A 112,561-nucleotide genomic window follows, 5' to 3' on the forward strand; every position below is an offset into this window, starting at 1 on the left:
TCGGCTAGGCCATCCTCTGCCGAGAGGAGGAGCACGTCGCCGTGGTGCTCACAGCGCCCTCCGTCTGGCCAGCTTCCTCCGTTGGAGACGGTCGCAGCGATCTTCAGTGCAAGCGTGGACTTGCCGAGGCCAGGATCACCGTCGAGGGTCACAGGTTTACCGACGGGTAGCCGACCAGGCCACAGCCATTCGACGCGTTCCGGCAACACGTCTGACAGTCGAGTCAGCGTCAGTTGGGGGTCGGATGGTGTCCCCCAGTTGATCTCCGTCACGACGCTCTCCTGATCTCGTCAATTTCGTGACGACGCGTAAAAGTCCGTGCAGCCTCGGACCAGTCGGCGCCGCCCCAGATGTCCTCGGCGGCCTGGGCGCGCTGCTCCTGCCCGATCTCGACGCGGAGCACGTGGTGTTCTCCAGCGATGGCCACCGACAGCAGTTTTCGCGGGTCTGCGTCGTCGAGATCTCGCCAGGCCGGCGTTCCCGCCCACGGCAGGGTGGTGTTCTTGACCTGTTCGACAACGGCGCTGATGAACTGATGGACCGCCCACCACGAGACTTCTTGGGATGCGGGAGAACCCGCACCGATGGTGTCGGGGCGGGTCTCCACGGTCTTCTTGTCGGTCACTTGTCCGCGCCATCCATCAGGATTTTCAGGTGGCCACTCGCCGAGGTGAGGAGCTCGGCGATGTGCGTGGCGCGTTTGCGTCGTTCCCCGCTGCTGCGCAAGATGATGCGCCCGACGAAGCGTTGAGCCTCCTGGCAATGCTGCAGAGCGCGCTCGGGGGCTTCGATGATCCGGCCGGCCATTAGTTGGCCTCCGCGGCTTCGAGGGTGTCGTTGGCCTTGTCGAGTAGCACCGAGGCGTTTCTCAGGTTCCACAGAGCGTTGACGATGTCGACGAGCGCGAACATGGGGACGTCGTCGGGGAGGTCGCGGATGACGGCGTTGATGTCGGCGCGGATGCTGTCGATTCGCGCCACGGCGGCGTCAAGGTGGTCGACTGGTTCGGGTGATCGCGTCGGCGGCACGTAAGTGCGGCAGAAGCGGCACACGTCGGTGCCGTCAGTTGTGGGCACTGTGCAGTGTCGGCAGGATGTGTGTGTAATCATGGGGGTTACCTACTTTCTGGTGAGAGTTGGTTCGGAAGCCCTCGGAGCTGCAACTTCGGGGGCTTCGCTTTTTCCGGGCCGAAGGTCCGGGGTCTTGTCGGCTGTGGGATCAAGGCCGAGGTCTTCGAACTGCGGGTAGACGCGCATCAGGCGGCCCCTCGCGGGTCGTCGGTGCGTTGGCACGTATTGGCCGCGAGGAACTCCTCGACGCTGTGCCGGGTGTAGATCACCTTGCGGGGACCCGCTTTCACGAACTTTGGCCCTACGCCGCGGTACCTCATCTGCGCCAGTCCGGCCTCGGACGTGTGCAGGATCGCCGCAACCTGTTTGGCTGTCAGTGTGTCCAGTGGATTCGTCATGTCACTCCTTTCATGTGGCTGGAAGGTCAGGCCCGAGTTCCGTTCCCTCACATCCCCGACGCTGTCGGCAGCCGATGTGGTGTGGGTGCCGCGCTACTGGCTCCCGTATCTGCGCTCGTGCCCTGTATGGAGATTTCAAATGGCTGTGCCGCAGTACGGTTACCGGCGAGCCTCCCGACAGGCTCGGCGGGGTCCAATCCACACGGCCTGCCAGGTCGCACTCGACGTGCCTAACTTTGGCGATCTACTGTCATCTTTAGGCAGTACGCTTACAGAAAATCACATGGGGTGACCCTTGTCAAGGATGTCGATTGACTGCCATGTTTCGACAGGCCACTATGGGTCCATGGCAGGTAAGGAATCGGCACGCGGGCCAACTGCGGAGACAGTGGCCGCAAACATCACGGCACTTCGGGAGTCGCAGAACCTCAACTACACACAAGTCTCGGAACGGCTTTTCGACGTGGGGCGCAAGATCAGCGCAGTTGGCGTTCGTCGAATCGAGTCTGGCGAACGTCGTGTCGACGTCGACGATCTGATTGCACTGGCCCTGGCGCTCAGAACCTCCCCCGCGTCCCTCTTGATGCCCGGACTCGGCCATGTCGGACCAGGTGACAGGGTTCAGATAGCAGAAGTTGCTTCCACCGTTGAAGCTAACGACGTCTGGTCCTGGCTCACCGCGCAACGTGCAATCGACCCCTCTGTCGACTATCTCGAGTTTGGGTCACGGTCGTGGCCGAAGTGGGTTCTGAGCGATGTCGAGCGGATGGTGGGTAGGACACGCGAGGAGCGGGCCCGAATCCGCGAAGGGGTCGAGGAAGATCTGAACCGCCACGGATGGTCTTGATGGCGAAAGTTGATGCGTACGAGACGAAGTCGGGTAAGCGTTGGCGCGTCCGTTATCGGACTCCCGATCGCCGGCAGACGGATAAACGGGGGTTCCGGACGAAGCGGGACGCCGAGCAGTGGCTGTCGGAGAACGAGGTGTCGAAGCTGCGCGGCGAGTACGTCGCACCATCGCTCGGTAAGGCCACGGTGGCGGATCTCGGTGCGCTGTGGCTGGAGCGCCAGCAGGGCGTGATGAAACCCTCGGCGTTTCACTCCGTCGAATCAGCTTGGCGCGTGCATGTTCTCCCCCACTGGGGCTCCACGTCGATCGCGGATATCAGCTACTCGGGTGTACAGGCGTGGGTGACCGAGCTGGCCGGCCGACGGAAGGGGACGCTGGTCGCTACCGCGTACTCAGTGCTGGCTCGAATCCTCGATGACGCGGTGCGGGATCGGCGCCTGTCCGCGAATCCAGCCCGCGGGGTGAAGCTCCCGGCGCGCGCGAAACGGAAGAACATCTATTTGACTGCCGAGCAGCTTCACGACCTGGCGGTCGAGTCGGGGCGGTACGGGTCGCTGGTTCTGCTACTGGGCACCGCGGGTTTGCGGTGGGGCGAGGCGGCGGCGCTGCGGGTTGGTGACATCGACTTTCTGAAGCGTCGGGTGACGTTGCACGAGAACGCCGTAACAGTCGGCGGCGATGTTCACCTCGGCTCGCTCAAATCTGGGAAGTCCCGGACAGTGGTCCTGCCTGAGTTCGTGGTCGAGGAGTTGTCGAAGACGTGCCGGGGCAAGGCACACGGCAATCTGATTTGGCCGGCGCGGGACGGTGGTTACCTCGGCCCCCCGTCGTCGCACGATTCCTGGCTGTCCGGCGCTGTCGACCGGTGCCAGAAGGCGGCTGCGACAGCTCGGGCGAGGGAGGGTGACGAGCCGACCACGCCAGTGTTCCCGAGGGTGACGGCACACGCGTTACGTCACACCGCGGCGTCGTTGGCGATCTCGGCGGGCGCGAACGTGAAGGTGGTTCAGCGGATGTTGGGACACGCGTCGGCGGCCATGACGTTGGACGTCTATGCCGACCTTTTCGACGATGATCTCACTGGAGTTGCCGACAAGTTAGATGTAACTGTGGGCAAAGTGTGGGCAAAACGGTCGTCCGCCAGCGGCTAGCACTTGGTATGGCGGCTTTACCAGTGCATATGCCGGGCAAGGTCGTGTGCCCCCAGTCGGACTCGAACCGACACTTGGCGGATTTTAAGTAAGGCTAGGCGGCGTTCGGCGACCAGCCCGGGAGGGTTCCCGCACGGCTCGAAACCGCTGATCAAAGGCTGTTTCCGGTATGCCTCGGGGTCGGGTCCGGGTCGGGTCCGGTAGGCCCCCGGCCGCCGCGTTCACGCCGCGACGGGATGACCTGGCGAGCTGTTAGCTACGGCGGCCGAGGCGGCATCGCCCTCCCGCGCTCCTCCTGGCTGGTTGCTTGTGGTTGAAACCCTGAGTTCACGCACAAATAGCGGCCACTCAACTAACGTGTTCACTAGCAGGGTTTCATTAACTTCTTGGGGGAACTTCTTCGTGGCTCAGAGTCAGAACATTGAAGATGCTTTTAACTCGATGTTGCGAACGGACTACATTCCGCTCGCAGATACAGAAAAATTGAGCCTTCTGGCTGACTATTACGTCGATTACATGGGTTACATGAAGGACATCGTCGGACCAACCGACCAATTGATAGTCGGCCGACGTGGTACTGGAAAGACAACGCTCCTTTACCGTGCGCTTGTCGAATGCATGCGCTCTTGGGGACCAAGCGAGGCTAGCGCGCGAGCGCGCACGCTCGGCGTGTACCTTGACCTCGAAAAGTGCCAATCCCTGAGTTCGACGGCCACCAGCGACTATGAAACCTTCGAATTTGCGTTTGTAGCCGAGCTGTGCGATGCGATAAAAGAAGAGCTACTGCGTTCCTGGCCAGCCTTAGCCAAGGAACCCACGTTAATTGATCGGATATTCCGAAACGGCGAAACGAAGAAGGCGGTTGCCGTCAACACTGAACTCGCCCGATTAGCCTCCGTCTTGACTTCGGGACTACCGCGTTTTGTCGATAGATCTGGCCCAGTGGAGAAACGATCTGAGGTCAGACAATCCCATACAGATAAAGCTGATATTTCGGCCTCGCTGGGCGTGTCGGAAGCGAAGCTGACCGGCAGCATTGGCGCCGATGATAGCCTCACCACCGCATCAGAAGTGAAGCAGACGGAGAATGTCCATTATCGGCTTACCGTAGCTGACATACTGCGTGTCATTGGCGACCTTCGAACTGCGGCCGGAATCCCCTACTTCTTAATTTTCATCGACGAATTTTCATCGCTTCATGCGGATCTCCAGCAACGCTTTACGACCCTGTTGAAGAAAATGCTGGGAAACCACTCGGGTGTGTATATCAAGTTGGGCGCGATTACCGACAACTATCAACTCGGCTCCTCGATCATCTTGCAGCGCGACTTATTCGAACTGTCGTTAGATTTGGACGCTTTCGTGGGACGCAGTGGTTCTTTGGGTGCTGCGATGGACCAGCTGACCCAGCTCACGGAGATGATTATCGAGCAGCGGATCCAGACCTATACGCAGTCGCCTGGTAGCAGGATTTTCGACGCCCCCGAGGACGCGTATCGAGAACTGACGCGGTCGGCAATGGGCGTACCTCGCACAATAGGGATTGTTCTGAAGCAGGCTTGGTCGCGTGCTAGGCAATCTTCGAGGGGCCGAATCCGTCGAACTGATCTCGACTACGGCATTAGGTACGCATCTAACGCATATATGAATCAGATGACCGGCGCTGCGCGGAATGGACTAGCGATACCAGAACATGTCCCTGAGATCTGGGATTCATTACTTGACCGTGCCGCCCTGGAACGCAGGAAGGTTCCCGACAGCCCCGCAAGCCACTTCATGGTATTGCCAAAGAATGAAGAGCGACTGCGTTTCCTGAACATGTTTTTTCTCGTCCATCTCTTAGAAAAAGGCCGAACGACCAAAAAGGAACGTGTGAATAGGAGCCTGTATTCTTTCGACTACGGGATCGCATTAGAGAATAACTTTGGCTGGGGGGACGACAAGAATGTGATCCGCCAGCAGAGATTCGCCTATGACACGACTTTGCAAGAGTATGACCGGTTCTATGAGGCCGGCCAGATGGCGAGTTTCCGCTGCACCCTTTGCGGCAGAATCTATGCAGAGTCGCAACTCATGCTTGGTGGTTCTCGACTTCAGTTTTGTCCAGACGACCGAGCTGACCTAGAGGTTGTTGTAGAGCGTAGAAACGACGCCTCGTACACCGAAGAAGAGATCAAGATTATCGGCGCAATTCGTTCCGCAAAACGTGCCGATAGACTTGCGGCAAGGCAGGTCGCTGACGACGTCGGATGCTACGTCCAGAAGGTCGCGAAATTTGGCGAGAAGCTTGAGCGCGAACACTTGATTGCCCGGGAACGCCCGGATGATTCGAACCGCCTCTACTATTTCGATGTCGAAGCGGGTTGAGACGCCTCAACACCTAACTCGGCTTATCCCTCTCTACGCAGCGGCACGACGTTGCCCGCCGCCTCGCAAGGCCGTACGGGCGCGGGCGGCTCGGGCAGGTTGTTCGCCGCGCCGCCGTCCTGCTCGGGGATGTAGTCGCCGTACACGTCGAGTGTCAACGTGTAGGTACTGTGCCCCAACCATTTTGATGGCTCTTCGCAGTTAGCAGTGGCATTGGTGCCGGCTGGGTGTGACTCGCCGCGATCGGCGGGTGCAGGCCCACCGTACGCGGCGGCGTTGGTTGTCGGGGTTGCGGAATCCGAAGGCGATGCGCCCGACGTGCTTGACGATGCGGTTGTAGCCCTCGCTGCGAGCGTTGGTCAGCCCGGTTTGCAGGGCGGCGATGATCGGGGCCTGCCAGGTCTCGATGGTGCGGGCGAATCGGATGACCTCGGGCACCTTGCAGGCCGCGCAGAAGCGGTAGAACCGGTCTAGCGCGGCGGCGATGTCGTAGCGCAGCCCTCCTCGGTCGGCACAGGAAAGCAGTTCGCGCAGCAGTTCTTTGGCGATCCACGCCGCAGCGATGTCCTCGTTCGGATCAGCGCTCAGCAGCTTGGCGAACAGGTTGCTGCGCTGGTCTGCGGTGAGCCGCTCAGCACCGCGCAGCAGCCGGCGGCGGTTGATCCACTCGACGTCGGCCTTGCGACCGCGTCGGCCCCGCTGGGCCCAGGTGACCCGGCGGCGCACCGCGTCGAGCATGTCGTTGGCCTTCTTGACCAAATGGAACCGGTCGGCGATCACGATCGCCTGCGGCAACGCCTCGCGGGCGACCCGGGCGTAGGCGGGTGAGAGATCGATGGCCACGTGGGTGATCTGCGCCTTCCAGGTGGGGTCCTGGGTCGCCAGCCAGTCGATCACCGCCCCGGAGTTTCTGCCGTTGACCTGGGTCAGCAGGCCCTGATCGCCGGTGACGTCGACCAGGCCGGTGTCCCAGCGATCCACCCACACCCTCCGGCCGAGCGCCGGGTCGTGCTCCCATTTGGCTTTGCCGCGGCGGGTCTCGTCGATGCCGAGCACCGCAACCGGCTCCAGCTCGACCTCCAAGGCCTCCTCGGCGACGGTGATGACGTGGTCATGCACGGTGTGCCAGCCGCAGCCGTACTGCCCGGCTACCGCAGCCACGGAGCGGTCCTCGTCGAGCACCGCGCTGGCCATCGACGCCTTGGCCCGCGGGGTAACCCGCGCTCGCGCCGGAACGCCAGGCACCGACTCGGTGAACACCTTGCGCTCGCAGACCATGCTGGGGCACAACCACTTTCGCTTACGCCAGCGCAGCACCGGACGATCCGGGCCGACCTGCACATCACGCGGGCCGGTGTACACCCAGCCCTTCGACCTGCTGGAGCGCTCCCCACACGCGGGGCAGATCCCAACCCACTCCGGGGCGGTCAGTACATGCACCAACCGGGTACCGTCCTCGAGGCGCTGCACCGACTCGACGACCACACCGTCGAGATCGAGCAGCAATGAACTACCGTCAACCATGCCCGCGTTCCTTGTCCTGGATGCCTGAGAACACCCAGCTCACAGGGGCGCGGGCCCCTAATCAATCACCGACACGACACGATGTCGGACAACACCAGACCCCTATCAAGTGCGAAGAGCCATTTTGATACCTGCATGAAATGCGTTCCCGCCGATAGCTGGAGTACGGCGAACGTATGCCGCAGGTCGTGGAGCCGTACGCCCCGAACGGCGGGCGCATCCTTCGTCGCGGGGCGGCTCGCGGGTAGACCGACCGCCTCCAGGGCGGGCTTGAGGATCGTGTCGTAGAAGGTTCCGAGCGCGAGCGGCTGCGACCAGTCGAGCGGTACCGCGTACCTCTCCCCCGCTGCTCGGTATCCGCCCCCGTTCTTCCGCGACGGCCAGAGGGGTGCGGTCGGCTCGTTCGCGCGCGGGTGGACCTCCGCGAGGTAGTCGGCCATCCGCCGAGCAAGCCAGGGCGGTAACGGCATGGTTCGGCGGCTGCGCTTGCTCTTCGGGGTGCCGACGACCCAGACGCCGTTCTTTCGGTCCTTTGTCCGCGCGACCCGTACCGCGCACGTCGGCCCCGGCCCAAACAGAAGGTCACCGACCTCCAGCCCTGCGGCCTCAGCGGCCCGTAGGCCTGTGTACGCGAGGAACTCAACCAGAAGCCCGTACACCGGGTACGCGGGGAGAGCTGGGCCGTCGTAGCCCGCAGGCGGGTATCCCGCGACCGCCGCGCTCAGCGCGCCCACCTCTGCCGCCGTGAGCGGGTGGTGTTCGAACTCGGCGTGGTCCCCGGTCGCGCGGCTCGCAGAGAAATCCACTCGGTCCGCCGGGTTCGCGTCGAGCGCGCCGTGTTGAACGGCGTAACGGAGTACCCGCCGCACCACGTCCCAGATGTGTTTCACGGTTCCGGGAGTGACCGCCTTTCGGTCGCCCTGGCGGGACTGCTTACGCACCAACCCAGTCAGCAGCTTCTCCAAGTGGGCCGGCGTCACTGCCGCGACCGCGAGACTGCCTAGCTCGCCAAGCACATACGTGTGCAGTTGGCGTTCGTACTCATCTACCGTGCGCTGCTTGACCTTGCCGCTAGCGACTCGAACGGCTTGCGCGTCGAGCCAGGCCCGCGCGTAGAACCCAAAGGGCTGCTCCCCCTTCGCCCGCTGCTCGGCCAGGGCGCTGGTGCCCGCGTAGGTGTGCTTCGCGGCGTTGAGTTCGTCGCGCCGCGCCTCTGCTGCGTCGCGCGTCGGGTAGGTCTCACGCCGTGCTCGCGTGGCCCCTGTTGGTAGGCCGAACTCGTCGCGAACGGCTTCACGCCAGACGACCGCGTACGTCTTGACGACCTTGCCGTTTCGGCGCTGCTTGGTTCCGTGGGCGCGTACGTATGCCATTGCCGCTCCTAGCCTTCCCAGCGGTTACCGGTCACGGCCCGCAGTTCCTCAGTCGTGTATTCGTTCCTCTCGCCGCCGTCGAACTCGACAACGTGGACCATGTCGCCGCCGTCGTTGTAGCTGCGGACTACGCGGCCTTCCTGCCGGTTTCGCGGGTCACCGGGTAGAGCAACGCGCACAGCGGCCCCGCGCGAGTAATAGCAGTACTCCGCGCTCATCCGAGCCGCCGTAACCGGCGCATGTACGCCTGGCTGCGCTTCGACTGGTCGCCGCCTTGGTTCCGCCAAGACCGACGTCGTCGCTTCGGTGGCTTCTTCGGCGCGCTTTGCTGTCGGGCAGGCTTGACGAGGCCACAGCCAAGGCGGGCTGCTGCTTCTTCGGGGTTGTCCTTCGCCCACCGCCAGTACGCAGCTGCGCAAACCTCTTTCATCTCCTCTTCGGTGAGTTGTACGGTCACGCTGACTTCTCCATTTCGGTTCATAATTGCTTGGGGCATATGCAGGTAGATTGCTCACGCCGCCTCGTCCCATCGCCGTAGTACCGCACGTACGGTGCTGTAGTGCCAACGGTTTCCGCCTGGGGCAGGGATGCCTTCACTCGTCAGCCGCGTCGCGATCGCCTTGGCGCCGAGCTTGTTGCGTTGGTTCATGCGAACGATCAGCCGCACCACGTCATCTGGTATGACGCTTTCATTTCCGAGCTTCTTGCCTTCGCGCTTGGCACGGGCCAGCCCAGCTTTCGTGCGCTCGCTGATACGCTCGCGCTCTTCTTCGGCGAAGGCAAGCTTGATCGTCAGCTCAAGCTTGCTGATGGCGTCGGTATCTTCGCCTTTCGTGGTGACGATGCGCCATCCTTCGGCCTGAGCCTCGCGCTGAAGGGTCAGCCCGTCGTATGCATCGCGAGTAGCGCGGTCAAAGTCTTTCAGCACCAGCACATCCGCTAGTCCCGCCTTGATTGCCGCCACTGCGGCCGCTCGCCCATAGAGGCGGTCAGTCCTGCGCCCGCTCATGACATCGGGAATGACTGTCAGCAACTCAATATCGTTGTCTGCGCAGTACTTCTCGATGGCGTCAGACTGAGCTCTGAGTCCATATCCGTTCTCGCCTTGGGCCTTTGAGCTGACGCGGATGTAGCCGATCGCTCGGACTCTTCGACTTCCATTGTTGGCCATGGGTTCTCCTCTGTTCGGGGTTCAGTCGTTCGTAATGACCGTTACGAACGACCCGACCCCTTCCTACGCCAGTCACCAGCGCTGCACGACCCGCTGAGCAGCGCTTTCGCGCTGGCCGTTCATTCGTGTTCTGCCTTGCGAATTAGGCCCCGCCGGTCGCCGATACCAGGGCGACGGGTCGACAAGCCAGTGCCCCCAGGAGGCCTGCGTATGGGTGTTCACCGCTGGCGCCGGTCGCGGAGGTCGGCCACTGCGTCCTCAAGGGTCTGAAGGCCGGTACCGGGCGGGCCGCTAGGCGGCTCGTCGGCGAAATGCGGTCTCGGGGTCGGGCCGTCGCCCCGGTCGGCGGGTACGGGGCCGCGAGCGGAACCATGAGCGGGGTCGGCGGGGTAATCCTCGACTAGCTCGGCGTCCACGACCTCCATGGGTTCCTCGGGGGCGGCCAGGGCGCGTGGTTCGGGTGCCAGCCCGCGACGGGCGCGGGATTCCTCACGGCTGATGGTCGCGATGCCGCCGAGGTTGTGGAGCAGTTCCTCGTAGGGTTTGGTTGTGCCTGCGGCAGAAAGCTCGAGTGCTTGCTTGGCCGAGATGCCCGCGCGGTCGAGTGCATCACGGATTGCCGCCAGTTTCACATGTTCGGACTCTGAGTCTGTCGCAATATTCAGCAGTTCTTTGGCCATGCGGTCGGCTGCTTCCTCAAGGCGTTGCCGCGCTTTTGCTTTCACCTGTGGGGCCTTCGCGCCGTGGTAGTCGCACACATTCGTTCCACGGCGGGCGGGGTTGTGGCATCTATCGCCGTTCTTCTTGTGCGCCTCGCACCGTCGCCCACGACTGGTTGCCCACCATTCGTCACTCCATTTGTCGTTGGGTCCTGATGCCGATAGGTCACTCATGGGGTTGTCCTCTCATCGATGGAACTGGTTCCAAAGCAATGCAATTGCAGTGGTTCAGGGGCATGCCTGGGACGGCCAAGGCGGCTGGTCCATCTCGTGGGGGGGTACCGGGGGTACGCGTACCCCCCATCGCCCGCGACTCGGCGCTCCGGGGGCCTAACCCGCGATTCAGGAAATTGAGATGACCAGGTTTTTTAGGAAGACCGTTTTCACGCGCTCTCGCACGGCGGGGGGTACGTCGTACCCCTCGTACCCCCCGTAGACGGCCGCTCATCGCCCGTCCTTTATGTGGACGGCTCGGGCGTTGCCACCCTTACCGGGAATGGGTTGCAGCTCCACATCGCCGACGTCGATCAATCGCTCCAGCGCCGGGTCGAAAAGCCTCTTGTCACGCCCAAAGTCGCGGCGCATCGCGGCCTTCGACTGATCGTTATTGGCTCGCAGCAACTTCCGAATGCGCTCGGCGACACGACCAATTGCGGCGTCTTCCGCCTTGGCCAGGACTTCCGCCTTGGCTACCTCGCGTACCGCGTCCTGGCGTCCACGTTCCTGGTTCGCGGCGGTCGACTTGGATCTCAGCGCGGCTTGGACGTCACGCCTTGTCTCGGTTGATACACCCATCACAAGGCCGGCCAGATCCCAGTCTTCCTCGGAAACTTTGTCCGTGCGCCCGTTGATCCACATGAGTGCCACCGCGAGCTTCAATCTCGCTAGCATCGCGTGGGAGTCGAGCGCATGCGAAGCCGACACCTCGCCACGCAGTTTCGCGCGCTGCTCCTGCCGGACCTTCTCGGCGACAGTTAGCGGCAAAGCCAACACGTGAAACGCCGACTTCTCAACGGGCACATCAAGCATGTAGGGGTCGACTTCGCCAAACTTCAGCTGAATACCGTCCTCCGCAGACCCGTACGCAATCGCACTAGCGGGCTCGGGAGCTGCGGCAGCCGGCCACGCGGGTAGCCGCAACGGGTCGGGTTCCGCGTCAGGCTCCTCGGGCGCGTCCGCGTCCGTCGTCGGCAACCAGATGAACCTTTGGGGCGTTCCACCGTCCTTGTCGTCCAGCAGAGCCCTCGCGCGACCGGGCTGGACGCCGACGATCATCGTCATCCGGTAGCGGTGCTCCATGATCACAACAGCCTTCTCGGCGTTCGCGTAGCCGAAGCCGAGCCGCTCCCCCATCCATGCCTTACGCAGTTCAGGCATCAGCGTCGAGCCGCTGCGGCCTGCTAGTGCTGCGAAGGTGTCGACTTCGCCGACTGTGAACATCACTGCATTACGCAGATTGATCTGCTCGGCCTTTTGCTTGTAGGCGTACTGCTTAGGTATCCCCTCGCCACTACCCGGCGTCGCGACAAACACGTCGGTCTCACTCACCACGAAGTCTGCTGCGGCTGCTTCCGAGGTGTTCTTACCGAAGCCCGAAGGGGCGACCAACGCGACGAACAGATTCACGCTGGCGAACGACCCCACCGTGGGCGGCAGAACCACGTGAGGCGGAATCGTCGCAATCGCGCGAGCCAGAACCGCACCGAGCATCGACCACGGCCCGACAGACCGCGCCCTCGCGAACTGCCGCAACCGCGTAAGTTCAGGCCGCGAAGTCCAGAAACTCTCAAGCTCCGCAGCTGTCGGCAGGCTGTCATTCCGATGGGCACGGTTGATGTCAGCCTGCGCGGCACCCCATCGCATCACCCGCGCGAACTCGCCGCTGCGTTGCGCCAGACGAGTGCGACCGTCGCCCTCACCGAACGCATCGAAGTACGCAGTCCGCAACGCATCGACAAGCTCGCGCGCCGAGTAGCAGCCAGCCATCCCCTCCGACAGCGCCCACGGCGCAACCTTCACCAGAGTTTCGTAGCGGCTCGCGCCGTCCTCGACCGCGGTGCGAAAGTTCTTGACCGGGCCGTCCACGACGTGCGAGCATCCATCGCGTCCACAACCCTCGCCAGTATGGGCGTCAAGGAACGCACTCAGTTCGACATCAGTGAGTGGGTCAGCGGTTTCGCCCGCCTCCGACAGGCAGTCCCGCAGAACATCGGGCATCGGCGGCAACGGCCCCGTCTTTCGTGGCCTGTACTCGCCGTCTTTAGTCTCCGCGTCGGGGTGTGGAGTCGGGGCCGCAATGATCACACCGTTTCTGCCACGGAACTGACCCCATCGAGTGAACGCCCCGGCGCTGTTGCCGTATGTGTCCGGCTCGCAGGCGAACATGTAGTGCGCGCGGGCATCCTTTCCACAACCCGGTCGGCGCGTCGCCTGTATCGCGCCAGACTGCAAGGCAGCCCAAAGTTCGTCGGGCATATCTGCAGGCCTGTCATTGAGGTCTTCGTCGAGGTCGAACACACCCGCACCAGACCGCCCACAATGGAGGGCAATCCCATAGTGCGGGTTCGCAGTCCACCACCGACGTATCTGCTCGGGGTCTCGGCTCGAATGTTCTTGCCACTTGCCACCGACAACGCTGCCCGGATTCTTCACGTTCGCAGGGTCTGTCGGCAGCACGTACCAACCCGCTTCCGCGTAGGCCAGGGCGGCTTCCAACAACGACAGACCGCTCACATCAGGCAGACATAGACCGTTGTCCTCGTTCTCGAAGTAGACCCGCAGTAGTCCGCCACCGATGTCAACGAATCTGTCCCGCAGCGGCTTTCGCGTCGCCTTTTCCTGGCGTAGCATTCGGCTCGTCCTAACGTCTCAGGCATCGAAGTGGACACGCTCCCGGCCTGCCCAGCCGGGAGCACACTTCACCGAAAGGCATTGGCCTCGGGTGCGCGATATACGCCAGATTGCTTGCGGGACTTCACCCAATCCAGGCCGTCGCGCTTGCTGAAGTAGTTGCCGTTACCCAGCCGCGTCGGCTGGATCTCCCTCCGCTTGACGGCCTCCTTCACGGAGCGCCGCGTAACGGGTAGGTCCAGATCCAAATACAGGTACTCGTACAAGTCCTGTTCGGTCAGATTGGGTCGATCCAGGTCATCCATTTCTTCCTCCAACACGAAAAACGGCACGTACCTGAGACCACCGCAAGATCACGGTTATCTCTGGTACGCGCCGACAGAACTATTTGCGCACATGTCGAAAGCGCTAGCGGCCCGGTCTCGGTCTACCGTCCGCCATATTCAATTCTTCTCGGCGGTTCGCCGCCGAGCGTTACCCCGATCTTACCCGTTCCGCGCTCGTCGCGCTCTTACGTAACTCGACTGAATCTGGGCGATACGAAACGATTTCGGCTCTCAGTTGCCCTAAGAACGTTTGGCACCTTCGCCGGGTATGGGGATACACGGCCATTCTTCGGCGAAACCTTCTGCGAGACCCGACCTAGCCGGTCGCTCTCGACCCGCGCGGCATATCGCCGTCGTCGCCATGAGCCGGTCAGGTGGGGCCATCTACGCGCGGTCGGGCGGGACTCGCGGCGGGACCGGCGAGCCGGGGTCAATCCGCGCACCGGGCGGCAAAGTCGACTGGGCTTGCAGAACGCTGATCTGAAAGTTGGTGTCCGCGAGCAGGCCGGCCACGTCCTCGCACACCCGGCAGCACCGAAACAGCAGGAGGAACTGACCGCGTCGAACCGGCATCAGGCGCGTAGTCCCAGCACCAAGGTCCTCCGCGTGGGCCGTACACCCCTTGGCCACGTTGATCGTGCACCGGAGCTCGGCGTCCGCGCCGCCCCCGTACGAGTGGTAGTCGTCGATCATCGCGAAGAACTGCAGCATGCCGCTGAAGTAGTCAGGGCCGCGAACCTGACGAGTCCGCGCGTTCGACTGGCTGCGGCAGGCGATCAAAACGGATGTGCTCCCCGGCGCCCAAATGAACACCGCCTCGGCGGGTGGGTTATCTAGGTCGACAGTGTCGTAGTGATCGTGCGTGTCGAACCTGATGCGATCTTCGGCTAGGCCCGCGCGCAGCTCCGCCATGGCTTCGTTGGCACGGTCCCACATCGCGGGCGACCACACCGGGTCAAACAGGGCCGCGTTGTCCCGGCCGTGCGCCTTGGCGCTGATCGCCTCGGACGCCAGCATCGCCATCACCGTCGTATTCAAGGCGGGGTCCATCGGCGGGCGGTCAATGCCGTATTTGGCGGTGAGCGTTGCCCGGCGTGCGTCGTCCATTGTTCTTTCCTCTCGGTTGCGGTCATCCGGTCTTGCCGCCGACCTTGGTTTGCGTCATCACGAACTCGTAGAGGGCTTGTGTCGAGTAGAAGCGTCGGCCCATCAAGAGTGCGTAGCGGATCTGGCCGGTAATCGTCTTGTCATGGATCCATCGGGCCGTCGCGGGGATGCCAAGGCGCTCCCGTATCCATCGCGCGGCGGCGTCTATGCCCTCAAGATTTGGCACGGGCGACAGTTCCAAACCTGGGGGTGCTTCCGGCACCTGCGAGATCACTGGCATACGTGCCATTGCACGCTCCCTCGATAGACGTCTCTGAAATACGGTCACAGAAACTAGGTTTCGACCTTTCGTCTTTACGATACCGCGAACCGACGGACGCCCGCCGACATAGCGACGGAAGCCGACCATCGCCGTACCAAAGCCGTTTACGCCGGAATGCGCCGCCCAAATTTGGGATACCGTCCTTAGCTCGTAACGACTTTCGATCTAGGGGTAGGTGATCCAGATGGCCAAGGGAATTTCGGCACATGGGGATGTTCTGGTCAACGAGACGGCTGACGGTGTCGACCTGAACGAAATTTGGGCCGAGATACAGCAGGCTCTCGAGCTCTACAACGCCGAACGCAGCGCGGTCGCAAGCCTGCTGAGCTACCGCACCGTTCAGGTAGCAGACGCTGTTCCCCAATCAATCTCGTCTGAATCGTTTGAGGAAGCAACTGAGTTTGGTGTGCCGAGAGCGATCCGACCGCCGAGTGACGTTCTGCGCCTTGGATATGACTTCAAGGACTACGACATCAGCCTAAGGGCCACATGGAAGTTCCTGCGCGAAGCCACTGCTGAACAGGTGACTGCGCAGGTAACCCGCGTCATCGAAGCAGACAACAAGAACGTAACCGGCGCGATTCTCAACCGTCTGTTCAACCCTCAGCCACGCTTCAACGAGTGGAACCATACGGTTTACCCGCTCTGGACCGGCACCGACGGCATGTCGCCGCCACCGTACCTTGGCCGCACATTCCCCAGCGACACAACGCATTACCTGACCACCGGTTCCACCGTGCTGGACGCGCAAGACATTGAGGACATGATCCGACTCATCAAGGTCAAGGGTTACGGCCAGGTTGGCACAACCATGCTTGTCCTCGCCAACCCTGACGACGTCGATGCTTCCTTGATGACCTCCTGGCGGGCAGGGGTTGAGTACAGAACTGGCGGGCCAAAGCCAAAGTGGGACTTCATCCCCAGCGCCCTGATGCCTGCGTGGATCGGGCAGGAAGAGATCCATGGACCCATCCCGGCCTCCGATTACAACGGCCTGCAGGTGTGGGGCTCGTACAACTCCGCGCTACTCATCCAGTCGAACTTCGTGCCGCTCGGCTATGTCGCGGTCGTGGCCAGCGGTGGACCCAATTCCGACATGAATCCCGTCGCCTTCAGGGAGCACCCGAACCCGGCATACCAGGGCCTGCGCCATATTCCCGGCAACGGCCCCTACCCCCTGCAGGACTCATTCTTCGTGCGCGGCTTCGGAACTGGCGTCCGCCATCGCAGCGCCGCCGTCTGCATGAAAATCACCACCAACCCCATCTACACCGCCCCGGCGATCCCGCGATGACCGCCCCTGAGCCATGGCGCGAGGAGGAGCCGCCACCGCTGCCAGCACTACGTCGGCCCGCAGACCCTAACCGGCTCGCCCGGGACAAAACCCAGGCCGAGACCGAAACCGAGTTCGGCTGGGGTTCTGGGCTCGTGCCGCCACACCTCAATGGCCGGCCACCGAGCGAGGGCGGCGTGTACCGGCCAAAGGCACCGCCCGTCGAGCTTGTCGAGGGATCACCCATCCCCCGCGAGCAGCGCCGGCCACGCGGTGAGGTTCGCGGGCACCCCGGCGAACAGATCGCCCGGTAGACCTCCGACCGGGGCGGGCGTGCTGACGTGCCTCAGCCCCGCCCCGGTTGGACTATCGACACGGGGCGCTGCAGCGCTGTCAACGCTTCCCCGAGCAACCCCACCAGCTCCACACGCCGCTCGTCTGAGCCGCTGACTGAATCGCCCCGGGTTTGATGCACACCTGGTTACTGGTGTGCAGCCTCTGGCTGGGCTGTGTTTGTAGCGTAGTGGATGGTCTCGTACTCGGTCGGTGGGATGCGGCCCAGGCGGTGCATGAGCCGGTCGGTGTTGTACCAGTGCACCCACTCAGCGGTGAGCAGTTCGACGTCGGTCAGGCGGTGCAGCGGACCTCGCCGGAACGGTGAGTCGTCGCGGACGGCTTCGGTCTTGTAGAGCCCTATCGTCGTCTCGGCCAGAGCGTTGTCGAAGGCATCCCCGACTGTGCCGATCGACGCCACCAGTCCGGACAGCGCCAGGGTCTCGCCGAACCGCACGGAGGTGTATTGCGAGCCTGCATCGCTGTGGTGAATAGTATTGCCCAACAACGGATTACCTTCGTTTATTCGGAGTTGTGCGGCATGGTGGATCGCCTGGCGCGCGAACCTGTCTTCCTTGCTGGCTGAGCAGGTCCACCCGACGATCCGGCCCGCGAAGGCGTCGATGGCGAACGCGGTGTATACGAACGCTCCGCTGGCCAGGCGGACGTAAGTGAAGTCCGCCACCAGCAGTACGTTGGGGGCGGGCACCCGGAACTGGCGTTTGACCAGATCGGCTGCCCGCGCCGCGGCCGGGTCAGCGATCGTGGTGCGAACCTTTTTGCGGCGGGTGACCCCACGCCAGCCGTTGGCCCGCATCAGGCGTTCCACGGTGCAACGGGCCACGGCGATGCCCTGGCGTTGCAGGTGAGCCCACATCTTGGTGGCGCCGTACAACGACTCAGGTTTCCGGCGGCCGTGCTCGTCAGGTTCGTAGAAGCCGGCCAGCACTTCGGTGATCACGGTGTCCCAGAGGGTCCGCGCTGACGGGGGTCGGGTCAGCCAGGCATAGAAGGTTCTCGGGGCAATCTGGCAGCCGTGCTCGGTGAGCACGCGGCAGATCGGAGCGACCCCGAACCGAGCACGATGCTCGGCGATGAACGCACAGATCAGTGGTGTCGCGGGTCGCTCTCCCGCACGAAGAAACTTGTTGCCGCCTTGAGGATTTCGATGGTTTCCTCAAGCTCACGATTCTTACGCTTGAGCTCGCGCAACTCGCGCACCGTATCGGTGGGCACACCGTCACGGACCCCGGTATCCACCTCGGCCTGGTTCACCCAGCGGCGCAGCGATTCGTAGGACACCCCCAACCGCTTGGCCACCGCGCTGATACAGGCCGTGCGGCTGTCGTACTCCTCGGCATGGTCGGTGACCAACCGCACCGCCCGGGCCTTGAACTCGTCGTCGTACTTCCTCGGCATAATGCGAACAACCTTCCCTCGAAAGAAGGTGTGCATCAAACCCGGGGTGGTTCAGACCTCGGCCACTAGCCGATGGAGCCGAGCCTGGGCGCGGGTGGCCCATCCTTCGTCATCGATCACCTGCTGCTTAGTCAGCTCATGACGAATGATGCGCCGCCACGAGCCTCCGTAAGTTGTGCACGCGTCCACAACTTCCTCACGGGTGCGGAAGCGCTCGGCCAACTGCATTCGCCGCGTGATCTCCGAAGCCTCCAGTGCGAACTCCTCTGTGACCGCCGCGCGGAGTCCTTTCGGTAGTTGCTTGCCAACACGAAGGTTGACCAGGACGCGGCCGAACTCCCACCGCTCGGTGATGCTCTCGGTTTCGGACTCCACGATCTTCTTTTGGATCGGGGCAAGTCCGGCAATGTAGAGAGCGTTGTCGTCGTTCATTTTCATTTTCCTTCCGGCTAGTCCGGGGAAAACAAAAAGAGCACCCCGGAAAGTTTCGGGTCCGCTCGGCGCTGTTGCGCTTAGGCCCTACTTCTTCCCGAAGTGCTCACACAACGTGATAGCTACTTCGGCGGGATTTCACCGCCACCCACATGGCTCCACCGCGCACCGCGATGGCATCAGATCATCACCGGCTCATGCTGCCCGGAATAGTCACCAAGATACCGGCGGTCGCGCGATCATGCCAACCCCTCAATCGGCGGCTGACAGTGCCGAGCCTTCACCGACCCTTCCGGGCGATACCGGACCGGCAACACGCCTACGCAGCTCTGAAGGGCTCAGGTGGGCGTGTTAGCTACGAACGCGGACCCGCCGCCACGATCCCGCCGCCCGCCGCGTTCACGCCGCGATGACGGCCGCTAGTTAGACGAGCTAGGTACCAGAAATAGGTCTCTAGCAGGCGATATAGGGTGCCCCCACTGGGATTCGAACCCAGACTTTCCGGATTTTAAGTCCGCTGCCTCTGCCAATTGGGCTATGGGGGCCTGGCCGCTGATCCTAACGAGCCGCCGCTTTGCGGTTTGCCTCTGCCCAGGCGAGGCAATGGGGTATCAACTCAACTAGCCCCAGGAGAACTCAACTGCTAGGAGCTGCCATGGCGCCCTCGAGCCAGGCAACCACCGTCCTCGACGGCCTGCCCGGAATCCGCTCCTGGCAGGAGGACTTCTACCGCGACCTCCACCGCCATCCTGAGCTGTCCCACCAGGAGCACCGAACCGCAGGCAAAGTGGTCGACACGCTGACCGCAGCCGGCTATCGCGTGCACGACGGAATCGGCGGCACCGGAGTGATAGGCATCCTTGAGAACGGCCCCGGCCCGACGGTGCTGCTCCGCGCCGACATGGACGCACTGCCGGTGCTGGAGGACACGGGCCTGCCCTACGCCAGCACAGAGCGCGCCACCGACCCGAACGGCCACGAGGTTCCCGTGACGCACGCCTGCGGACACGACCTCCACGTCACCGCGCTGCTCGGCGCTGCGCGCCTTCTGGCCGACGGACGCGGCAGCTGGGGCGGCACCCTCGTGGGGCTCTTCCAGCCGGCCGAGGAGACTGGCGACGGAGCGCGCGGCATGGTCGCCGACGGACTGGCGAAGCTTCTGCCTCACGTCGACGTGTGCCTCGGCCAACACGTGATGCCTTTTCCCGCAGGCACGATCGGCATGCACGCCGGCCCCTTCATGGCATCTGCCGACAGCATGCGGGTCACCGTCTACGGCCGGGGAAGTCACGGTTCGATGCCGCAAGCGTCCGTGGATCCGGTCGTTCTCGCCGCGATGATCGTCGTGCGACTGCAGACGGTCGTCTCGCGGGAGGTCAGCCCGGTAGAGCCCGTCGTGCTCACCGTCGGCAGCATCACGTCGGGCTCCAAGAGCAACGTGATCCCCGACCGCGCCGTCCTTCAGCTGAACATCCGTACGTTCAACGACGACACACGCACGGACGTACTCGAAGCCGTCCGCCGGATCGTGACCGCCGAATGCGCGGCGTCGCGATCGCCCAGGGATCCGGAGTTCGAACTGTCCGATCGGTTTCCCGTGACGGACAACGACATAGCCACCACCGAGCGTGTCACCCACGCGTTCTCCGAGATGTTCGGCGAACGATGCGTGGAGTTGCCGCAGGGCGTGGGCAGCGAGGACTTCAGCGAGATTCCGAGATCACTCGGTGCGCCCTACACCTACTGGGGCGTCGGCTGCGTCGACCCCGACGCCTACCGGTCAGCGGCAGAAGCCGGATCGGTGAACCAGGACATCGCCGTCAACCACTCACCGCGATTCGCGCCGGTAATCCAACCGACGCTCGACACCGCCACGCAGGCGCTCGTCGCCGCGGCGATGACCTGGCTGTCGCCCACCTGATTCGGTCAGCTGGTGGGCGGCTCGTATGGCGCTTCGGGGTGCTCCCGGTGCCAATCCTGTTGTTTCTTCTGCACTTTGTGGTGGGCGCGGGCCAGCCATGCCAGGCCGCCACCGACGAGCAGGACGGCCACGACGACTGCGACGACACCGGTGATGCTGCTGCCGTTGGCGAACGAGAACAGCCCGATCACCAGGCTCAGCACACCGATTCCGACCGCGATCAGGCCCGGGGCGTTGACCCCGGCCTTCATCGTCTCGCCGGCATGCTGCCGGTAGGTGCGGGCGTGGTCGACGGGATCTCGCGATGTGTCAGGCATGAGTACTCCTCTCGGGATAGAGCGTCACTGGTAGGGCGGGTACTGCGCTTGCTTGAGCGCGCGGGCCAGGTGCACGGCGTTGCGCGCCGCAGCCGCGGTGGTCGAGGCCACCTGTTCGGGCACCTCGTCGAGGTCTTTGTAGTCGGTGCTCTCCATCGCCGGGCCGTTCCAGTAGGTGCAGCCCTGCGCGGGGATGCTGTAACCCACGTCGTTGAGCCCCTGGAAGACGTCGGCGACGACCTTGTGGGCACCGTCTTCGTTGCCCACCACACTGACGATGCCGACTTTGCCCGCCATCGCGGGCCTGCCCTGGTCGTCGGTGTTGGACAGCTCCGCGTCCAAGCGCTCCAGCACCCGCTGGGTCACCGACGACGGATGGCCCAGCCACACCGGGGTGCTGATCAACAGAATGTCGGCCGCCAGCACCTTCTGCCGGATCTGCGGCCACTGGTCACTGTCGCCCATGTCGGCCTCGACGCCAGGGGCGATGTTGAAGTCGACACAGCGCACCGCCTCGCACTCTGCACCCTGCTCGCGCAGCGTCTCGAACACGTGCTCGGCGATCAGGGCGCTGCTCGACGGCGCCGGGCTGGGCTTGAGGCTGCAGATCAGCCCAAGCGCGCGAACGGGTATCGCGTTTTCTGCCATGCCGAGGGCGTACCCGAGCCTTCTGCACCCAAACGGATGCCGGGCGACGTCACAGCGTGCGTCCTACGTTTCGAACCCCCTACCTGCGGGCATGCCACCGAAATGAGTGAGCCCCGTTCTGAGAAGGCCGAGTCCGATATCGACGAGGACCCGAAGGTGGCGGGGTCGCGGGCAGCCAAGGACACCGACGACCCCAGCGAAGGACCGTACGTCGGCCGCGCCGGCGGCGATGACGACTTCGACGCAGGCGAGTCCGGCGCCGAGGCCCGCAGCGACGACGGCTGACGCCTAGTCCTTCTCCCACGGCGGCTCGTCACCCATCTTGGCGTAGTACTTCGCCAGGTGACTCTTCACGCGATCAATGTCGCTCGGCGGCAGATCGATTCCACCGCGCGAACCCTGCATGATCGCGCCGGCCGCCATCACCCCACGCGGCACGGCGCGCAGCTCACCGTCGATCACGTCGGCGATCAACAGCTTGTACGCGGTGAAGTTCGACTTCTTATCCTGGTCGTACCAGACGTGCGCGTCGCGGTACTTCGGGTTCGGATCGTCGGTGGCGTCGGCCCAGCGGCGCACGCGCTTCTCCGCGGCGCCGCCGTCCCACTCGCGGTCGCGATCGGCCAACGGCAGGTCCTGAAATGCGGTGACCGACATGACCTCAGTGGTTCCGCAGCTTGGAGATCAATTTGTCTTTGCTCAGGTGTGAATACCCGGAGATACCAAGCTCTTTGGCGCGACTCTTGAGATCGCCGACCGTCCAGTCGTCGTAGGACCCCGACTTACCGCCCTTGCGGCCGACGCTGGACTTGCCGCGCGCCGCAGCGGCGTTGGAGATGCGGGCCGCTTTCTCCTTCGAGTTTCCTTCGCGCCGAAGATCCTCGTACATCTTCTCGTTCTTGATCGATGTGTTCGGCATGAATCGACCTCCTACGTCATCAATGTGTATGTCTGAGGTTTCCCCGGCCATCACCCGACAAAACCCAGCTACCTCCTACAGCCCAGCGCATCGGCGTGGCTGTTTCCAAGAGGTACCCGCCCGCACGCAGCCCACACCGTCGCACCAGGTCAGGGCCGCAGGATGACCTTCACCGCACCGTCCTGCTTCTGTTGGAAGATCTTGTAGGCGTGCGGAGCCTCCTCCATCGGCAGAACGTGGGTGGCGAAGGTGTCGACGCCCAGCGGGTCCGAGTCGGTCAGCAGCGGCATGATGTCGTCGACCCACTTCTTGACGTTCGCCTGCCCCATCCGCACCTGGATCTGCTTGTCGAACAGCGTCAGCATCGGCATCGGGTCCGCCATGCCGCCGTACACGCCGATCAGCGACAGCGTGCCTCCGCGCCGCACGCAGTCGATCGCGGTGTACAACGCGTCCAGGCGGTCCAGCCCGGCTTTCTGCATCATCGGTTTGGCGACGGCGTCGGGCAGCAGCGCCGTGGCCTGCTGGGCGATCTTGGCCACCGGCGACCCGTGCGCCTCCATGCCGACGGCGTCGATCACCGAGTCGCTGCCACGCCCGCCGGTGAGGCGGCGCACCTCGTCGCCGACGGACCCGTCGACGATCGACGCGTCGATCGTGTGGATGCCGCGCGCGATGGCCCGGTCCAGCCGCTCGGGCACCAGATCCACCGCGAACACCTGGTAGCCGAGGTGCTGGGCGATCCGGGCGGCCATGTCCCCGATCGGGCCGAGGCCGAGGACCGTGACCGTGCCGCCGTCGGGCACGTCGGCGGAGGCCACCGCCTGCCACGCGGTGGGTAACACATCGGACAGATACACGAACCGCGAATCCGGCGGGCCGTCAGGGACTTTGATGTGGGTGAACTGTGCCTGCGGCACCCGTAGGTACTCGGCCTGCCCACCGGGCACCGAGCCGTAGAGCTCCGAATAGCCGAACAGCGCCGCCCCCATCCCCTGGTCGCGGACCTGGGTGGTCTCGCACTGGGTGTAGAGCTTGCGGTCGCACATGAAGCAATGTCCGCAGGAGATCTGGAACGGGATCACCACCCGGTCCCCCACTGCCAGATTCGACACCGCGCTACCGACCTCGCGGACCACCCCCATCGGCTCGTGTCCGAGGATGTCGCCCTCGTTCATGAACGCGCCCAGCACCTCGTAGAGGTGGAGGTCGGAGCCGCAGATGTTCGTCGACGTCACTTCGATGACCGCGTCGGTGGGCTCTTCGATTTTCGGATCGGGGACGGAGTCGACTCGTACGTCGCGCCGTCCATGCCAGGTGACTGCCCTCATGGGCCGCTCACTACCCAGTGTCGGTGGATTCAAACGCCGCGGTGGTGCTACGTCGTGTTTCCGGGCGGGTGGTTCCGGGTATCGAAATCGCTGGCGCTCCGCGAAGACGCGAGCCCGCACCCAGCCCAAAGATCTACTGCAGCACGGAGGTTCACGTGAGCACACCGACCATCGGATCCGCTCGGGACGTCGTCGACTACCTCAAGACGCAACACGAGACCATCAAGGCACTGTTCATCGAGACGCTGGACGCCGCCGACGCGTCCACCCGCCAGGAGGCGTTCACCCGGCTGCGGACCATGCTCGCGGTCCACGAGACCGCCGAAGAGATGGTGGTTCACCCGCGGGTGCGCCGCAAGGTCGAGGGCGGTGAGCAGATCGCCGACGACCGGCTCGTCGAAGAGCACGACGCCAAGGTGCTGCTGCGCGACATCGAGAAGCTGCCCATCGACAGCGCCGAGTTCAGCAAGGCGCTGATCCATCTGCAGGCGGCGGTGCTCGAGCACGCCCGACACGAGGAAGAGCTCGAGTTCACGGCGCTGGAGGCCGCGGTCGGCGACGACGAGCTGGCCAAGCTCGCCGACGCCGTCGAGATCGCCGAGCGGATCGCGCCGACCCATCCGCACCCCGGGGTCGAATCCGCGGCGGCCAACTTCGCCGCGGGCCCCTTCGCATCGGTGTTGGACCGCGCCCGCGACGCACTCGGGGCAGTGTTCGCCAAACGGTGATCCAACCGGCTATGGACGAGCACAACGACGGCGGCGCCGAAGCGTTCGAGAAGCTGACCTCGCTTCTCGACTACCCGATGTTCGTCGTCACGACCGCGGCAGGGGACCATCGGTCCGGCTGCCTCGTCGGCTTCACATCGCAGACCAGCATCCACCCGGCCAGGTTCCTGGTCGGTCTGTCCCGCAAGAACCACACCTTCGGGGTGGCCGCAGACGCCGACCATCTGGCCCTGCACCTGTTGCCCCGTACCGAATTGGACCTGGCCCGGTTATTCGGCGAGAAGACCGGGGACACCGCGGACAAGTTCACGCAGTGCGCGTGGCACCCGGGGCCGCACGGGATGCCGATCCTCGACGCGGCGGCAGGGTGGTTCGTCGGGCGGGTGCTGCGCCGCTTCGACGTGGGCGACCACGTCGGCCACCTCCTCGAGCCGGTCGCGGGCAGCGCCCCCGAGAACCTCGGCGACCTGATCACGTTCTCCGACGTCCGCGACCTTGAGCCCGGCCACGAGGCATGACCACGGTGCGGAGGCTGGCCGAGGGTGCGGCCGTCGAAGACCACGGCTACCGGCCCGCGCCGGCGGGGCTGCGGGCGAACATGATCTTCAGCGCGGACGGGGCCGCGGGCTTCGCCGGCCGGGCCGGGCCGCTGTCGTGCCCGGCGGACCACACGCTGCTGCTCGCGCTGCGCGCCTACGCGGACGTGGTGCTCGTCGGCGCGGGCACCGCACGCGCCGAGAACTACGGCCCGGTGCGGCTGCGCGCAGAACATCTCGCCCAGCGCCGCGAATTGGGACTGGGTGAGCAGCCGCCCGCGATCGCGGTGGTGTCCCGGTCGGGCCGGCTGCCCGAGAGCATGTTCGGCTCCGTCCCGCCGATCCTGGTCACCAGCGCCCGCGGGCGGCAGCCCCGGCCGCCCGGCGTCGAAAAGTCCTGTGAGGTCATGGTTTGCGGCGACGAGCAGGTCGACCTCGCCGAGGCTGTCCGCCGGCTGCGGGCGCAGGGCAGTCACCGGATCCTGTGCGAAGGAGGTCCCACGCTGCTCAACGAGCTGGTGGAAGCCGACCTCGTCGACGAGCTGTGCGTGACCCTGGCGCCGCGGCTGGCGGGCAGCCAGCCCCTCGGCGTGGGCCGACCGGCGCGCCTCACCAGCCCGCCGGGTCTGCGGCTGGCGCACCTCCTGGCCGGCGCCGACGACTACGTCTACCTCAAGTACGTGCGCCCCTGAGAGCAGCTCAGCCGGGCAGAGTTTCGCCGCCGATCGGGGCGAGCACCTCTCCGCTGTAGTACGACGACATCCGCGACGCCGCGAAGAACACATAGGAGGGCGCGATCTCATCCGGTTGCGCGGCACGGCCCATCGGCACGTGCTCGCCGAACGACGCCGTCTTCTCCGCGTCCATGGTGGCGGGAATCAGCGGAGTCCAGACCGGACCGGGCGCCACACAGTTGACGCGGATGTTGCGGTCGGCCAGCGACTGGGCCAGCGAGTAGGTCAGCGCGATGACCGCACCCTTGGTCGCCGAATAGTCGATGAGGGTCTTGTTGCCCCGTAGTCCGTTGATGGAGCCGGTGTTGATGATCGCCGACCCGTCGGGCAGATGCTGCAGCGCGGCCTTGGTCACGTGGAAGAAGCTGTCGATGTTGACCGCGAACGTGCGCCGCCACTGCTTGTCGCTGATCTCGGCGAGGTCGGACACCGGCGACTGAAACGCCACGTTGTTGACCACGATGTCCAGTCCGCCAAGCTGTTTGACCGTCTCCGCCACGACACCGCGGCAGTGCGACGGATCCGCCAGGTCGCCCGGCAGCTGAATGCCGCGTTGCCCGGCGGCCTCGATCAGCGACACCGTGTGTGCAGCGTCGGCCTGCTCCTCCAGGTACGCGATCGCGACGTCGGCGCCCTCCTTGGCGAACGCGATCGCGACCGCCCGACCGATCCCGGAGTCTCCCCCGGTGATCAGCGCACGCTTACCCGAGAGCAGCCCGGTGCCGGTGTAGTCACGCATCTCGTCGCGCGGCTGTGGTGTCATGTCCGCGGTCTGGCCGGGGTACGGGATCACCCCTTCGGGTGTCACATCATCGCTCACGGCGCACGCGTACCCGAGCGGGCCGGGCCGAAACTACGGTGTCGGGGGTTTCGGTGCGCCGTCGCGCATGGACAGGGGCAGCACCAACCAGAACATCATGAACAGGATCAGGGCGCAGCCACCCGCGACGAGCGCCGGAAACAGGCCCGCCACGGCGTCGAAGATGATGACGGTCATCCCCGTCACGGCGACTGCGAGCAGCACCAACCCGGCGTAGGCGCACCGATGGGCGGCCCGCACCAGCGCATCGAGGCGGTGGCGACGAAACAGCAGCCGGTGCATGCCCACGGGGGCGACCAGCAGAGCGGTCGAGGCCACTGCGGCAGACACCGTCGCCAGGTAGACCATCTGCATCGAGTCGTCGAGGATGTCGAAGCGCTGCTGGAACGGCAGCGTCAGCAGAAAGCCGGTCAACAGCTGTACACCGGTCTGCACGACGCGAAGCTCCTGCAGCAGGCTGGCCCAGTTGCGATCCAGCCGCTCGGTCGCGGTCTCGTTGCGCCGACGGGTATCCCGACTCGCGTCGTCTGCCCCGCCATCCTCGTCCACCGGCCGATCCTCCCACCCGCGATGCCGCCGTGCACCGGGTTTGACCAGCGTCCGCCTGGGTAGACGACCAGCAAGCCTCGCTGCGCCGCAAACATATTGGAGCGACTTGGAGTGATGATGAGCAGACTCGCACGATCGCTGTACACGCCGCTGTCGGTGGCCACCGGAGTGGGCGGCGGCCTGCTGGCCGGGGCGATCTTCGGCCAGATCTGGAAGCGGATCGGCGAGAACGACGCCGAGCCGCCCGATCCGAAGGACCTCAGCCACTCCACCGCGACGGTGATGACGGCGGCCGCGATCCAGGGCCTGATCGTCGGCATCGTGCGGGCGACCGTCCAACGCGCAGGAGCCCACGGATATCGGGCCGTCACCCATGAGACGCCGCCGGCGTAACCTCGCCGCCGAGTTCAAAGGCGTTTCACAGTCATAGGTGAGCGGCTTCTCAGCCAACGGCCGCACCGTGGTGGCATGGCAGGCATCATCGACTATCCGCAGGCAACGGACCACGCCGCGCGTGAAACGCGGCTGACGTGGCTGACCGCCGTGTTCGCAGTCGTCGCGAGTTTCGCCATGCTGCTGTCCGCGACGCCGGGAACGGTGTCGCCGGTGGCGTACTGGACGGTGACGTCGATAGCCCTTGCGACGGTGCTGATCGTGTTCGTCGCCGGGGAATGCGCGTGGGACCGCATGGTGGACCGAGCTCGCGCCGCCGGGGTGGTCGGACGCTGATCACCCGGTCGTGTCACGGCCTCAGCGGGGCCAACATCACCGCAGGCCGTGGCATGCGCCACCGCGCACAACCTTCGTCGAGCGCGTCGTCGACCGCTGAAGCGATCGCCCGCAACTCCCCCGTCCGGCCGCCCAGCCATCTCGAGGCTGCCCCGCCGGCCAGGCTGATCCGGGTCGGGTTCGACCCGCAGCTGCGCAACAGCGCCACCCGGCACAGCACGCGTTCCGTCGCTGCACCCCACTCCGCCGCACCCGCGGAATCATCGATGTCGCAATGTATTCCGACAACGTCGAGGCGGTGCTCGCCGAGCACCGCGGGGCCCCGGTCGTCCAGGTAGACGTGCTTCGTCGGCTGCGGGCATTCGGTCAGAACGTCGATGTGCCGGTCGGTCGACGCGACGAACCGCACGACGCCGAGCGCCGCCGCGCGGCGGATCGTGTCGCTCACCCGGTCGCAGCGCAGCACCACGTGAATGGGACGTATACCGGCGGCCCGAGCCAGATCCAATTCCTCCCCGCCGCAGACAGCCACCGCGACGCCTTGCGCGCGCACGCATGCGGCCACGGCAGGATCACCCAACGCGGCGGCCGGCAGTCCGCATCCAGCGATCGACAGGATGCGTCGCACGGAATTCATGGAGGCGGGCAGTAGATGCCTGGCCGGGGGAACGTCCACGAGCGTCATGAATTCGGTGTACTCGCGCAGCCTGGGAGCCGTCCGTGATCCTTACGGATCCTTCACGGGAGGTTCCCAGACTTTGACGCCGTCCTGACGCCCCGCATGGAGTCCGTAAAAAGCGTTGGCGGGACCGTCAAGAAACCGTCAACGCGCAGGTCACTCCCCGTTGCCCGGCCGTACGTTGGCCTGCGCACACCGCCATCGGGGCGGGTGCGTAAACGAGCGCAGGAGAACTGACAACCGTGACCTCCGTGGTGATCTACATCGTGCTGACGGTGGCGATCTTCGCCGTCCTCGGCGTCGTCCAGAAGTGGGTGGAGAGTCTGTGACCCAGAACCTGATCGGCCTCGCCCTCGCGGCCCTGATCGCGGTGTTCCTCTTTGCGGCCCTGCTCTTCCCTGAGAGGTTCTGATGAGTACCGGACCTGCGGGGATCCTGTTCCTCGCCTCGCTTGTGATTGCGCTGGTCGCGGTGCACGTGCCGCTCGGCGACTACATGTACCGCGTGTACAACACGGCGAAGGACTCACGCGCCGAAAATGTCGTGTACCGACTGATCGGCGCCGATCCGAAGGCCGAACAGACCTGGGGGGCGTACGCCCGCAGCGTGCTGGCCTTCTCGGCCGTGAGCCTGCTGTTCCTGTTCATCCTCCAACTCGTGCAGGGCCGGTTGCCGTTGGCGCTGACCGACCCGGGTACGCCGATGACGCCGGCGCTGGCGTGGAACACCGCGGTCAGCTTCGTGACCAACACGAACTGGCAGGCCTACTCAGGCGAGTCCACTCACGGCCATCTGGTCCAGATGGCCGGCCTGGCCGTGCAGAACTTCGTCTCCGCCGCGGTCGGGATGGCGGTGGCGATCGCGCTGGTGCGCGGCTTCGCCAGGAAACGCACCGGCGAGCTGGGCAATTTCTGGGTCGACCTGGTCCGCGGCACCATCCGCATTCTGCTGCCCATCTCCGTCATCGCCGCGATTCTGCTGATCACTGGCGGCGCGATCCAGAACTTCCACAACTACGACCAGGTCGTCAACACCCTCGCCGGCGCGCAACAGACCATCCCCGGTGGCCCGGTCGCCAGCCAGGAAGCCATCAAAGATCTCGGCACCAACGGCGGCGGCTTCTACAACGTCAACTCTGCCCATCCGTTCGAGAATCCGACGACCTGGACGAACTGGATCGAGATCTTCCTGCTGCTGGTAATCGCTTTCTCGCTGCCGCGCACCTTCGGCCGCATGGTCGGCAACAAGAAGCAGGGCTACGCGATCGTCGGGGTGCAGGCGGTGCTTGCCGTCATCAGCTGGAGCGCGACGCTGTTCTTCCAGTTGCAGGCACACGGCACGGTCCCGACCGCAGTCGGAGCGGCGATGGAAGGTGTCGAGCAGCGTTTCGGCGTGGCCAACTCGGCGGTTTTCGCGGCCTCGACGACGCTGACGTCCACGGGGTCGGTGGACTCGTTCCACGACTCCTACACCAGCCTGGGGGGCCTGGTTCTGTTGTTCAACATGCAGCTGGGCGAGGTGGCACCGGGCGGTGTCGGCGCGGGCCTGTACGGAATCCTGATCCTCGCCGTGATCACGGTGTTCGTCGCCGGCCTGATGGTCGGGCGCACTCCGGAGTACCTCGGCAAGAAGATCACGCCCCGTGAGATCAAGCTGGCCGCAACCTATTTCCTGGTCACCCCGTTGATTGTGCTGACCGGAACCGCGGTGGCCATGGCGATGCCCGGTCAGCGTGCCGGCATGCTCAACACAGGGCCGCACGGACTGTCGGAGGTGTTGTACGCCTTCACGTCAGCGGCCAACAACAACGGGTCGGCATTCGCCGGAATCACCGTCAACACCGAGTGGTACAACACGGCCCTCGGGTTGGCCATGGTGTTCGGACGTTTCCTGCCGATCATTCTCGCGCTCGCCCTGGCGGGTTCGCTTGCCCAGCAGGGCAAGACGCCACCCTCCATCGGCACATTGCCCACCCACCGACCTCAGTTCGTCGGCATGGTCGCCGGCGTGACGCTGATCCTGGTCGCCCTGACCTTCCTGCCCATGCTCGCGCTCGGGCCTCTCGCTGAAGGAATCCACTGATGTCCGTCACCACCGCCGGGGCCGCCGCGCGAAAGCACGCGGAACCCAAGTCGTCCAACAAGATCCAAGGTGGTCTGCTCGACCCCAACATGCTGTGGAAGTCGCTGCCCAGCGCGTTGCGCAAGCTCGACCCACGCACGATGTGGCGCAACCCCGTGATGTTCATCGTCGAGATCGGCGCGGTATGGAGCACCATCCTCGCCTTCCTCGAACCGTCGTGGTTCGCCTGGCTGATCGTCGTGTGGCTGTGGCTCACGGTGCTTTTCGCCAACCTGGCCGAGGCAGTCGCCGAGGGACGCGGCAAGGCTCAGGCCGAGAGCCTGCGCAAGACCAAGACCGCGACGCCGGCGCGCCGGCTCACCGGTTGGGCCCCGGGCACCCCCGGACGGGAGGAGGCCGTCGCCGCTGCGCTGCTGCAGCCGGGCGACATCGTCGTGGTGGAGGCCGGCCAGGTGATCCCCGGCGACGGAGACGTCGTCGAAGGCATTGCCTCGGTGGACGAATCGGCCATCACCGGTGAATCGGCGCCCGTCATCCGGGAATCAGGCGGTGACCGTTCGGCGGTCACCGGCGGTACCACGGTGCTGTCGGACCGCATCGTCGTCAAGATCACCCAGAAGCCCGGCGAGAGTTTCATCGACCGGATGATCGCCCTCGTCGAGGGCGCCAACCGGCAGAAGACGCCCAACGAGATCGCCCTGAACATCCTGCTGGCCTCGTTGACGATCATCTTCGTGTTCGCCGTGACGACGCTGCAGCCGCTGGCCATCTACTCCAAGATGAACAACCCGGGCGTCCCGGACAGCCTGGCGCTCAACGGAAACGGCATCACCGGCATCGTCATGGTCTCACTGCTGGTGTGCCTCATCCCGACCACCATCGGCGCGCTGCTGAGCGCCATCGGCATCGCCGGGATGGACCGGCTCGTGCAGCGCAACGTGCTCGCCATGTCCGGTCGCGCCGTGGAAGCCGCCGGGGACGTCAACACGCTGTTGCTCGACAAGACCGGCACCATCACCCTCGGCAACCGGCAAGCCTCGGAGTTCGTCCCGCTCACCGGTGTGACACCGGAGGCGCTCGCCGATGCCGCGCAGCTGTCCAGCCTCGCCGACGAGACACCGGAGGGCCGCTCGATCGTCGTGTTCGCCAAACAGGAGTACGGGCTGCGTGCCCGCACGCCCGGTGAGCTTGCGCATGCGGCCTGGATCGAGTTCTCCGCCACCACCAGGATGTCGGGCGTCGATGTCGACGGGCACCGGTTGCGCAAGGGCGCGACGAGCGCCGTCGCCGAGTGGGTCCGCTCCGAGGGCGGAACCGTGCCAACGGAACTCGGCGACATCGTCGACGGCATCTCGGCCGCCGGCGGGACACCGCTGGCAGTCGGCGAAGTTCGCGAGGGTAAGGCCGCGGTGCTCGGCGTCATCCACCTCAAGGACGTCGTCAAGCAGGGCATGCGGGAACGCTTCGACGAGATGCGCCGCATGGGCATCCGCACCGTGATGATCACCGGAGACAATCCCATGACCGCCAAGGCCATCGCCGACGAGGCCGGTGTCGACGACTTCCTCGCCGAAGCCACGCCGGAAGACAAGATGGCGCTGATCAAGAAGGAACAGGCCGGTGGCCGGCTCGTCGCGATGACCGGTGACGGCACCAACGACGCGCCCGCGCTGGCTCAGGCAGACGTCGGTGTGGCGATGAACAGCGGCACGTCGGCGGCCAAAGAGGCCGGCAACATGGTCGATCTCGACTCGGACCCGACCAAGTTGATCGAGATCGTCGAGATCGGCAAGCAGTTGCTCATCACCCGCGGGGCACTGACGACGTTCTCGATCGCCAACGACATCGCCAAGTACTTCGCGATCATCCCGGCGTTGTTCGTGGGCCTGTTCCCCGGTCTGGATCTGCTCAACGTCATGCGGCTGCACAGCCCGCAGTCGGCGATCCTGTCCGCGGTCATCTTCAACGCCGTGGTGATCATCGCCCTGATCCCGTTGTCACTGCGTGGTGTTCGCTACACCCCGAGCAGCGCCTCGAAGCTACTCAGCCGCAACCTCTACATCTTCGGCCTCGGCGGCATCATCGCCCCGTTCGTCGGGATCAAGGCCATCGACCTGATCATCCAACTCTTCCCGGGAATGTGAGCATGAAGTTCTCCACCGCGCACGCAAGGAGCAAAAATGACTAGAGTCGTCCGCCAGCATTGGGCGGCGCTTCGCGCGCTGCTGTTCTTCACGGTCGTGCTCGGATTGGCCTACCCGCTGCTGATCTGGCTGATCGCCCAGGCGCCGTTCCTGTCCGACAAGGCCGACGGCTCGGTCGTCGAAGTCGACGGGACCCCGGTGGGCAGCAGCCTGATCGGGCAGCTGTACACCGACGCCGACGGCAACCCGCTGCCGCAGTACTTCCAGGGCCGCCCCTCGGCGGCCGGAGACGGCTACGACCCCCTGGCCACCAGCGCGAGCAACCTGGGACCGGAGAGCATCGTCGATCAACCCGACAAGCCGAGCCTGCTCACGCTGGTGTGCTCGCGCAGCGTGGCGATCGGCGAACTCGACGGCGTCGACGGCACCCGGCCCTACTGCACCGGTGACGGTGTCGGGGCGGTGCTGTCGGTGATCGGGCCGCGCGACGCCGGCGGCAACGTCGTACACCCCACCAAGGTCGTCAGCGTCAACGAGCCCTGCGCGACCACGCCGACGCCGTTCGTGGACACCTACGAAGGCGTGCGGGTGGAATGCGCCGCCACGGGAGAGGACTACCGCCTCGGCCAGCTCGTACCCTTACGTGGTTCTGCTTCCGCTGTGCCCGCCGTGCCCGCCGACGCCGTCACCGCCAGCGGCAGCGGATTGGACCCCCACATCTCACCGGCCTACGCAGACCTGCAGGTGGATCGGGTCGCCCGGGCCCGCGGGATGAACCCCGACGAGGTGCGCGCGCTGGTCGCCGAGCACACCGAGGGACGCACACTCGGCTTCCTGGGTGAGCCGCGGGTGAACGTGCTGGAGCTCAACCTGGCGCTGGATCGTCAGGGATGAGTCCCCGCGGTGGATGATGAGTCTGTGGCGGCATCACCTCACAAGCCGAAACGCGGGGAGCTGCGCATCTACCTGGGCGCAGCACCCGGCGTCGGCAAGACGTACGCGATGCTCGGCGAGGCGCACCGGCGTCTCGAGCGGGGCACCGACGTGGTCGCCGCCGTCGTCGAGACCCACGGCCGCAAGAAGACCGCCGAACTGTTCGAAGGCATCGAGATAGTCCCGCCGAAGCTCATCGCGTACCGGGGCAGCGACTTCGCCGAGCTCGACGTCGAGGCGGTGCTGCGACGCAACCCGCAGGTGGTGCTCGTCGACGAACTCGCCCACACCAACACCCCGGGAAGCAAGAACACCAAGCGCTGGCAGGACATCGAGGAACTACTCGACGCCGGAATCACGGTGATCACCACCGTCAACGTCCAGCACCTGGAAAGCCTCAACGACGTCGTCACCCAGATCACCGGGATCGAACAGCAGGAGAAGGTCCCCGACGAGGTGGTACGTGCCGCCGATCAGGTCGAGCTCGTCGACATCACCCCGGAAGCGTTGCGGCGCAGGCTTGCTCACGGGAATGTGTACGCCCCTGAGCGGGTCGACGCGGCGCTGTCGAACTACTTCCGCCGGGGCAACCTCACCGCCCTGCGCGAGCTGGCGTTGCTGTGGCTGGCCGACCAGGTCGACTCGGCGCTGGAGAAGTACCGGGCCGACAACAAAATCACCGACACCTGGGAGGCCCGCGAACGCGTGGTCGTCGCGGTGACCGGCGGCCCGGAGTCGGAAACCCTGGTGCGCAGGGCATCCCGCATCGCATCGAAGTCCAGCGCCGAGCTGATGGTTGTGCACGTGGTGCAAGGTGACGGGCTGTCCGGAGTCTCGGGTCCCCAGATGGGGAAAGTTCGAGAACTCGCCGCCAGTATCGGCGCCACCCTGCACACCGTGGTCGGCGACGGCGCCGGAGGAGTACCTGCCGCCCTCCTCGATTTCGCTCGGGAGATGAACGCCACCCAGCTGGTGCTCGGCACCTCTCGCCGCTCCCGGTGGGCGCGGATCTTCGACGAGGGCATCGGGGCCACCGTCGTGCAGAAGTCGGGTCGGATCGACGTGCACATGGTGACCCACGAGCAGGCGGGCGGAGAGTCACTCTGGGCGAGAGTGTCTCCGCGGCAACGTCACGCCGTCTCGTGGCTGGCCGCACTCGCGGTACCGGGCGCCATCTGCGCGGCCACCGTCCTGCTGCTCGACCGGTTCCTCGGCATCGGCGGGGAGAGCGCGATGTTCTTCATCGGTGTGCTCGTCGTCGCCCTCCTCGGCGGCGTTGCGCCTGCGGCGCTTTCGGCGGTGCTGTCGGGCGTGCTGCTCAACTTCTTCCTCGTCGAACCGCGGCACACCTTCACCATCTCCGAACCCGACAGCGCGATCACGATCGTGGTGCTGCTCGTCGTGGCCGTCGCGGTCGCCGCGCTCGTCGACGGCGCCGCCAATCGGACGCGCGAATCCCGACGCGCAGCGCGGGAGGCCGAACTGCTGGCCCTGTTCGCCGGAGCGGTGCTGCGCGGCGCCGATCTGAACACGCTGCTGGAGCGGGTGCGCGAGGCCTACTCGCAGCAGTCGGTGACGCTGGTTCGCGGCGAGGCCCACGGCGGCGGCGTGGTCGGCTGCGCCGGATCCGAGCCGTGCGTGACCGTGGAGACCGCCGACACCGCGATCGAAGTGGGCTCCAAGGACGATCCTGAGGAGTTCTGGCTGCTGCTCGCGGGACGACGCCTCGACGCCCGGGACCGCAGAGTTCTCGGCGCGGTCGCCAACCAGGCCGCCGGGTTGGCCAGGCAGCGCGAACTTGCGGAGGAAGCCGGCAGAGCGGAAGCGATCGCGCGAGCGGACGAACTGCGCCGCTCACTGCTGTCGGCGGTCAGCCACGATCTCCGCACGCCGTTGGCGGCGGCCAAGGCCGCGGTGTCGAGCCTGCGCAGCGAGGATGTCGGCTTCTCACCGGAGGACACCGCCGAACTGCTTGCGACCGTCGAGGAGTCCATCGATCAGTTGTCGGGCCTGGTCGGCAACCTGTTGGACTCCTCCCGGCTGGCCGCGGGCGTGGTGCGGCCCGAGCTGCAACCGGTGTACCTGGAGGAGGCGGTGCCCCGGGCACTACTCGGAATAAGCCGCGGCAGCACCGGATTACGCGCCGGTCTGGACCGGGTGAAGGTCGAGGTGGGCGACACGGTGGTGATGGCCGACAGCGGGCTGCTGGAGCGGGTGCTGGCCAACGTCATCGACAACGCGTTGCGCTATGCCCCCGACGGCCCGGTCCGTGTGACGGCCGGGCGCGTCGCCGATCGCGTGCTGATCGCGGTCGCCGACGAGGGGCCGGGAGTCGCCCGCGGCGCCGAGACGGAGCTGTTCGCGCCGTTCCAGCGCCTCGGCGATCAGGACACCAGTAGCGGTGTCGGCCTTGGACTTTCGGTGGCCAGGGGTTTCGTCGAGGCGATGGGCGGCACGATCTCGGCCACCGACACCCCCGGCGGCGGGATGACCGTCGAGATCGACCTGGCGGCACCGAGGTGACCTCCGTCAAGACGAGAGTGCTCGTCATCGACGACGAGCCACAGATCCTGCGCGCGTTGCGGATCAACCTGTCGGTGCGCGGATACGAGGTGCACACCGCGGCCAGCGGAGCCGAGGCGCTCAGGATGGCCGCCGATCACAAACCGGACGTGGTCGTCCTCGATCTCGGCCTGCCCGACATGACCGGCATCGAGGTGCTCGCCGGCCTGCGCGGTTGGCTCTCGGCGCCGGTGATCGTGCTGTCCGCCCGCAGCGACTCCGCGGACAAAGTCGAGGCACTGGACGCCGGCGCCGACGACTACGTCACCAAACCCTTTGGCATGGACGAATTCCTGGCCCGGCTGCGCGCCGCGGTGCGGCGTGGCGCCACCGCGGCGGAGACCGACGAGCCGGTGATCGAGACGTCGTCGTTCACCGTCGACCTGGCCGCCAAGAAGGTCACCAAGGGCGGTGTCGAGGTGCATCTGACCCCGACCGAGTGGGGCATGTTGGAAATGCTGGTCCGGCACCGCGGCAAGCTGGTCGGGCGCGAAGAGTTGCTCAAGGAGGTGTGGGGGCCGGCCTACGCCAAGGAGACCCACTATCTGCGGGTGTATCTGGCGCAGCTGCGTCGCAAGCTCGAAGACGACCCGTCGCATCCGGTGCACCTGCTCACCGAGGCGGGCATGGGCTACCGCTTCCAGCAGTAGCCGGCCCGGGCACTGCTTTCCGTCAGGATGAGGGCCTGTTGCGTTGGGATTGCGTCAAGACGCTGGCCGTCGGCGGCCGCCGCGCGTGGAATGAAGACATGACAGCTGAAATCGGCCGCCGCTGATGACCGACCTCGTCCCGGCGTTGCTGATCATCCTGATCCCCGCAGTGGTCATGCTGGTATGCCGCCACTTCAACACCAGACCGGACGTCGACTCACCCGAGGCCGGTGACGGCTGATCTCTGCGCTACCTGGCCGGGAACTCCTCGGCCAGGGCGATCAGCTTGGCGCGCACCAGTTCCGGCTGCTCGTCGAGGATGAAGTGGCCGCCGTCGACGACGTCGATCGTGTAATCGTCGGCGCGGGCGGTCTCCGCGGCCGCCAGGCTCGGGTGGATCGCGGCGTCATCCCTGCCGAACAGGGCGCGGGTCGGCACCTTTGACCGGCGCCGCTCACCGTTGCGTATCGCCGCCGGCGCCTCGCGGAGCAGGAACGTCCGGTAGGTGTCGCGCGCGGTCCGGGCGACGACGGGATCGCGGAACCGCTCGCTGTAGACGCGCACGGTCTGCGGGTCCAGCTTCGGCGCCGCGAGCTTGTACGCACGCTTGAGGAAGGACGTGTGCCGCTGCAGCGGCACCCCGGCGAACGCCACCAGCGGCTGGTACTGCAGGAAGCGCCACAGATGCGGCGCCATCACCTTCGGCGGAACCCACGGATGGGCGATGTTGAGCGCCAGGTAGCCGTCGATCCGCTCGGGCACCCGCATGGCGAGCAGGTGCCCGATGTAGCCGCCCCAGTCATGCCCGATCAGCAGCACCCGGTCCAGGCCCATGGCGTCCATCAGCGCCACCAGGTCGCTGACCACGTCCTCCTTGGCCCACTTGTGCGGAGCCGGCCCCGACCATCCGTAGCCGGGCAGATCGGGGGCGATGATGCGCAGCCCCGGCTCAGGCAGCCGGCTGCTCGCGCCGGCGCTCGTCGGCGGGTCGGCCAGCAGCGACCGGTACACCCAGTGGTGCTGGGGCCAGCCGTGCAGCGCCAGCACCGGCCTGCCGTCCTCGGGTCCGGCCTCGGTCACGTGAAAATTGACACCTCGGGCAGTGACGAAGTGCCTGCGCACCCCGTCAATCGGCGGGGGTTGGTCTGTCATGGTCAAAAGAGTAATCGGGAGGTACTACGGTGCTCCTATGCCCGGGTACCGCGACCTCTTCGACTCCAGCATCACCGACCCCGTCGCCTTCTGGGGCGCCGCCGCCGACGCCGTGACCTGGACCCGACCGCCCGGGCGGATCCTCGACGACAGCAACCCGCCGTTCTACCGGTGGTTCCCCGACGCCGAGCTGAACACCTGCGCCAACGCGCTGGACCGCCACGTCGACGCCGGGCGCGGCGACCAGCCCGCCCTCGTCTACGACTCGGCCGTGACCGACACCAAACGCACCTACACCTACGCCGAACTGCTCGAGGCGACCGCCCGCTTCGCCGGTGCGCTGCGCAAGCTCGGCGTCGGCAAGGGCGACCGTGTGGTGATCTACATGCCGATGATTCCCGAGGCGGTCATCGCGATGCTGGCCTGCGCGCGCCTGGGCGCCGTGCACTCGGTGGTGTTCGGCGGCTTCGCTCCGCACGAGCTCGCCGTCCGCATCGACGACGTCCGGCCCACGGTGATCGTGTCGGCGTCGTGCGGCATCGAACCCGGCCGGGTCGTGGAGTACAAGCCGATGCTCGATGCCGCGGTCGGCATGGTCGAGCATCCCCCGCGGCATTGCGTAGTGGTGCAGCGGGATCGGCATCGCTGCGACCTCGTCGAAGGTCGCGACCTGGAGTGGGCCGACGTGATGGCAGGGGCCGAGCCCGTCGACCCGGTTCCCGTCGCGGCCACCGACCCGCTGTACGTGCTGTACACCTCGGGCACCACCGGCAAGCCCAAAGGCATCGTCCGCGACAACGGCGGGCATGCGGTCGCGCTGTTGTGGAGCATGCGCCACATCTACGACATCGAACCCGGCGACGTCTTCTGGGCCGCCTCCGACGTGGGTTGGGTGGTCGGCCACTCCTACATCGTGTACGCGCCGCTGCTGCTCGGCGCCACCACGGTGCTCTACGAAGGCAAACCGGTCGGCACCCCCGACCCCGGTGCGTTCTGGCGGGTCGCCTCCGAGCACGGCGTGAAGGCACTGTTCACCGCGCCGACGGCGATCCGCGCGATCCGCAAGGAGGACCCGGAGGGCAAGTATGTCGGCGACTACGACCTGTCCGGACTGAAGTACCTGTTCCTGGCCGGCGAACGTCTCGACCCAGACACCTACCACTGGGCGTCGGAGAAACTCGGCATCCCCGTCATCGACCACTGGTGGCAGACCGAGACCGGCTGGGCGATCGCGGCCAATCCGATGGGGACAGAAGCACTTCCACTCAAAGCGGGCTCCCCCACGGTACCGATGCCGGGTTACGACGTCCGCATCCTGCACGACCACGGCCACGAGTGCGAGACGGGCCAGGAAGGTGCGATCTGCATCCGGCTGCCCCTGCCGCCCGGAACGCTGCCCACGCTGTGGAACGCCGACGACCGCTATCAGGCGTCGTATCTGACCGAGCACCCCGGCTACTACCTGACCGGAGACGGCGGCCGGTTCGACGAGGACGGCTACCTGTTCGTGATGGGCCGCATCGACGACGTCATCAACGTGGCCGGCCACCGGTTGTCGACCGGGGCGATCGAAGAGGTGCTGGCCACCCATCCGGCGGTGGCCGAGTGCGCGGTCATCGGGGTGGCCGACGAGATCAAGGGGCAGGCCCCGCGCGGCCTGGTCGTCGTCAAGGCCGGAGCGTCGACCGACGGTCTCGCCGACGAGCTGGTCAAGCTGGTGCGCGACGAGATCGGCGCCGTGGCCTCGTTCAAGCTCGTCGACGTCGTCCCGGCGCTGCCGAAGACCCGGTCGGGCAAGATCCTGCGCAAGACGATGCGTGGAATCGCCGCGGGCCGCGACGAACCGATCCCGTCGACCATCGAGGACCCCGCCGTCCTCGACGCGCTCAGCCCCATCCTGCGCGGCTGACGCCGGCCGCCCGATGTTACGGGCAGTCCAGGATGGGTACCTCCCCAACAGGCACGTCAATAAGTGTTCGGGAGGAGGCGGGTCATGTCGGCGGCCCCCAAATATATGGCGGTACAAGGCGCGGCGATGATCGTGGCGGCCGCACTCGCGGTCATCGGAGTGCTCGGTTTCATCCCCGGTGTGACCTCGGGCCTGGACCAGCTCACCTGGTTCGGGCAGCATTCCGGCGCCCGACTCTTCGGCGTCTTCGCGGTGTCGGCGGTCCTGAACATCACCCACCTGGTGGTGGGCGCCGCCGGCTTCTTCTTCGCCCGGTCCTACGCCGGCGCGCGGGCCTACCTGCTGGTCGGAGGCCTGCTCTATCTGGGGCTGTGGCTCTACCCTCGATTTTGCATCGAGTTGATGACGGGTCCGCTCGGTCACTGAATTGTGTTGCTGGGTGGTCGTTGTCGGGTGGCGGGCGTGGTGGGGTGTCCCGTGTCGCCGGGTGGGGCGGGCTTTCCCAGGGCCTGGTCTTTCGTGGTCGGTGGGTCGAGTGATTTGCTGGTTATCCGAAAGCGGTGCGTAGGTGTTGCCAGGCGGTCGCGATCGCTGATGCCCATCGCCAGGTGGCGTCGATACGGAGGCGAACCTGGCGGGCGCTGCGAGTGATACGGGCAGCGACGTGCAGGATCCGGTAGCGGAAGGTGGCGATCTCGGCGCGGGCCAGTGCGGGGTGGTCACCGAAGCCGATCAGCCGGGCCCAGGTGACCAGATCGGCGGCGGCCAGCACGATTTCCAGCCAGGCGGCGTTGGCCCAAAACGACTGGCAGGGCAGGTTGCGTAGCCCGGTGGCTTTCAGTTCGCGGATGCGGTCTTCGACGCGGGCGTGCTGGCGGTGCCGCAGCTCCAATCCGGCGACCTGACCGGCAATGACGCCGGGTTCGGTGTCGGTGATGAATGCGGTGACCCGCATCCCGTCGGCATCGGTGAACCGCAGCTGCGCACCCGGGTGGGGCCTCTCTTTGCGCAGGATCAGCCGGGTGCCAGCGGGCCAGTTGCTCAGGTTGACCAGGCCGGTGGCTTCGGCGACCCAGGCGCCGTCACGGATGCCGCCGTCGGTGTCGATCGCCGGATACCAGGCTTGGCCGAGGTTGAGGGTGTCGACCGCGTCCTGGACCCGCGCATCGACGGGGTATCCGAAGGAAAATCCCACCCCGGCGGTGCGGCAGGCGTCGGCGAACTTGTGGGTGGCTCCAGCGGTATCGCAGCGCACCAGCACCCGGCAGGCATCCGAATCTGGTGGACTACCTGGGCGGGGCCGCCATCGCGGCGGCAGCGAGGCCAGCGCGTGGTGCAAGACGATGATGTGGTCGCTGGCGGTGTTGGAGCCGGCGTTACCGGTGCGCAGCAGCCCGGCCAGCGCTTCCCCACCGGCGATCTCGGGACGATCCAGAAACGCCAGCAACGGATGGTGACCATAGGTTTTCTTCCAGGTCGGGGTGGCGCCGGTCTTGTTGTCGGAGTGATCGATGACCAGGGTGGCATCGAGGTCGATGTGCAGCCAGCCCTCACCAGTGGGGGCGGCTCCAGCCGCCCATGCTGCGGCCCGTGCGCCGGCTCGTGCAGCCCGCACCCCGGGCAGGTGGGCGGCGTCGATGCGCTCATCGATCAACCGCCACATCGTGGTTGTCGAGGCCTTCGCGCCGAACACATGTTCACGGTCCCCACACAACTGGCCGACCGCATCGATGCAATCGGCCCCGTCGGCGACCGCTGCGGCCAGATCGGCGAACACCTCACCGGGTGCGTACACCCACGGGCCCCGGTAGGTGTCAGCCAGCACGGCGGTGACCTGCGACGATAACCCCGTCAGATCGGCAAGCTCACGAAGCAAGCCCATCCCGGCATGCGACACCACGCCCTGCCCATCGGCGGACACTTTCACCCGCGCTGCGGCCACGATATTCTTCACCTGCGAGGTGCCTTCCCGTAGGAACGATTGAACCGTAGAGAAGTCCAATTATTCCTTGCAGGACAGGCACTTTCGCGTATCTACACCCCGAAAATCACAACACTTCACGAAAAATCCGGGCTACGGGGTGCTCGTCGAATTCGGCAGCGACGCACACGTCATCCCGCTCAACGCCGCGTCCAACTGGCTGCACGTGGGCCTGGGCGCGGTGATGACGCTGCTGGCCGTCACCCTGGCCGGGCAGCACGACCCGACGAAGCGACGCGCGCGCATCCGCCGCCCCGCGACGCGTTAGCCTCTCCGGCGGCTCAGACCAGTTCAGGCACCCTCAGGTGGGCGATCGCCAACTCGAAATCGCATTCCTCCAACATCTGGGCGCCCGCCTGCTCGACGGTCGCATCCCTTAGCCGGTCCAGCTGAGGCCGGTGGTGCTGTAACGCCTCGGCGCTGTCGTACGCCGTCGAGATCACCGCTGCGCCCGTCGCTCGATTCACCAACAGGCTTGTGCTGCAATGCCCTTCGAGTTCCTCCAGAGCGGGCAGCACCGAGTGCTTGAAGAGGTCGATGCCGGACTCGACATGGCTCGGGTCGACCTTCACCCAGCTGACCCGCACACAGGCTCCCTCGGCGCTCTCGTGATGGCGGTGCATCACCGCGATCTCCCAGTCGGCGACGTCCACGGTGCCGCCGAGAATCTGCGCAGCCCGGTCACGTACCTCCACCACCAGCGGTGCGCTGGCCCGCATCGCGTCCTCGGTCTGCCATGCGCTGGCGGCGATGCACCGGCCCGACTCCCGGTCGGCGAGCAGCGAAAACCCGACGAAGCCGTGCATCCGCTGCAACTCGGGCATCACGGACCCGCGCATGTTGGCGATACCGTCATCGATGGACGACGGCCGCCCCCAGACGGTCGTTGTTCGTGCGTACACAATCTGCCTCCTTCCGATGAGGCAGCGTCGTGACGGCGCTGCCGTCGGGCCTGATTGTCCTCCGCCGACGCACCGGCGGCAATGGTCGAACCGACGCCGGGTTCAGATGATCGACAGCGCGATGCCGTCGAGGATGTCGTGCTCGCTGACCACCAGCTCGGTGATGCCCGCCCGCTCCCCCAGCACCGCCGCCAACTCCTGCACGATCAGCGCACCGCCACCGATGACGTCGACACGGCCCTCGTGCATCGGGCCGAGGACGGCGCGCTGCTGACGCGTCATGGCCAGCAGATCGGCGCACACCGGCAGCAGGTCGTCGAAGGGGATCCGGGACAGATGGATGGCGTCGGCGTCGTAGGTGGTCAGTTTGCGCGCCAGCGCGGCCAGGGTCGTCATCGTGCCGGCCACCCCCACCCAGGTGTGCGCCCGCTCGACCGGCACCGCCGCAAGGACGTCGGCCAGCGCCTCGCGCACCACCGCCCTCGCCGCGGCGATCTCGTCGCCGGTGGGCGGGTCCGAACGCAGGCAGCGTTCCGTCAACCGCACGCATCCGATGTCGGCCGAATACCCGGCCACCACGGCCCGGACGTCCCGGTCCGAGCCCAGCACCACCTCGGTCGAACCACCGCCGAGGTCGACGACGACGAAAGGCGCTGCCGCGGCGTCCAGTTCGCCCACGGCGCCGCGGAAGGACAGCTCGGCTTCCTCGGTTCCGGTGATCACCTCGGCGACCGCGCCGGGTACCACGGTGCCGAGCACCTCCGACGTCATCGCGAAGAACTCGTCGCGGTTGGCCACATCCCGTGCCGCCGACGTGGCGACCATCCGGACGGCGTCCACGCCGTGGCGGCGCATCACCTCCGCGTAGCCGGTGAGGGCGGCCCGGGTGCGCGCCAGTGCGTCCGGCGCGAACTCCCCTGTCGCATCGACCCCCTGCCCCAGCCTCACGATCCGCATCTCACGGTGCACGTCGTGCAGCCCGTCACCGGCGGCATCGGCGACCAGGAGGCGGATCGAGTTGGTTCCGCAGTCCACCGCCGCGACCCTCATGTCCACACCTTCGGATCCAGAATGCCTGCCATGCCGGGCTCTTCGGCGAGCACCGCCAGCGCCTCGTCACCGAACGGGTTCACCCCGGGCCCCTTGGCCAGCGAATGGGCGATCACCACATGCAGGCACTTCACCCGGTCCGGCATGCCGCCTCCGGTGAACGTGGTGCCGAGGGGCTCGATGGCATCGCGTTCGGCCAGATACGTTTCGTGCGCCCGGCGATACGCGGCGGCCAACTCGGGATCCTCGGCCAGACGTTCGGTCATGTCCCGCATCATCCCCGACGATTCCAGCCGGCTCGCCGCCGCGGTGAGCGCGGGATGGGTCAGGTAGAACAATGTCGGAAACGGGGTTCCGTCAGGCAGTTTCGGAGCGGTCTTCACCACGCCGGGTTCTCCGTTGGGGCAGCGGTAGGCGATCTCGAGTACACCGCGCGGCTCCCGGCCCAACTGCCGGGCGACCGCCTCGAGGTCCGTAGGGTCAACCACCGGACGGGGGCGCACCGGGTGCGACGGGTTCGGGCGCGCCGGGAACGCCGGGTGGCGCGGGCGGCGCGGGCGGCGCCATCGGCGAAACCCCATGCGGCGCATCGGCAATGGTGTGCCACAACGACGTGTACCACGGGTCGTTGGTCTTGGCCTCGGCCAGCTCGTCGGGCGGCGCCGCGGGCTGGGCCGCCCCCGGCGGGAGCTGCACCTGATACGGAATCTCCCCGGGCATGACGAAGCCGAGCCGTTCCCTGGCCTGTGCCGCGATGAACACCGGGTCGGCGAGCTTGGCCTTCTGCTGTTCCAGCTCCGAGATCTGCTCCCGCAGTTGGGCTTCGCTGGCCTGGAGTTGCTTCATCTCGGTGCGCTGCGCGAAGTAGGTTCGCACCGGCCCGGCGATCGTCAGCGTCAGCACGCAGATGACCGCAGCCAGGATCGCCGCCCGCCGCGCGGCCGAGCCGAACCGCTGTTCTGCGGCCTGCTCGGCCGACGCGATGATCGACTGCCTGATGGAGTCGGCTCCGGGTTCGTCACCGGTGTCGTCGACAAAGCCGGGATCGGCTGCAGCGCCGGTGAGTTCCTTGGGCGATCGCGGGTCGGCGCTTCGCGTTTCGCGACGCGCCGCACCGCGCGGCTTCCCCCGTGCGGCGTCGCCGGATTTACCCGGCTTGCCCGGCCGGGACGCCGGAGCTTTCCTGCTCCGGGCGTCACCTGCGGAAGACCGCCGCCGAGGGTCGGGCCGATTCGCTTCTGGCACGGGCTATTTGGTCTCCACACTGAACCGGGGGAAGGCCAGGTCACCGGCGTAGCGGGCGGCGTCACCCAGTTCCTCCTCGATGCGCAGCAGCTGGTTGTATTTCGCCACGCGCTCGCTGCGGGCAGGGGCACCGGTCTTGATCTGCCCGCTGCCCACCGCGACCGCGAGGTCGGCGATCGTGGTGTCCTCGGTCTCGCCGCTGCGGTGGCTCATCATCGTCTTGTAGCCGGCATTGTGGGCCAGCGACACGGCGTCGAGCGTCTCGGTCAGCGTGCCGATCTGGTTCACCTTCACCAGCAGTGCGTTGGCGGCGCCCCGTTCGATGCCGTCCTCGAGCCGCTCGGGATTGGTGACGAACAGGTCGTCACCGACCAGCTGCACCTTGTCGCCGATCGCGGCGGTCAGCGCCACCCAGCCGTCCCAGTCGTCCTCGGACAGCGGATCCTCGATCGACACCAGCGGGTAGGCCTCGAGCAGTTGCGCGTAGAACGCCGCCATCTGCTCGGCGGTGCGGGTCTCCTTCTCGAACGCGTAACCGGTGCCCTCGGTGTAGAACTCGGTCGCGGCCACGTCGAGCGCCAGCGCCACGTCGCTGCCCACCTTGAGGCCGGCGGCCTCGATCGCCGTGCCGATCAGGTCGAGCGCGGCCCTGGTGCCCGGCAGGTCGGGCGCGAAACCGCCCTCGTCGCCCAGGCCGGTGGCCAGCCCCTGCTTCTTGAGCACCGACTTCAGCGAGTGGTACACCTCGGCGCCCCATCGCAGCGCCTCCTTGAAGCTCGGGGCGCCGATCGGGGCGATCATGAACTCCTGCACGTCGACGCCGGTGTCGGCGTGCGCGCCGCCGTTGATGATGTTCATCATCGGCACCGGCAGGATGTGCGCGTTCGGCCCGCCGACATAGCGGAACAGCGGCAGCTCGGCGGACTGTGCGGCGGCCTTGGCCACCGCGAGGGACACGCCCAGGATCGCGTTGGCGCCCAGCCGGGACTTGTCGGGGGTGCCGTCCAGGTCGACCAGCGCCTGGTCGACGAGGCGCTGCTCGTCGGCGCCCAGACCGATCACCGCAGGCGCGATCTCGTCGAGCACGGCCTCGACCGCCTTCTCGACGCCTTTGCCCAGGTACCGGGACCCACCGTCACGAAGCTCGACCGCCTCGTGCTCGCCCGTGGACGCGCCCGAGGGCACCGCGGCACGCGACACTGTCCCGTCCAGCAGGCCCACCTCGACCTCGACTGTCGGATTTCCCCGGGAATCGAGGATCTCGCGGGCTCCGACCTGCTCGATGATGGGCACTTTCTTGCCTCCTGGTGTCTGCTCAGACGTTTCCGGCATTGAGCCTAGAGCGTGGCCCGTCCGCGGGTGTGATCAGAGCGGATGTCCTTGCGCATACGCCGTCGCCCAGTCCCGGACCGTGCGCGCATATTGGTCGGAGTGGTTGTAGGCGCGAAGGGCCTCCATCCACCCCCGCGGCTTGGACAGATCCTTTCCCCGCCAACACAGGTAACCGGCGGCCGACAGTGCCGCGTCGTCGATGTTGTCGGCGCTGACGTCGCCGTCGTTGTTCGCGTCGACGCCGTAGAGCCGCCACGTCTCCGGGATGAACTGCATCGGCCCCATCGCGCGGGCGAACGGCTCGTCGCCCTTGTTCTCGATCGCCGGGTCGTGACTCACCGAATCGTCGTCCAGGATCACCAGATTCCCGGCGGTGCCGTCGAGCAGCACACCGCGGATCGGCGGCGTCACCTCCCCGTCGGCCGCGACGGTCGAGCCGCGGTAGGTGCCGTGATGGCTTTCCACCTGCCCGATGCCCGCCAGGGTCGTCCACTTCAGATTGCAGTCCGGGTTCTCCACCTCGGCCACCCTGGCGGCGTAGGCGTAGGCCTCCAGCGCGGTCACCGGGATGCCCAGGGCGGGCGCCCGCTCGGCGGCCCATTCGTGCAGCTGGTCGGCGGGCCGGCCCTTGGCATAGGTGTCGATCTGCGGGACCGCGTCACCGGGGGGCGGCGGCACGCCGTCGGGAACCGGGATGCCGATCTGCCACGAACAGCTGGAAGCCATGAGCAGCGCTGTCGCGCCGATCACGGCTATCGCCTGCAGCCAACGCACCCGCGTCACCGGACTCCTCAACCCGCTCTGGTTCGTATCCCATGTTCCCACGCATCAATGGACTGACGGCTCACCCCGGCCGACGGACCCGGGTGTACATTTCACGTGCGCCTCTGGAAAATGAGGGCAGCCACACCTTGCTTTGGCAAGCCAAAGCTTGGTGGGCACACGCGTAGCGAGGACGAACAGATGCTCAGTGCCACCGACCTGTCGGTCATCACGTACTACGCGGCGCCGAACATCTCTTCACAGCTTTTTGGCAGCGGGCTCATAGGTCTGCGCGAAGGGCTGGAAGCCGCGATCGTCGTCTCCATCCTGGTCGCCTTCCTGGTGAAATCCGACCGCCGCGACGCCCTCAAGTGGGTATGGCTGGGTGTCGGCGCCGCGATCGCCCTGACCCTCACCGTGTTCCTGGCGATCCAGTTCGGCGAGAACACCATCACCGGGCTCGCCGCCGAGGCCATCGCCGGAGTCGCCTCGCTGATCGCGGTCGCCATCGTCACCACCATGGTGCTGTGGATGAAGAAGGCGTCGGCATCCATGTCGGGGGAATTGCGCGACGAGATGGCGCGCGCGCTGGAGACCGGCCCGCTGGCCGTGGCGCTGCTGGCGTTTCTCGCGGTCGGCCGCGAGGGTGTCGAGACCGCACTGTTCATGGTGGGCTACGCCGAGGCGCAGACGTCCTGGCCGCTGATCGGGCTGATCACCGGCGTGCTGATCGCCGGCGCCATCGCCTTCGGGATCTACCGCGGCGCGCTGAGCATCGACCTGGGCAAGTTCTTCACCTACACCGGCGTGTTCCTGATCCTCGTCGCCGCCGGCATCCTGTCCTACGGCGTCGGCGCCCTGCAGACCGTCGGCTGGCTGCCCGGCCTGGCGAACAAGGCATTCGACATCAGCACCTGGTTCCACTGGTCGTCCTGGTACGGCGAGGTCATCCAGGGCATCTTCAACGTCACGCCGACACCCACCGTGCTGCAGCTCACCGGCTACCTGGCCTACCTCGCCGTCGTGCTGGCGCTGTTCCTGCGCCCGGCGCAGGCCCCGAAATCCAAGACCCCGACACCACCCAATCCATCACCCGAAAGGTCCACCACGTGAAGGTTCATCCCTCTGTCGCAGTGCTCGCGGCGGCCACGGCGGCGTTCGCGCTGGCCGGCTGCCAGGCCAAGGAAGAGGCTCCGGCGGCGTCCGAGGAAGGCGGCAGCACCGCCCCCGCGCAGGTCACCGTCGAGGCATCGGACGATGCCTGCGAACTGTCCGGCACCGAAGGCAAGACCGGCGCCAACACGTTCGTCATCACCAACAACGGGACCAAGGTCACCGAGTTCTACGTCTACGGCGAAGGCGAGCGGGTGATGGGCGAGGTCGAGAACATCTCCCCCGGGCTGCAGCGCAAGCTGATCGTGCAGCTCACCCAGCCCGGCACCTACCAGACGGCATGCAAGCCCGGCATGATCGGCGACGGCATCCGCAGCGACTTCACCGTGACCGGTGATGCGGTCCAGGTCGACACCGAGGGCAAGTTCAAAGAGGCCGCCGACAGCTACAAGCGGTACGTCAACAGCCAGGTCGAGGCTCTGGCCCCGGCCGTCGAGGCGTTCGTCGCCGCCATCAAGTCCGGGGACATCGAGGCCGCCAAGGCCCAGTACCCCACCTCGCGGGTGTACTACGAGCGCATCGAGCCGGTCGCCGAGTCGTTCCCCGACGACCTCGACCCGCGCATCGACCTGCGCGAGGCCGACCTGGAGCCCGGCCAGAAGTGGACCGGATTCCACCGGCTGGAGAAAGACCTGTGGGTGACGGGCCCACAAGCGGACACCAACGCGATCGCCGACCAGCTGGTCGCCGACGTCAAGGAGCTGCAGGCCGGGGTCAGCGCGCCGGACTTCTCGGTGGACTCCACCCAGATCGCCGGCGGGGCACAGGGTCTGCTCGACGAGATCGCCACCAGCAAGATCAGCGGCGAAGAGGACATCTTCAGCCACACCGACCTGTGGGACTTCAACGCCAACCTGCAGGGTTCGCAGACTGCGGTGGCGTCCGTGCGCCCGATCCTCGACGAGCGCAACCCCGATCTGGGCACGCGTGTCGACCAGCGCTTCGAAGAGGTCGAGGCGCTGCTGGAGCGCTACCGCGAAGGCGACGGATTCGTCAGCTACGACAAGGTGACCGAACCGGAGCGTCAGGAGCTCTCGCGCGCGATCGACGCGCTGAGCAAGGAAGTGAGTCAGGTGCAAGGTGTCATCGCACCCCAATAACGAGAACGCGGAACCGGCTCAGCCCGAACGGTCCGGGCTGAGCCGGCGCAAGCTGTTCGGCGCGGCCGGAGTGACGGCGGCGGTCGTCGGCGCGGCGGGCGTGGGAGCGCTGGCCGGCCGCGCTTCGGCGGCGCAACCGCCGAATCATCTCGACACGGCGGTGCCGTTCCGCGGGCAACATCAAGCGGGCATCGTCACCGAGGCGCAGGACCGCATGCACTTCGCCACGTTCGACGTGACCACCAAGAGCCGCGACGACGTCATCAAGATGCTCGCCGACTGGACCGAGATGGCCGAGCGGATGACGCAGGGCGAGGAGGCGTTTCCGAACGGCTCCATCGGCCAGAATCCGTACTCGCCACCGTCGGACACCGGCGAGGCCCTCGGCCTGCCTCCGTCTCAGCTGACGCTGACCATCGGGTTCGGGCCGTCGTTCTTCGTCAAGGACGGAGTCGACCGGTTCGGCATCGCCGACAAGAAACCGGCCGAGCTGGTCGACCTGCCCAAGTTCCCCAACGAGAAGATCGACCCGGCCCGCAGCGGCGGCGACATCGTCGTGCAGGCCTGCGCGAACGATCCGCAGGTGGCCGTCCACGCCATCCGCAACCTGGCCAGGATCGGCTTCGGCACCGTCGCGGTACGGTACTCGCAGCTGGGCTTCGGCCGCACCTCGTCGACCACGCGCGACCAGACCACTCCGCGAAACCTGTTCGGGTTCAAGGACGGAACGGCCAACATGCGTTCCGACGAAACGGACAGGCTGAACAAGTCGGTCTGGGTGGCCGACGGTGACGGCCCGGCGTGGCTGACCGGTGGCACGTATCTGGTGGCGCGGCGGATCCGGATGCTCATCGAGCAGTGGGACCGCACCACGCTGCTGGAACAGGAACGCGTCATCGGCAGGCAGAAGGGCTCCGGCGCGCCGATGGGACTCGACGACGAGTTCCAGGAACTCAATTTCGATCTGACCAACGACAAGGACGAGCCGCTGATCGACCCGGTGGCCCACGTCCGGCTCGCGTCGTCGAAGAACCTCGGCGGCATCGAGATCCTGCGTCGCGGTTACAACTTCACCGACGGCTCGGACGGCTTCGGCCATCTGGATGCGGGGCTGTTCTTCATCGCGTTCGTGCGCAACCCGGTGACCCAGTTCGTGCCGATGCAGAACGCGATCTCCCGCAACGACGCGATGAACGAATATGTCCGACCCACCAGCTCAGCGGTGTTCGCTTGTCCGCCAGGAATTCCCGAGGGAGACAAGTCCACGTTCTGGGGGTCGACGCTGTTCGACTGAGGCGACCCTTCACCCCTCGGCCGCGTCGGGTTCCTCAGCCACGGGCTCGTCCGCACCCGGCCAGTGGGCGCGCCACTCGTCGGCGGAGATCACGCCGTGCGGGGCGTCGTCGAGTTCCTCGGCAACGTCGGCTCCCCGCCGCGCCGCCGTCGCCGCCCGCTCGGCGTCACGCACGTCAGCCATGAACTCCAGAACCGCTGAGCGCAAAGCATTTTCGGCGTCGATGTCAGCGGACACCGCCACCGAAGTGATCGCCGCCGGGATCAGATCGTGCGGCACCCCGCCCGTCTCGGCGCGGGCCAGCACCTTCTGCGCCAGCGCCAGCGCGGGCTGAGCGGTCGGGATGTCGTCCATGATCGACTCGCGGGTCGAGCGCTCCAGCGCCTTGCGCTGCTCCCACTGAGCCAGCTGGTCCTCCAGCGATATCGACTCCCCGGCAAGGACTGCCGGCACCCGGTTGCCGAGCTTGCGCACCAGCGCGTCGGCGACGTCGTCGACGTCGAACGAATTGTGCGGAGCCTCCTCGGCGATGCGGGCATGGAACAGCACCTGCAGCAGCACGTCGCCGAGTTCGTCGCGCAGTTCGGTCAGGTCGCCACCGTGCACCGCGTCGAACAGCTCGTAGGTCTCCTCCAGCAGGTAGCGCCGCAGCGAGTCGTGCGTCTGCTGGCTCTCCCAGGGCCCCGCCGTGCGCAACTTGTCCATCATCGCCACCGCGTCGACCAGGCGCTCGCCGGGCTGCGGTGCCGGCGCGCAGATCACCCGCTCCCCCGCCGCGATGCGCGCGGCGACGGACGGATGCCCGGGATCCGAGGACAGCAGGACCGCGGCAGGCTCGTCGTCCGAGCCGGCCAGGCACGGCCGCGCCGACGGTAGCGACCACGGCACCTTGATCGGCATCTCCTCGGTGTACTGCACGTCGCCGGTGAGCAGTTCGATCGCCTCGATGGGAATCAGCGACGGACGCCGCGGGTCCACCAGGACGACCGTCATGCGCCACCTCCGAACTTGGTTATATCAACTTCCTCGCCCGGCTTCCCGTCGATGGCCAGCAGCAATCCCGCCACGAAGGCCACCAGCTCCAGATCGCGGATCCGCGGCGACCCCACCCCGCTGCCCGCGCGCGGGACCGGAACCTGCACGGTGGAGGTGGTGGCGCGGTAGTTCGCACCGGAATAGAGCCGCTTGAGCCGCAGCTGTGCCGAATCCGGAAGCGTCATCGGCGAGATGCGCAGCGTCGTCGCCGACGGGGCGCCGATCTCGGTGACGCCGTGCGCGCGCGCCAGCAGCCGCAGCCGCGCGACCGCGACCAGTCGCTGCGCCGGCTCGGGAAGCGGACCGTACCGGTCGACGAGTTCCTCGATCACCGCGTCGACGGCGGCGTCGTCGGGTGCGGCCGCCAACCGGCGGTAGGCCTCCAACCGCAGCCTGTCGCTGCCGATGTAGTCCGGCGGCAGGTGCGCATCGACCGGCAGGTCGATCCTGACGTCCTTCGGTTCCTCCGGCGCCGCAACGGTTTTCCCGTCCGCGGCGGCTCGATATGCTTCTACGGCCTCGCCCACCAGACGCACGTACAGGTCGAAGCCCACACCGGCGACGTGCCCGGACTGCTCGGCCCCCAACACGTTTCCCGCGCCGCGGATCTCGAGGTCCTTCATCGCCACCGCCATGCCCGCGCCCAACTCGTTGTTCTGGGCGATCGTGGCGAGCCGGTCGTAGGCCGTCTCGGTCAGCGGAACCTCCGGCGGGTACAGGAAGTACGCGTAGCCGCGCTCGCGCGACCGCCCGACCCGGCCGCGCAGCTGATGCAGCTGCGACAGCCCGAACGTGTCGGCGCGCTCGACGATCAGCGTGTTCGCGTTCGAGATGTCCAGGCCCGTCTCGACAATCGTCGTGCAGACCAGAATGTCGTACTCGCGGTTCCAGAACCCTTCGACGGTCTTCTCCAGCTGCTCCTCGGGCATCTGCCCGTGCGCGACCACCACCCGGGCCTCGGGTACCAGCTGGCGCACCTTGGCGGCGGCCGAGTCGATCGTGCGCACCCGGTTGTGGATGTAGAACGCCTGCCCGTCGCGCAGCATCTCGCGGCGCAGCGCCGCGGCGACCTGTTTGTCGTCGTGCGGGCCGACGTAGGTCAGCACCGGGTAACGCTCCTCGGGCGGGGTCAGGATCGTCGACATCTCCCGGATACCGGCAAGGCTCATCTCCAGGGTGCGCGGGATCGGGGTGGCGCTCATGGTCAGCACGTCGACGTGGGTGCGCATCGACTTGATGTGCTCCTTGTGCTCGACGCCGAACCGCTGCTCCTCGTCGACGATGACCAGGCCGAGGTCCTTCCACGTCACACCCGTCTGCAGCAGCCGGTGGGTGCCGATCACGATGTCGACGGACCCGTCCTTCATGCCCTCGATCGTGGCGCGGGACTCGGCCGGGTCGGTGAACCGCGAGAGCCCCTTGACCGTGACCGGGAAACCGGTCATCCGGTTGGTGAACGTCTGCAGATGCTGATCGGCCAGCAGCGTGGTCGGCACCAGCACCGCGACCTGCTTGCCGTCCTGCACCGCCTTGAACGCCGCGCGCACCGCGATCTCGGTCTTGCCGTAGCCGACGTCACCGCAGATCACCCGGTCCATCGGGACCGGCTTCTCCATGTCGGATTTCACCTCGGTGATGGCGGTCATCTGGTCGACGGTCTCGGTGAAGCCGAACGCGTCTTCCATCTCGCGCTGCCACGGGGTGTCCGGGGCGAACGCGTGCCCGGCCGACGCCTGACGTTTGGCGTACAGCGCGACGAGCTCGGCGGCGATCTCGCGAACCGCTTTGCGCGCCTTGGTTTTCGTGTTGGCCCAGTCGCTGCCGCCGAGGCGGCTCAGCGTCGGCGCCTCGCCACCGACGTAGCGGGACAGCTGGTCCAGTGAATCCATCGGCACGTACAGCCGATCGGACCCACCGCCGCGCTTGGCCGACGCGTACTCCAGCACCAGGTACTCGCGTCGCGCCCCGCCGATCACCCGCTCGGTCATCTCCACGAAGCGGCCGATGCCGTGCTGGTCGTGCACCACCAGGTCGCCCGCGGTCAGCGCCAGCGGGTCAACGACGTTGCGGCGCTTGGCCGCCAGCTTCTTGCCCTCGGTGGCCGCGGCCCGGTTACCGGTCAGGTCGGTCTCGGTGATCACCACGAGGTTGGCGCCCGGGATCACCACACCGTCGTGCAGCGGCCCCTTGATGACCCCGACGACACCTTCACCCGGCACCGCGCCCGGCTCCAGAACCGTTGCGGGGATGTCGGATTCGGAGAGTTGTTCGACGACCCGCATCGCGGTGCCGGACCCGGGGGTGACGACGACCCCGAACCCGCCGGTTGCGACGTGGGCGCGCAGCATCGCGAAGATCTCATCGAGATTGTGCTGCTGGCCGCGCGCCGACGGTGCGGGCCGGATGTCGAGCGCCGTGGACTCGCCGGCACCGCTGTCGAGCTGGCTCAACGTCCACCACGGATGCCCGCCGGCGCGGGCCGCGTCGCGCGCGTCGCCGTAACCGACGTAGCCCGACACGCCGAGCGCCTCGATGTCGATGGGCACGTCCCCGCCGACCGCCGCGGTCGACCACGACGCCTCCAGGAACTCGCGGCCGGTCTTGATCAGATCGGCGGCGCGGGTGCGGACCTTCTCCGGATCGCACACCAGCAGCGGGGTGCCTTCGGGTAGGTGGTCGGGCAGCGTGGCGAAGTCGCTGGGACGCAACAGCGGAAGCAGCGCCTCCATGCCGTCGACCGGGATGCCCTCGGCCAGCTTGGCCAGCATGTCGGGCACGCTGCCGGTCACGCTGTTCTCCAGGACCGGGTGTTCGCTTGCCAGTGCGGCGGCACGGTCGCGGACCTCGGCGGTCAGCAGCAGTTCACGGCACGGCACCGCGATCAGCGTGTCGATCTCGATCTCGGGGATCGAACGCTGGTCGGCCACCGAGAACATCCGCATCTCGGAGACCTCGTCACCCCAGAACTCGACACGTACGGGATGCTCGGCCGTGGGCGGGAAGACGTCGAGAATGCCTCCGCGGACCGCGAATTCACCGCGTTTGCCGACCATGTCGACGCGGCTGTAGGCCAGATCCACGAGCCGCGCGACCACGGCATCGAAGTCCGCCTCGCCGCCGACGGTGAGCGTGACCGGATCCACCTCGGCCAGATCGGGGGCCATCGGCTGCAGCAGCGACCGCGCAGTGGTCACCACGATCCGCAGCGGCGGGCCGAGCCGCGCGTCGTCGGGGTGGGTGAGGCGGCGCAGCAGCATCATGCGGGCACCGACGGTGTCGACGCCGGGTGAGAGCCGCTCGTGCGGCAACGTCTCCCACGACGGGAACAACGCCACCGCGTCGCCGAAGACGCCGCGCAACTCGGCGGTCAGGTCGTCGGCCTCGCGGCCGGTGGCGGTGACGACCAGCAGCAGCCCCGGCTGGGCGAGCGCGGACGCCACGAACACGCGTGCGCTGGCCGGGCCGACGAGGTTGAGATCGGCGGGCCGGTCGCCGGCACGACGAGCGATCTCCTGCAGGGCGGGATCACGCAGCGCCAGATCGACGAGGCCCGCGATCGGGGTGTGGACATGGAGGGTCCCCGATACGGTCATGATGCGTCCATCGTAGGCACTCGTCACCGACGGCGGTCGACGGGCACCGCGGCGGCCCGGGCCGTCACTCCTCGTGCAGCACCGGGTCGGACTCCAGATGGGTCAGCCCGTTCCAGCACAGGTTGACCAGGTGGGCGGCGACGACCTCTTTCTTGGGTTCGCGCACGTCGAGCCACCACTGCGCCGCCATCGACACGGATCCGACCAGCGCCTGGGCGTACAGCGGCGCGAGGTCGGGGTCAAGGCCGCGGCGGGAGAAGTCGCCGGCGAGGATCGACGCGACCTGGCTGACGGCGTCATTGAGCAATGTCGAGTACGTCCCCGACGTGATGCTGGCCGGTGAGTCGCGGATCAGGATGCGGAAGCCGTCGGTGTGCTCCTCGACGTAGGTCAGCAGCGCCAACGCGACCCGTTCCACCCGCACCCGGGACCGGTTGTCGGCCAGCGAGGACGTGATGCCGTCGAGCAGCGCCGACATCTCCCGGTCGACGACGACCGCGTAGAGACCTTCCTTGCCGCCGAAGTGTTCGTAGACCACCGGCTTGGACACGTTCGCGCGCAGCGCGATCTCCTCGATCGACGTGCCGTCGAAACCCCGCTCGGCGAACAGCGACTTGGCGATCTCCACCAGCTGTTGGCGACGCTCCGTGCCCGTCATCCGTGCCCGCGGCGCGCGCACGTGGGTATCGGGACCGCCGCGCTTATCGGACACTGCCACGCGTCTCAGGGTAAACGGCGAACCCCGGCGTAGCGTTGAGCTCCGTGATCACGCTGGACCGGCTGATCAACGTCCTCGGCGGATACGGCGCACGCTGGCACAGCGGTTCGGCGGACCGACAGACCGAACTGCGCAGCGTGGTGCTCCCGGAGGTCGTCGACGGCCGCACCGTCTCGGGCGATGTTCTGCTCGCCGTGGGCGCCGCCTCCCCGGCCGAAGCTCTGCGGTGGGCCCGCGCGGCACGCGCCGTCGTCGTGCTCACCCGCGGCGAACACGCAGACCCTGAACTGGACGGCGCCGGTGTCGCGGTCGTCGTCATCGATTCGGCGATGCCGTGGAGCGACTTCGCCGCCATCGTGTACGGCCTCGTCATGGAGGGCCGGGAAACCGAGTCCGGTCGCGGCCCGACCGACCTTTTCGCGCTCGCCGACAGCCTGGCCGGCGCCGTCGGCGGCGCGGTGGTCATCGAGGACCGGTCGTCACAGGTGCTGGCGTTCTCCCGCGGACAGCAGGACGCCGACCCTGGGCGGATCGCGACGATCCTCGCGCGCCAGGCGCCGCCGGAACTGCGGGCGGTGTACGAGGCGCACGGTGTGTTCGCGCACCTCGCGGTGTCCGACGATCCCGTCTTTGTGCCGGGCGACGCGCCGGACGGCATGCTCGACGACGCTGCAGGCCGCACCGGCCGCATGGTCGTGGCCGCCCGCGCCGGCCGGGAACTCCTCGGCTCGGTGTGGGTGGCCTGCGCGAGCCCGCTCGTCGGCGACCGGAGGCGGGCCCTGGCCGACGGGGCGCACACCGTGGCGCTGCACCTGCTGCGCTCGCGGGCCAGCGCCGACCTGGAGCGTCAGGTCGAATCCGAGTTGGTGATCCGGCTGCTGGAGAGCCCCGCCGACGCCGCAACCGTGGCCAGCCGGCTGGGCCTTCCTCCCGCAACGCTGCGTGTGATCGCGTTGCGGGCCAGCGACGAGGGCGGCAGGCATGCGGCGCTGCTGCAGATGTTCGAGCGCGCGACCGCGGGCTTCGGGTGGTCACGTCCGTCGCGCAGCGCACTGGCCGACACCACGGTCTACACCGTGCTGGCCGCCGAGGCGGCCGCCGTCGCGCGGGACTGGGTGAGCGCGCTCGTCGCGGCGCTGCCCGAACAGCTGACGGTGCAGGCCGGCATCAGCGCCCCGGCCGCGGCGACCGAACTCGCCGTCGCGCGCACCGAAGCCGACGAATGCCTGGCGCTGCAGGAAGGCACCGGGGCCGACGCGCCGCCGGCCTACGACGAGTCCTGGGATGACCTGCTGCTGCGCCGGCTGCGGGCCGCGGCCCGCTCGGGCCGCACCCCGCCCCGGGGCGCCGTCGCCGAGCTGCGGGCGCACGACAGCACCCACGGCACGGCGTACGTGCCGACGCTGCGGGCGTGGCTGCAGGAACGTGGGGATCCCGGACGGACCGCCACGAGGCTCGGCGTGCACGAGAACACCGTCCGGTACCGGATACGGCGGATGGCCGAGCTGACCGATCTGCGTCTGGACGACGCCGACAAACGGTTCGCGATGATGATCGAGCTCGCGGTCCTCGACTGACCCTTTGTCGGTACGCGACATTTCTCACCGGCGCGTTTGTCGGCTAAGAACAACACCCTCTGTCTCCGGGCACCGGACGATGAAGTTGTCGGCACCGAAAACGAGGAGGTCATGCGATGTCGGGCGGGTCAGGGATGGACGGCGGTCCCCGATCTGTGATCGTCGTGGGCGCAGGCATCGTCGGCCTGTCCACGGCGTGGTTCCTGCAGGAACGGGGCGTGGACGTGACCGTCGTCGATCGCAGCGGAGTTGCGGCGGGGGCGTCGTGGGGTAATGCCGGCTGGGTGTCGCCGGCGTTGACCGCCCCGTTGAACTCGCCATCGGTGCTGCGCGAGGGGTTGCGCGCGTTGGCGGATCCGGCCGCACCACTGCACATCCCGGTTCGGGCGGACACCGCGCTGGCGCGGTTTCTGCTGCGATTCGCCGCCAACTGCCGCCCCAGCGCCTGGGAGCGGGCGGTCCGGGCCAACGCGATCCTCAACGACGAAGCCATCGAGACGTTCGACGTCCTGGTGAGCAACGGCGTCGACGCCCCGGTGACCGACACGTCGCTGGCGGTCGCGTTCCGCGACGCCGGCCACGCCGACCTGTTCCTGACCGAGTTGAACCACCTGCGCTCGACGGGTCAGCAGCTCCACGTCGAGACGCTGACCGGCGCGGCGCTTCACGAGCAGGTACCGCTGGCGTCGTCGAACGTCGCGGCCGTGGTCAACGTGTCGGGCCAGCGCTTCGTCGATCCCGGACGGTTCACCCACGCGCTCGGGTTCGCGGTCGCCGAGCGCGGCGCGACGATGCTCAGCGGCGAGGTGTGCCGGGTGTCCGGTTCCCGCGACGGGGCCCTGCTCGAGCTGCGCGACGGTGAACTGCTGCGTGGGGACGCGGTGGTGCTGGCCACGGGCGCGTGGCTGCCCGCGTTGACCGGGCGACGGATCCGCGTCGGGTTGCAGGCCGGACGCGGCTACTCGTTCACCGTGCCGGTCGACCGTGCCCTGCCGGGCCCGGTCTACCTGCCCGAGGCACGCGTCGCCTGCACGCCGTACCGGGGCGGCCTTCGGGTCGCAGGCACCATGGAGTTCCGCAGGCCCTCCGAGCCTCTGGCGCAGCGCCGGATCGACGCCATCATCGCGTCGGCCACCCCACTGCTCGACGGGGTGCGCTGGACCGAGCGCACCGATGCGTGGGTCGGTCCGCGACCGGTCACCGACGACGGGAAGCCGCTGATCGGCCAGCTGGCCTCCGCGATGTACGTCGCCGGGGGACACGGCATGTGGGGGCTGGCGCACGGTCCGGCCACCGGTCGACTGCTCGCCGAGCAGATCGTCACCGGCAAGCAACCCGAGGCGGTGCGACCGTTCGACCCGCTGCGCGGACGCGGCCGGGCGACGCCCACCGAGGTACTCACGCTTCCCCTCTGACGAGGGTTCTCCGGTCGTCAGGGGCGGTGTAGGTCCATCCCGCCCCTGACGACGATCATCCCTATTGGAAGGAACGCACACGTGTACACCGCTGACTACGTCTGGATGACGCCGCAGGCGCGCGAAGATCTGGAAAAGGAATTGGCCGACCTGATGGCCGTGCCGAACCCTGCAGGCACCGACGAGACCGAACGCACCGATCAGGTCGTGGACGCCTGGTTGGCGCGCAAGGAACGCATCCGGCAGATCCACGAATTGCTCAGCAGGGCCGATCATTCGACCAGCCCGGCAGACGACGGGATCGCCGAGCCGGGCATGGTGCTCACCGTGCGCTTCGACGACACCGGCGACACCGAGACGTTCCTGCTCGGCACCCGCGGCACCGCCGACCCGGAGTTGGAGGTGTACACCGTGGCCTCTCCGCTCGGCAGCGCGCTTCTGGGCGCCGTCCCCGGTGAGCAGTGCAGCTTCCGGTTGCCGAACGGCAGCATCCAGCAGGTGACGGTGCTGGCCGCCAAACCGTTCGGCGCCCACGATCCCGGGGAGCTCGCGAAGCGGTGAGTCGGCGGCGCGGTGGGTTAGAGTCGCACGCGTAACTCGTGACCGGTCCGTCGTGGTGTAATCGGCAGCACCTCTGATTTTGGTTCAGATAGTTCAGGTTCGAGTCCTGGCGACGGAGCAGCTAACGAGGCTTGCCGAGTGAGCAGACCAACGAACGAGGCTTGCCGAGTGAGTCGGCAACCACGAACGCTCGTTGAGCGGACCGGTGCGCTCGCCTGCGGGCGACAACCCAGCTCACGCGATCCGGAAGGACTTTTATGCGTGACGCCGCGGTCGTGATCCTGGCGGCGGGTGCGGGCACCCGGATGAAGTCCGACACCCCCAAGGTGCTGCACACGCTGGCCGGCCGCAGCATGCTGTCGCACGCGTTGCACGCGGTGGCCGGGCTGGAGGCGCGCCACCTGGTGGTGGTGGTCGGCAAGGACCGCGAACGGGTGGCACCGGCGGCGCTGGAGATCGGGCAGACGCTCGGCCGCGACGTCGACATCGCCATCCAGGATCAGCAGCGCGGCACCGGGCACGCCGTCGAATGCGGACTGACCGCTCTGCCCGCGGACTTCACCGGCACCGTCGTGGTGACCGCAGGCGACGTGCCGCTGCTGGACACGCACACGCTGAGCGACCTGATCGCCGCGCACGACGCGGAATCCGCGGCGGCCACCCTGCTCACCACCACGCTGGCCGACCCGACCGGATACGGACGGATCCTGCGCACTCAGGACGGCGGCGTCATCGGCATCGTCGAGCAGGCCGACGCCACCCCGTCCCAGCGAGCCATCACCGAGGTCAACGCCGCGGTGTACGCCTTCGACGCCGGCGCCCTTCGTTCCGCGCTGAGCCGTCTGCAGGCCGACAACGCGCAGGGCGAGCTGTACCTGACCGACGTCATCGCGATCGCGCGTTCCGACGGCGGTGTCGTACGCGCCCGGCACATCGACGACGCGGCGCTGGTCGCCGGCGTCAACGACCGCGTGCAACTCGCCGACCTGGCCGCGGTGCTCAACCGGCGCATCGTCGAAGGCCACCAGCGCGCCGGCGTCACGATCATCGACCCGGCGTCGACCTGGATCGACGTCGACGTGACGATCGGCCGCGACACCGTGGTGCGGCCCGGCACCCAGCTGCTCGGCGCGACGACGATCGGCGGCCGCGCCGAGATCGGCCCGGACACCACGCTGGCCGACGTCACCGTCGGCGACGGCGCTGCGGTGATCCGCACGCACGGCACGTCGGCCGTCATCGGCGACGACTCCGTCGTCGGCCCGTTCACCTACCTGCGGCCCGGCACCGAACTCGGTGCCGCGGGCAAGCTGGGCGCGTTCGTCGAGACCAAGAACGCGACGATCGGGACCGGCACCAAGGTGCCGCACCTGACCTACGTCGGCGACGCCGACATCGGCGAGCACAGCAACATCGGCGCGTCCAGCGTGTTCGTCAACTACGACGGAGAAACCAAGAGCCGCACCACGATCGGCTCGCACGTGCGCACCGGGTCGGACACCATGTTCGTGGCGCCGGTGACCGTCGGCGACGGGGCGTATACCGGGGCGGGCACGGTCGTGCGTGAGGATGTCCCACCCGGCGCGCTGGCCGTGTCGGCGGGACCGCAACGCAACATCGAGGGGTGGGTGACGCGCAAGCGCCCCGGCAGCGCGGCGGCAGAGGCAGCAGCGGCGGCAGGGGCAGGGGCCGGGGCAGCAGCCGAAGATCAGGGCCCCGAAGCTACCGGCGAGTAGCTTTTCGTCGCCGTTTATTGGCATTCTGGTAACCCGCCAGCGTGCGCGCGTAAGCGCTACGTACGATGGCCCCGTATCGATCGCCGACGCCGAGGGCAGCCCCGTGAGCCACGACTGGACCGACAACCGCAAGAACCTGATGCTCTTCTCGGGCCGGGCGCACCCCGAACTCGCCGAGCAGGTCGCCAAGGAACTCGATGTTCCGGTGACCGCGCAGACCGCACGGGACTTCGCCAACGGCGAGATCTTCGTCCGGTTCGACGAATCCGTGCGCGGCTGCGACGCATTCGTGCTGCAGAGCCACCCGGCCCCGCTGAACACGTGGCTGATGGAACAGCTGATCATGATCGACGCGCTCAAGCGTGGCAGCGCCAAGCGCATCACCGCGATCCTGCCGTTCTACCCGTACGCCCGGCAGGACAAGAAGCACCGCGGCCGTGAGCCGATCTCCGCCCGCCTGGTCGCCGACCTCTACAAGACCGCGGGCGCCGACCGGATCGTCACCGTCGACCTGCACACCGACCAGATCCAGGGCTTCTTCGACGGCCCCGTCGACCACATGCGGGCACAGAAACTTCTCACCGGCTACATCGCCGAGAACTACGCCGACCACGACATGGTCGTCGTGTCCCCCGACTCCGGCCGGGTGCGTGTCGCCGAGAAATGGGCCGACGCGCTCGGCGGTGTCCCGCTGGCCTTCATCCACAAGACGCGTGACCCGCTGGTGCCCAACCAGGTCAAGTCCAACCGCGTCGTCGGCGACGTCAAGGGCAGGACCTGCATCCTGACCGACGACATGATCGACACCGGCGGCACCATCGCCGGCGCGGTCAGGCTGCTCAAGCAGGACGGCGCGGCCGACGTCGTCATCGCCGCCACCCACGGCGTGCTGTCGGATCCCGCCCGCGAGCGGCTGGCCGAAAGCGGGGCACGCGAGGTCATCGTCACCAACACGCTGCCGATCGGCGAGGACAAGATGTTCCCGCAGCTGACCGTGCTGTCGATCGCGCCGCTGCTCGCGAACACGATCCGCGCGGTGTTCGACAACGGTTCGGTGACAAGCCTTTTCGACGGGTCGGCGTAAGTGGCTGGGCGGATCTACCACAACCCTAAGTGCTCGACCTCTCGTAAGACGCTTGATCTGTTGCGTGACAACGGGATCGAGCCCGAGATCGTGCTGTACCTGAAGACGCCGCCCACGCGCGCGGAACTGGCGGCGATGATCGCCGACGCCGGGATCGACGTGCGCACCGCCGTGCGCAAGCGGGAATCCCTGTACACCGAGCTCGATCTGGCCTCGGCGTCCGACGACGAACTGCTCGACGCGATGGCCGAGCATCCGATCCTGATCGAGCGCCCGTTCGTCGTCACCGACAAGGGCACCCGGTTGGCGCGTCCTCTCGACAACGTCCGTGAGATTCTGTGACGGTTCGCCTCCGGCCGGCTCTGGCCGCCGCGGCGATACTGGCGGTCCCGGCCTTGTCCGGCTGCGCCGCCGAAACCCCTGACTACCAGTCGGTCTGGTCCACCGCGAGCACGACGTCGGCGGCGCCGACCAGCACCGACCCGGATGCGCCCCCGATGTCGATCGCCACGTTCCTCGAGCAGTCGGGAGTCACCGGGCAGCCCGTCGCGCCCGACAAACTGACCGACCTGACCGTGTCGATGCAGACCCCGCCGGGGTGGCATCCCTACCAGAACTCCAACCTGGCGCCGGGCACCCGGGTGATCGCCAAGGGCGACACCTACCCCACCGCGATGCTGATGGTGTTCGAGCTCGACGGCGACTTCGACGTCGCCGAGGCGCTGACCCACGCCAACGTCGATGCCCAGGCGTCGGAGAACTTCCGCGAACTCAACGCCTCGACAGCGGACTTCAACGGTTTTCCGTCGTCGATGATCGAGGGCAGCTACGACCTCAACGGCACCCGGATGCACAGCTACAACCGCATCGTCATCGCCACCGGCGCCCCGCCGGACCGGCAGCGCTACCTGGTGCAGTTCACCGTCACCGGCTTCGCCGACAAGGCCGCCGAGGACGGCCCGGACGTCGAGTCGGTCATCCGCGGCCTCACCGTCGCACTCCCCCGCTGAGACCGCCCCGCCGACATTGCATGCCACGCGCTCGCCCTCAGAGCCGACGCAGATGCAATCTCGGCGGGCCAACTAGGGTGTGGCCATGAGCGACTGGACCGCCGCGGACCTGCCCTCCTTCGCCGGACGCACCGTCATCGTGACCGGCGCCAACAGCGGACTCGGCCTGATCACGGCGCGCGAACTGGCCCGAGTCGGCGCCAGGACGATCCTGGCGGTGCGCAACCTGGACAAGGGCAACACCGCCGCAGCCACCATGACCGGTGACGTGGAGGTGCGCAGCCTCGATCTGCAGAACCTGGCCTCGGTGCGGGCCTTCGCCGACGGTGTCGACAGCGTCGACGTGCTGGTCAACAACGCCGGCATCATGGCGGTGCCGTACGCGCAGACCGTCGACGGCTTCGAGAGCCAGATCGGCACCAACCATCTGGGGCACTTCGCGCTGACCAACCTGCTGCTGCCCAAGATCAGCGACCGGGTGGTCACGGTATCATCGATGATGCACCTGATGGGCCGGGTCAACCTCAAGGACCTGAACTGGAAGTCCCGGCCCTACCTCGCGTGGCCCGCGTACGGACAGTCGAAACTGGCCAACCTGCTGTTCACCGGCGAACTGCAGCGCCGGCTGGCCGCCGCGGGCTCGCCGGTGCGCGCGGTGGCCGCGCACCCGGGCTACTCGGCGACCAACCTGCAGGGACACTCCGGCAACCCCCTGGGCGAGAAGATCGCGCGAGCGGGAAACCGGATCGCCACCGACGCCGACTTCGGCGCCCGTCAAACCCTGTACGCGGTGGCCGCCGATATACCCGGGGACAGCTTCATCGGACCGCGGTTCTCGATGTTCGGGCCGACCGTCGCCACCTGGCGCAGCCCGCTGGCCCGTGACCGCGGCAAAGCCGCCGGCCTGTGGACCCTCTCCGAGCAGCTCACCGGGACCGAATTTCCGCTCTGACCGGGTGTTGCGCTACCCTTGCGGACGCGTCACGGCGAGGGTGGCCTGCTAACGCAGAGCCGCCGTTATCGACGGGAACCCGCATTCGAATGGTTGCGACCCTGGCCGTGCCCGACACCGTCCACCGGCACAGGAGCAACACATCATGGCCAAGAACGCCCCCAACAATCTGCCCGCGCAGGTCCGCACCGCGACCGGCAAGGGCGCCTCGCGCCGCGCACGCCGCGAGGGCAAGGTGCCCGTGGTGCTCTACGGCCACGGCACGGAGCCGCAGCATCTCGAGCTCAACGGGCGCGACTTCGCCGCCGTGCTGCGTCATGCTGGCACCAACGCCGTGCTGACGCTCGACATCGACGGCACCGAGCAGCTGGCCCTGACCAAGGCCATCGAGGTCCACCCGATCCGCCGCAACATCCAGCACGCCGACCTGCTGGTGGTGCGCCGCGGCGAGAAGGTGACCGTCGAGGTCAACATCGTCATCGAAGGCGACGCCACGCCCGGCACGCTCGTCACGCAGGACGCGAACGCCGTCGAGATCGAGGCCGACGTCCAGTCCATCCCCGAGCAGTTCGTCGTCTCCGTCGAAGGCGCCGAGGAGGGCACCCAGATCCTGGCCGGCCAGATCGAGCTGCCGTCCGGCGTCACCCTGATCTCCGACCCGGAGACCCTGGTCGTCAACATCGTGGCGGCCCCGACCGCCGCGGACCTGGAGTCCGAGGGCGGCGGCGAGCGTGCGGAGCAGGCCGCCGAGGCCCCCGAGGCCGGCGAGGCCGAAGCCGCCTCCGAGTCCGAGTCCGAGTAGGCGAATCCCGTCATGGCCGAACCCGTACTCGTGGTCGGCCTGGGCAACCCCGGACCGCAGTACGCCACCACCCGGCACAACGCCGGGTTCATGGTCGTCGACATTCTCGCCGACCGGATGGGCGAAAAGTTCAAGGTGCACAAGAAGTCCGGTGCCGAAGTGGCCACCGGGCGGCTCGCGGGCCGCCCGGTGGTGCTGGCCAAGCCCCGGGTGTACATGAACGAATCCGGCCGGCAGGTGGGCCCGCTGGCCAAGTTCTACTCGGTCGCGCCGGCCGACGTCGTCATCGTCCACGACGAACTCGACATCGACTTCGGCCGGATCCGGCTGAAGGCCGGCGGCGGCGTGGCCGGCCACAACGGTCTGCGGTCGGTGGCTTCAGCTCTGGGCGGCAACGACTTTCAGCGGGTCCGGGTGGGCATCGGCCGGCCCCCCGGCCACAAGTCGGGCGCCAGCTTTGTGCTGGAGAACTTCAACAGCGTCGAGCGCAAAGAGGTTCCGACGATCCTGGAGCAGGCCGCCGATGCCACCGAACTGTTGGTCGCCCAGGGCCTGGAGCCGGCCCAGAACACCGTGCACGCCTGGGGCTGAGCCCGGCTGTGCGCCGAAATTGCATTCCAGCAGAAGAAGTTCGAGTGCAGCCCTGCCGGAATGCAATTTCGGCGGAGGGTTCACACACCGCGGATACCGCTGTCGACTCGTTTCACCGGCTTGTGCGGATAGCGCCTGACGGCGTGCGCCTCGGCGTCGGAGTTCGGCAGCACGTAGAGCGTTTCCACCTTGTCCTGTAGCGGCTTGAGGACCAGGTCCATGAACCCCTTGCGGTCCTCGAGATACGGCTCGATGACGTCCTCCCCCGCGGGGCACACGGCCAGGCAGTACGCCGCCTTGTAGTTGGCCTTGAAGGACAGACTCTGCCACATCGATGCGTTCTCCGAATCGCTGACGCGGGACCGGAATTCGGCGGCATCGGCGCTGTCGGCGATGGTCTGCGCCCAGTCGGTGAAACCGCCCATGAACTCGCGATAGTTGTGCACCGAACACGCCACGAAGTCGAAGTCGCCGTTCTTCTTGATGGCCCCCACCGGGCACGCCGCGACGCACAGCTTGCACTCCAGGCACGGCGAATAGTCGAGTGGTGTGCCGTAACTGCTGATCTTCGAGGCGACCAGGACGGTGCCGAGCAGGATGAAGTTGCCGAACCGCGGATGAATCACGTTGCGGTGGATGCCCATCGCGCCGAGACCCGCAGCGACGGCGACCGGCTTGTGCGCCACCACCCAGATACGGCCAGGAAAGCGATCCATCTCCATCGGGAACGTCGCCGACGGATTGACCACCCGGTGCCCGGCGTCCTGCAGCACCCTGGCGATGCGGTGCGCGGCCTCGTTCATCACCTCCCCGCTGCGGTGGAACTCCTGATTGGCCACGCTGCGCGCACTCGAGCGCACGTTGTCGCGGTTCATCTTCACCACCAGCGAGATGTAGCTGACCGCGCCCGGGAGCGCCGCTTCGACGTGGGCCAGCTCCGAGCTCAACGCGGGGTCACCGACACTGGCGAACCCGACGTCGTCGGCTCCGGCGTCCAGGCAGACCTTGCGTAGCCAGTCGGCGTCGATGACGCCGGGCGCCTGCGCCGGGCGAGACCGCACCGCGCGCACCGTGGGATGTTCGGCCAGTCGCACCGGCAGTTTCTCCAGCATGCTGAGTATAGTACACCATACTTAGACCCCTGGACTTATTCCTTCGCACCCGCACCCGGCGATCGGGAGCGACGGCAATAAATTGGGAAACAGATCTGTTTACTCGTGTGCTAGGCTTCCAGCCGGGACACCCCAATGGCGGGCCCCGCACATCAGAATATTGCCGAATCACGCTGTCATGCATGCGATCTCACATCGCGTGACACGGCTGGTGCCGCCATGCGCGAAGGCCTGCTGCCTACGCGCAGTCATTCGACGGCGCCCCTGCGGGGACCGCCTCCTCGTTGTTCAACAGTATGGGGATCGCGTCGGCGACTCCCCAGGAAGGAAACATGACCAAGCTCATCTCGAAACCACTCGAACTGCCGGCCTTCGTGACGCCGAACCGGGTCTTCATGGCCCCGATGACCAGGATGCGGGCAGCGCAACCCGGCGACGTGCCGACCGATCTGATGGTCGACTACTACACGCAGCGCGCGGGCGCCGGATTGATCGTGACCGAGGGCTCCCAGATCTCACCGGAGGGTAAGGGCTACGCCGACACCCCGGGCATTCACAGCGACGCTCAGGTGGCTGGCTGGCGCAAGGTCACCGATGCCGTACACGCGGCCGGCGGGCGAATCTCGTTGCAGCTCTGGCATGTCGGGCGGTTGACCCACGAAACGCTGCAAGGTGGCCAGCCGGGTGTCTCGGCGAGTGCGATCGACTTCGATGGCACGGTGACGCTCAAGCACGCCGACGGCGAACGTTACACAGCCCAGTCTCCCACGCCGCGGGCGCTGGAGGTCAGCGAGATCCCCAGGCTGATCGAGGATTACCGTCGCGCGACCCGCAATGCGCGTGAGGCCGGATTCGACATGGTGGAGATCCACGCTGCCAACGGGTACCTGCTCCAGCAGTTCATGTCGGTCAGCTCGAATCATCGCGACGATCGATACGGCGGCTCTCTGCAGAACCGGGCCCGGTTGCCGCTTGAGGTCGTCGACGCGCTCACCGACGAATGGGACGCCGCCCACGTCGGAATCCGACTGTCGCCCATGATCAAATTCGGCGGACTCGACGACGCCGACGGCATGGAGATGGGCCTGTACATGGCGGCGGCCCTTCATGAGCGCGGGGTCGGCTACCTGCATCTGTGCGAGCCAGACTGGGCCGAGGGGCCGGCACTCGATTCGGCGTTCCGCAGCGGGCTTCGAAACGCCTTCTCCGGCATCATCATCGGGGCCGGGAACTATACAGTCGCGAAAGCGGACGAAATGATCGCCGAGGGCTTCATCGATGCCGCAGCGTTCGGCCGGCCGTTCATCGCGAATCCGGATCTGCCGAGGCGCCTGTTCGAAGAACTCCCGCTGGCCGAGGTGGATTTCGACACGGTCTACGGCTCCGATGTCGCCGGATATCCCCAGGGTTACACCGACTACCCGACCGCGGACTGACGCCGCGAGCCCTCCACTCATCGCCCCGGTCCGACGGCTGACCTGAAACAACACTGGCACGTCCCAACACCTCAACGAAGAAGGGCGCGAACAACATGACCACCACAACCACCCTCAACGGCATTGACCGTGAAGCGCTTTCGGCGACCTTGGACGCGGTGAGAGCAACTCCGGCCCTGGCGCAGGTGAGCTTCACCCTGGGTTCGGCCTGGCTCTCCGGGTGCCACCAGCGCTCGCAGACCGGGGAGATGCGGCAGAACGGCGAGGCCGTCGCCGACCGGCGGTCTCGCTACGTACTGGAATCCGACGAACCGGCAGCGCTGCTCGGCACCGACACGGCTGCGAACCCGGCCGAGTACGTACTGCAGGCTTTGGCCGGCTGTTACGCCGTCACCTATGCCACCAACGCCGCTCTGCGGGGAATCGAGTTGTCTTCCTTGAAGCTGGAGTTGGAGGTCGATTTCGACCTGCACGGCTTCCTCGGCCTGGACGACTCCGTACGGCCGGGCGCACAACAGATCCGGGTCAACGTGCATGCCGAGTCGCCGAACGCAAGCGGCGAACAACTGCAGAAATTGACCGAGGCCGTGCAGGATCATTCACCAATCCGTGACACCCTGGCCAATCCCGTCGAAGTCGTCACGACGCTGGTCCGATAGACAGGTAGACAGCCCCTGCTGTGACGGATGCGTCACGTCCGTTCCCACCTTGGCGTCGCCGGGGTGGGAACGGACGATGTCCATCACAGGCCAGGGCCGGTCGCAGGGTGGAAACAGATCGTTCTTCATCCTGGTAGCATCGGCTGCAGCCGGGCGACAGGAGCTGCGATGAGAGAAGACGGTCAGGCATCGTCGTCCGCCGCCGGCACCGGCACGTCGGATCCGTGTCGTCGGTATCCGGGGCGGAGCAGTGCGGCCGTGCATGACACCGCGCCTCGTGCGACGTCAGAGGAGCGCGGACGTGCCGGCTGAGGACCCGCGTCAGCGCGCCATCGACGCGGCGGTTGAACTGTTCCACCGAGAGGGCTTCGGGGCCGTCGGCATCGACCGTCTGACCACGTCGATCGGAATGTCGAAACGCACGCTGTACAAGTACTTCGACTCGAAGGACGATCTGCTTCTCGCGGTGCTGGACAGCTGCGAAGGCATGGCGCTTCGCGACTTACCGGATGAGGATGATGATTCGTCTCCGCGCGACCGGATCCTCGCGGTGTTCGACGCGCAGGCGAAGTACTGCACCGACCCGGATTTCGCCGGCTGTTTCTTCGTCAACATCGCTACGGAATTCCGCGATCCTGACCATCGCGCGGTCCGTATCGCGGCCGACCACAAAGCGAAGCTGACCCAATTCCTGGTTCGGCAGGCCCGCCTGGCCGGGGTGGCGGCTCCCGACGATCTCGCCGAACAACTCACCGTCCTGCACACCGGTGCCGCCGATTACGCCCTGCTCTACGGCCACTACCCGGATTCGACCAGGACCGCAGTGGCAGCGTTGCTCACCGCCGCGGGTCTCTGACCGCAGGCCGGTCTGCACCGCACCTGAACGACTTCCCCCGGGTCCGAGTCGGCATCGGCCGCGCACCCGGAGCTGACTACCAGGACAGGATGATCCCGGTCCGGTTGTTACGGGGGATGGTATCGGCCACATTGGGCGCTCGCGTCCCCGGCACCGCCTTGATCGACACGCTGCCGTTGGTCTCACACCTGACCAGGTTGCCGGCTTCCTGGCAGTTCGCCTGCGCCGAGGCGGGCGGAGCCGAGACAAGCAGCACCGCAACCACACTCGTCATCAACACCAACGTCGGGTAGTTCGCGCGACTGGTCATGGTCACCTTCCCTGCTGGAACGCCGCCCAGCGCAAACCTGCTCACGGGCAGGACGAGGCCAGGACCCGAGCATTCGGGTCCAGCGTGAGATTCGCCCGTCCGACGTTGCGGAACGCATCGTCACGGGCGGCTTCGACTGTGGGTCCGGCGCCGCCGGAAACGATGCCGCTGCCGTTGTCCGCCCCGACCGACACCACGCAGAAGACGTCGTTGGTCACTTCGTCGCTGCTGCACTGCTCGGCGCCGGCGTTCTGACAGACCGCTATCACTGCCGCCGAGGCCGCTTCATTGGTCGGACCGGAGGCCGAGAAGCCGACCAGCATGCCGTCACGCACACCGGAACCGACGGCCCTCGACACGACGCCGGTCTCCACCATGCCGCCGGGTCCGCCTGCCCATACGGGAGCCGAGCAGACCGTCGCAGTGACGACGCCGGCCGCCGCGACCAGAACTGCGGAGACTGCGCGAAGGATCGGCATGTTTCCTCCAGGGCCGAGACTGCCAGAGGATTGGAGCATAGGTCAGGGCGGCCGCTGCGGTGTCGGGACAGCGAAATAGTCAGAAAGCTGTGCAGTCCCAGCACCGACGGGGACCGGCCGACCGCATCGACTCACCCGCCGGTACGACGTTTGTACGCATACAGCGCGAACGGCGCGAACACCGCGGTCAACGCCAACGACCACAGGACGGTCGCCAGCACCGGATGGTGCAGCGGCAGCTGCGCGCCGGCCGGGGCCGGCCCGCCGTTGCCCCACAGCTCGCGCATCGCCTGCGCCAGCGACGACACCGGGTTCCACTCGGCGATCACCCGCAGCCAGCGCGGCATCGGCTCCGTCGGCACGAACGTGTTGGCCAAAAACGTGACCGGGAACAACGCGGTGAACATCACGCCGTTGACCGCCTCGACGGTGCGCAACAGCGAACCGATCAGGATGCCGAACCAGATCATCCCGAAGCCGAACAGCAGCAGGAGCGCAAAGGCCAGAACGGCTTCGGCGACACCGTTGCGGATGCGCCATCCGATGGCCAGACCCGTCAGCGCCATCACCAGCACGCCCAGCGACGAGTGGATGACGCTGGCGATGCTGCGGCCGATCAGCACCGAGGAGCGGGAGATCGGCAGCGACCGGAAGCGGTCGATGATGCCCTTCTCGACGTCGGCCGTGATTCCCGAGGCGACGACGAATGCCGAGAACACGATGGTCTGCGCCTGGATGCCCGGCAGCAGGAACTCCCGGTAGGACGCGCCGCCGGTGTTGGTGATCGACGCTCCGAACACGAACGCGAACAACAGTACGAACATGATCGGCTGCGCGGTCACGTCGCTGAGCATCTCGGGCATCCGCTTGGTGTGGATCATGTTGCGCTTGACCATGATCCACGACTGCTGCGCGAGATTGGTGGGCCGGATGGGCACCGGCTGGGGCCGCACCGCTGCGTGGGCCTCGGTGTCGAGCGCGGTCATGCGCCGATCTCCTCACTGTCTTCGGTGCGGTGTCCGGTGAGCGTCAGGAACACGTCGTCGAGGCTGGGCCGGGACAACCCGATGTCGTCGACGGCGATGCCGCTGTCCCGCAACCACTCCGCCACCCGGATCATGTCGTCGAGACCGTCGGCCGACGCGGTCAACCGGCGGGCACCGGCGTCGACGAACACCTCGGCCCCGGTCTGGCCGAGCAGGGTCCGGGCGCCTTCGAGGTCGGCGGCGTCGCCGACGGTGACCACCAGGCTGGCCCGCCCGGCCTGCTGCTTGAGTTCCAGCGGCGAGCCCTCGGCGATGATGTGCCCCCTGTCGATCACGACGATGTTGTCGGCCAGCTGGTCGGCCTCTTCGAGGTACTGGGTGGTCAGCAGCAGCGTGGTGCCCTGCGCGACCAGGCCGCGAAGCACGTCCCACAGTTCGCTGCGGCTGCGCGGATCCAGGCCGGTGGTCGGCTCGTCGAGGAACAACACCGGCGGTGACGCGAGCAGACTCACCGCGAGATCCAGCCGGCGCCGCATGCCCCCGGAGTAGGACCTGACCACCCGGTCTGCGGCATCGGTCAGCGAAAACTGGTGCAGCAGTTGATCACCGAGCCTGTCAAGGTCCTTGCGGCGGATGCCGTAGAGCCCGCCGATCATGCGGATGTTCTCCCGCCCGGTCAGCAGCTCGTCGACGGTGGCCACCTGCCCCGTCAGCCCCATGTGGCGCCGTACGTCGTCGGGCTGGGCGCGCACGTCGTAACCGGCCACCCGCGCGGTGCCGCTGGTCGGCTCGGTGAGCGTCGTCATCATGCGCACCGTCGTGGTCTTGCCCGCACCGTTGGGGCCGAGAAGCCCGAGCACGGTCCCCGGCGGGACCGCGAAACTCACCCCGTCGACGGCGGGGTTGTCCAGGGTGTCCCCGAACCGCTTGACCAGGTCGATGGCTTCGATCGCCGATTCCATGGCATCGACGGTATAGGCGCACACCGACATCGGACCAACGCTTTTGTCCGCCATCGGGGGCTGCAACGGCGTCTACTGAAGATGTGTACGCGGACTGGTTCGACGCACCCGGGTACTGGCTGGCCCGGGAGGTCCTGCAGCGGGGTGTGGCGGCGATCTACCTGATCGCGTTCGTCGCCGCGGCCCGCCAGTTCCGCGCACTGATCGGTGAGCACGGAATGTTGCCGGTGCCACGGTTCGTCGCCCAGGTGCCGTTCCGGGTCGCCCCGAGCGTGTTCCATCTCCACTACTCCGACCGCTTCTTCAGCGCCGTGTGCTGGAGCGGGGCGGTGCTGGCGACCGCCGTCGCCGCCGGCGGCGACGACCTGGTACCGCTGTGGGCAGCCACGCTGGCGTGGCTGGCGCTGTGGGTCCTGTACCTGTCGATCGTCAACGTCGGGCAGCGCTGGTACGGATTCGGTTGGGAGTCGCTGTTGTTGGAGGCGGGCTTCCTGGCCATGCTGCTGGGCAACGACGACACGGCGCCGCCGCTGCTGGCGTTGTGGTTGGCGCGCTGGCTGTTGTTCCGCGTGGAGTTCGGCGCCGGGCTGATCAAGATGCGCGGCGATCCGTGCTGGCGCGACCTGAGCTGCCTGGACTACCACCACGAGACCCAGCCGATGCCGGGCCCGCTGAGCTGGTTCTTCCACCACCTGCCCAAGCCACTGCACCGTGTCGAGGTCGCGGGCAACCACGTCGCCCAGCTGGTCGTCCCGTTCGCGTTGTTCGCCCCGCAGCCGGTGGCCTCGGTGGCTGCGGGGATCGTGATCGTCACGCAGCTGTGGCTGGTGCTGTCCGGGAACTTCGCGTGGCTCAACTGGCTGACGATCCTCCTCGCGTTCAGTGCCGTCGACCAGTCCGTGTTCGCCGTGGTGCTGCCGATGTCCGCGCCTCCGGCCCGGGCTGGGCCGCCGCCGTGGTTCGCCGCCCTGGTGATCGCAGGCACGGCGCTGACGGTGGTCCTGAGCTACTGGCCCGTGCGCAACATGCTCGGACGCCGGCAGCAGATGAACGCGTCGTTCAACCCCTTCCACCTGGTGAACACCTACGGGGCGTTCGGCAGCATCGGCCGGGTCCGGTACGAGGTGGTCATCGAGGGGACCGCCGAGCCGGAACCCACCGCGCAGACGGTGTGGAAGGAGTACGGCTTCAAGGGGAAACCCGGCGACCTGCGCCGGATGCCCCGGCAGTGGGCGCCTTACCACCTGCGCCTGGACTGGATGATGTGGTTCGCGGCGCTGTCACCGGCCTACGCGCGCGACTGGTTCCGGCCGCTGGTGGTACGGCTGCTGCGCAACGATGCCGCGACACTTCGTCTACTCGGGCACAATCCGTTTCCCGACGAGCCACCCCGATGCATCCGGGCGCGGCTGTACGAATACCGGTTCACGACATGGCGGGAGCTGCGCGACGAACGGCGTTGGTGGCACCGAACCCTGGTCGGTGAGTACCTGCCGGCCGTCGCCCTGGGTGCAGGCGACTCGCCTGCCGCACGGTGAGCTCGCCAGCCGCACGGTGAGCGTGCGTGAAGTCACGGTGAGCGTGCGCGAAGTAGCGAGAATGTGCGGCGTGTCGGGTGCAGACACGCACGCTCGCGCGAAAGCCGAGGCTAGGTGACCAGGGAGACCGAGTTCGAGCGGCGCAGCTTGCCGGACGACGTCTTGGGGATGCTGCCCGGGCCGAGCACGACGACGTTGCGGGGACGCATGTCGACCTCCGCGACGACCTCATGGGCCACCTGGTGCTCGATGCGGCGTACCTCCGCCGGGTCCTGCCAGTTGTTGGACTCGACGGCGACGGCGAACGTCTCGCGGGAATGGCCGGCATCCAGCCGCACCGCGACGGCACAGCCCGGACGCACACCTTCCACGCGGCCCGCCGCACGTTCGATGTCCGTCGGGTAGATGTTGCGGCCGGCCATGATGATGACGTCCTTGACGCGGCCGCAGACCACCACGTTGCCCTCCTCGGTGATGTAGCCGAGGTCGCCGGTGTCGTACCAGCCGTGTTCGTCCTGAGCAGGAATGAAGCCGCCCATGGTCATGTATCCGGGCGTCACGCACTCGCCGCGCAGCTCGATCACGCCGACGCCGCGGGGCGGCATGACATTGCCGTGGTCGTCGATGACCCGGGCCTCGAGGTCGGTCAGCAGCGGGCCGAGCTCGGCGAGACGCTTGGTGTGGCCCTTGGTCGCCGGGACCGCGCGGCGCAGCGCCGCCAGCAGGTCGGCGTCGACCTCGTCGACCGTCAGGCCCGCACCGCAGGGTGAGAACGACACGGCCAGCGTGGTCTCGGCCATGCCGTAGGCGGGCAGGATCGCGCCGGGGTCGAGACCGAACGGCTTGCCGGCGTCCAGCAGATCCTCTACGTCTGCGGGTTCCACGGGCTCGGCGCCGGACAACGCGAAGCGCAGCGTGGACAGGTCGAACTCGCCGGGCTTGGCCTGACGGCGCAGCCGCTTGGCGAACAGCGCGTAAGCGAAGTTCGGCGCCGCGGTCATGGTGCCCTTGTACTTGTCGATCAGCTTGGCCCACAGCAGGGTGTCGCGCAGGAAGTCCAGCGGCGTGACCTTGACCAGTTCGGCGCCGAAGTACATCGGGATGGTCAGGAAGCCGACCATGCCCATGTCGTGGAAGCACGGCAGCCAGCTGACCATGACGTCCTTCTCGACGTCGTACTGTGCGCCGATGAACATCGCCTCGGCGTTGGAGTAGATGTTGCGGTGCGTGATCTGCACGGCTTTGGGTGACCCGGTGGATCCGCTCGTCAACTGCATCAGCGCCAGATCGTCTTCGCCGACCTCGATGGGCTCGATGGGGTCGGCGGCCAGCAGATCCGTCACGGTGAGGACCTTGATGCCCTTTTCCTCCAGCACCGGGATCGCCACCAGGAACGGCTCGGACACGATGACGGCCTTGGCCTCGATCATGCCGATGACGTTCATGGTGTCCTCGGCCCAGACCACGAGGTCGGTGCGCGGCGTCGGCTGGTGCAGCATCGTCAGGCTCGCGCCGCGCATCCACAGACCCTGCGCGGTGGGCGCGATCTCGACCGGGAAGCCCGCGAGCACACCGACCGCGTCGCCGAGGCCGACGCCGGCCGCGGCCAGTCCGCCGGCGATGCGCTTCGCCCGCTCGTGCACCTCACCCCAGGTGTGACGAACCGGCTCGTAGGGCTCTCCGGTGACCATGCCCCTGCCGGTGGTATGGGCACTGCGGTACATCTTCTCGGTGAATCTGCTCACGACGACCTCCTCGCCGACATCTGCCCCGGTGCACATGCCCGTTTGCCATGCTCCGCCTGACCAGCGGCCTTTACACGGAGGCGCGCACACAGTCGGGGAGCGGTTGTGTCTCGAATCGGTGATGTTCCGTGAGCGCGGCCGGATGCAGCACGCATTGCGCCCTGCGCCCCGCCGGTACCACCGGTGGGGTTGTTCATTGCGTCCACAGCTTGACCGCTAGCTCTCACCGTCGCTCATCTTAAGCAACTCTTAAGTAACTGCCAAACGAGAGCGAGTATTGAGGCGTGTGTCACACCGGATCGTGATCACCGCTTGATGTCAGCCGGCGTTCGACGGGCTCGGCACCACCCGCGCGCCCTGCACGGGCCCGCTCGCCACGCGCACCGTCCGGCACACGCCCGCGCCGGCCAGTTCGGTCCCGACGTCGACCGCGGCGCCGGCCGATCCACACAGGAACGCGCAAGTCGGGCCCGATCCCGACACCACACCCGCCAGCGCACCCGCGTCGACACCCGCGCGCAGCGTGCGGCGGAGCGTGGAGTCCAGGCTCAGTGCAGCGGGCTGCAGGTCGTTGCCGAGCAACGGCGCCAGTTGGGCCGGGTCCCCCGAGGCGAGGGCGGCGAGCACGGGTTCGGGTGATTCCAGGCGCGGCGGCAGGGTGCGGTCCTCCTCGGCGCGCAGACGATCGATCTCGGCGAACACCTTCGCGGTGGACAGCCCGCCGGGCGAGAACGCCAGCACCCAGTGAAACGTGTTGCGCGTCAACACCGTCGCCAGTTCCTCGCCCCGGCCCGTCCCCAACGCGGTGCCACCGTGCAGCGCGAACGGGACATCGCTGCCCAACTGGGCGGCCAGGGCGTGCAGGTCACGCCGGGGCACGCCGAGTTCCCAGAGCGAGTTCATCGCCACCAGCACAGCGGCCGCGTCGGCGCTGCCGCCCGCCATGCCGCCGGCCACCGGGATGGTCTTCTCGATCGAGATCGCCACATCGGGAGACCGTCCGACGTGGTCGGCCATCAGTTCCGCGGCCCGCCACGCCAGGTTGCGCTCGTCGGTCGGCAGCGACTCGGCGCCCTCGCCGGTCATCTCCAGCGACAGGATGTCCGCGGTCCGGACGGTGACCTCGTCGAGCAGTGACACCGCGTGGAACACGGTGGTCAATTCGTGATAGCCGTCGTCCCGACGATCGCCCACATCCAGATAGAGGTTGACCTTGCCGGGCACACGGACCGTGACCGAACCCGTGGGAACCCACTCGGAAGCCGTATTACCGTCACGCGCGGACACCGAACGACACTAACAGCGCCGAGACTGCGTCGAGCGTGGTGATCGCACCGAAATGACCGCGTGGAATGCAGTTTCGGCGCGAAATTACAGCGTGGGGACCTGGGCGTCCTCGTCGGTTGCGACAGCGGTCGCCGCCGACTCCGGCTTGGGCACCACGTGCCAGTCCGCGGAACGCTGAAGCAGCCGGACGAAGTCGTTGATGCTCAACGTCTCACCCCGGCGCGAGGGGTCGATACTGGCCGCCAGCAGACGGCTGGCCGACTCGTTGCCCGAGCCCGCCCACTCGGCGAACGCGTTGCGCGAGGTCTTGCGGCGCTGCGCGAAGGCCACGTCGATGAGCTCGAAGACCTGCTGGCGGAACTCCGGGTCGGTGGGCCACGGCGACGTCTCGTAGCGATCGATGCGCACCAGACCCGAGTAGACCCGCGGGATCGGCCAGAAGACCGTCGGCGACACCATGCCGTAGCGGCGGACGTTACCGAAGAACCGCACCTTGGCGCTCGGCACCCCGTAGTCCTTGCCGCCCGGCTCGGCGGCCAGCCGCTCGGCGACCTCCGCCTGCACCATCACCATCACGGTGCGGATCGACGGGAACTCGGCGAGCAGATGCAGCAGTGCAGGCACCGCGACGTTGTAGGGCAGGTTCGCCACCAGCGCGGTCGGCATCTCGGTCATGTCCGACTGCTTGAACGTCAGGATGTCGCGGTTGAGCACGGTCAGCCGGTTGACCTCGCTGTGCGAGTGGGCGGCAATCGTGGTGGGGAGCTGGTTGGCCAGCACCGGGTCGATCTCGACCGCGGTCACCTTGGCGCCCCGGTCCAGCAGCGCGAGCGTCAACGAGCCCAGCCCGGGACCGACCTCGAGTACGTGGTCGGACCGGTTGATGCTGGACGCGGACACGATGCGACGCACAGTGTTGGCGTCGTGCACGAAGTTCTGACCGAAAGACTTGCGTGGCCGGAAGTCGATCGACTTAGCCAGATGCCGAATTTCAGTTCGCCCGAGCAGCCGTATTGTCACGACGCACCGATCCTCCCACTACAGGTCGGCCACGCCCCCCAACCTTGGCGCGCCCGAGTAACCTCAGCAATCGCGATCTGCTCTTCTCTTGTTGCCAGATCCGCTCGCTGAGCATACCTCAGACCACCGTTGCGCTCCCAGGTGTTTTGATCAAATTGGACGCCACCAAAATAGCCATTTCCGGTATTGATCGCCCAATTACCTCCGGCTTCGCACCGTGCCAACGCATCCCACGTCCCGCCGTTGGAGACCGGCGGCACCTCGGTGCCGGGCTTCGCACCCACTCTCAGCACACCGTCGCGGGCCGGAGCTATCACGACATTGGCTACTGGCAGCCTGCCCGTTTCGACTCCGTTCACCGTCGCGACCGCGAAAGTCACGTCCTGAACGCCCGGATTGCCGGGGTCCTCCACGATCTGGCGGCTCATGTTGAGCGTCACGTCGTCGATGCGCTGGTTGTTCGGCATCAGCGGCAAACGTTCGGTGACCTTGGCGACGCGGACCCGGGTGACCGTGATGCGCATGCCCTCGACGACGGGCGACGACGCGGCCGGAATGACCGTGTCGCTTTGCTGTAGCGGCACCCCGGCAGCATCGAGCAGGCTCGCGACATTCGGCGCGGCGAGGCGCACCGCGCGGACCGCACCCCCGTCGTCTATTTGCACGTTCTTGGGGCTGACGACCGGAAGTGCCATGCCGTCCAGCGGGAGTCGGCTGCCGCGCGACGCGGCCACAGGCGCCTTGTCGGTCATCTGCAGCTGGGCCAGTGCCTGGTCGACGGTCGACGCGGTCGTCCACACCTGCTCGGTGCCGCCTCCGTCGGTGGAGATCTCCAACGGCCGACTGCGGCGTAGGACGATGGTGTCGGAGTGGTGCACCGGGGTATCGGCCGCCGGGTAGAGATCGTCCCGCTCGCCGACCTCGAAGCCGTTTTCCTCCACGACGTCGATGACGCGGGACTTCATCGTCGGCACCGCCATCGACACGTCGTCGACCGTCAAGGTCACCGTCTTGTGCGCCGCCACCGCCGTCCCGCCGGCAACGATCAATGCCAGCAAAGTGGCCGCGACAAGCACTCGCAGCAAAGGCGAACGGGTCTGATGAAGTTTGATCAATGCATTCAAAATGTCGTCTATCCCCGACTTTGGCACAACTGGCGGCCAATCGGCCGCCCCACGTATTGTCACAAGACGGTAACGAAAAGGCCTAGTTCCAGCAACTCGCCAGCCCGTAAACCCGCTTCGCCGTCGCGGAAGTCTGCTCCGCGATCGTCTCTGCCGGCCTGGAGAGGACCTCGGCCAGCGCCCGCACAGTGTAGGGCAGGCAGTAGGGCTCGTTCGGGGCGCCGCGGAACGGGTGCGGGGTCAGAAACGGCGCGTCCGTCTCGACCAGCATCTGGTCCGCCGGGATCAGCGGCACCGCCTCACGCAGGTCACGGGCGTTCTTGAAACTCACCGTGCCGGACAGGCTGAGCAGCCACCCCTCGTCGATGCAGGCGCGGGCCATCGCGGCGCCGGACGAGAAACAGTGAAAGATCACCGTCTCGGGCGCACCCTCGGCGCGCAGCACGTCGAGCACCGCGGCGTCGGCGTCGCGGTTGTGGATCATCAGCGGCTTGCCGGTCCGCTTGGCCAGGTCGATGTGCCAGGCGAACGCCTCCCGCTGATCGGCCGGCTCCGCGCAGCCCTCCAGCCGGCCCGGCCAGTAGAGATCCATCCCGGTCTCCCCGACCGCGACCACCCGGGGATGCGCAGCGAGGCGCTCGATCACGCTCCGGGCCTCCGGCGTCAGCGCGTTGGCCCGGGTCGGATGCAGCGCCACGGCCGCATACACCCGCGGGTCCCAGTCGGCGGCCTCGGCGGCCCAGCGTGCGGCCTCCAGGTCGTCGGCGATCGTGACGACGGCCTGCACACCGGCCGACGCGGCGCGGTCGAGGATGGCGCGCACGTCGTCGGCGTTGCGGGCGCCGCAGGCGTCGAGGTGGGTGTGAGCGTCGATCAGGGGTGCGAGGGGCTGCGGGATCGGGGGCGGCTCGCGCCGCTGCTTGGTCGCGCTCACGGCCCACACTCTAGGGTGAAGCTGAAATGACCGAGCCGTACTACATCACGACGGCGATCGCCTACCCCAACGGTGACCCGCACGTCGGACACGCATACGAATACATCGCCACCGACGCGGTCGCGCGGTTCAAGCGGTTGGACGGGTTCGACGTCCGGTTCCTCACCGGCACGGACGTGCACGGGCTCAAGATGGCCGAGACCGCGGCAAAGCTCGGAGTGCCGACCGCCGAACTGGCCAGGTCGAACTCCGACGTCTTCCAGCGTCTGCAGGAGAAGCTGCACATCTCGTTCGACCGCTTCATCCGCACCAGCGACCCGGACCACTACGAGGCGTCCAAGGCGATCTGGCGCCGGATGGTCGACGCCGGCGACGTGTACCTCGGCAAGTATTCGGGCTGGTACTCGGTGCGCGACGAACGGTTCTTCACCGAGGCCGAGACCTCGGTGGACGCCGCCGGGGTCCGGATCGCCACCGAGACCGGCACGCCGGTGACGTGGACCGAGGAGGAGACGTACTTCTTCCGGCTGTCCGCCTACGCGGACCGCCTGCTCGCGCTCTACGCCGACCATCCGGAGTTCATCGAGCCCGAGGTGCGCCGCAACGAGGTCGTCAGCTTCGTCTCCGGCGGGCTGCGCGACCTGTCGATCTCCCGGACGACCTTCGACTGGGGCGTTCCGGTGCCCGACCATCCCGACCACGTCATGTATGTGTGGGTGGACGCGCTGACCAATTATCTGACCGGGGTCGGCTTCCCCGACACCGACTCGGAGTTGTTCACCCGGTACTGGCCGGCGGACCTGCACATGGTCGGCAAGGACATCATCCGGTTCCACACCGTGTACTGGCCGGCGTTCCTGATGTCGGCGGGGATCGAGCTCCCGAAAAAGGTGTTCGTGCACGGCTTTCTGCTCAACCGGGGCGAGAAGATGAGCAAGTCGGTCGGCAACGTCGTCGACCCGGTGAACCTGGTGGACACCTTCGGCCTGGATCAGGTGCGCTACTTCTTCCTGCGCGAGGTGCCGTTCGGTCAGGACGGCAGCTACAGCGAGGACGCCATCATCGGCCGGATCAACGCCGACCTGGCCAACGAGTTCGGCAACCTGGCGCAGCGCTCACTGTCGATGGTCGCCAAGAACCTCGACGGCGTGGTCCCGCAGCCCGGCGCGTTCACCGCCGAGGACTCGGAGATGCTCGCCGCGGCCGACGCGCTGCTGGAGCGCGTTCGCCGGCATTTCGAGGCGACGGCCATGCACCTGGCGCTGGAGGCGATCTGGTCGGTGCTGGGCGCGGCCAACCGCTACTTCTCCGCGCAGGAGCCCTGGGTGCTGCGCAAGACCGACCCGGCACGCTTCGCGACGGTGCTGTACACGACCTTGGAGGTGGTGCGGATCGCCGCGCTGCTGAGCCAGCCGGTGATGCCCGACGCGGCCGCCAAACTGCTCGACCTGCTCGGCCAACCCGCCGACCGGCGAGCCTTCACCGCGATCGGGACGAGGCTGGCCCCCGGGACGGCGCTGCCCTCCCCCACCGGCGTCTTCCCGCGCTACCAGGCCGACTGACATGGACGGACTGAACACCAAACTGCACGACATCTACGACGAAGTAGCCCGCCGCAACCCGGGCGAGGCCGAGTTCCACCAGGCCGTCTACGAGGTGCTCGACAGCCTCGGGCCCGTCGTCGACAAGCATCCCGACTACGTCGACACCGCGGTGATCCGGCGGCTGTGCGAGCCCGAGCGTCAGATCATCTTCCGGGTGCCCTGGCTCGACGACGGCGGCGTCGTCCAGATCAACCGGGGGTTCAGGGTGGAGTTCAACTCCGCGCTCGGGCCGTTCAAGGGCGGCCTGCGGTTCCACCCCTCGGTCTACCTCGGAATCGTCAAGTTCCTCGGGTTCGAGCAGATCTTCAAGAACTCGCTGACCGGCATGCCGATCGGCGGCGGCAAGGGCGGCTCGGACTTCGACCCCAAGGGCCGCTCCGACGGCGAGGTCATGCGGTTCTGCCAGTCCTTCATGACCGAGTTGTACCGCCACCTCGGCGAGTACACCGACGTGCCGGCAGGCGACATCGGCGTCGGTATGCGCGAGATCGGCTACCTGTTCGGCCAGTACAAGCGGATCACCAACCGCTACGAGTCCGGTGTGTTCACCGGCAAGGGGCTGACCTGGGGCGGATCGCAGGTCCGCACCGAGGCCACCGGATACGGCACCGTGTTCTTCGTCGACGAGATCCTGCGGTCGCGCGGCCAGTCCTTCGATGGCAGGCAGGTGGTGGTGTCCGGGTCGGGCAACGTGGCGATCTACGCGATCGAGAAGGTGCACGCGCTGGGAGGCACCGTGGTCGCATGCTCGGACTCCAGCGGCTACGTGCACGACGAGAACGGCATCGACCTCGGCCTCCTCAAGGAGATCAAGGAGTTGCGCCGCGGCCGGATGACCGACTACGCCGAGGCGCGCCGCGGTGCGGCGCACCACGTGGCCGGGCGCAGTGTGTGGGAGGTGCCGTGCGACATCGCGCTTCCCTGCGCCACCCAGAACGAGGTCTCGGGCGCCGACGCCGCGCAGTTGATCGACTCGGGATGCCGGATCGTCGCCGAGGGTGCCAACATGCCGTGCACCCCGGAGGCGGTGAAGCGCTTCGAGGAAGCCGGGGTGACGTTCGCGCCGGGCAAGGCCGTCAACGCCGGCGGGGTGGCCACCAGCGCGCTGGAGATGCAGCAGAACGCCTCGCGTGATTCGTGGACATTCGAAGACACCGAGGCACGGCTGGCGGAGATCATGGGACGCATCCACGACCGTTGCCTGTCGACGGCCGACGAGTACGGCCAACCGGGCAATTACGCGGCGGGTGCCAACATCGCCGGGTTCATCCGGGTCGCCGATGCCATGCTGGCCCTTGGTCTGGTGTGACAGAGTCACAGTGATCTGAACCACAGTCGCGGCGTCGGTGTCACATTCCGGCACCGCGCGGTGTCTTGAGGGCACAAGCCCCTTCGAGAGGAGACACCATGACCGCACAGAGGACCCACGTCGTCGTGATCGGCGGCGGCTACGCCGGCGTGATGGCGGCCAACCGGCTGATGTCACGTGACGGCCTGCGGGTGACGCTGGTCAACCCCCGACCCGAGTTCGTAGAACGCATCCGGCTGCACCAGTTCGTGACCGGATCCGACGATGCAGTGGTGGACTACGCCGACGTAGTCGGCGAGGGCATCGCGCTCGTCGTCGACTCGGTGACGCGGATCGACGCGCCCACCCGCCGGGTCGAACTCGCCTCCGGCGGCAGCATCGACTACGACTACCTCATCTACGCCGTCGGCAGCACCGGCGCCGCACCGACCGTGCCCGGCGCGGCTGAGTTCGCCTATCCGATCTCCGAGTACGAACACGGCGCACCGTTGCGTACCGCTGTGACGGCCGCGGCGGCCGACGCGCCGATCGTTGTGGTCGGCGCCGGACCCACCGGCCTGGAGACCGCCGCCGAACTCGCCGAGGAAGGCCGACGCGTGACGCTGGTCTGCGGCAGCGTACTGGGACCGTATCTGAGCACGCGGGGCCGCCGGGCGGCCGCCAAGCGGATGACCAAACTCGGCGTCGACGTGATCGACGGTCCTGGCGCGACCGTCACCGAGGTGCTCGCCGATGCGGTGGTGCTGGCCGACGGTCGCCGGGTGGCCTCCGCTGTGACGATCTGGACCGCGGGTTTCGGTGTGCCCGACCTGGCGGTGCGCAGCGGCCTGAGTACCGATGCGATCGGCCGGCTGCTGACCGACGAGACACTGGCCAGTGTCGACGATCCCCGCATCGTCGCCGCCGGCGATGCGGCGGCCCCGTCGGACCTGCCGCTGCGCATGAGCTGCCAGGCGGCGATCCCGCTCGGCGCCCAGGCCGCGAACACGGTGCTGAGCCGGATCGCCGGCACCACGCCGAAACCGATCAACCAGGCCTTCACCGGCCAGTGCATCAGCCTGGGCCGCTCGGCGGGTCTGATCCAGATCGCCCACCTCGACGACAGGGTGATGCCGCTCTACATCGGCGGGCGCACCGCGGCGAGCGTCAAGGAGGCGGTCTGCAAGGGCACGATCTCGTTCCTGTCCCGCGAAGCCCGCAAGCCGGGCAGCTACTTCTGGCTCAAGGGTGGCAAGCGCCAGCAGAAGCTGGCGGCCCAACCGGTGTCGTCGTGAGCGAACACGCCGACCGGTTCACCCATCTGCGCCCGCTGCTGTTCACGATCGCCTACGAGATCCTGGGCAGCACAACCGAATCCGACGACGTGCTGCAGGAGAGCTATCTGCGCTGGGCCGAGGTCGACCTGGCAGCAGTGACCGACACCAAGGCCTACCTGGCCCGGCTCGTCACCCGGCAGGCCCTCAACGCGCTGCGGGCACAGTCCCGCCGCCGCGAGGACTACGTGGGCCCGTGGTTGCCCGAACCGCTTCTGACCGAGGCGGATCCGTCCGCGGATGTGGTGCTGGCCGAATCGGTGTCGATGGCAATGCTGGTGGTGCTGGAGACGCTGAGTCCCGACGAACGTGCGGTCTTCGTGCTGCGGGAGGTGTTCGGGTTCGGGCACGACGAGATCGCCGCGACGCTCGGAAAGTCGACGGAAGCGGTGCGCCAGACGGCGCACCGCGCCCGCGCGCATGTGCAGTCCCGGCGCAAACGCTTCGAGCCCGTCGACCCGAAGGTGTCCACCGAGATCACGACCCGGTTCTTCACCGCCGCGGCCACCGGCGACCTGGACGGGCTGATGGCGATGCTGGCCCCCGACGTGGTGTGGACGGCCGACAGCGACGGCAAGGTCAGCGCGGCGCGCAGGCCGGTGGCGGGCGCCGACCGGGTGGCCAGGTTGATCATGGGCTTCGTCCGACAGGCCGGCGCCGACGGCAGGGTCGAGCCCGCGGTCTACAACAGCGCGCCGGCCCTGGTGCTCTACCTCGGCGACAACCTGGAGGGTGTGGTGACCTTCGAGGTGGTCGACGGCCGGATCACCAACTTCTACGCGATGCGCAACCCGGAGAAGTTGGCGGGTGTGAAGGTGCCGCGACAGATCAGCCGATAATGGGTCGGTGCGCATCGAGCGGCTCGGCGATCTGGGCAGTGCCCCGACGGTGCTGCGCACACTGGCCGCGGCGGCGTCCGCGTCCGGCATCGCACCGCCGGCCGCACTGCTCGGGGACTGGTTTTCCTCACGCGCGGTCATCGCGCCGTCGCTGATCGCCGGCGAGGTCGCGCCGCGGGACGCCTTCGCGGTCACGCCGGGCAGCCGCTGCGACGGGCCGGTGGGCGGCGGATGGTTCGGCTATCTGTCATATCCCGACGGCGGGGCCGACGGGCTGGGCCCGCGCATCCCGCAGGCGGCGGGAGGCTGGGCCGATACGGTGCTGCGGTGCGACCGCGACGGAGTGTGGTGGCACGAAAGCCTCAGCGGCGCAGCACTTCCGGGATGGGTCACGGAGGCCGTGCAGTCGGTTCCGGATCCCCGTGACGCCGTCGTCACCTGGGGTGAACCCGACCGGCACGCACACCGGCGTGGCGTGCTCGCCTGCCTGGAGGCGATCGCCGCGGGCGAGGTGTACCAGGCATGTGTGTGCACGCAGTTCGCCGGGGTGCTCGCCGGCGCGCCGGTCGACTTCTTCGCCGAGGCGGCCGCACGTACCGTTCCGGCCCGCGCGGCGTTCGTGGCCGGCGACTGGGGCGCGGTGGCGTCGTTGTCGCCGGAGCTGTTCCTGCGGCGCTGCGGCGAGGCCGTCACGTCGAGCCCGATCAAGGGGACGCTGCCGGACTTCGCGGACCCGGCGACCCTGCGGGCGTCCGTCAAGGACGTCGCGGAGAACATCATGATCGTCGACCTGGTGCGCAACGACCTGGGCCGCGTCGCCCGCACAGGTTCGGTGTCGGTGCCCGAGCTGCTGGCTGTGCGCCCGGCGCCCGGCGTGTGGCACCTGGTGTCGACGGTGTCGGCACGGGTGCCGGAGGACACCCCGACGGCGGTGTTGCTGGACGCGACGTTCCCGCCGGCGTCGGTGACCGGCACGCCGAAATCCAGGGCCCGCGGACTACTGACCGGCTGGGAACCACATCGACGTGGAATTTATTGCGGCACAGTCGGTTTAGCGTCGCCAGTGGCCGGTTGCGAATTGAACGTGGCGATCCGCACGGTGGAGTTCGGCGCCGACGGTAGCGCAGTGCTCGGGGTCGGCGGCGGCATCACCGCCGACTCGGATCCGGACCTCGAGTGGGAGGAGTGCCTGCACAAGGCGGCGCCGATCGTCAACGCCGTGCCCGTCGCCGTGCCCGTTCAGCCGCGCGCGCGCAGCACCGCGTCGTAGAGCTCCCGCTTCGACGGGGACCCGGGAGTGGCCGCGACCACTTGTGCGCACGCATCCTTGACCCGCATCCCGTCGTCCACCAGCCGGTTCACCTCGGCCACCAGCGCGTCCGGGTCTGCCGTCGGCGTCGCCCCCTCCAGCACCACGGTGATCTCGCCGAGCACGCCGTCGGCCGCCCACTCGGCCAGCTCACCCAGCCGGCCGCGCACGATCTCCTCGTGCGTCTTGGTCAGCTCACGGCACACCACCGCCCGACGGTCGGGACCCAGCACCTCGACGGCGTCACCCAGAAGTTCGGCCAGCCGGCGCGGTGACTCGAAGAACACACAGGTCCGCGGCTCAGCCGACAGCGACCGCAGCCAGGTCCTGCGGGCCGCCTGCCTGCGTGGCGCGAATCCCTCGAAGCAGAACCGCTCCGCGGGCAGGCCGGCGACCGCGAGTGCGGTCGTCACCGCCGACGGACCCGGCAGGCACTGCACCGGAAGGTCGTGTTCGACGCACGCCGCCACCAGTCGGTAGCCCGGATCGCTGATCAGCGGCATCCCGGCGTCGCTGACCAGCAATACCGTCGCGCCGCCCTTGATGTCGTCGAGCAGGGCGGGCACCCGGGACGCCTCGTTCTGGTCGTAGAGGCTGACGATGCGACCCACGGGCTTGACCTCAAGGGCCTGCGCGAGCGTGCGCACCCGGCGGGTGTCCTCGGCGGCGATCACATCGGCGCTGCGCAACGCCCGCACCAGCCGCGCCGACGCGTCCGACGGCTGTCCCAGCGGCGTGGCACCCACCAACAGTCGTCCGGCCGTCATGCCAGACAGCCTACGATCGCAGGCGTGACCGCCCCGACCGACCAACTCGAGAGGAGCGGTCGCACCGTCCCGGTCATCAGCCCCGGACCGGTCGCGCCCGTGGCCGATTTCGGCCCGGTGGACAGATTGCAAGGCTGGGCGATGACCGCCGTCATCACCGCTCTGGCCGCCGTGACACGGTTCCTGAACCTGGGCTCCCCGACCGACGCGGGCACCCCGATCTTCGACGAGAAGCACTATGCGCCGCAGGCCTGGCAGATGGTGCACAACGGCGGCGTCGAGGACAACCCCGGCTACGGGCTGGTGGTGCACCCGCCGGTCGGCAAGCAACTGATCGCGATCGGCGAGGCGATCTTCGGCTACAACGGCCTGGGCTGGCGGTTCTCCGGTGCGGTGTGCGGTGTCGTGCTGGTGCTGCTCGTGGTGCGCATCGCGCGACGCATCAGCCGGTCCACCCTTGTCGGGGGCATCGCCGGCCTGCTGTTGATCGCCGACGGGGTCAGCTTCGTCACTGCGCGCACGGCGCTGCTGGACGGTTTCCTGACGGTGTTCGTGGTGGTGGCGTTCGGCGCTCTGATCGTCGACCGCGACCAGATCCGCGAACGCATGCACATCGCGTTCGTGGAGGGCCGGATCGCCGAGACGCCGTGGGGGCCGCGGCTGGGTGTGCGATGGTGGCGCTTCGGCGCAGGGGTGCTGCTCGGCCTGGCATGCGCGACGAAGTGGTCGGGCCTGTACTTCGTGATGTTCTTCGGCGTCATGACGGTGGCGTTCGACATCGCCGCCCGCAGGCAGTACCGGGTGCCGCGGCCGTGGCTGGGTACGTTCCGCCGCGACGTGGGCCCGTCGCTGTACGCGCTGGTGCTGATCCCGTTCGGGGTCTATCTGGCGTCCTATGCACCGTGGTTCGCCTCCGAGACGGCGGTGGACCGCTACCAGGTGGGTCGTTCGATCGGGCCGGACAGCGTGCTGCCGATCCCGGACGCGTTGCGGTCGCTGTGGCATTACACGTATGCGGCATACCGGTTCCACTCCGGGTTGACCAACGCCGACGGCAACCACCACCCGTGGGAGTCCAAGCCGTGGACGTGGCCGATGTCGCTGCGCCCGGTGCTGTACGCGATCGACACCGAGAACGTGTCGGGGTGCGGGGCGCAGTCGTGCGTGAAGGCCGTGATGCTGGTCGGCACGCCGGCGATGTGGTTCCTCGCGGTGCCGGTGCTCGCGTGGGCGGTGTGGCGGGCATTCGTCAAGCGGGACTGGCGCTACGCGGTGTTGCTCGTCGGCTACAGCGCGGGCTTCCTGCCCTGGTTCGCCGACATCGACCGGCAGATGTACTTCTTCTACGCCGCGACGATGGCGCCGTTCCTGGTGATGATCATCGCGATGATCCTGGGTGACATCCTGTACAAGCCTGGGCAGAACACCGCGGACGTGAGGAGCAGTCTGTCCACCGAGCGCCGCACGCTGGGGCTGCTGGTGGTGTGCTTCTACGTCGCAATGGTGGTCACCAACTTCGCCTGGCTCTACCCGATCCTGACCGGCCTGCCGATCTCCCAGCACACCTGGAACATGCAGATCTGGCTGCCGTCCTGGCGCTGAGTTCCCGCCGAAATTGCATTCCAGCAGGCCCTCACTCGAACTTCCACTGCTGGAATGCAATTTCGGCGGAAACAAACTAGAGCGGGTCGCGGCCGGCCGGGCATGACATACAGCGCGGCCCGCCGCGGCCGGTACCGAGTTCCGAGGCCGAGATCGGCAGCACCTCGATACCCGAATCTGCCAGGCGCGCATTGGTTTCGGTGTTGCGCTCGTAGGCGACCACCACGCCGGGCGCTACCGCCAAAGTGTTGTTGCCGTCGTCCCACTGCTCGCGCTCGGCGGTGACGGGATCCAGCCCGGTGTCGATCACCCGCAGCTTGGCGATTCCCATCGCGTCGGCGGCCGCGTCGACGAACGGTGCGGCACGGTCGATCTTCACCCCGCCCGACTCACGGCGAATCGTGAAGGCGGTCAACGAGTCCTGGATGTTCGGGTACATCACCACCGCATCGGTGTCGACCATCGTGCACACCGTGTCCAGATGCATCTGGGCGCGCTCCTGGGCGATCGGCACCGCCAGCACCGTATGCGCGAGGTCGTCGTCGAACAGGCTGCGTGCCAACGCTTCCGCCCCGGCAGGTGTGGTGCGCTCCCCCACGCCGACCGCCACCACGCCGGGCGCGAGCAGCAGCACGTCGCCACCCTCGATCGGTGCCGACCGCGACTCGTAGGCCCGCCGCACCCCGAGAAAGCGGGGATGGTGGGCATAGATCAGATCGGTCAGCGACGTCTCCCGCACCCGCGCGTGCATCGACAGCGAGGTGATCGCCACCCGCGGACCGATCCAGAACGACGAGTCGCGGGTGAACAGCAGGTTGGGCAGTGGGTCGATGACGAAGTCCGCACCGTGGTGCATGCGCCGCACCAACGACAACTCGTTCTCCCCGAACGGCAACTCGTCGAACGTCATGCCCGCCATCAGGATGCGGGCCAGCGCAGCCGCGTCCAGTGTGCGCAGGTACGCCGAAAGTTCCTGGGCCAGCGGCACACCGAGACGGCGGGAATCGACGGCAGCGGAGATGCCGTGCATGCGGGCCGCGCCGCTGTTGGACAGCGCCTCGGTCAACAGCACACCGAGCAGCAGCACCTCGACCCCCCGCGACCGCAGCAACTCGGCGAACGCGTCATGCTCCTGCTGAGCCCTTGCCACCCAGGGCAGCCCGTCGAAGAGCAGGGTGTCGTTGTTGCGGGGAGTCAACCGCTGCAACTCAGGCCCCGGGCGATGCAGGATGACGACCCGAAGCCTGCCGACCTCCGAATTGCATCCCAGCGTCGCATCCGTCACATCTAGCACCGTAACGCCAAAAGTCACCTCAACTAGGGTTGAGGTCATGGAGTCGGCCCACGAACTCACACCGGGCGAGATGGCGGTGCGCAGCGGGGTGGCCGTGTCGGCCCTGCACTTCTACGAACGTGAGGGACTGATCAGCAGCAGGCGCACCAGCGGCAACCAGCGCCGCTACGCGCGCGACACGCTGCGCCGGGTCGCGTTCATCCGGATGTCGCAGCGGCTCGGCATCCCGCTGGCCCGCATCCGCGAAGCCCTCGCGACACTGCCCACCGATCGTGTACCCACCAGCAAGGACTGGGCCAGGCTGTCGGCAGGCTGGCGGGAGGATCTCGACCAGCGCATCGTGCATCTCCAGCGGCTGCGCGACAACCTCGCCGGCTGCATCGGCTGCGGTTGCCTGAGCCTGAAGGTGTGCGCGCTGGCCAATCCGGGCGACGTGCTCTCCGAGGAGGGGCCGGGGCCGGTCCGCCTCTGACATTTGCTCCTCGCGTGCGCAGAAGACATCTGCTCCTCGCGTGCGCAGAAGACATTTGCTCCTCGTGCGCAGAATATTTCGAACGCCTGTGCGATAGACTTCGGGCCATGGAGCCGGCTCTGCAAAGCGCTCTCTTCGACCACTCCGAGCGCCGCGACCTCGGCGACGGCGCGTGGCTCGAGGTCCGGTCCGGGTGGTTGTCCCAGGACGGTGCGGCCGACGACGCCCTGTTCGGCGAACTGCGCGATCAGATCCCGTGGCGCGCCGAAAGGCGACAGATGTACGACCGGGTGCTCAATGTGCCGCGCCTGGTCAGCTTCCACAACCTGGTCGACGCCGCGGCCCCGCATCCGCGCCTCAAGCAGCTGCGCAGGCGGCTCAACGACGCGTACGCCGGCGAGCTCGGTGAGCCGTTCGTCACGGCAGGCCTTTGTCTGTACCGCGACGGCGACGACAGCGTCGCCTGGCACGGCGACAACATCGGTCGCAGCAGCACCGAGGACACCATGGTCGCCATCGTGAGCTTGGGTGCCACAAGGGTTTTCGCGCTGCGCCCGCGCGGTGGCGGCGCCCCCTCGTTGCGGATACGGCACTGCCACGGCGACCTGCTGGTGATGGGCGGATCGTGCCAGCGCACCTGGGAGCACGCGGTTCCGAAGACCGCCCGCCCGGTCGGGCCCCGGATCAGCATCCAGTTCCGCCCGCACGACGTCAGGTGACTCAGGCGCCCTTCACCAGTTCGACGGTCTGCGCGACGAGAGCGCGGGCCCGCTGGGTGTCGACCCGGGCGGCGGGCTTGCCGTCGACGACGAGCGGGTTGGCGGTGACGATCACGATGAAGGTCCCGAAATGAGCCACGTAGTTGTAGAGCTCGCCGGTGCGCGGTCCCTGCTCTGAGGTCGTCTGCAGCACCCGGTGTGTGCCGACGGTACGGACCCCGTCGATCTGCGGAGCCTCCACGACCTCGACAAGACCGCGGAGTCCGGGGCCGGTGAAGGTGACCTTGCCGCACTGATCGGTGGGCTCGTTCACCGGGACCGGCTCCGAGGTCTCCACCGCGAGGACGATGTACCGCACGCCGTCGCCCTCGGCGGTGGTGGCGGCCATGTTGCCCTTGACGCCCTCGGGGATGGCCTGCTGGCCGGCCGACGTCCCGCAGTCGGCGGGGTCGAACGTCAGCCCCGGGGGCAGCTTCTGCGCGGTGAGGTAGCGCGGGTCGATCCCCGCGGGACCGACGGAGTTCACCGTGAACGGGGCGGGGAAGCTGGACTTCAGCTCGGAAACCCGGGCGATATCGGCGTTCGAGAGGTCCGCTGACTGTCCGGCGCTGCACGCGGCCACCAGGCCGGCGCACACCACCGCCGCGACCGCCCGATGTTTCGGTGGGTTCGACATCGCCGTCAATGTACCTGCGTGGCCGGGCTCAGCCGCGCAGCGTCGACACCGTTTCGGCGAGCAGGTCCGACGCGAAGCCCGGTGCGAGGGCTGGATCCGGAGACCCGGGGTCGGTGACGACGGCCACGAAACAGACGTACCCGTCCAGGTAGGCGACGAAAGTCTCCGAATGCGAGCGGGTTTCGGTTCCTCCTTCGACGACGGTGGTGGCGGTCCCGCTCATCCCGACGGTCTGCGCCGAGGCGACGTCCGGACCGGGGACGCCGGTCACCACGCCCGTCGTGTGCCCGGACACCGCGGTCCACCGCGCACAATCGGCGCGCACCGCCGTAATGGGGGGGCCCGCGGCGCCTGCCACCACCGCGTACACGATCCCGCCCGGGCCCGACGCCGACCAACCCCGCGCGGTGCCGGGGTCGACCGCGGGTGCCGCCAGCGCCGCACACGGCGCGGGATCGGTGACGGGCGAGCCGCGAAAACCCCACACCGCGAACGGCGCCGGCGGGCCGGTGTATGCGGCCACCTCGTAGCCGTCGGGCAGCGCGTCGCGGGCGCGGTCGATGCGGGTCGGATCGATTGTGAGCCGGGCCGTCGTCTGCGAGGCGGGCGCGGGTGCCGGCCCGGACGACTGGGCGCAGCCGACGCCCGCCAGGGCCAGCGCGCACACGGCGATCAGCCTCACGGGCTGTTGATATCACGGGGCGGGCGCCGCGGGGGCGCGCCACTCAGGCGGCCTCGGCCGTGTCCTCATCCGGTGGTTCGTCAGCCTCGTCGGTTTCCGTCGGAGTCGTTGCGGCACCGGCCTCGCCGTCGTCGGCGGACGCGTCACTCCCCGGGTCGGACTTCTCCGGCGCCGGGTCGGCCTCCACGGGCGCCGGGTCGGACTCCACCGGCGCCGCGTCGGGCTCCACCCGGTCGACGGACTCCGCACCGGCGGATCCCTCACCGGCGGATCCCTCACCGGCGGCGCGTCCACCGTCGTACTCGACAGACTCCGGATCCTGTTCTGGCACAGCCGGTTCCACACTCTCGTCGGGGACGGCCGGCTCGGGTTCGGCGGGCAGGTCCGGGCCTCCGACGCCGAACGCCCCGGGCTCGGTCGTTCCCAGCACCCGCCCCAACCCCAGCCCCTCGGTGAGGTTGTCGACCGCCACCGGGATCGACGCGACGAGCCGGGCCGCCAGCCCGACGATGTCCTTGATCGGCCGCCAACTGGCGCGTGTCGCCACGCCGGGGCCGACATCGCGGTCGTAGGCGTCCTCGATGACGACGCGCAGCGGTGCGTCGATCGCCTTCAGGATCGGCCGGGGCACGAAGAACGCGAAGGGCTGCAGCAGCGGGACGAGGTCGGTCTCGACGAGGTAGTAGCCGGTGTCGCCCTGGCGGCCCTGGAAACGCGCCTGCGCCAGCGGGATGTCGACGGCGCTGCCGTGCAGCAGGGCGTATCCGAGCAGCGCGTTGACCGTGGCCACCAGGTTGAGCGGACGCACCGGGAAATCGCCGCCGAGACCGTCGTACTGCCGGGCGACGTCCACGGTCGGATAGACATGCCTGCCGTCGGGCAGGACGGCGCTGTCCGTCGGCGACGCGCCGGGAAAAGGGATCTCCAGGATCGGGATCGTCGGCCAGCCGTGCAGCCGCATCAATATTCCGCCGTTGGGCCGCATCGGGTTCGCGACCAGCATGAAGGACACGCTCGGGTCACCGGGCTGGTACCGCTGGATCAGATCGAGTTTGGCCAGCGAGGCGATCACGGCGCTCTGCGAATACCCGAACGCCATCATCGCGTCCCCGGCCCGGGGTGCGACGGCATGCGGCCGGATGGCCGGATCATCGTTGAACACACAGTCCGTTTCGGCGCCGAGGCACCGGTGCAGGTTCACCAGTCCTTCAGCCACAGACCTGGCGAAAGTGAGCTGCCCGATCGGGAAGAACTGTTCAGGGGTGTACACCGCGACGGCGTTGGTCACCGGGCCGGACGCGTCCGCGAACGCCGGATCGAGATGGCCGGTCACCGCGTTGTCGAGATAGGCGGTGACGAACGGCGGGGCGTCGGCGGGTTCGGCCAGCGGGTGGAACGACCCACCCATGATGAGCGCGGTGGTGTTCGACGTGAGCGCGACCACGACACCGGACAGCGTCCACGACAGCGGAAGCGCCGCCACGCTCGCGAGCACGAGAAAGAGTGCGGCCAACGGGCGAATGATCAATCTCATGTCCCGACCCCCCAACCATCGCGTCGGTACAGGCAACATGTACCACCGGCGGATCGGCTCCGGACGGTTTCGGCAAACACTGTCCCGGCCTGGGCCAGCAAATTCGCTAGCCTTGCATGAAATCCCCCGTTTCAGCTCGATATGCTGCGCTGTGATCCGGCCGTCGTTGCGCACAAGCCCGTCGACACCCGTGGCCGGCGAACAGGAGACGACATGACCATCGCCACGCGGGCGGGCGTCGCCGCGATCGCCGCCGTCGCGCTCGGAATCGGACTGTCCGCCTGCGGTTCGGACTCCACGGACGAGAAGCCGAGCGCCGCCTCGTCTTCGGCGACATCGGAGACCGCGGCCAGCCCGGCGTCACCGACGCCGGCCGCCGGACCCGGTATCACCCTCGCCCAGTACATCGAGGAGAACGGCATCGCCGAAACCCCGGTGCTGCGTGGTGATCCGGGCGCGCCGACGATCAATCTGCCGTTCCCGCAAGGGTGGGAGGCCGCGGGGCCGCGCGCGCCCCAGGGGGCCTACGACGCCATCATCTACACCGCAGGCCCGCCGGGGGCCCAACCGGCCACCATCGTCGCGTTCGTGACGAAGCTGACCGGCAACGTGGACTCGGCGAAGATCATCGAATACGCCCCCAACGAGACCCGCAATCTGCCCGGGTTCGAGGGTGCCGACAAGGGCGAGCCGAGCAATCTCGGCGGGTTCGACGCCACCCAGATCGGCGGTTTCTACACCAAGGACGGCGTCAACCACCTGGTGGCGCAGAAGACCGTCGTGATTCCGGCCCAGGACGGGCTGTTCGTGCTCAAGTTGATCGCAGACGGCACCGAGGAGGTGGCGTATCCGTTGATGGAGGCCACCTCGGCGATCGACGAGCAGACCACGATCACGCCCTGAGCCGCCGTCAGGCCCGCGACAGCGCGGACGCTTCGGCGATCTGTTCAGGGGTCGGACGCACTCCGGTGTAGCGCTCGAACTGTTCGGCGGCCTGCAGCGCGATCACCTGCGCGCCGGTGATCACCTGCGCCCCCGCCGCCCGGGCCGCCTTGATCAGCGGTGTCTCGGACGGTAACGCCACCACGTCGAAGACGGTGTCGGCCGCGGCGATCGCGGCCGCGCCGAACGCCAGTTCGCGTTGTTCGGGTGCACCCGCCATGCCGATGGGTGTCACGTTGACGATGATCGGCGCGGTGACGGTGCCGACGTCGGCGACGTAGGTGTAGCCGAGCCGGTCGGCAAGCGCGTGACCGCTTTCGGGGTTGCGGGCCACCACGAAGCCGGTGCGGAAACCGGCTCCGGCGAACGCGGCACCGACCGCCTTCGCCATGCCTCCGCTGCCGCGGATCATCACGGTGTCCTCAGGGTCGAGCCCGTGTTCTCCGATGAGTTGTTGCACCGCAAGGTAATCGGTGTTGGATGCGGTGAGTCGGCCGTCATCGTTGACGATCGTGTTCACGGATTCGATGGCTTGCGCCGAAGCCTCGACATGATCGACCAGGTGCAGCACATCCTCCTTGAAGGGCATGGACACCGAGCACCCGCGGATGCCGAGTGCGCGCACGCCACCGATGGCCGCGACGATGTCGGTGGTGGTGAACGCCTTGTAGATGAAGTCCAGACCCAACACCTCGTAGAGATGGTTGTGGAACCGGGTGCCGATGTTGCTAGGGCGACCCGCCAGCGAGATGCACAGTCTGGTGTCCTTGGTCAGCGGCGGCCGCGTCATCCGGCAGCCCGGATCACCTGCCGCGCCAGACCGCGGATCTGGGTCACCAACTCGTGCGACAGGCCGAGTTCGCCGACCTCAGGCACCGGGATCTCGGTGGTGACGACGCCGAGGTCATCGCGGTGCCACACCGCGCCGAAACGATCGAGGATCGACCTCATGGCGTAGTTCTCACTGAGTACCCGGGCGGTGAAACGTTGCACGCCGTCGTATCCGGCAGCCACCGAGATCGCACCCATCAGAAACGTGCCGATCCCCCTGCCCTGATAGGCATCGGCCACGATGAACGCGATCTCCGCCTGCTCCGACCTGTGCTCTTCACGGACGAAGCGGACGTCGGCGACCACCGGCCCGTCCGGCCCCTCGGTCAGCACGAACACGAAGTGATCCAGGTAGTCCACCTCGAACAGATAAGCCAGCAACGACTTCGACGGCGACCGTACCGACTGGAAGCGCCGGTAGAGCGTCTCACTGGAGAACTCGACCGGGCCCCCGACGGTGCGCTCGACATCTCCGGGCAGCACCGGGCGCAGATACAGGACGGTACCGTCGCGCATCTCGACGGGGACGGGTGTGACGAACGCGGCGACGCGCTGCCGCGCGGTGCGCACCAGCCGATCCATCATCCCGGGTACATCCAGCATGGTCGCGAACGCCTCACGACCGCCCACCCAGCCGGTCAGCGGCTCGGTGGCCACCACCGTGGCGGTCCGTGGGGCGTCGCGCAGCAACGCGATCTCGCCGACGATCAGACCGGCGGTGAGTTCGGCGACGGTGTCGTGGCCGTCGTCGCCGCCGTGCACGACCTCGGCACGGCCGCTGCCGATCAACAGGAAGGACACCGCCAGTTCGCCCTGCTGCATGAGCACCTGGCCGGCCGCGGCCGTCAACGGGCGAAGTTGCGCGGCCAGCGGTACCAGGGCCTCGACGCTGATCCCGTCGAAAACGGTCAGCGCTGCGAGGTCATCGGCTCGCACAGCGGTCAGGCCGGACACATCCACGAGGCTACGGGCGCGCGCGAACGCCGGGCAAGGATCCGGCCAGACCGCCAGCTTATGGTCCGATGTGAGTTGCATCGCGATCGGCGGGATCCGGCCCCTACCCGCCTCTGGAGGTATTGGATAACGGGACTGTCAACGGCGACGAGATGGTGTGCGATGCAGTGGGATCAGCGGCGCGTTGATCACTACGAGTGGTTCAGCGGGTTTCTCGATGCGCGGGGCGCCAAGCCGGCCGTACGCCTGCTGATCGCATCGATCGCGCTGCTGATGGCGGGTTCGGTCCTGCTGCTGATATTCAGCGCGGGCGGTCCGGAGGGGCAACCGCAGCGGGCGATGATGTGGCTGTCGGTCGCCGGCGGCGTCGCCGGTGTGATGTTGTGGCTCTGGCACTGGCCGTCCCGCCTGCAGTCCGCGGCGTTCGCGACGGTGACGGCGTTCTCGGTTGCGTTGGCCGGCCTGGCCTATCCGGACCCGCTCGCCGCGCTGCTCGGCTGCATCGCCTTCACCACCAACGGCGCGTACCTGGCCTTCTTTCACACCACACGGCTGCTGCTCGGCAATATCGTCATCGCGATCGGGGTGGCGACCGTCGAGGCGATCCAACTGGCCGCCCAAGGGCGGATCGCGCTGGCGGCGGTCGATCTGTTCCTGGTGGTGCAGATCAACATCGCCGTGCCACTCGCGATCCGTATCCTGCTCCATGCGTTGAGAGGCGATCTGCACTACGCCGACCACGACCCGCTCACCGGACTTCTGAACCGACGGGCCTTCCGCAGGCAGATACTGAGCCTGCTGGCCCGCAGTCACGGCGAGGGTCGCTATCTGGTGGTGGCACTGATGGATCTCGACCACTTCAAAGCGCTCAACGATGCACGCGGACACATCGCGGGCGACCAGGCGCTGATCGCAGTGGCTGACGCGTTGCGGACCACCGCGACGTCGACCGCAGTGGTCGCCCGCAGTGGCGGCGAGGAGTTCCTCATCGCCGACGTCACCGGATCCCCGTCGGCGGCGGCCCACTACCAGCAGGTCTGTGACGCGATCACGGCATTGCCGGTCGGGTTGACTGCGAGCATCGGCACGGCTGTCGCGGCGCTGCGCGATGTTCCCGTCGAGGCGTTCGAATCGACGATCGACCGCCTGGTATCTGCTGCGGACATGGCGATGTACCGTGCAAAACGCAACGGGGGCAATCAATGTCACCATCTTGACGCCTGGCCGCCGCCAGGGCCGGCCTAGCGCCGGCAGAAAGCGAGGAAAAGTGCGGACGTTGATCACCGGGGTCGACGCTGACGGCAGGTCGTGCGTCGTCAGCGCGGACGAGTTGGCGCTTGACCAGCTGGCGCCGGGCTTTGCGATGGGCATACCGTTCGCGACGACCGCCAGCCCGCCACCGGCCCGTCCCGACGGGGCCGCTCCGCTGATCGACCAGGGCATCGCACCGGGCCTGGCCCGCTGGATGATCGTCGAACTGGGGCCGGACTCCGAGACGCCGATGCACCACACCGACACACTCGACCTGGAGACGGTGCTGTCCGGCAGCGTCGACCTCGTCCTCGACGACGGGGCGCACCGCCTCGAGCAGGGCGATCTGGTGGTCCTGGCCGGCGTCGACCATGCGTGGCGGGCCGGGCCGGACGGCTGCCGGCTCAGCGCGGTGCTGATCGGCACGCCACCGCCGGCCTGATCCGACACCCAGAAACGGAGAGCGATATGGACCCGCAGACTTATGAGTTGGGCCGGCAGATCCGGACGACGGTGCTCGGTGCCGACTACGTGCAGCGGGCAGCCTCCGACGCCGACGACTTCTCCCAGCCGTTGCAGGATCTGGTCACCGAATACTGTTGGGGCGCGGTGTGGGGACGGGACGGCCTGCCACTCAAGACCCGCAGCATGCTCAACCTCGCGATGATCGCGGTGCTCAACCGGCCGCAGGAGCTGGCCACCCACATCAGGGGCGCGTTGAACAACGGGGTCACCCGCGACGAGATCCGCGAGATCTTCCTGCAGGTCGGAATCTACGCGGGCATCCCGGCAGCGGTCGACAGCTTCCGGGTGGCCAAGACCGCGTTCGCCGAACTCGAAGCGGAGTAACCGATGAACACCGAACTCGGTTTCGTCGGGCTGGGGAACATGGGATTTCCCATCATGACCCGACTGGTCGAGGCCGGGCACCGTGTGCTGGTCTTCGACACCCGGGCCGACGTCGTCGCGCAGGCGGTGCGGGCGGGTGCCGAGGCCCGCACGTCGGCCCGCGACGTCGCCGACCGCGCCGAGACGGTGCTGGCCAGCCTGCCCACCCCGCAGGTGTCCAACTCGGTCGCCTCCGAGGTCGCCGAGGGATCGCGGGTGCGCCGGTTCGTGGATCTGTCGACCGTGGGACAGCAAGCGGCGCAACGCAATCGGGAGGTACTCAGCGCACGGGGCATCGCGGCGCTGGACAGCCCGGTGAGCGGCGGCGTGCACGGCGCACGGGCCGGGACTCTCGCGGTGATGGTGTCGGGACCGCGCCCCGAGTTCGAGGCCCTCGCATCGGTGTTCGCGGTGCTCGGGCGGGCGATCTTCGTCTCCGAACAACCGGGCGCGGCGCAGACGATGAAGTTGATCAACAATCTGATGGCCGCCACCGCACTGGCCGCGACCGCCGAGGTCATGGTGATGGGCGTCAAGGCGGGCCTGGATCCCCAGGTCGTGATCGACGTCCTGAACGCCGGGTCGGGCGGCACGCACGCCAGCCGCGACAAATTCCCCCGCGCCGTGCTCCCGCGCACCTTCGACTACGGGTTCGCCACAGGGCTGATGACCAAGGATGTTCTGCTGTACCTGGACGAAGCGCGCGCGCTGGGCACTCCGGTGGCCCTCGCGGAATCGGTGATGCGCCTCTGGGAGCAGACACAGGACGAGGAGGGGCCGTCGTCGGACTTCACCTCGGTGGTCAAACCCCTGGAACGGATCGCCGGCGTGACGATCGGCCCGACGTGACGCACACGATATTGCTAGGGCGCTAACAATTAGCGCACGATGTAACCATGGCCACGCCCGCCGCCCAGGAGCTCGACCCGCTCGCGCTGGAGCGCCAGGTCTGCTTCGCGCTGGCGGCCACCAACCGGGCTGTGCTCGCCATCTACCGGCCACTGCTGGAGCCGCTGGGACTGACCCATCCGCAGTACCTCGTGATGTTGTCGCTGTGGGATCAGCAGAAGCGGTCATCGGGGCGGCCGTCCCCGATGTCGGTCAAGCAGATCGCCAGGACGCTGCAGATCGATTCGGCCACCTTGTCGCCGATGCTCAAGCGCCTCGAGGCGATCGGGTTGATCACCCGGGCACGCAACACCGCCGACGAGCGCTCCACCGACGTCCAACTCACCGATGCCGGTGCCGAGCTGCGCCGGCGCGCGCTGGACATCCCGGCGGCCGTGATCGAGCGCCTCGGCGTCGACGTGGCCGAGCTCGAGCATCTGCACGAAGTCCTGACCCGCATCAACTCGGCCGCCGTTGCGGCCGGCGCGCTGCAGTCGTGAACCACCACCAGCAGTCGTGAACCACCACCAGAAGGAAGTCACCGATGCCCCTCGATGAGCCGCAAGGCACTGACAAACCGACCATGTGGCAGTACCTCACGTACTGCTACGGCCGACGGCTGCCCGCGTCGATGAACCGCTGGGTCGCCGAGGATCTGGCCGGCGACGGCGCGGTGCGCAGGCACATGATCCGCTACGCCATCCCCCCGCTGCTGATCCTCGCGCCACTCTGGCTGATTCCCGCACCTATCTACATGCGCCTTGAGATGACCGCGCCGATCTACATCTGGGCGCTTCTGATGGCCCTTGCACTGAACAAGGTGTGGCGCAGGCACCGGTTGGCCAAGCACGGCATGGACCCCAACCTGGTCGACGTGATCAAGCGCAAGAGGGACGCCCAGATGCACGAGGACTACGTCCGCCGCTTCGGGCCGCGACCCGACGACGCCCAGGCGCATTCCAACAGCAGTCCGTTCTGACGGACCGTTCCCGCACAGGTTTGCCCGGGTCGGCCCGGAGTACGCGAACGTCAGCGGAGGACCACGAAGCGGTCTGGTTGCGCTCGGCGCCTCTGCGAGGCGGCCGCTCGGGGTAACCACCAGTGTTGAACACACAGCGCCGGGCTGGGTGGTCGCCGCATCGGAGTCACCGAAAACCTGACGGCTGCAAGCACATTCGACTCAGGGTGCGGACTGCGAGGCCTCCGCCTGGCCCCTTAGGCTTCCCCTCAGGCGCAGCAGTTCGGGTCCAGCACCACGCACAGCGCGCCGATCGCGTCGCGGTGCGGCCGGTGGTAGACGTTCATCCCGCGACGGTCTGATTCCACCAGCCCTGCCCGCCGAAGCTGGCTGAGATGGTGACTGACGGTGGACTCCGTCAGGCCCAGGACCTTCGCCAGGCTGCCGCTGTTCTCCTCCCCGGCCGCGGAGCTGTAGAGGTGGGACATGATCTTCACCCGCGCCGGGTCGGCGAGCGCCTTCAGGCGAAGCGCCACTTGTAGCGCGTCTTCATCGCTCATGGGTCCCGCCGCAACGGGTGCACAGCACACCGGCGCGGAGATATCGATGCTAGGCAGCGCTTTCGGCATGACCCGATTATGCCAGTCTGTTGACATATATCAAAAAGGTTGGCACGATGACGGCAGCGCGCTTCTTCGATATATGTCTCACAGGTAGGAGAATCCTCATGTCCCGCGTTCAACTGGCCCTCAACGTCGACAACCTCGACGAGGCAATCTCGTTCTACTCCAAGCTCTTCAACACCCCACCGGCCAAGGTGAAGGAGGGGTACGCCAACTTCGCCGTCGCCGAGCCGCCGCTGAAACTGGTGCTGCTCCAGAACCCCGGAAAGGGCGGCACCATCAACCACCTCGGGGTCGAGGTCGACTCCAGCGACACCGTGCATTCCGAGATCGCCCGGCTCGCCGGTGAGGGGCTGTTCACCGAGGAAGAAATGAACACGACGTGCTGCTTCGCGACGCAGGACAAGGTCTGGGTGACCGGACCGGCCGGCGAGAAGTGGGAGGTCTACACCGTGTTGGCAGACTCCGAAACCTTCGGCGTCAGCCCCGGACACGCCGACGGCGGCACCGCCGAGAGCGGCGTCTGCTGTGGCGGCGCCGCGACGGACGCTGCGAAGCCGGCGACGCTGAACGCCTGCTGCTGAACGGCTGCTGCTGAACGGCTGCTGCTGAACGGCTGCGCTGGCCCCGGCGAGTTGAATAACCACTCGCCGGGGGCCAGCGGGTCCGCCGACATATCTGCGGCCGGCAGCAGCACCGATCGCCTCGACGCCGCGCTCCAAGCCCCCTGCGAACGACCTGAAGAATCCCGGACCGCTCGAACCTGTTCTGGACTTGTGGGCCTGACGGAAGAACTGGTGAAACGTCGCGCGATTGGCCGAGTAGATCGCCGGCTCTGATCACGCCACCGATTCGACCCCTCGTCCGGTCACCGATTCGACCCCTCGTCCGGTCACCGATTCGACCCCTCGTCCGGTCACCGACTCGACCCCTGACATGGACCGGGGACAGGATCGCGAACCTGCGAGCGAGAATCCGTTCGTCCGCCGACGGTTGGTCCATTTGTCGGTGGTCGAATGTATGTTCGAGCTATGTCGGGAAGCGACGTACAGGCCGCGGTCACCGCGCTGCGCACTGCGTTCGACGACATGGCGGCGTGTGATGTCGACCTGCTGACTCGGCCCGATCTCGTTGCGGCTCTTGATGAGCTCGAAACTGTGGGGTGTCGACTGCCCGCGTTGAGTTACCGGTTGTTGGCGCGGTTGCAGGCCGAGACGACCCCGCCCCAGATGGGTGCCAAATCCTGGAAAGAGGTCCTGGCAGTCCGTTGGCGGATCTCGACCAGCGAGGCGCATCGCCGGCTCACCGAGGCCGCGGTGTTGGCGCCACGCCAAGCCATGACCGGAGAAGCGTTGCCGCCGGTGCTGCCCGCGACTGCGGCCGCCCAAGCCCACGGGCTGATCAACGCCGAGCATGTCGAGGTGATCCGCAAAGCCATGGCCAAGTTGCCCGGCTTCGTGGACACCGCGACGCGGGAGCGCATCGAGGTCGACCTGGTCCGCACCGCCGTCGGCAACGGCCCCAAAGAACTCAAAGACTCCGCGGACCGGACCTTGTTCCTGCTCGATCAGGACGGACCCGAACCCGACGAGCGCGAACGCGCCCGCAAGCGCGCGGTCACCAAACACAAACAGCGCGAGGACGGCATGGTCGACGTGTCGGCGACGCTGACCCCGGAAGCCTGGGCGGTGTGGGAGGCGATCTTCGCCAAATTCGCCGCCCCCGGGATGTGTAATCCCGACGATCCTGAGCCGTGCACCTCAGGCACGCCGTCACAGGCCCAGATCGACCACGATCAGCGCAGCCTGGCTCAACGCCAACACGACGCGCTCCTCGCCGGCGGGCGCATCGCACTGATGAGCGGACAGTTGGGGCAGCTCAACGGGTTGCCGGTGTCGGTGATCATCCGCACCACCCTGCAAGACCTGGAATCGCGCGCCGGGGTCGGTGTCACCGGCGGCGGCACGGTGATGCCGATCGCCGAGGTGATCCGGATGGCCGGCCACGCCCACCACTACCTGGCCGTGTTCGACCGCGCCACCGGATCAGCGCTGGATCTGTTCCGCACTCGACGGATCGCCTCCCCGGCCCAGCGGATCATGCTGATCGCCCGCGACGGTGGGTGCACCAAACCCGGCTGCCCCGTCGGCGCCTACGGCTGTCAGGGCCACCATGTGGAGGCCGACTTCGCCCAAGGCGGCAACACCAACGTCGACGAACTCGGCCTGGCCTGCGGGCCCGACAACCGCGATGTCAATGACCACGGTGGCTGGACCACCCAGATGAACGAGCGCTGCGAAGTCGAATGGACCCCACCGCCGCCACTGGACACCGGCCAAGCCCGAATCAACAACTACCACCGCCCCGAACGACTCCTACGCCCACCCGAGGAACCAGAACCTCACAGCGACAACGACATTGCGGCGACGGCCAAGCCGGCCGAAGGTAACGAGATCGGCGACGCCCAGCCAGGCGCCCCACATCCGGCCGACAACCCCGGTGAACCCGGCGGACCCGCACCACCAGACAACCAAGCGGCCTGACCGCCGCGCAACGACATTTGACTGCCGGTTGGCGACATCCTCGAAATGCCACTCAGCCACGCGGATCGTGCGCGGGCCTTTGCATTGCCAGGAGTGGCGCACGTCGGTGACCGCACCGGTCTGTCCCGCACGCTCATCGGTGAGGGCGACCAGTTCCAGCGCTCCGCACACGCACAGCGCTGCTCAGAACCACAAAGCCCACCCAGCCGGCGGTCGAATCGGGTTTCCGAGAAGTGGAGCCAAGGGCAGAACTGTCGAACCCAGACATTACCGACCGGATATTCCGCCTGACTTCGCCAAACCGTCAGCCCGCCAAGAGCGACCAGTGCACGGCCGCCGGGATGGAGCCGGTCATCAGCGGCGCTGATTGACAGGAACCAACGGCCGATGCGATATTTCATTCGAAATATCGACCACAGCGGTCCAATATTGGAACATATGAGTGAGGTGAAGATGTACGTGCAGGAATTTCTGGATCGCATCGCCGCCGCCGAACGATTGGTTCGGGAGGCCCCGCACGTGGAGAGCGAAGCCGATCTGCTCGAGGGCTTGCAGTACCTGGCCGGCTGTATCGCAGCCTGCACCCGCCTCGCATTCGACTACGACCGCGACCACCCGTTCCTGCACTCTGGCACAGGACCTTTCACGAAGATGGCCCTCGACAATCCCGACACGTTGTACTTCGGTACCTGGCTCCAGGGAGGCCACGAGTATGTACTCACGGGGCGCCGCGGCACCACAACCGACCTCAGCTTTCAATTGCTCGGCGGCGAGTACACCGAAGACAATGTGCCAGACAACCAGTTCGCCTTTGATGACCGCGAACTCGACCTCGCCGTTGATGGCAGTTTCGAATGGCGATTCACACCGAACAGCGACGCCCAGCTGGTCGTCCGCGAGGTCTACAACGACTGGTCAGCTCAACGAGGCACCATCGCCATTGCGCGCACGGATAGCACCGGTACGGCGCCTCGCACACTCACACCCGAACTGATCGCAATCCGTTACGCGGCTGCGGGCAAGCACCTCACGAGACGTATCAGGACATGGCTCTCGTTCCCTCAGTGGTTCTACCTCAACGTTCCTGTCAACACGTTGACCGCGCCTCGAATAACGCCTGGCGGCCTGGCGACCCAGTACTCCTCGGTAGGGCACTTCGACCTTGGTCCGGGCCGGGCCATGGTGATCACGCTGCCGGCCTCCGACGCCCCCTACCTCGGCTTCCAACTGGGCAGCATGTGGTACATCTCGCTGGACTACATCAATCACCAGACGTCGCTTAACGGCACGCAAGCACAAGTGGACCCCGACGGCATGATCCGGATCGTCGTGGCCCATGAAAGCCCGGGTATTGCGAACTGGGTCGAAACCCTGGGCCATCGACGCGGTTACCTGCAGTTCCGCTGGCAACGGACATCACGCAAGCTCACCGCAGCCGAGGGCCCGATTGCCGAGGTCGTCGACTTCGACGCGATACCGTCCAGATTGCCGTACTTCGGCCACAACACCATCAGCAATGACGACTTCCGAACTCGGATTGCTCTGCGCCAGAATCAAATCGCCAACCGAATGGTGGCGTAACCACCTTGTCGGCAGCCGACGGTTCGATCTTCGAACCCCAGGTCTCGGAAAAGTGGAGCTAAGGGGAATCGAACCCCTGACCTTCTCGATGCGAACGAGACGCGCTACCAACTGCGCTATAGCCCCTAGTGCCGGTACAGGTTATCAGTCACCGGTCACGGGTAGAAATCGGTGCTACTGCCCCGCCGCTCGGGGCAGGTCGTAATGCCGGGAGAACGGCACATAGTCCAGGTGCTCGAACGCCGGATCCTCGTCGTCGATCTCCAACACCGCCGCGCCGGGCCTGCGCAGCCGTGACGGGGTGACGTCGAAATCCCGGTCACTGGTGTTCTCCACGCCCAGCCGCGACCTGGCCATCCGCTGGGCACGGCGACGGCGCACCTGCTCCTCGATACGGGTCTGCCGCCGCAGGTAGGCCAGGTAGAGCGCGGTCACGGTGCCGACCGCGCCGCAGATGTACCACATGGACGGCGACCAGGTGAACGCCGCAACGGCGCTGGCCAGCAGCAGCACCGCCATGACGGCGATGGTGCGGGCACGGAAACGGTACTTGCGGGCCGACACCGCCGCGGCGGTGGTCGACTCGCGGCGCCGGCGCCGGGCGTCGCTGATCGATTCGGCCATGCGCAGATCGGCTTCCGAGGAGTCCCCCTGCTCCGATGCGTCGTCGACGTCCTCGTATTCGCCTTCGGCGTCCTCGTATTCGTCTTCGACGTTTTCGTATTCGTCGTCGATGACCGAGTAGACGCCGGTGTCCTCGGCGGTGTCGCGCTCAGCGCCCTCGGCCACCGCCTCGTCCCGGTCTTCGGGCGCGTCGTCAAGTTCGTCGGCTTCGGCGAAATCCAAAGTGAGCTCGTTGGATTCGGCCGCGACAGATTCGGCCTGCTGCGCGTCGGCGGCAAGCTCCGCAACGGGCTGCGCGCCGGAATCCTCGACCACGTCCACGTCGAGGTAATCGGGCTCGGCGTCGGCCCCGCCGGCAGCGCCGGCGACCATCACCACGGCACGGCTGGGCGCCTTCTCCTCGACGTCATCGAGGTCCTCATCGAGATCGCTGGCGGAGGGACGCCAGTCCGGATCGCTGCGATGCCCGGCCGCGGGACCACCGCGCCGACGCAGCCGCGCACCTGCGCCGCTGTTGAGCACGCGAGTGGCCAGCGCAACGTCACTGGTCCGGCGAACCGCGTCGCGCTTGTTGATCAACATCGGAACAAGCACGAAGAGCCAGAGCACTACGAGCGAGATCCAGAGGAGGGATTGGGGGATGCTTGGCATGACGCCTGCTCCTTTCCCCATCAGGCTAGGTCTGTGACCAGCGCATCCGTGAGCGGCGCGCCGACACAATTACACTCCTGTAATTCGCTGGAGACAAGCACCAAAAGTCACACGTGTCACATTAGTAACAGCGGTCCGCCTCGATCAGGCCCAGGAGGCGCGGCCTGCGCGGACCAACGCCGACGCCGCGGTTCCGTTCAACTCCTCGATCGTGATCGCCACCAGCAGGTGGTCCCGCCAGGCGCCGTCGACATCCAGGTAGCGCTTCAGCAGGCCCTCCTCACGGAATCCCGCCTTTGCCAGCACCGCGCGGCTCGGCCCGTTCTCCGGCCGCACCGTGGCCTCGACGCGGTGCAGCATCACCGGGCCGAAACAGTGATCCAGGCCGAGCGCCAACGCCGCGGTGGCGACTCCCCCGCCGGTCGACCCGCTGGCGACCCAGTATCCGATCCACGCCGACCGCAATGCACCGTGCGTGACATTGCCGATGGTCAACTGCCCGGCGAACTGGCCGTCGAGCTCGATCACGTACGGCAGCATCCGACCCTTGCGGGCCTCCGAACGCAGACCCGAGCACACCGACGGCCATGCCGAAACAGAGTGGCGCAGTTCCCAGTCCATGTCCGTCGACGGTTCCCACGGTTCGAGATGCCCGCGGTCGGCCAACCGGATTCTGCTCCACTGCGCGGCGTCGCGCAGTCGCACCGGGCGCAGCCGGACCACCCCGGCCGGCACCCGCAGCGGGCCGACTGCCAGCGGCCAACCCGGATGCTGCGACCGCGAACTGAGCAGGTTCATCACGGCTGCCATCTCGCGTTCAGCCGCGCTGGGCCAGGAACGCGACGTCGACGATCTCGCCGGTGCGGATCTGTTCCGCCTCGCTGGGCACGATCACCAGACAGTTTGCTTCGGCAAGCGTGGCCAGCAGATGCGACGAGGCCCCCGGCGCCCCGCCGAGCGCCTGCACCAGGTACTCGCCGGTGTCCTGGTCCCGCATCAGCTGCCCGCGCAGGTAACCCTTGCGGCCGGCGACCGAACTGATCGGCGAGAGCGCACGCGCCGGCACGATGCGCCGCGTCGCCTGCCGCTTGCCGAGGGAGAGCCGGATCAGCGGGCGCACCATGACCTCGAACACGACCAGCGCACTGACGGGATTGGCAGGCAACAGAAACACCGGCACACCGTCGGGGCCGAGCTGACCGAAGCCCTGCACCGAACCCGGATGCATCGCGATCCTGGCGACCTCCATATCGCCGAGCCCGGCCAGCACCGAGCGGACAGCCTCGGCGGCGGCCCCACCCACAGCTCCGGCGATGACGACGACCTCGGCGCGGCTGAGTTGGCCCTCGACCACCTCCCGCAACTGCTTGGGGTCGGTCGAGACGATGCCGACACGGTTCACCTCGGCGCCCGCGTCTCGGCCGGCCGCGGCCAGCGCGTAGGAGTTGACGTCGTAGACCTGGCCGTTTCCCGGGGTGCGCGAGATGTCGACAAGCTCACCGCCGACGCACATCACCGACAGCCGGGGCCGCGGATGCACCAGCACCCGCTCGCGGCCGACCGCTGCCAGCAGGCCCACCTGCGCGGCGCCGATGATCGTGCCTGCGCGCACCGCGACGTCGCCGGGTTGCACGTCGTCACCCGTGCGGCGCACATAGGCGCCGGACCGGACCCCGCGCAGCACCGTGACCCGCGAATCACCGCCGTCGGTCCAGCGCAGCGGCAGCACCGCATCTGCGAGCGTGGGCATCGGCGCACCGGTCTGCACGCGCGCGGCCTGCCGGGGTTGCAGCCTGCTCGGCGTCCGTGCGCCGGCCTCGATCAAGCCCATCACCGGCAGACTTATCTCCCGCGGCCGGCTCTCGTCGCGGTCCGATTCACCGTCGAGGCCTGCGTCTTCGTCCGAGCCTCCGATGCCGAGAACATCCACACTGCGGACGGCGTAGCCGTCGATGGCCGCCTGATCGAACCCGGGCATCGGCCGCTCGGTCACGACTTCTTCGGCACACATCAAGCCCTGCGCTTCGGCGATCGCCACGCGCACCGGACGCGGCGCCACCGCGGCAGCAGCTACCCGGGCTTGCTGATCCTCCACCGAACGCACGGCGCGCCTTTCTTCCGTTGCACGGGCTGGCGTCGACCGACTGGCCCGGCGGATGTGCTCGAAATCAGCCGCCGCTACTGTCCGGACGTCGCCGGAGCGAGGCCCAGCCGCTCGACCAACCACCGGCGCAGTTCAGGCCCGTAGTCGTCCCGCTCCAACGCAAAGTCAACCGCAGCCTTCAGGTAGCCTCCGGGATTTCCCAGGTCGTGTCGAGATCCGCGATGGATGACGACATGCACCGGATGGCCTTCCTGGATCAGCAGCGCGATCGCGTCGGTGAGTTGCAGCTCGCCGCCCGCGCCCCGCGGGATGCGCCGCAGCGCATCGAAGATCGCCCGGTCGAGTACGTAGCGTCCGGCCGCCGCGTACAGCGACGGCGCGTCCTCGGGCTTGGGCTTTTCCACCATTCCCTTGACCTTGAGGACGTTGGGGTTGTTCGCGTCGGGAAGGGGTTCCACGTCGATGACGCCGTAGGCGCTGATGTCTTCGCGGTCCACCTCGATCGCGCACAGCACCGAGCCGCCGCGCTTGGCGCGCACCTTCGACATCGTCTCCAATACCCCGGTCGGCAGCACGAGATCGTCGGGCAACAACACCGCGATCGCGTCTTCGTCGGGCGCCAGGCTGGCTTCGACACAGCTGATCGCGTGGCCCAGGCCCAGAGGTTCGGCCTGCACGACGGACTCGACCTTGATCAGCGCGGGCGCCCGCCGCACCTTCTCCAGCATCGTCTTCTTGCCGCGGGCCTCCAGCGTGCCCTCCAGCACCAGGTCCTCGACGAAGTGGGCGACGACGCCGTCCTTGCCCTCGGAGGTCACGATGATCAGACGTTCGGCGCCGGCCTCGGCCGCCTCGGCGGCGACCAACTCGATGCCGGGTGTGTCGACGACTGGCAGCAACTCCTTCGGCACCGTCTTCGTGGCGGGAAGAAATCGCGTTCCCAGCCCAGCCGCCGGGACGACCGCCGTCCGCGGAATGGGTACTTCAGCCCGATTCATCGTTCACACACTAACCTCTCTGGGTCGGTTGTTCTTTTCTTACCCGTCGTTTCGAGGACTAGTCGGTGGCGTTGACCAAAGCCCAGGTGCGTGCCGAAATTCTCACTGCCCGGCGCTCATTGACTCAGCAACAACACGACCGGGAGGCGGCACAACTGGCCGCCCACCTGAAGGCGTTGATCGCCCCTGGAACAGTGGTGTGCGCCTTCATTCCGGTGGGCTCGGAGCCGGGTTCGATCGCCATGGTCGACGACCTCGTGCACCGGGGCGTCGAGGTGCTGCTTCCGGTGGCACGCGAAGACATCGACGGCACCCCGTTGCCGATTCGCTGGGGGCCGCACACCCCCGGCGCCGTGGCGAAGGCCCCGTTCGGCCTCCGCGAACCGCACCCGCCCTGGCTACCCCCCGAGGCGGTGGGGCGGGCCTCGGTCGTGTTGGTCCCCGCCCTCGCCGTCGACCGGTCCGGCGCACGGCTGGGCCGCGGGGCCGGCTTCTATGACAGGACGTTGCCACTGGCGGACGCGGACGCGTGGTTGGTCGCGGTGGTGCGCGACGACGAGGTCGTCGATCACCTGCCGTCGGAGCCCCACGACGTGCGGATGACCCATGCGCTCACCCCGCAGAAGGGGTTGGTCGCGCTGGGGCCCGAGGCCGGCCCCTCGGGCCGGGAATGAGCCGGGCCAGCTGGCGGTTCTAGCACTTGACCCGGTAGAGTGCTAAGCAGTTTTGACCGCCTCGGAGGTAGCTGTGCCCACCTATTCCTATGCGTGCACCGATTGCAGCAACAAGTTCGATGTGGTGCAGGCGTTCACGGATGACTCGCTGACCGATTGCCCGCAGTGCGACGGTCGGCTGCGCAAGGTATTCGGCAAAGTCGGCGTGGTCTTCAAGGGCAGCGGCTTCTACCGCACCGACAGCCGGGAGTCCGGGAAGAGCTCGATTCCGTCGGGCGGCTCGGGCGCGTCAGACTCTTCCGGGTCGTCAGGATCCTCAGGTGCTTCGGGGTCGTCCGGCTCGTCGGACAAGTCCAGCTCGTCGGACAAGTCCTCGACGTCGAGCAGCGCCGCGGCGCCGGCCACCGCTACGTCCAGCTGACGCGACGGCCCGTTATCCACAGCCGGGGAATCCGCTGCTGACCTCACCCCGCTGCGCTTCTTAGCGTGTACGCATGGGGCATTCGCTGGACCCGACGGCGCTCGATCGTCTGGGCCGTGTGTTGCGGCCCGACTGGACCCGCACACCCACCGCCCGCCGCGTCGTCGCCGGCGCACTCGTGGTCCTGGCCGGCGTCGCGGCCTGGCGCGGTGACCCGCAGGCCGAGCAATCCGACGTGGTGGTGACGCTCCACGACCTGTCCCCCGGTGCCGAGATCACCGCGGCCGACGTGCGGGTGGAGACGCGCTCCGCATCGACCGTCCCGGAGGGCGCCCACTCGGACGTCGACGCCGTCGTCGGCGCGACATTGGCAGGGCCCACCCGCCGCGGTGAGATCGTCACCGATGTCCGACTGCTGAGCTCCCGCCTCGCCGAATCCGCGGCAGGCCCCGATGCGCGGATCGTGCCGATCCCGCTGGCCGACGCCGCGCTGACTGACCTGGTGCGGGCCGGAGACGTCGTTGACATCGTGGCGGGCCCCGCCGACGAAGCGGGTGCGGCGCGGCTGATCGCGACGGACGCGGTGGTGGTGCTGGTCTCGGCCGAGCAGAATGGTGTCGGCTCGCGCAGTGGCGGCCGGATTGTCCTCGTGGCTCTGGCCGCGACGGCCGCCAAAGCCGTCGCCGGCGCCACCCTCGTGGAGCCGGTCACGCTGACCCTGCACTAGACAAACAAATACCGCCCCCGGAGAGAATCCGGGGGCGGCATTTGAAAGTCAGATCACCAGTCGCCGATACCGGGGCCGACCGGCCACTCACCCTCGAACGCGGAGGAGGTGGTTCCCACGACGGCCTTGACTCCGTCGCGGACCTCGCCGAAGGCATTGATGATGCCGGCGTCCGCGACGCGCGACTCGGAAATGCCGCGCGCGACACCGAAGTCGTTGATCCGGACCACCGAGAACTCCGTCGCCTGCCGGCTGGTGACCGTAGGGCCGGGGCCGATCTCTTCGACGTCCGCACCGGCCGTTCCACTACCGAGTCCGGCGAAAGCTGTGGCCACGGCGAACGAGCCCAGGCCCAGAACACCCAGCTTCTTCGAACTACGGGTGGGCGCTTTGG

117 protein-coding genes, 3 tRNA genes and 1 pseudogene (1 of these 121 running past the window's edge) are annotated in these 112,561 nt (G+C 67.4%); 60 read left to right on the forward strand and 61 right to left on the reverse strand.

Annotated elements, in window-relative coordinates:
* From BN976_RS32600 to BN976_RS12175, 5 genes are all read right to left on the reverse strand, one after another.
* Positions 1-272 (reverse strand): AAA family ATPase (locus BN976_RS32600; protein ID WP_145977953.1); only part of this gene is annotated, 272 nt, incomplete at its 3' end.
* Complete coding sequence (locus tag BN976_RS12160) at positions 269-625, reverse strand: DUF2742 domain-containing protein (RefSeq protein ID WP_051558409.1); 357 nt, start codon at positions 623-625, stop codon at positions 269-271. The genes BN976_RS12160 and BN976_RS32600, both read right to left, overlap by 4 nt.
* On the reverse strand, positions 622-807 hold the full coding sequence (locus BN976_RS12165) for a hypothetical protein (protein ID WP_036370955.1): 186 nt from the start codon (positions 805-807) through the stop codon (positions 622-624). Before BN976_RS12165 ends, BN976_RS12160 begins: the two co-directional genes overlap by 4 nt.
* Positions 807-1,076 carry a hypothetical protein gene (locus BN976_RS12170; protein ID WP_036370957.1) on the reverse strand — a complete coding sequence of 90 codons (270 nt, stop codon included), beginning with the start codon at positions 1,074-1,076 and terminating at the stop codon, positions 807-809. The genes BN976_RS12165 and BN976_RS12170 overlap by 1 nt, the downstream gene beginning before the upstream one ends.
* Positions 1,077-1,255: 179 nt before the next feature.
* The gene (locus BN976_RS12175; protein ID WP_036370960.1) at positions 1,256-1,468 is read right to left on the reverse strand and encodes a helix-turn-helix transcriptional regulator; all 213 of its coding nucleotides are present in this window, start codon (positions 1,466-1,468) and stop codon (positions 1,256-1,258) included.
* Positions 1,469-1,814: 346 nt separating this feature from the next.
* On the opposite strand from BN976_RS12175, the gene BN976_RS33205 reads away from it, so the two are divergent.
* The 3 genes from BN976_RS33205 to BN976_RS12190 all read left to right on the forward strand — a co-directional run bounded on the left by BN976_RS33205 (position 1,815) and on the right by BN976_RS12190 (position 5,836).
* Positions 1,815-2,315 carry a helix-turn-helix domain-containing protein gene (locus BN976_RS33205; protein WP_199558934.1) on the forward strand — a complete coding sequence of 167 codons (501 nt, stop codon included), beginning with the start codon at positions 1,815-1,817 and terminating at the stop codon, positions 2,313-2,315.
* Positions 2,315-3,469, forward strand: coding sequence for a site-specific integrase (locus tag BN976_RS12185; RefSeq protein WP_036371399.1), 1,155 nt, complete (start codon positions 2,315-2,317; stop codon positions 3,467-3,469). The genes BN976_RS33205 and BN976_RS12185 overlap by 1 nt, the downstream gene beginning before the upstream one ends.
* Positions 3,470-3,871: 402 nt before the next feature.
* Entirely contained in the window at positions 3,872-5,836 is a 1,965-nt protein-coding gene (locus tag BN976_RS12190; RefSeq protein WP_145977942.1) for an ORC-CDC6 family AAA ATPase, read from the forward strand.
* 23 nt (positions 5,837-5,859) lie between these two features.
* On the opposite strand, the gene BN976_RS34595 is transcribed toward BN976_RS12190, so the two are convergent.
* The 10 genes and pseudogenes from BN976_RS34595 to BN976_RS12240 all read right to left on the reverse strand — a co-directional run bounded on the left by BN976_RS34595 (position 5,860) and on the right by BN976_RS12240 (position 15,195).
* A complete protein-coding gene (locus tag BN976_RS34595) occupies positions 5,860-5,994 on the reverse strand; it encodes a hypothetical protein (RefSeq protein ID WP_268748850.1) in 135 nt (44 codons plus the stop codon).
* A gap of 43 nt (positions 5,995-6,037) precedes the next feature.
* A pseudogene (locus tag BN976_RS12200) lies at positions 6,038-7,403 on the reverse strand (ISL3 family transposase).
* 22 nt (positions 7,404-7,425) lie between these two features.
* On the reverse strand, positions 7,426-8,733 hold the full coding sequence (locus BN976_RS12205; protein WP_235622041.1) for a tyrosine-type recombinase/integrase: 1,308 nt from the start codon (positions 8,731-8,733) through the stop codon (positions 7,426-7,428).
* A gap of 8 nt (positions 8,734-8,741) precedes the next feature.
* Positions 8,742-8,951: a hypothetical protein gene (locus tag BN976_RS12210; protein WP_036370966.1), complete on the reverse strand. Its 210-nt coding sequence runs from the start codon at positions 8,949-8,951 to the stop codon at positions 8,742-8,744.
* Between the two features lie 293 nt (positions 8,952-9,244).
* Positions 9,245-9,904 carry a recombinase family protein gene (locus BN976_RS12215; RefSeq protein ID WP_084182289.1) on the reverse strand — a complete coding sequence of 220 codons (660 nt, stop codon included), beginning with the start codon at positions 9,902-9,904 and terminating at the stop codon, positions 9,245-9,247.
* 218 nt (positions 9,905-10,122) lie between these two features.
* Complete coding sequence (locus BN976_RS12220; protein ID WP_158498022.1) at positions 10,123-10,662, reverse strand: hypothetical protein; 540 nt, start codon at positions 10,660-10,662, stop codon at positions 10,123-10,125.
* Between the two features lie 405 nt (positions 10,663-11,067).
* Complete coding sequence (locus BN976_RS32070) at positions 11,068-13,473, reverse strand: bifunctional DNA primase/polymerase (protein ID WP_051558411.1); 2,406 nt, start codon at positions 13,471-13,473, stop codon at positions 11,068-11,070.
* A 68-nt stretch (positions 13,474-13,541) separates the two neighbouring features.
* A complete protein-coding gene (locus BN976_RS12230) occupies positions 13,542-13,805 on the reverse strand; it encodes a hypothetical protein (RefSeq protein WP_235622042.1) in 264 nt (87 codons plus the stop codon).
* A gap of 378 nt (positions 13,806-14,183) precedes the next feature.
* Entirely contained in the window at positions 14,184-14,906 is a 723-nt protein-coding gene (locus tag BN976_RS12235) for a hypothetical protein (protein ID WP_036370975.1), read from the reverse strand.
* Positions 14,907-14,928: 22 nt separating this feature from the next.
* Positions 14,929-15,195: a hypothetical protein gene (locus tag BN976_RS12240; protein WP_145977944.1), complete on the reverse strand. Its 267-nt coding sequence runs from the start codon at positions 15,193-15,195 to the stop codon at positions 14,929-14,931.
* A 217-nt stretch (positions 15,196-15,412) separates the two neighbouring features.
* On the opposite strand from BN976_RS12240, the gene BN976_RS12245 reads away from it, so the two are divergent.
* Both BN976_RS12245 and BN976_RS33570 read left to right on the forward strand, forming a co-directional pair.
* Positions 15,413-16,522 (forward strand): hypothetical protein, encoded by a 1,110-nt coding sequence (locus BN976_RS12245; RefSeq protein ID WP_036371408.1) that lies wholly within the window; start codon positions 15,413-15,415, stop codon positions 16,520-16,522.
* A complete protein-coding gene (locus BN976_RS33570; RefSeq protein WP_145977945.1) occupies positions 16,519-16,815 on the forward strand; it encodes a hypothetical protein in 297 nt (98 codons plus the stop codon). The genes BN976_RS12245 and BN976_RS33570 overlap by 4 nt, the downstream gene beginning before the upstream one ends.
* Before the next feature lie 167 nt (positions 16,816-16,982).
* On the opposite strand, the gene BN976_RS12250 is transcribed toward BN976_RS33570, so the two are convergent.
* The 3 genes from BN976_RS12250 to BN976_RS12265 all read right to left on the reverse strand — a co-directional run bounded on the left by BN976_RS12250 (position 16,983) and on the right by BN976_RS12265 (position 19,230).
* Positions 16,983-18,253 (reverse strand): IS3 family transposase gene (locus BN976_RS12250; RefSeq protein WP_109489571.1). Its coding sequence is split into 2 segments (ribosomal slippage): positions 16,983-17,980 and positions 17,980-18,253, totalling 1,272 coding nucleotides; the frame shifts between segments, so codons are not numbered across the junction.
* 51 nt (positions 18,254-18,304) lie between these two features.
* Entirely contained in the window at positions 18,305-18,685 is a 381-nt protein-coding gene (locus BN976_RS12260; protein ID WP_145977946.1) for a hypothetical protein, read from the reverse strand.
* Between the two features lie 471 nt (positions 18,686-19,156).
* A tRNA-Leu gene (locus BN976_RS12265) sits at positions 19,157-19,230 on the reverse strand.
* Positions 19,231-19,340: 110 nt separating this feature from the next.
* Here BN976_RS12265 and BN976_RS12270 point away from each other — a divergent pair.
* A complete protein-coding gene (locus BN976_RS12270) occupies positions 19,341-20,606 on the forward strand; it encodes an amidohydrolase (protein WP_036370981.1) in 1,266 nt (421 codons plus the stop codon).
* Positions 20,607-20,611: 5 nt separating this feature from the next.
* Here BN976_RS12270 and BN976_RS12275 read toward each other — a convergent pair whose 3' ends face one another.
* Entirely contained in the window at positions 20,612-20,923 is a 312-nt protein-coding gene (locus BN976_RS12275; RefSeq protein WP_036370983.1) for a hypothetical protein, read from the reverse strand.
* Positions 20,924-20,947: 24 nt separating this feature from the next.
* A complete protein-coding gene (locus BN976_RS12280) occupies positions 20,948-21,571 on the reverse strand; it encodes a flavodoxin family protein (protein ID WP_036370985.1) in 624 nt (207 codons plus the stop codon).
* A gap of 102 nt (positions 21,572-21,673) precedes the next feature.
* Here BN976_RS12280 and BN976_RS12285 point away from each other — a divergent pair, with 102 nt between their 5' ends.
* Complete coding sequence (locus tag BN976_RS12285) at positions 21,674-21,856, forward strand: hypothetical protein (RefSeq protein WP_036370988.1); 183 nt, start codon at positions 21,674-21,676, stop codon at positions 21,854-21,856.
* Between the two features lie 3 nt (positions 21,857-21,859).
* Here the strand turns inward: BN976_RS12285 and BN976_RS12290 are convergent, their stop codons facing one another.
* From BN976_RS12290 to BN976_RS12300, 3 genes are all read right to left on the reverse strand, one after another.
* A complete protein-coding gene (locus BN976_RS12290) occupies positions 21,860-22,228 on the reverse strand; it encodes a hypothetical protein (RefSeq protein WP_011781893.1) in 369 nt (122 codons plus the stop codon).
* Between the two features lie 4 nt (positions 22,229-22,232).
* On the reverse strand, positions 22,233-22,490 hold the full coding sequence (locus BN976_RS12295) for a DUF7218 family protein (protein ID WP_036370990.1): 258 nt from the start codon (positions 22,488-22,490) through the stop codon (positions 22,233-22,235).
* A 149-nt stretch (positions 22,491-22,639) separates the two neighbouring features.
* The gene (locus BN976_RS12300) at positions 22,640-23,821 is read right to left on the reverse strand and encodes a zinc-dependent alcohol dehydrogenase (RefSeq protein WP_036370994.1); all 1,182 of its coding nucleotides are present in this window, start codon (positions 23,819-23,821) and stop codon (positions 22,640-22,642) included.
* Between the two features lie 155 nt (positions 23,822-23,976).
* Between BN976_RS12300 and BN976_RS12305 the strand changes: the two genes are divergently transcribed.
* The 3 genes from BN976_RS12305 to BN976_RS12315 are packed head-to-tail and all read left to right on the forward strand — an operon-like array spanning position 23,977 to position 25,777.
* On the forward strand, positions 23,977-24,549 hold the full coding sequence (locus BN976_RS12305) for a hemerythrin domain-containing protein (protein WP_036370996.1): 573 nt from the start codon (positions 23,977-23,979) through the stop codon (positions 24,547-24,549).
* Positions 24,550-24,560: 11 nt separating this feature from the next.
* On the forward strand, positions 24,561-25,067 hold the full coding sequence (locus tag BN976_RS12310) for a flavin reductase family protein (RefSeq protein WP_036371000.1): 507 nt from the start codon (positions 24,561-24,563) through the stop codon (positions 25,065-25,067).
* Complete coding sequence (locus tag BN976_RS12315; protein ID WP_036371003.1) at positions 25,064-25,777, forward strand: pyrimidine reductase family protein; 714 nt, start codon at positions 25,064-25,066, stop codon at positions 25,775-25,777. Before BN976_RS12310 ends, BN976_RS12315 begins: the two co-directional genes overlap by 4 nt.
* 7 nt (positions 25,778-25,784) lie before the next feature.
* On the opposite strand, the gene BN976_RS12320 is transcribed toward BN976_RS12315, so the two are convergent.
* Positions 25,785-26,639 carry an SDR family oxidoreductase gene (locus BN976_RS12320; protein WP_036371005.1) on the reverse strand — a complete coding sequence of 285 codons (855 nt, stop codon included), beginning with the start codon at positions 26,637-26,639 and terminating at the stop codon, positions 25,785-25,787.
* Between the two features lie 33 nt (positions 26,640-26,672).
* The gene (locus tag BN976_RS12325) at positions 26,673-27,188 is read right to left on the reverse strand and encodes a DUF6328 family protein (RefSeq protein WP_011781901.1); all 516 of its coding nucleotides are present in this window, start codon (positions 27,186-27,188) and stop codon (positions 26,673-26,675) included.
* Positions 27,189-27,305: 117 nt separating this feature from the next.
* On the opposite strand from BN976_RS12325, the gene BN976_RS12330 reads away from it, so the two are divergent.
* A complete protein-coding gene (locus BN976_RS12330; protein ID WP_036371409.1) occupies positions 27,306-27,581 on the forward strand; it encodes a DUF4235 domain-containing protein in 276 nt (91 codons plus the stop codon).
* Positions 27,582-27,656: 75 nt separating this feature from the next.
* Positions 27,657-27,917, forward strand: a complete 261-nt coding sequence (locus tag BN976_RS12335) for a hypothetical protein (RefSeq protein ID WP_036371007.1) — start codon at positions 27,657-27,659, stop codon at positions 27,915-27,917.
* 13 nt (positions 27,918-27,930) lie between these two features.
* Here BN976_RS12335 and BN976_RS12340 read toward each other — a convergent pair whose 3' ends face one another.
* On the reverse strand, positions 27,931-28,602 hold the full coding sequence (locus tag BN976_RS12340; RefSeq protein WP_011781904.1) for a type III PLP-dependent enzyme domain-containing protein: 672 nt from the start codon (positions 28,600-28,602) through the stop codon (positions 27,931-27,933).
* Between the two features lie 319 nt (positions 28,603-28,921).
* Between BN976_RS12340 and BN976_RS34600 the strand changes: the two genes are divergently transcribed.
* The 6 genes from BN976_RS34600 to BN976_RS12370 are packed head-to-tail and all read left to right on the forward strand — an operon-like array spanning position 28,922 to position 36,967.
* Positions 28,922-29,008: a potassium-transporting ATPase subunit F gene (locus BN976_RS34600; RefSeq protein ID WP_086008453.1), complete on the forward strand. Its 87-nt coding sequence runs from the start codon at positions 28,922-28,924 to the stop codon at positions 29,006-29,008.
* Positions 29,008-30,678 carry a potassium-transporting ATPase subunit KdpA gene (gene kdpA, locus BN976_RS12350; RefSeq protein ID WP_036371009.1) on the forward strand — a complete coding sequence of 557 codons (1,671 nt, stop codon included), beginning with the start codon at positions 29,008-29,010 and terminating at the stop codon, positions 30,676-30,678. The genes BN976_RS34600 and kdpA overlap by 1 nt, the downstream gene beginning before the upstream one ends.
* Positions 30,678-32,822, forward strand: coding sequence for a potassium-transporting ATPase subunit KdpB (gene kdpB / locus BN976_RS12355; protein ID WP_011781907.1), 2,145 nt, complete (start codon positions 30,678-30,680; stop codon positions 32,820-32,822). The genes kdpA and kdpB overlap by 1 nt, the downstream gene beginning before the upstream one ends.
* 36 nt (positions 32,823-32,858) lie before the next feature.
* The gene (locus BN976_RS12360; protein ID WP_036371011.1) at positions 32,859-33,716 is read left to right on the forward strand and encodes a potassium-transporting ATPase subunit C; all 858 of its coding nucleotides are present in this window, start codon (positions 32,859-32,861) and stop codon (positions 33,714-33,716) included.
* 9 nt (positions 33,717-33,725) lie between these two features.
* Positions 33,726-36,278 carry a DUF4118 domain-containing protein gene (locus BN976_RS12365; protein ID WP_036371014.1) on the forward strand — a complete coding sequence of 851 codons (2,553 nt, stop codon included), beginning with the start codon at positions 33,726-33,728 and terminating at the stop codon, positions 36,276-36,278.
* Positions 36,275-36,967, forward strand: a complete 693-nt coding sequence (locus BN976_RS12370; RefSeq protein WP_011781910.1) for a response regulator — start codon at positions 36,275-36,277, stop codon at positions 36,965-36,967. Before BN976_RS12365 ends, BN976_RS12370 begins: the two co-directional genes overlap by 4 nt.
* A gap of 249 nt (positions 36,968-37,216) precedes the next feature.
* On the opposite strand, the gene BN976_RS12375 is transcribed toward BN976_RS12370, so the two are convergent.
* Positions 37,217-38,119 (reverse strand): alpha/beta fold hydrolase, encoded by a 903-nt coding sequence (locus tag BN976_RS12375; protein WP_011781911.1) that lies wholly within the window; start codon positions 38,117-38,119, stop codon positions 37,217-37,219.
* 37 nt (positions 38,120-38,156) lie between these two features.
* Between BN976_RS12375 and BN976_RS12380 the strand changes: the two genes are divergently transcribed.
* Both BN976_RS12380 and BN976_RS12385 read left to right on the forward strand, forming a co-directional pair.
* Positions 38,157-40,028, forward strand: coding sequence for a propionyl-CoA synthetase (locus BN976_RS12380; protein WP_036371017.1), 1,872 nt, complete (start codon positions 38,157-38,159; stop codon positions 40,026-40,028).
* A gap of 84 nt (positions 40,029-40,112) precedes the next feature.
* Positions 40,113-40,454 (forward strand): DUF4383 domain-containing protein, encoded by a 342-nt coding sequence (locus tag BN976_RS12385; RefSeq protein WP_084182290.1) that lies wholly within the window; start codon positions 40,113-40,115, stop codon positions 40,452-40,454.
* A gap of 121 nt (positions 40,455-40,575) precedes the next feature.
* Here BN976_RS12385 and BN976_RS12390 read toward each other — a convergent pair whose 3' ends face one another.
* On the reverse strand, positions 40,576-41,982 hold the full coding sequence (locus BN976_RS12390) for an IS1380 family transposase (RefSeq protein ID WP_036367445.1): 1,407 nt from the start codon (positions 41,980-41,982) through the stop codon (positions 40,576-40,578).
* Positions 41,983-42,109: 127 nt separating this feature from the next.
* Between BN976_RS12390 and BN976_RS12395 the strand changes: the two genes are divergently transcribed.
* Entirely contained in the window at positions 42,110-42,277 is a 168-nt protein-coding gene (locus tag BN976_RS12395) for a DUF4383 domain-containing protein (protein WP_235622043.1), read from the forward strand.
* Between the two features lie 13 nt (positions 42,278-42,290).
* Here the strand turns inward: BN976_RS12395 and BN976_RS12400 are convergent, their stop codons facing one another.
* From BN976_RS12400 to BN976_RS12425, 6 genes are all read right to left on the reverse strand, one after another.
* Entirely contained in the window at positions 42,291-42,911 is a 621-nt protein-coding gene (locus tag BN976_RS12400; protein WP_011781914.1) for a hypothetical protein, read from the reverse strand.
* Between the two features lie 102 nt (positions 42,912-43,013).
* Positions 43,014-43,961: a Ppx/GppA phosphatase family protein gene (locus tag BN976_RS12405; protein WP_036371415.1), complete on the reverse strand. Its 948-nt coding sequence runs from the start codon at positions 43,959-43,961 to the stop codon at positions 43,014-43,016.
* Entirely contained in the window at positions 43,958-44,449 is a 492-nt protein-coding gene (locus BN976_RS12410) for a DUF501 domain-containing protein (protein ID WP_011781916.1), read from the reverse strand. The genes BN976_RS12405 and BN976_RS12410 overlap by 4 nt, the downstream gene beginning before the upstream one ends.
* Positions 44,442-45,206, reverse strand: coding sequence for an FtsB family cell division protein (locus BN976_RS12415; RefSeq protein WP_036371020.1), 765 nt, complete (start codon positions 45,204-45,206; stop codon positions 44,442-44,444). Before BN976_RS12415 ends, BN976_RS12410 begins: the two co-directional genes overlap by 8 nt.
* Positions 45,207-45,209: 3 nt before the next feature.
* Complete coding sequence (eno, locus tag BN976_RS12420; protein WP_011781918.1) at positions 45,210-46,499, reverse strand: phosphopyruvate hydratase; 1,290 nt, start codon at positions 46,497-46,499, stop codon at positions 45,210-45,212.
* A gap of 72 nt (positions 46,500-46,571) precedes the next feature.
* A complete protein-coding gene (locus BN976_RS12425) occupies positions 46,572-47,321 on the reverse strand; it encodes a lytic transglycosylase domain-containing protein (protein ID WP_011781919.1) in 750 nt (249 codons plus the stop codon).
* A 180-nt stretch (positions 47,322-47,501) separates the two neighbouring features.
* On the opposite strand from BN976_RS12425, the gene efeU reads away from it, so the two are divergent.
* Genes efeU through efeB form a run of 3 tightly spaced genes read left to right on the forward strand, consistent with a single transcriptional unit; the run spans position 47,502 to position 50,867 of the window.
* Positions 47,502-48,413, forward strand: a complete 912-nt coding sequence (gene efeU, locus BN976_RS12430; RefSeq protein WP_011781920.1) for an iron uptake transporter permease EfeU — start codon at positions 47,502-47,504, stop codon at positions 48,411-48,413.
* Entirely contained in the window at positions 48,410-49,573 is a 1,164-nt protein-coding gene (gene efeO, locus BN976_RS12435) for an iron uptake system protein EfeO (protein ID WP_036371023.1), read from the forward strand. Before efeU ends, efeO begins: the two co-directional genes overlap by 4 nt.
* A complete protein-coding gene (gene efeB / locus BN976_RS12440) occupies positions 49,554-50,867 on the forward strand; it encodes an iron uptake transporter deferrochelatase/peroxidase subunit (RefSeq protein WP_011781922.1) in 1,314 nt (437 codons plus the stop codon). The genes efeO and efeB overlap by 20 nt, the downstream gene beginning before the upstream one ends.
* A gap of 9 nt (positions 50,868-50,876) precedes the next feature.
* Here the strand turns inward: efeB and BN976_RS12445 are convergent, their stop codons facing one another.
* The 3 genes from BN976_RS12445 to BN976_RS12455 form a co-directional block, all read right to left on the reverse strand.
* A complete protein-coding gene (locus BN976_RS12445) occupies positions 50,877-51,860 on the reverse strand; it encodes a nucleoside triphosphate pyrophosphohydrolase (RefSeq protein ID WP_011781923.1) in 984 nt (327 codons plus the stop codon).
* Complete coding sequence (gene mfd / locus BN976_RS12450; protein ID WP_036371417.1) at positions 51,857-55,495, reverse strand: transcription-repair coupling factor; 3,639 nt, start codon at positions 55,493-55,495, stop codon at positions 51,857-51,859. Before mfd ends, BN976_RS12445 begins: the two co-directional genes overlap by 4 nt.
* Positions 55,496-55,559: 64 nt before the next feature.
* Complete coding sequence (locus BN976_RS12455) at positions 55,560-56,153, reverse strand: TetR/AcrR family transcriptional regulator (protein ID WP_036371025.1); 594 nt, start codon at positions 56,151-56,153, stop codon at positions 55,560-55,562.
* 104 nt (positions 56,154-56,257) lie between these two features.
* Here BN976_RS12455 and BN976_RS12460 point away from each other — a divergent pair, with 104 nt between their 5' ends.
* The 11 genes from BN976_RS12460 to pth all read left to right on the forward strand — a co-directional run bounded on the left by BN976_RS12460 (position 56,258) and on the right by pth (position 65,941).
* Complete coding sequence (locus BN976_RS12460) at positions 56,258-57,790, forward strand: PucR family transcriptional regulator (RefSeq protein ID WP_036371028.1); 1,533 nt, start codon at positions 56,258-56,260, stop codon at positions 57,788-57,790.
* Positions 57,791-57,906: 116 nt separating this feature from the next.
* A complete protein-coding gene (locus tag BN976_RS12465; RefSeq protein WP_036371032.1) occupies positions 57,907-59,205 on the forward strand; it encodes an NAD(P)/FAD-dependent oxidoreductase in 1,299 nt (432 codons plus the stop codon).
* Positions 59,206-59,286: 81 nt separating this feature from the next.
* A complete protein-coding gene (locus BN976_RS12470) occupies positions 59,287-59,766 on the forward strand; it encodes a GreA/GreB family elongation factor (protein WP_109489598.1) in 480 nt (159 codons plus the stop codon).
* Between the two features lie 46 nt (positions 59,767-59,812).
* Positions 59,813-59,884: transfer RNA gene (locus BN976_RS12475), tRNA-Gln, on the forward strand.
* Between the two features lie 139 nt (positions 59,885-60,023).
* Positions 60,024-61,502, forward strand: a complete 1,479-nt coding sequence (glmU, locus tag BN976_RS12480; RefSeq protein ID WP_011781929.1) for a bifunctional UDP-N-acetylglucosamine diphosphorylase/glucosamine-1-phosphate N-acetyltransferase GlmU — start codon at positions 60,024-60,026, stop codon at positions 61,500-61,502.
* Positions 61,503-61,605: 103 nt separating this feature from the next.
* Positions 61,606-62,586: a ribose-phosphate diphosphokinase gene (locus BN976_RS12485; RefSeq protein WP_011781930.1), complete on the forward strand. Its 981-nt coding sequence runs from the start codon at positions 61,606-61,608 to the stop codon at positions 62,584-62,586.
* Positions 62,587-62,928, forward strand: coding sequence for an arsenate reductase (glutaredoxin) (arsC, locus tag BN976_RS12490; RefSeq protein ID WP_011781931.1), 342 nt, complete (start codon positions 62,587-62,589; stop codon positions 62,926-62,928). It abuts the gene before it with no gap.
* Positions 62,925-63,596, forward strand: a complete 672-nt coding sequence (locus BN976_RS12495; protein WP_011781932.1) for an LpqN/LpqT family lipoprotein — start codon at positions 62,925-62,927, stop codon at positions 63,594-63,596. The genes arsC and BN976_RS12495 overlap by 4 nt, the downstream gene beginning before the upstream one ends.
* A gap of 85 nt (positions 63,597-63,681) precedes the next feature.
* Positions 63,682-64,548 carry an oxidoreductase gene (locus tag BN976_RS12500; RefSeq protein WP_011781933.1) on the forward strand — a complete coding sequence of 289 codons (867 nt, stop codon included), beginning with the start codon at positions 63,682-63,684 and terminating at the stop codon, positions 64,546-64,548.
* Between the two features lie 145 nt (positions 64,549-64,693).
* A complete protein-coding gene (locus BN976_RS12505) occupies positions 64,694-65,350 on the forward strand; it encodes a 50S ribosomal protein L25/general stress protein Ctc (RefSeq protein WP_036371034.1) in 657 nt (218 codons plus the stop codon).
* 12 nt (positions 65,351-65,362) lie between these two features.
* A complete protein-coding gene (gene pth, locus BN976_RS12510) occupies positions 65,363-65,941 on the forward strand; it encodes an aminoacyl-tRNA hydrolase (protein ID WP_011781935.1) in 579 nt (192 codons plus the stop codon).
* A gap of 80 nt (positions 65,942-66,021) precedes the next feature.
* Here the strand turns inward: pth and BN976_RS12515 are convergent, their stop codons facing one another.
* Positions 66,022-67,053, reverse strand: a complete 1,032-nt coding sequence (locus BN976_RS12515; protein ID WP_036371037.1) for a 4Fe-4S binding protein — start codon at positions 67,051-67,053, stop codon at positions 66,022-66,024.
* A 332-nt stretch (positions 67,054-67,385) separates the two neighbouring features.
* Between BN976_RS12515 and BN976_RS12520 the strand changes: the two genes are divergently transcribed.
* The 3 genes from BN976_RS12520 (at position 67,386) to BN976_RS12530 (ending at position 70,004) form a co-directional block, all read left to right on the forward strand.
* Positions 67,386-68,489, forward strand: a complete 1,104-nt coding sequence (locus BN976_RS12520) for an alkene reductase (RefSeq protein ID WP_011781937.1) — start codon at positions 67,386-67,388, stop codon at positions 68,487-68,489.
* A 95-nt stretch (positions 68,490-68,584) separates the two neighbouring features.
* Entirely contained in the window at positions 68,585-69,148 is a 564-nt protein-coding gene (locus BN976_RS12525) for an OsmC family protein (RefSeq protein ID WP_011781938.1), read from the forward strand.
* 301 nt (positions 69,149-69,449) lie between these two features.
* On the forward strand, positions 69,450-70,004 hold the full coding sequence (locus BN976_RS12530; protein ID WP_011781939.1) for a TetR/AcrR family transcriptional regulator: 555 nt from the start codon (positions 69,450-69,452) through the stop codon (positions 70,002-70,004).
* A 76-nt stretch (positions 70,005-70,080) separates the two neighbouring features.
* On the opposite strand, the gene BN976_RS12535 is transcribed toward BN976_RS12530, so the two are convergent.
* The 4 genes from BN976_RS12535 to BN976_RS12550 all read right to left on the reverse strand — a co-directional run bounded on the left by BN976_RS12535 (position 70,081) and on the right by BN976_RS12550 (position 72,741).
* On the reverse strand, positions 70,081-70,314 hold the full coding sequence (locus BN976_RS12535; RefSeq protein WP_036371038.1) for a hypothetical protein: 234 nt from the start codon (positions 70,312-70,314) through the stop codon (positions 70,081-70,083).
* 41 nt (positions 70,315-70,355) lie between these two features.
* Positions 70,356-70,793 carry a DUF4189 domain-containing protein gene (locus BN976_RS12540; protein WP_011781941.1) on the reverse strand — a complete coding sequence of 146 codons (438 nt, stop codon included), beginning with the start codon at positions 70,791-70,793 and terminating at the stop codon, positions 70,356-70,358.
* Positions 70,794-70,924: 131 nt separating this feature from the next.
* Complete coding sequence (locus BN976_RS12545; RefSeq protein ID WP_011781942.1) at positions 70,925-71,779, reverse strand: ABC transporter permease; 855 nt, start codon at positions 71,777-71,779, stop codon at positions 70,925-70,927.
* Complete coding sequence (locus BN976_RS12550) at positions 71,776-72,741, reverse strand: daunorubicin resistance protein DrrA family ABC transporter ATP-binding protein (protein ID WP_036371422.1); 966 nt, start codon at positions 72,739-72,741, stop codon at positions 71,776-71,778. The genes BN976_RS12545 and BN976_RS12550 overlap by 4 nt, the downstream gene beginning before the upstream one ends.
* An 83-nt stretch (positions 72,742-72,824) precedes the next feature.
* On the opposite strand from BN976_RS12550, the gene BN976_RS12555 reads away from it, so the two are divergent.
* Positions 72,825-74,279 (forward strand): lipase maturation factor family protein, encoded by a 1,455-nt coding sequence (locus tag BN976_RS12555; RefSeq protein WP_011781944.1) that lies wholly within the window; start codon positions 72,825-72,827, stop codon positions 74,277-74,279.
* 110 nt (positions 74,280-74,389) lie between these two features.
* On the opposite strand, the gene BN976_RS12560 is transcribed toward BN976_RS12555, so the two are convergent.
* From BN976_RS12560 to BN976_RS12580, 5 genes are all read right to left on the reverse strand, one after another.
* Positions 74,390-76,024 carry a fatty acyl-AMP ligase gene (locus BN976_RS12560; protein WP_011781945.1) on the reverse strand — a complete coding sequence of 545 codons (1,635 nt, stop codon included), beginning with the start codon at positions 76,022-76,024 and terminating at the stop codon, positions 74,390-74,392.
* 318 nt (positions 76,025-76,342) lie between these two features.
* Positions 76,343-77,311: a 4-(cytidine 5'-diphospho)-2-C-methyl-D-erythritol kinase gene (locus BN976_RS12565; RefSeq protein WP_011781946.1), complete on the reverse strand. Its 969-nt coding sequence runs from the start codon at positions 77,309-77,311 to the stop codon at positions 76,343-76,345.
* Between the two features lie 84 nt (positions 77,312-77,395).
* Positions 77,396-78,331: a 16S rRNA (adenine(1518)-N(6)/adenine(1519)-N(6))-dimethyltransferase RsmA gene (gene rsmA / locus BN976_RS12570; protein WP_011781947.1), complete on the reverse strand. Its 936-nt coding sequence runs from the start codon at positions 78,329-78,331 to the stop codon at positions 77,396-77,398.
* Positions 78,328-79,455 (reverse strand): resuscitation-promoting factor, encoded by a 1,128-nt coding sequence (locus BN976_RS12575; RefSeq protein ID WP_011781948.1) that lies wholly within the window; start codon positions 79,453-79,455, stop codon positions 78,328-78,330. Before BN976_RS12575 ends, rsmA begins: the two co-directional genes overlap by 4 nt.
* A gap of 82 nt (positions 79,456-79,537) precedes the next feature.
* The gene (locus tag BN976_RS12580; protein ID WP_011781949.1) at positions 79,538-80,389 is read right to left on the reverse strand and encodes a TatD family hydrolase; all 852 of its coding nucleotides are present in this window, start codon (positions 80,387-80,389) and stop codon (positions 79,538-79,540) included.
* A gap of 26 nt (positions 80,390-80,415) precedes the next feature.
* Between BN976_RS12580 and metG the strand changes: the two genes are divergently transcribed.
* From metG to BN976_RS12605, 5 genes are all read left to right on the forward strand, one after another.
* On the forward strand, positions 80,416-81,951 hold the full coding sequence (metG, locus tag BN976_RS12585) for a methionine--tRNA ligase (RefSeq protein WP_011781950.1): 1,536 nt from the start codon (positions 80,416-80,418) through the stop codon (positions 81,949-81,951).
* A gap of 1 nt (position 81,952) precedes the next feature.
* Positions 81,953-83,302, forward strand: coding sequence for an NADP-specific glutamate dehydrogenase (gene gdhA, locus BN976_RS12590; protein ID WP_036371042.1), 1,350 nt, complete (start codon positions 81,953-81,955; stop codon positions 83,300-83,302).
* A 98-nt stretch (positions 83,303-83,400) separates the two neighbouring features.
* Positions 83,401-84,576, forward strand: a complete 1,176-nt coding sequence (locus BN976_RS12595) for an NAD(P)/FAD-dependent oxidoreductase (protein WP_036371044.1) — start codon at positions 83,401-83,403, stop codon at positions 84,574-84,576.
* The gene (locus BN976_RS12600) at positions 84,573-85,454 is read left to right on the forward strand and encodes an RNA polymerase sigma-70 factor (protein ID WP_036371045.1); all 882 of its coding nucleotides are present in this window, start codon (positions 84,573-84,575) and stop codon (positions 85,452-85,454) included. Before BN976_RS12595 ends, BN976_RS12600 begins: the two co-directional genes overlap by 4 nt.
* Positions 85,455-85,461: 7 nt before the next feature.
* Positions 85,462-86,724, forward strand: coding sequence for an aminodeoxychorismate synthase component I (locus tag BN976_RS12605; protein WP_011781954.1), 1,263 nt, complete (start codon positions 85,462-85,464; stop codon positions 86,722-86,724).
* Here the strand turns inward: BN976_RS12605 and rsmI are convergent.
* The gene (gene rsmI, locus BN976_RS12610; protein WP_011781955.1) at positions 86,694-87,530 is read right to left on the reverse strand and encodes a 16S rRNA (cytidine(1402)-2'-O)-methyltransferase; all 837 of its coding nucleotides are present in this window, start codon (positions 87,528-87,530) and stop codon (positions 86,694-86,696) included. The two genes, BN976_RS12605 and rsmI, sit on opposite strands and share 31 nt — an antisense overlap.
* Positions 87,531-87,554: 24 nt before the next feature.
* Here rsmI and BN976_RS12615 point away from each other — a divergent pair, with 24 nt between their 5' ends.
* On the forward strand, positions 87,555-89,132 hold the full coding sequence (locus BN976_RS12615; protein ID WP_036371047.1) for a dolichyl-phosphate-mannose--protein mannosyltransferase: 1,578 nt from the start codon (positions 87,555-87,557) through the stop codon (positions 89,130-89,132).
* A 76-nt stretch (positions 89,133-89,208) separates the two neighbouring features.
* Here the strand turns inward: BN976_RS12615 and arcA are convergent, their stop codons facing one another.
* A complete protein-coding gene (gene arcA, locus BN976_RS12620) occupies positions 89,209-90,417 on the reverse strand; it encodes an arginine deiminase (protein ID WP_011781957.1) in 1,209 nt (402 codons plus the stop codon).
* Between the two features lie 46 nt (positions 90,418-90,463).
* Between arcA and soxR the strand changes: the two genes are divergently transcribed.
* Positions 90,464-90,898 (forward strand): redox-sensitive transcriptional activator SoxR, encoded by a 435-nt coding sequence (gene soxR / locus BN976_RS12625; RefSeq protein ID WP_011781958.1) that lies wholly within the window; start codon positions 90,464-90,466, stop codon positions 90,896-90,898.
* Positions 90,899-91,005: 107 nt separating this feature from the next.
* Entirely contained in the window at positions 91,006-91,617 is a 612-nt protein-coding gene (locus BN976_RS12630) for an alpha-ketoglutarate-dependent dioxygenase AlkB family protein (RefSeq protein WP_036371049.1), read from the forward strand.
* Between the two features lies 1 nt (position 91,618).
* Here BN976_RS12630 and BN976_RS12635 read toward each other — a convergent pair whose 3' ends face one another.
* The 3 genes from BN976_RS12635 to BN976_RS12645 are packed head-to-tail and all read right to left on the reverse strand — an operon-like array spanning position 91,619 to position 94,509.
* Entirely contained in the window at positions 91,619-92,293 is a 675-nt protein-coding gene (locus BN976_RS12635; RefSeq protein WP_036371051.1) for a DUF5642 family protein, read from the reverse strand.
* Positions 92,294-92,321: 28 nt separating this feature from the next.
* Positions 92,322-92,975: a DUF5642 family protein gene (locus tag BN976_RS12640; RefSeq protein WP_011781961.1), complete on the reverse strand. Its 654-nt coding sequence runs from the start codon at positions 92,973-92,975 to the stop codon at positions 92,322-92,324.
* A 43-nt stretch (positions 92,976-93,018) separates the two neighbouring features.
* Positions 93,019-94,509, reverse strand: a complete 1,491-nt coding sequence (locus BN976_RS12645; RefSeq protein WP_036371056.1) for a PE-PPE domain-containing protein — start codon at positions 94,507-94,509, stop codon at positions 93,019-93,021.
* Between the two features lie 213 nt (positions 94,510-94,722).
* On the opposite strand from BN976_RS12645, the gene lpqN reads away from it, so the two are divergent.
* A complete protein-coding gene (gene lpqN, locus BN976_RS12650) occupies positions 94,723-95,412 on the forward strand; it encodes an envelope biogenesis lipoprotein LpqN (RefSeq protein WP_011781963.1) in 690 nt (229 codons plus the stop codon).
* A gap of 7 nt (positions 95,413-95,419) precedes the next feature.
* On the opposite strand, the gene BN976_RS12655 is transcribed toward lpqN, so the two are convergent.
* Complete coding sequence (locus BN976_RS12655) at positions 95,420-96,241, reverse strand: shikimate 5-dehydrogenase (RefSeq protein ID WP_011781964.1); 822 nt, start codon at positions 96,239-96,241, stop codon at positions 95,420-95,422.
* Positions 96,238-97,236, reverse strand: a complete 999-nt coding sequence (locus tag BN976_RS12660) for an acetyltransferase Pat (protein WP_011781965.1) — start codon at positions 97,234-97,236, stop codon at positions 96,238-96,240. Before BN976_RS12660 ends, BN976_RS12655 begins: the two co-directional genes overlap by 4 nt.
* Positions 97,237-97,398: 162 nt before the next feature.
* Here BN976_RS12660 and BN976_RS12665 point away from each other — a divergent pair, with 162 nt between their 5' ends.
* Genes BN976_RS12665 through BN976_RS12690 form a run of 6 tightly spaced genes read left to right on the forward strand, consistent with a single transcriptional unit; the run spans position 97,399 to position 101,242 of the window.
* The gene (locus BN976_RS12665) at positions 97,399-98,481 is read left to right on the forward strand and encodes a GGDEF domain-containing protein (RefSeq protein WP_011781966.1); all 1,083 of its coding nucleotides are present in this window, start codon (positions 97,399-97,401) and stop codon (positions 98,479-98,481) included.
* A gap of 22 nt (positions 98,482-98,503) precedes the next feature.
* Positions 98,504-98,929 (forward strand): cupin domain-containing protein, encoded by a 426-nt coding sequence (locus BN976_RS12670; RefSeq protein WP_036371058.1) that lies wholly within the window; start codon positions 98,504-98,506, stop codon positions 98,927-98,929.
* A 26-nt stretch (positions 98,930-98,955) separates the two neighbouring features.
* Positions 98,956-99,336 carry a carboxymuconolactone decarboxylase family protein gene (locus BN976_RS12675; RefSeq protein ID WP_011781968.1) on the forward strand — a complete coding sequence of 127 codons (381 nt, stop codon included), beginning with the start codon at positions 98,956-98,958 and terminating at the stop codon, positions 99,334-99,336.
* 3 nt (positions 99,337-99,339) lie between these two features.
* Positions 99,340-100,224 (forward strand): NAD(P)-dependent oxidoreductase, encoded by an 885-nt coding sequence (locus BN976_RS12680; protein WP_011781969.1) that lies wholly within the window; start codon positions 99,340-99,342, stop codon positions 100,222-100,224.
* 47 nt (positions 100,225-100,271) lie between these two features.
* Positions 100,272-100,763, forward strand: a complete 492-nt coding sequence (locus tag BN976_RS12685; RefSeq protein WP_011781970.1) for a MarR family winged helix-turn-helix transcriptional regulator — start codon at positions 100,272-100,274, stop codon at positions 100,761-100,763.
* A 44-nt stretch (positions 100,764-100,807) separates the two neighbouring features.
* Entirely contained in the window at positions 100,808-101,242 is a 435-nt protein-coding gene (locus BN976_RS12690; RefSeq protein ID WP_011781971.1) for a DUF5313 domain-containing protein, read from the forward strand.
* A 248-nt stretch (positions 101,243-101,490) separates the two neighbouring features.
* Here BN976_RS12690 and BN976_RS12695 read toward each other — a convergent pair whose 3' ends face one another.
* Positions 101,491-101,850, reverse strand: coding sequence for an Rv2640c family ArsR-like transcriptional regulator (locus BN976_RS12695; protein ID WP_036371061.1), 360 nt, complete (start codon positions 101,848-101,850; stop codon positions 101,491-101,493).
* A 98-nt stretch (positions 101,851-101,948) separates the two neighbouring features.
* Here BN976_RS12695 and BN976_RS12700 point away from each other — a divergent pair, with 98 nt between their 5' ends.
* The 3 genes from BN976_RS12700 to BN976_RS12710 all read left to right on the forward strand — a co-directional run bounded on the left by BN976_RS12700 (position 101,949) and on the right by BN976_RS12710 (position 105,968).
* Complete coding sequence (locus BN976_RS12700; RefSeq protein ID WP_011781973.1) at positions 101,949-102,428, forward strand: ArsI/CadI family heavy metal resistance metalloenzyme; 480 nt, start codon at positions 101,949-101,951, stop codon at positions 102,426-102,428.
* Between the two features lie 432 nt (positions 102,429-102,860).
* Positions 102,861-104,387 carry an HNH endonuclease signature motif containing protein gene (locus BN976_RS12705; protein WP_036371062.1) on the forward strand — a complete coding sequence of 509 codons (1,527 nt, stop codon included), beginning with the start codon at positions 102,861-102,863 and terminating at the stop codon, positions 104,385-104,387.
* A 453-nt stretch (positions 104,388-104,840) separates the two neighbouring features.
* The gene (locus BN976_RS12710; RefSeq protein ID WP_036371423.1) at positions 104,841-105,968 is read left to right on the forward strand and encodes a hypothetical protein; all 1,128 of its coding nucleotides are present in this window, start codon (positions 104,841-104,843) and stop codon (positions 105,966-105,968) included.
* Between the two features lie 53 nt (positions 105,969-106,021).
* Here BN976_RS12710 and BN976_RS12715 read toward each other — a convergent pair.
* The 5 genes from BN976_RS12715 to BN976_RS12735 form a co-directional block, all read right to left on the reverse strand.
* Positions 106,022-106,094, reverse strand: a tRNA-Ala gene (locus BN976_RS12715).
* A gap of 48 nt (positions 106,095-106,142) precedes the next feature.
* Positions 106,143-107,243: a divisome protein SepX/GlpR gene (gene sepX / locus BN976_RS12720; protein WP_011781977.1), complete on the reverse strand. Its 1,101-nt coding sequence runs from the start codon at positions 107,241-107,243 to the stop codon at positions 106,143-106,145.
* A gap of 144 nt (positions 107,244-107,387) precedes the next feature.
* On the reverse strand, positions 107,388-108,041 hold the full coding sequence (locus tag BN976_RS12725; protein WP_036371424.1) for a GNAT family N-acetyltransferase: 654 nt from the start codon (positions 108,039-108,041) through the stop codon (positions 107,388-107,390).
* A 19-nt stretch (positions 108,042-108,060) separates the two neighbouring features.
* Positions 108,061-109,347, reverse strand: coding sequence for a molybdotransferase-like divisome protein Glp (glp, locus tag BN976_RS12730; RefSeq protein WP_011781979.1), 1,287 nt, complete (start codon positions 109,345-109,347; stop codon positions 108,061-108,063).
* 74 nt (positions 109,348-109,421) lie between these two features.
* Positions 109,422-110,345 (reverse strand): UTP--glucose-1-phosphate uridylyltransferase, encoded by a 924-nt coding sequence (locus BN976_RS12735; RefSeq protein ID WP_011781980.1) that lies wholly within the window; start codon positions 110,343-110,345, stop codon positions 109,422-109,424.
* 65 nt (positions 110,346-110,410) lie between these two features.
* On the opposite strand from BN976_RS12735, the gene BN976_RS12740 reads away from it, so the two are divergent.
* From BN976_RS12740 to BN976_RS12745, 3 genes are all read left to right on the forward strand, one after another.
* Positions 110,411-111,019: a 5-formyltetrahydrofolate cyclo-ligase gene (locus BN976_RS12740; protein ID WP_011781981.1), complete on the forward strand. Its 609-nt coding sequence runs from the start codon at positions 110,411-110,413 to the stop codon at positions 111,017-111,019.
* A 73-nt stretch (positions 111,020-111,092) separates the two neighbouring features.
* Positions 111,093-111,440: an FmdB family zinc ribbon protein gene (locus BN976_RS32610; RefSeq protein ID WP_084182291.1), complete on the forward strand. Its 348-nt coding sequence runs from the start codon at positions 111,093-111,095 to the stop codon at positions 111,438-111,440.
* 73 nt (positions 111,441-111,513) lie between these two features.
* Complete coding sequence (locus BN976_RS12745; RefSeq protein WP_011781983.1) at positions 111,514-112,167, forward strand: SAF domain-containing protein; 654 nt, start codon at positions 111,514-111,516, stop codon at positions 112,165-112,167.
* Positions 112,168-112,220: 53 nt separating this feature from the next.
* Here the strand turns inward: BN976_RS12745 and BN976_RS12750 are convergent, their stop codons facing one another.
* Positions 112,221-112,561 carry the 3' portion of a hypothetical protein gene (locus tag BN976_RS12750; protein WP_011781984.1) on the reverse strand. It continues 13 nt past the right edge of the window, so only the last 341 of its 354 coding nucleotides appear in the window; the start codon falls outside the window, past its right edge — the gene reads right to left on this strand; it ends in the stop codon at positions 112,221-112,223.

The organism is Mycolicibacterium austroafricanum (genome assembly GCF_000612725.1).
Classification (GTDB): Bacteria; Actinomycetota; Actinomycetes; order Mycobacteriales; family Mycobacteriaceae; genus Mycobacterium; species Mycobacterium austroafricanum.

Excerpts from the sequence above, each read along its gene's own strand:
- sepX (WP_011781977.1), bottom strand. The coding sequence starts at position 107,243 with ATGCCAAGCATCCCCCAATCCCTCCTCTGGATCTCGCTCGTAGTGCTC.
- gdhA (WP_036371042.1), top strand. The coding sequence starts at position 81,953 with ATGGACGGACTGAACACCAAACTGCACGACATCTACGACGAAGTAGCC.
- BN976_RS12315 (WP_036371003.1), top strand. The coding sequence starts at position 25,064 with ATGACCACGGTGCGGAGGCTGGCCGAGGGTGCGGCCGTCGAAGACCAC.
- BN976_RS12270 (WP_036370981.1), top strand. The coding sequence starts at position 19,341 with ATGGCGCCCTCGAGCCAGGCAACCACCGTCCTCGACGGCCTGCCCGGA.
- BN976_RS12520 (WP_011781937.1), top strand. The coding sequence starts at position 67,386 with ATGACCAAGCTCATCTCGAAACCACTCGAACTGCCGGCCTTCGTGACG.
- BN976_RS33205 (WP_199558934.1), top strand. The coding sequence starts at position 1,815 with ATGGCAGGTAAGGAATCGGCACGCGGGCCAACTGCGGAGACAGTGGCC.
- BN976_RS33570 (WP_145977945.1), top strand. The coding sequence starts at position 16,519 with ATGACCGCCCCTGAGCCATGGCGCGAGGAGGAGCCGCCACCGCTGCCA.
- BN976_RS12165 (WP_036370955.1), bottom strand. The coding sequence starts at position 807 with ATGGCCGGCCGGATCATCGAAGCCCCCGAGCGCGCTCTGCAGCATTGC.
- BN976_RS12690 (WP_011781971.1), top strand. The coding sequence starts at position 100,808 with ATGCCCCTCGATGAGCCGCAAGGCACTGACAAACCGACCATGTGGCAG.
- BN976_RS12680 (WP_011781969.1), top strand. The coding sequence starts at position 99,340 with ATGAACACCGAACTCGGTTTCGTCGGGCTGGGGAACATGGGATTTCCC.
- BN976_RS12235 (WP_036370975.1), bottom strand. The coding sequence starts at position 14,906 with ATGGACGACGCACGCCGGGCAACGCTCACCGCCAAATACGGCATTGAC.
- BN976_RS12685 (WP_011781970.1), top strand. The coding sequence starts at position 100,272 with ATGGCCACGCCCGCCGCCCAGGAGCTCGACCCGCTCGCGCTGGAGCGC.
- BN976_RS12675 (WP_011781968.1), top strand. The coding sequence starts at position 98,956 with ATGGACCCGCAGACTTATGAGTTGGGCCGGCAGATCCGGACGACGGTG.
- soxR (WP_011781958.1), top strand. The coding sequence starts at position 90,464 with ATGGAGTCGGCCCACGAACTCACACCGGGCGAGATGGCGGTGCGCAGC.
- BN976_RS12635 (WP_036371051.1), bottom strand. The coding sequence starts at position 92,293 with ATGTCGAACCCACCGAAACATCGGGCGGTCGCGGCGGTGGTGTGCGCC.
- BN976_RS12375 (WP_011781911.1), bottom strand. The coding sequence starts at position 38,119 with ATGACAGACCAACCCCCGCCGATTGACGGGGTGCGCAGGCACTTCGTC.
- BN976_RS12655 (WP_011781964.1), bottom strand. The coding sequence starts at position 96,241 with ATGACGCGGCCGCCGCTGACCAAGGACACCAGACTGTGCATCTCGCTG.
- BN976_RS32070 (WP_051558411.1), bottom strand. The coding sequence starts at position 13,473 with ATGCTACGCCAGGAAAAGGCGACGCGAAAGCCGCTGCGGGACAGATTC.
- BN976_RS12280 (WP_036370985.1), bottom strand. The coding sequence starts at position 21,571 with ATGGCAGAAAACGCGATACCCGTTCGCGCGCTTGGGCTGATCTGCAGC.
- BN976_RS12205 (WP_235622041.1), bottom strand. The coding sequence starts at position 8,733 with ATGGCATACGTACGCGCCCACGGAACCAAGCAGCGCCGAAACGGCAAG.
- BN976_RS12215 (WP_084182289.1), bottom strand. The coding sequence starts at position 9,904 with ATGGCCAACAATGGAAGTCGAAGAGTCCGAGCGATCGGCTACATCCGC.
- BN976_RS12525 (WP_011781938.1), top strand. The coding sequence starts at position 68,585 with ATGACCACCACAACCACCCTCAACGGCATTGACCGTGAAGCGCTTTCG.
- BN976_RS12630 (WP_036371049.1), top strand. The coding sequence starts at position 91,006 with ATGGAGCCGGCTCTGCAAAGCGCTCTCTTCGACCACTCCGAGCGCCGC.
- BN976_RS12545 (WP_011781942.1), bottom strand. The coding sequence starts at position 71,779 with ATGACCGCGCTCGACACCGAGGCCCACGCAGCGGTGCGGCCCCAGCCG.
- glmU (WP_011781929.1), top strand. The coding sequence starts at position 60,024 with ATGCGTGACGCCGCGGTCGTGATCCTGGCGGCGGGTGCGGGCACCCGG.
- BN976_RS12210 (WP_036370966.1), bottom strand. The coding sequence starts at position 8,951 with ATGAGCGCGGAGTACTGCTATTACTCGCGCGGGGCCGCTGTGCGCGTT.
- rsmI (WP_011781955.1), bottom strand. The coding sequence starts at position 87,530 with ATGACGGCCGGACGACTGTTGGTGGGTGCCACGCCGCTGGGACAGCCG.
- BN976_RS12505 (WP_036371034.1), top strand. The coding sequence starts at position 64,694 with ATGGCCAAGAACGCCCCCAACAATCTGCCCGCGCAGGTCCGCACCGCG.
- BN976_RS12665 (WP_011781966.1), top strand. The coding sequence starts at position 97,399 with ATGCAGTGGGATCAGCGGCGCGTTGATCACTACGAGTGGTTCAGCGGG.
- BN976_RS12695 (WP_036371061.1), bottom strand. The coding sequence starts at position 101,850 with ATGCCGAAAGCGCTGCCTAGCATCGATATCTCCGCGCCGGTGTGCTGT.
- BN976_RS12290 (WP_011781893.1), bottom strand. The coding sequence starts at position 22,228 with ATGTCGGTCACCGCATTTCAGGACCTGCCGTTGGCCGATCGCGACCGC.
- BN976_RS12260 (WP_145977946.1), bottom strand. The coding sequence starts at position 18,685 with ATGAACGACGACAACGCTCTCTACATTGCCGGACTTGCCCCGATCCAA.
- BN976_RS12535 (WP_036371038.1), bottom strand. The coding sequence starts at position 70,314 with ATGACCAGTCGCGCGAACTACCCGACGTTGGTGTTGATGACGAGTGTG.
- BN976_RS12515 (WP_036371037.1), bottom strand. The coding sequence starts at position 67,053 with ATGCTGGAGAAACTGCCGGTGCGACTGGCCGAACATCCCACGGTGCGC.
- kdpB (WP_011781907.1), top strand. The coding sequence starts at position 30,678 with ATGTCCGTCACCACCGCCGGGGCCGCCGCGCGAAAGCACGCGGAACCC.
- BN976_RS12725 (WP_036371424.1), bottom strand. The coding sequence starts at position 108,041 with ATGAACCTGCTCAGTTCGCGGTCGCAGCATCCGGGTTGGCCGCTGGCA.
- BN976_RS12285 (WP_036370988.1), top strand. The coding sequence starts at position 21,674 with ATGAGTGAGCCCCGTTCTGAGAAGGCCGAGTCCGATATCGACGAGGAC.
- mfd (WP_036371417.1), bottom strand. The coding sequence starts at position 55,495 with ATGACCGTATCGGGGACCCTCCATGTCCACACCCCGATCGCGGGCCTC.
- metG (WP_011781950.1), top strand. The coding sequence starts at position 80,416 with ATGACCGAGCCGTACTACATCACGACGGCGATCGCCTACCCCAACGGT.
- lpqN (WP_011781963.1), top strand. The coding sequence starts at position 94,723 with ATGACCATCGCCACGCGGGCGGGCGTCGCCGCGATCGCCGCCGTCGCG.
- BN976_RS12310 (WP_036371000.1), top strand. The coding sequence starts at position 24,561 with ATGGACGAGCACAACGACGGCGGCGCCGAAGCGTTCGAGAAGCTGACC.
- BN976_RS12645 (WP_036371056.1), bottom strand. The coding sequence starts at position 94,509 with ATGAGATTGATCATTCGCCCGTTGGCCGCACTCTTTCTCGTGCTCGCG.
- kdpA (WP_036371009.1), top strand. The coding sequence starts at position 29,008 with ATGAGTACCGGACCTGCGGGGATCCTGTTCCTCGCCTCGCTTGTGATT.
- BN976_RS12705 (WP_036371062.1), top strand. The coding sequence starts at position 102,861 with ATGTATGTTCGAGCTATGTCGGGAAGCGACGTACAGGCCGCGGTCACC.
- BN976_RS12445 (WP_011781923.1), bottom strand. The coding sequence starts at position 51,860 with ATGACGGTCGTCCTGGTGGACCCGCGGCGTCCGTCGCTGATTCCCATC.
- BN976_RS12385 (WP_084182290.1), top strand. The coding sequence starts at position 40,113 with ATGTCGGCGGCCCCCAAATATATGGCGGTACAAGGCGCGGCGATGATC.
- BN976_RS12275 (WP_036370983.1), bottom strand. The coding sequence starts at position 20,923 with ATGCCTGACACATCGCGAGATCCCGTCGACCACGCCCGCACCTACCGG.
- BN976_RS12700 (WP_011781973.1), top strand. The coding sequence starts at position 101,949 with ATGTCCCGCGTTCAACTGGCCCTCAACGTCGACAACCTCGACGAGGCA.
- BN976_RS12595 (WP_036371044.1), top strand. The coding sequence starts at position 83,401 with ATGACCGCACAGAGGACCCACGTCGTCGTGATCGGCGGCGGCTACGCC.
- BN976_RS12405 (WP_036371415.1), bottom strand. The coding sequence starts at position 43,961 with ATGAGGGTCGCGGCGGTGGACTGCGGAACCAACTCGATCCGCCTCCTG.
- BN976_RS12710 (WP_036371423.1), top strand. The coding sequence starts at position 104,841 with ATGTACGTGCAGGAATTTCTGGATCGCATCGCCGCCGCCGAACGATTG.
- BN976_RS12300 (WP_036370994.1), bottom strand. The coding sequence starts at position 23,821 with ATGAGGGCAGTCACCTGGCATGGACGGCGCGACGTACGAGTCGACTCC.
- BN976_RS12185 (WP_036371399.1), top strand. The coding sequence starts at position 2,315 with ATGGCGAAAGTTGATGCGTACGAGACGAAGTCGGGTAAGCGTTGGCGC.
- BN976_RS12240 (WP_145977944.1), bottom strand. The coding sequence starts at position 15,195 with ATGGCACGTATGCCAGTGATCTCGCAGGTGCCGGAAGCACCCCCAGGT.
- BN976_RS12335 (WP_036371007.1), top strand. The coding sequence starts at position 27,657 with ATGGCAGGCATCATCGACTATCCGCAGGCAACGGACCACGCCGCGCGT.
- BN976_RS12540 (WP_011781941.1), bottom strand. The coding sequence starts at position 70,793 with ATGCCGATCCTTCGCGCAGTCTCCGCAGTTCTGGTCGCGGCGGCCGGC.
- BN976_RS12360 (WP_036371011.1), top strand. The coding sequence starts at position 32,859 with ATGACTAGAGTCGTCCGCCAGCATTGGGCGGCGCTTCGCGCGCTGCTG.
- BN976_RS12735 (WP_011781980.1), bottom strand. The coding sequence starts at position 110,345 with ATGAATCGGGCTGAAGTACCCATTCCGCGGACGGCGGTCGTCCCGGCG.
- BN976_RS12745 (WP_011781983.1), top strand. The coding sequence starts at position 111,514 with ATGGGGCATTCGCTGGACCCGACGGCGCTCGATCGTCTGGGCCGTGTG.
- BN976_RS12175 (WP_036370960.1), bottom strand. The coding sequence starts at position 1,468 with ATGACGAATCCACTGGACACACTGACAGCCAAACAGGTTGCGGCGATC.
- BN976_RS12455 (WP_036371025.1), bottom strand. The coding sequence starts at position 56,153 with ATGACGGGCACGGAGCGTCGCCAACAGCTGGTGGAGATCGCCAAGTCG.
- BN976_RS12550 (WP_036371422.1), bottom strand. The coding sequence starts at position 72,741 with ATGGAATCGGCGATCGAAGCCATCGACCTGGTCAAGCGGTTCGGGGAC.
- BN976_RS12245 (WP_036371408.1), top strand. The coding sequence starts at position 15,413 with ATGGCCAAGGGAATTTCGGCACATGGGGATGTTCTGGTCAACGAGACG.
- BN976_RS12330 (WP_036371409.1), top strand. The coding sequence starts at position 27,306 with ATGAGCAGACTCGCACGATCGCTGTACACGCCGCTGTCGGTGGCCACC.
- BN976_RS12465 (WP_036371032.1), top strand. The coding sequence starts at position 57,907 with ATGTCGGGCGGGTCAGGGATGGACGGCGGTCCCCGATCTGTGATCGTC.
- BN976_RS12295 (WP_036370990.1), bottom strand. The coding sequence starts at position 22,490 with ATGCCGAACACATCGATCAAGAACGAGAAGATGTACGAGGATCTTCGG.
- BN976_RS12380 (WP_036371017.1), top strand. The coding sequence starts at position 38,157 with ATGCCCGGGTACCGCGACCTCTTCGACTCCAGCATCACCGACCCCGTC.
- BN976_RS12340 (WP_011781904.1), bottom strand. The coding sequence starts at position 28,602 with ATGACGCTCGTGGACGTTCCCCCGGCCAGGCATCTACTGCCCGCCTCC.
- efeU (WP_011781920.1), top strand. The coding sequence starts at position 47,502 with ATGCTCAGTGCCACCGACCTGTCGGTCATCACGTACTACGCGGCGCCG.
- BN976_RS12500 (WP_011781933.1), top strand. The coding sequence starts at position 63,682 with ATGAGCGACTGGACCGCCGCGGACCTGCCCTCCTTCGCCGGACGCACC.
- pth (WP_011781935.1), top strand. The coding sequence starts at position 65,363 with ATGGCCGAACCCGTACTCGTGGTCGGCCTGGGCAACCCCGGACCGCAG.